The sequence below is a fragment of the Serratia quinivorans genome, from assembly GCF_946227985.1.
Classification (GTDB): Bacteria; Pseudomonadota; Gammaproteobacteria; order Enterobacterales; family Enterobacteriaceae; genus Serratia; species Serratia quinivorans_A.
Genome location: NZ_CAMKGL010000012.1, coordinates 55,458 through 149,449, shown reverse-complemented (window position 1 = coordinate 149,449; position 93,992 = coordinate 55,458). Strand labels below are relative to the sequence as shown.

At 52.1% G+C, this 93,992-nt stretch carries 106 protein-coding genes and 1 tRNA gene (1 of these 107 only partly in view); 66 read left to right on the top strand and 41 right to left on the bottom strand.

Annotation, left to right across the window (positions count from 1 at the left end):
* Positions 1 to 135 precede the first annotated feature (135 nt).
* From OCH02_RS22405 to OCH02_RS22380, 6 genes are all read right to left on the bottom strand, one after another.
* A complete protein-coding gene (locus tag OCH02_RS22405) occupies positions 136 to 312 on the bottom strand; it encodes a hypothetical protein (protein ID WP_261433038.1) in 177 nt (58 codons plus the stop codon).
* 41 nt (positions 313 to 353) lie between these two features.
* Complete coding sequence (locus OCH02_RS22400) at positions 354 to 911, bottom strand: siphovirus Gp157 family protein (RefSeq protein ID WP_013813300.1); 558 nt, start codon at positions 909 to 911, stop codon at positions 354 to 356.
* On the bottom strand, positions 908 to 3,073 hold the full coding sequence (locus tag OCH02_RS22395; protein WP_261433036.1) for a hypothetical protein: 2,166 nt from the start codon (positions 3,071 to 3,073) through the stop codon (positions 908 to 910). The genes OCH02_RS22400 and OCH02_RS22395 overlap by 4 nt, the downstream gene beginning before the upstream one ends.
* A 50-nt stretch (positions 3,074 to 3,123) precedes the next feature.
* On the bottom strand, positions 3,124 to 3,402 hold the full coding sequence (locus tag OCH02_RS22390; protein WP_013813298.1) for a hypothetical protein: 279 nt from the start codon (positions 3,400 to 3,402) through the stop codon (positions 3,124 to 3,126).
* A 10-nt stretch (positions 3,403 to 3,412) separates the two neighbouring features.
* Positions 3,413 to 3,727 carry a hypothetical protein gene (locus OCH02_RS22385; RefSeq protein ID WP_013813297.1) on the bottom strand — a complete coding sequence of 105 codons (315 nt, stop codon included), beginning with the start codon at positions 3,725 to 3,727 and terminating at the stop codon, positions 3,413 to 3,415.
* 474 nt (positions 3,728 to 4,201) lie between these two features.
* On the bottom strand, positions 4,202 to 4,657 hold the full coding sequence (locus OCH02_RS22380) for a helix-turn-helix domain-containing protein (protein ID WP_261433034.1): 456 nt from the start codon (positions 4,655 to 4,657) through the stop codon (positions 4,202 to 4,204).
* Positions 4,658 to 4,764: 107 nt separating this feature from the next.
* Here OCH02_RS22380 and OCH02_RS22375 point away from each other — a divergent pair, with 107 nt between their 5' ends.
* From OCH02_RS22375 to OCH02_RS22300, 16 genes are all read left to right on the top strand, one after another.
* Positions 4,765 to 4,998: a helix-turn-helix domain-containing protein gene (locus OCH02_RS22375; RefSeq protein WP_261433033.1), complete on the top strand. Its 234-nt coding sequence runs from the start codon at positions 4,765 to 4,767 to the stop codon at positions 4,996 to 4,998.
* Positions 4,999 to 5,060: 62 nt separating this feature from the next.
* On the top strand, positions 5,061 to 5,513 hold the full coding sequence (locus OCH02_RS22370; protein WP_261433032.1) for a toxin YdaT domain-containing protein: 453 nt from the start codon (positions 5,061 to 5,063) through the stop codon (positions 5,511 to 5,513).
* Positions 5,514 to 5,540: 27 nt separating this feature from the next.
* On the top strand, positions 5,541 to 5,759 hold the full coding sequence (locus OCH02_RS22365; RefSeq protein ID WP_261284265.1) for a hypothetical protein: 219 nt from the start codon (positions 5,541 to 5,543) through the stop codon (positions 5,757 to 5,759).
* Positions 5,760 to 5,761: 2 nt separating this feature from the next.
* Entirely contained in the window at positions 5,762 to 6,121 is a 360-nt protein-coding gene (locus OCH02_RS22360; protein WP_041416160.1) for an HNH endonuclease, read from the top strand.
* Complete coding sequence (locus OCH02_RS22355; RefSeq protein WP_261433030.1) at positions 6,118 to 6,924, top strand: replication protein RepO; 807 nt, start codon at positions 6,118 to 6,120, stop codon at positions 6,922 to 6,924. The genes OCH02_RS22360 and OCH02_RS22355 overlap by 4 nt, the downstream gene beginning before the upstream one ends.
* A complete protein-coding gene (locus OCH02_RS22350) occupies positions 6,921 to 8,294 on the top strand; it encodes a replicative DNA helicase (protein WP_112363987.1) in 1,374 nt (457 codons plus the stop codon). The genes OCH02_RS22355 and OCH02_RS22350 overlap by 4 nt, the downstream gene beginning before the upstream one ends.
* 44 nt (positions 8,295 to 8,338) lie before the next feature.
* On the top strand, positions 8,339 to 8,761 hold the full coding sequence (locus OCH02_RS22345; RefSeq protein ID WP_261433029.1) for a hypothetical protein: 423 nt from the start codon (positions 8,339 to 8,341) through the stop codon (positions 8,759 to 8,761).
* 3 nt (positions 8,762 to 8,764) lie between these two features.
* A complete protein-coding gene (locus OCH02_RS22340; RefSeq protein ID WP_261433028.1) occupies positions 8,765 to 9,010 on the top strand; it encodes a hypothetical protein in 246 nt (81 codons plus the stop codon).
* A gap of 640 nt (positions 9,011 to 9,650) precedes the next feature.
* Positions 9,651 to 10,019, top strand: a complete 369-nt coding sequence (locus OCH02_RS22335; RefSeq protein ID WP_126501736.1) for a helix-turn-helix transcriptional regulator — start codon at positions 9,651 to 9,653, stop codon at positions 10,017 to 10,019.
* A gap of 15 nt (positions 10,020 to 10,034) precedes the next feature.
* Positions 10,035 to 10,580, top strand: coding sequence for an ImmA/IrrE family metallo-endopeptidase (locus tag OCH02_RS22330; RefSeq protein ID WP_126501735.1), 546 nt, complete (start codon positions 10,035 to 10,037; stop codon positions 10,578 to 10,580).
* A gap of 169 nt (positions 10,581 to 10,749) precedes the next feature.
* Positions 10,750 to 10,896 (top strand): hypothetical protein, encoded by a 147-nt coding sequence (locus OCH02_RS22325; protein ID WP_167470791.1) that lies wholly within the window; start codon positions 10,750 to 10,752, stop codon positions 10,894 to 10,896.
* 247 nt (positions 10,897 to 11,143) lie between these two features.
* On the top strand, positions 11,144 to 11,563 hold the full coding sequence (locus OCH02_RS22320) for a DUF2513 domain-containing protein (protein WP_261433026.1): 420 nt from the start codon (positions 11,144 to 11,146) through the stop codon (positions 11,561 to 11,563).
* Positions 11,564 to 11,941: 378 nt separating this feature from the next.
* The gene (locus OCH02_RS22315; RefSeq protein WP_261433025.1) at positions 11,942 to 12,535 is read left to right on the top strand and encodes a DUF1367 family protein; all 594 of its coding nucleotides are present in this window, start codon (positions 11,942 to 11,944) and stop codon (positions 12,533 to 12,535) included.
* Positions 12,532 to 12,819: a DUF1364 domain-containing protein gene (locus tag OCH02_RS22310; RefSeq protein ID WP_261433021.1), complete on the top strand. Its 288-nt coding sequence runs from the start codon at positions 12,532 to 12,534 to the stop codon at positions 12,817 to 12,819. Before OCH02_RS22315 ends, OCH02_RS22310 begins: the two co-directional genes overlap by 4 nt.
* Entirely contained in the window at positions 12,816 to 13,376 is a 561-nt protein-coding gene (locus OCH02_RS22305; protein WP_261433020.1) for a DUF1133 family protein, read from the top strand. The genes OCH02_RS22310 and OCH02_RS22305 overlap by 4 nt, the downstream gene beginning before the upstream one ends.
* 189 nt (positions 13,377 to 13,565) lie before the next feature.
* Positions 13,566 to 14,120 (top strand): hypothetical protein, encoded by a 555-nt coding sequence (locus OCH02_RS22300; protein WP_261433019.1) that lies wholly within the window; start codon positions 13,566 to 13,568, stop codon positions 14,118 to 14,120.
* A 238-nt stretch (positions 14,121 to 14,358) separates the two neighbouring features.
* Here the strand turns inward: OCH02_RS22300 and OCH02_RS22295 are convergent, their stop codons facing one another.
* Entirely contained in the window at positions 14,359 to 14,802 is a 444-nt protein-coding gene (locus OCH02_RS22295) for a hypothetical protein (protein WP_261433018.1), read from the bottom strand.
* Between the two features lie 148 nt (positions 14,803 to 14,950).
* On the opposite strand from OCH02_RS22295, the gene OCH02_RS22290 reads away from it, so the two are divergent.
* The 28 genes from OCH02_RS22290 to OCH02_RS22150 all read left to right on the top strand — a co-directional run bounded on the left by OCH02_RS22290 (position 14,951) and on the right by OCH02_RS22150 (position 38,576).
* The gene (locus OCH02_RS22290) at positions 14,951 to 15,214 is read left to right on the top strand and encodes a phage holin (RefSeq protein ID WP_115184506.1); all 264 of its coding nucleotides are present in this window, start codon (positions 14,951 to 14,953) and stop codon (positions 15,212 to 15,214) included.
* Complete coding sequence (locus OCH02_RS22285) at positions 15,214 to 15,744, top strand: lysozyme (RefSeq protein WP_261433012.1); 531 nt, start codon at positions 15,214 to 15,216, stop codon at positions 15,742 to 15,744. Before OCH02_RS22290 ends, OCH02_RS22285 begins: the two co-directional genes overlap by 1 nt.
* Entirely contained in the window at positions 15,741 to 16,115 is a 375-nt protein-coding gene (locus OCH02_RS22280) for a DUF2570 domain-containing protein (RefSeq protein ID WP_261433011.1), read from the top strand. Before OCH02_RS22285 ends, OCH02_RS22280 begins: the two co-directional genes overlap by 4 nt.
* Before the next feature lie 216 nt (positions 16,116 to 16,331).
* Positions 16,332 to 16,535: a hypothetical protein gene (locus tag OCH02_RS22270; RefSeq protein ID WP_261433008.1), complete on the top strand. Its 204-nt coding sequence runs from the start codon at positions 16,332 to 16,334 to the stop codon at positions 16,533 to 16,535.
* A gap of 139 nt (positions 16,536 to 16,674) precedes the next feature.
* Entirely contained in the window at positions 16,675 to 17,421 is a 747-nt protein-coding gene (locus OCH02_RS22265; protein ID WP_261433006.1) for a hypothetical protein, read from the top strand.
* Position 17,422: 1 nt separating this feature from the next.
* Positions 17,423 to 18,754 carry a terminase large subunit domain-containing protein gene (locus tag OCH02_RS22260; protein WP_261433005.1) on the top strand — a complete coding sequence of 444 codons (1,332 nt, stop codon included), beginning with the start codon at positions 17,423 to 17,425 and terminating at the stop codon, positions 18,752 to 18,754.
* A gap of 11 nt (positions 18,755 to 18,765) precedes the next feature.
* Entirely contained in the window at positions 18,766 to 20,187 is a 1,422-nt protein-coding gene (locus OCH02_RS22255) for a DUF1073 domain-containing protein (RefSeq protein WP_261433004.1), read from the top strand.
* Complete coding sequence (locus OCH02_RS22250; RefSeq protein WP_261433003.1) at positions 20,184 to 21,005, top strand: hypothetical protein; 822 nt, start codon at positions 20,184 to 20,186, stop codon at positions 21,003 to 21,005. Before OCH02_RS22255 ends, OCH02_RS22250 begins: the two co-directional genes overlap by 4 nt.
* 12 nt (positions 21,006 to 21,017) lie before the next feature.
* Positions 21,018 to 22,637 (top strand): NUDIX domain-containing protein, encoded by a 1,620-nt coding sequence (locus OCH02_RS22245; RefSeq protein WP_261433002.1) that lies wholly within the window; start codon positions 21,018 to 21,020, stop codon positions 22,635 to 22,637.
* A gap of 15 nt (positions 22,638 to 22,652) precedes the next feature.
* Positions 22,653 to 23,513 (top strand): hypothetical protein, encoded by an 861-nt coding sequence (locus OCH02_RS22240; RefSeq protein WP_261433001.1) that lies wholly within the window; start codon positions 22,653 to 22,655, stop codon positions 23,511 to 23,513.
* Positions 23,514 to 23,529: 16 nt separating this feature from the next.
* On the top strand, positions 23,530 to 24,561 hold the full coding sequence (locus OCH02_RS22235) for a DUF2184 domain-containing protein (protein WP_261433000.1): 1,032 nt from the start codon (positions 23,530 to 23,532) through the stop codon (positions 24,559 to 24,561).
* 67 nt (positions 24,562 to 24,628) lie between these two features.
* Positions 24,629 to 25,111, top strand: a complete 483-nt coding sequence (locus OCH02_RS22230; protein ID WP_261432999.1) for a hypothetical protein — start codon at positions 24,629 to 24,631, stop codon at positions 25,109 to 25,111.
* A complete protein-coding gene (locus OCH02_RS22225) occupies positions 25,108 to 25,536 on the top strand; it encodes a hypothetical protein (RefSeq protein ID WP_261432998.1) in 429 nt (142 codons plus the stop codon). The genes OCH02_RS22230 and OCH02_RS22225 overlap by 4 nt, the downstream gene beginning before the upstream one ends.
* Positions 25,533 to 25,967 (top strand): hypothetical protein, encoded by a 435-nt coding sequence (locus OCH02_RS22220; protein WP_261432997.1) that lies wholly within the window; start codon positions 25,533 to 25,535, stop codon positions 25,965 to 25,967. Before OCH02_RS22225 ends, OCH02_RS22220 begins: the two co-directional genes overlap by 4 nt.
* Positions 25,951 to 26,892 carry a hypothetical protein gene (locus OCH02_RS22215; protein WP_261432996.1) on the top strand — a complete coding sequence of 314 codons (942 nt, stop codon included), beginning with the start codon at positions 25,951 to 25,953 and terminating at the stop codon, positions 26,890 to 26,892. The genes OCH02_RS22220 and OCH02_RS22215 overlap by 17 nt, the downstream gene beginning before the upstream one ends.
* Before the next feature lie 4 nt (positions 26,893 to 26,896).
* On the top strand, positions 26,897 to 28,291 hold the full coding sequence (locus OCH02_RS22210) for a hypothetical protein (RefSeq protein WP_261432995.1): 1,395 nt from the start codon (positions 26,897 to 26,899) through the stop codon (positions 28,289 to 28,291).
* A 3-nt stretch (positions 28,292 to 28,294) separates the two neighbouring features.
* On the top strand, positions 28,295 to 28,732 hold the full coding sequence (locus tag OCH02_RS22205) for a hypothetical protein (protein WP_261432993.1): 438 nt from the start codon (positions 28,295 to 28,297) through the stop codon (positions 28,730 to 28,732).
* Positions 28,732 to 29,319 (top strand): hypothetical protein, encoded by a 588-nt coding sequence (locus OCH02_RS22200; protein WP_261432992.1) that lies wholly within the window; start codon positions 28,732 to 28,734, stop codon positions 29,317 to 29,319. The genes OCH02_RS22205 and OCH02_RS22200 overlap by 1 nt, the downstream gene beginning before the upstream one ends.
* A gap of 123 nt (positions 29,320 to 29,442) precedes the next feature.
* Positions 29,443 to 31,464 (top strand): lytic transglycosylase domain-containing protein, encoded by a 2,022-nt coding sequence (locus tag OCH02_RS22195; protein ID WP_261432991.1) that lies wholly within the window; start codon positions 29,443 to 29,445, stop codon positions 31,462 to 31,464.
* Positions 31,464 to 32,180, top strand: coding sequence for a hypothetical protein (locus tag OCH02_RS22190; RefSeq protein WP_261432990.1), 717 nt, complete (start codon positions 31,464 to 31,466; stop codon positions 32,178 to 32,180). The genes OCH02_RS22195 and OCH02_RS22190 overlap by 1 nt, the downstream gene beginning before the upstream one ends.
* Positions 32,177 to 32,452: a hypothetical protein gene (locus tag OCH02_RS22185; RefSeq protein WP_261432989.1), complete on the top strand. Its 276-nt coding sequence runs from the start codon at positions 32,177 to 32,179 to the stop codon at positions 32,450 to 32,452. Before OCH02_RS22190 ends, OCH02_RS22185 begins: the two co-directional genes overlap by 4 nt.
* Positions 32,452 to 33,495 carry a hypothetical protein gene (locus OCH02_RS22180; protein WP_261433041.1) on the top strand — a complete coding sequence of 348 codons (1,044 nt, stop codon included), beginning with the start codon at positions 32,452 to 32,454 and terminating at the stop codon, positions 33,493 to 33,495. The genes OCH02_RS22185 and OCH02_RS22180 overlap by 1 nt, the downstream gene beginning before the upstream one ends.
* Positions 33,492 to 34,208 (top strand): hypothetical protein, encoded by a 717-nt coding sequence (locus tag OCH02_RS22175; RefSeq protein ID WP_261432988.1) that lies wholly within the window; start codon positions 33,492 to 33,494, stop codon positions 34,206 to 34,208. Before OCH02_RS22180 ends, OCH02_RS22175 begins: the two co-directional genes overlap by 4 nt.
* Complete coding sequence (locus OCH02_RS22170; RefSeq protein ID WP_261432987.1) at positions 34,205 to 34,537, top strand: hypothetical protein; 333 nt, start codon at positions 34,205 to 34,207, stop codon at positions 34,535 to 34,537. The genes OCH02_RS22175 and OCH02_RS22170 overlap by 4 nt, the downstream gene beginning before the upstream one ends.
* On the top strand, positions 34,534 to 35,760 hold the full coding sequence (locus OCH02_RS22165) for a baseplate J/gp47 family protein (protein WP_261432986.1): 1,227 nt from the start codon (positions 34,534 to 34,536) through the stop codon (positions 35,758 to 35,760). The genes OCH02_RS22170 and OCH02_RS22165 overlap by 4 nt, the downstream gene beginning before the upstream one ends.
* Positions 35,744 to 36,370: a hypothetical protein gene (locus OCH02_RS22160; protein ID WP_261432985.1), complete on the top strand. Its 627-nt coding sequence runs from the start codon at positions 35,744 to 35,746 to the stop codon at positions 36,368 to 36,370. The genes OCH02_RS22165 and OCH02_RS22160 overlap by 17 nt, the downstream gene beginning before the upstream one ends.
* Positions 36,367 to 38,052 carry a hypothetical protein gene (locus OCH02_RS22155; RefSeq protein WP_261432984.1) on the top strand — a complete coding sequence of 562 codons (1,686 nt, stop codon included), beginning with the start codon at positions 36,367 to 36,369 and terminating at the stop codon, positions 38,050 to 38,052. Before OCH02_RS22160 ends, OCH02_RS22155 begins: the two co-directional genes overlap by 4 nt.
* A gap of 2 nt (positions 38,053 to 38,054) precedes the next feature.
* On the top strand, positions 38,055 to 38,576 hold the full coding sequence (locus OCH02_RS22150; protein ID WP_261432983.1) for a tail fiber assembly protein: 522 nt from the start codon (positions 38,055 to 38,057) through the stop codon (positions 38,574 to 38,576).
* A gap of 40 nt (positions 38,577 to 38,616) precedes the next feature.
* Here OCH02_RS22150 and OCH02_RS22145 read toward each other — a convergent pair whose 3' ends face one another.
* The 5 genes from OCH02_RS22145 to OCH02_RS22120 all read right to left on the bottom strand — a co-directional run bounded on the left by OCH02_RS22145 (position 38,617) and on the right by OCH02_RS22120 (position 43,865).
* The gene (locus tag OCH02_RS22145) at positions 38,617 to 40,059 is read right to left on the bottom strand and encodes a glucosyltransferase domain-containing protein (protein WP_261432982.1); all 1,443 of its coding nucleotides are present in this window, start codon (positions 40,057 to 40,059) and stop codon (positions 38,617 to 38,619) included.
* A 13-nt stretch (positions 40,060 to 40,072) separates the two neighbouring features.
* Entirely contained in the window at positions 40,073 to 40,984 is a 912-nt protein-coding gene (locus OCH02_RS22140; protein ID WP_261432981.1) for a glycosyltransferase family 2 protein, read from the bottom strand.
* Positions 40,984 to 41,337: a GtrA family protein gene (locus OCH02_RS22135; RefSeq protein WP_261432980.1), complete on the bottom strand. Its 354-nt coding sequence runs from the start codon at positions 41,335 to 41,337 to the stop codon at positions 40,984 to 40,986. Before OCH02_RS22135 ends, OCH02_RS22140 begins: the two co-directional genes overlap by 1 nt.
* 938 nt (positions 41,338 to 42,275) lie before the next feature.
* On the bottom strand, positions 42,276 to 42,506 hold the full coding sequence (locus tag OCH02_RS22125) for a biofilm development regulator YmgB/AriR family protein (protein WP_261432979.1): 231 nt from the start codon (positions 42,504 to 42,506) through the stop codon (positions 42,276 to 42,278).
* Positions 42,507 to 42,722: 216 nt separating this feature from the next.
* Positions 42,723 to 43,865 carry a MurR/RpiR family transcriptional regulator gene (locus OCH02_RS22120; RefSeq protein ID WP_261432978.1) on the bottom strand — a complete coding sequence of 381 codons (1,143 nt, stop codon included), beginning with the start codon at positions 43,863 to 43,865 and terminating at the stop codon, positions 42,723 to 42,725.
* 403 nt (positions 43,866 to 44,268) lie between these two features.
* On the opposite strand from OCH02_RS22120, the gene OCH02_RS22115 reads away from it, so the two are divergent.
* The 5 genes from OCH02_RS22115 to eptB all read left to right on the top strand — a co-directional run bounded on the left by OCH02_RS22115 (position 44,269) and on the right by eptB (position 49,606).
* Positions 44,269 to 44,574, top strand: coding sequence for a PTS sugar transporter subunit IIB (locus OCH02_RS22115; RefSeq protein ID WP_261432977.1), 306 nt, complete (start codon positions 44,269 to 44,271; stop codon positions 44,572 to 44,574).
* A gap of 111 nt (positions 44,575 to 44,685) precedes the next feature.
* Positions 44,686 to 45,012 carry a PTS lactose/cellobiose transporter subunit IIA gene (locus OCH02_RS22110; RefSeq protein WP_261432976.1) on the top strand — a complete coding sequence of 109 codons (327 nt, stop codon included), beginning with the start codon at positions 44,686 to 44,688 and terminating at the stop codon, positions 45,010 to 45,012.
* Entirely contained in the window at positions 45,005 to 46,306 is a 1,302-nt protein-coding gene (locus OCH02_RS22105) for a 6-phospho-beta-glucosidase (protein WP_261432975.1), read from the top strand. Before OCH02_RS22110 ends, OCH02_RS22105 begins: the two co-directional genes overlap by 8 nt.
* Before the next feature lie 55 nt (positions 46,307 to 46,361).
* A complete protein-coding gene (celB, locus tag OCH02_RS22100; protein WP_261432974.1) occupies positions 46,362 to 47,723 on the top strand; it encodes a PTS cellobiose transporter subunit IIC in 1,362 nt (453 codons plus the stop codon).
* Positions 47,724 to 47,953: 230 nt separating this feature from the next.
* Positions 47,954 to 49,606 (top strand): kdo(2)-lipid A phosphoethanolamine 7''-transferase, encoded by a 1,653-nt coding sequence (gene eptB / locus OCH02_RS22095; protein ID WP_261432973.1) that lies wholly within the window; start codon positions 47,954 to 47,956, stop codon positions 49,604 to 49,606.
* A 65-nt stretch (positions 49,607 to 49,671) separates the two neighbouring features.
* Here the strand turns inward: eptB and OCH02_RS22090 are convergent, their stop codons facing one another.
* The 5 genes from OCH02_RS22090 to OCH02_RS22070 form a co-directional block, all read right to left on the bottom strand.
* A complete protein-coding gene (locus OCH02_RS22090) occupies positions 49,672 to 49,806 on the bottom strand; it encodes a hypothetical protein (RefSeq protein WP_261432972.1) in 135 nt (44 codons plus the stop codon).
* Between the two features lie 101 nt (positions 49,807 to 49,907).
* Positions 49,908 to 51,410 carry a glycine betaine/L-proline transporter ProP gene (proP, locus tag OCH02_RS22085; protein ID WP_153857184.1) on the bottom strand — a complete coding sequence of 501 codons (1,503 nt, stop codon included), beginning with the start codon at positions 51,408 to 51,410 and terminating at the stop codon, positions 49,908 to 49,910.
* Positions 51,411 to 51,819: 409 nt separating this feature from the next.
* Positions 51,820 to 53,184 carry a TolC family protein gene (locus OCH02_RS22080; RefSeq protein WP_261432971.1) on the bottom strand — a complete coding sequence of 455 codons (1,365 nt, stop codon included), beginning with the start codon at positions 53,182 to 53,184 and terminating at the stop codon, positions 51,820 to 51,822.
* A 3-nt stretch (positions 53,185 to 53,187) separates the two neighbouring features.
* Entirely contained in the window at positions 53,188 to 55,128 is a 1,941-nt protein-coding gene (locus tag OCH02_RS22075) for a MacB family efflux pump subunit (RefSeq protein ID WP_261432970.1), read from the bottom strand.
* Positions 55,125 to 56,306, bottom strand: coding sequence for an efflux RND transporter periplasmic adaptor subunit (locus OCH02_RS22070; protein ID WP_261432969.1), 1,182 nt, complete (start codon positions 56,304 to 56,306; stop codon positions 55,125 to 55,127). Before OCH02_RS22070 ends, OCH02_RS22075 begins: the two co-directional genes overlap by 4 nt.
* Before the next feature lie 250 nt (positions 56,307 to 56,556).
* Between OCH02_RS22070 and OCH02_RS22065 the strand changes: the two genes are divergently transcribed.
* The 4 genes from OCH02_RS22065 to OCH02_RS22050 all read left to right on the top strand — a co-directional run bounded on the left by OCH02_RS22065 (position 56,557) and on the right by OCH02_RS22050 (position 57,976).
* Positions 56,557 to 56,651 (top strand) — tRNA-OTHER (locus OCH02_RS22065).
* Positions 56,652 to 56,838: 187 nt separating this feature from the next.
* Positions 56,839 to 57,138 (top strand): hypothetical protein, encoded by a 300-nt coding sequence (locus OCH02_RS22060; RefSeq protein WP_012006289.1) that lies wholly within the window; start codon positions 56,839 to 56,841, stop codon positions 57,136 to 57,138.
* Positions 57,139 to 57,265: 127 nt separating this feature from the next.
* Positions 57,266 to 57,769 (top strand): YlaC family protein, encoded by a 504-nt coding sequence (locus tag OCH02_RS22055; RefSeq protein ID WP_017892390.1) that lies wholly within the window; start codon positions 57,266 to 57,268, stop codon positions 57,767 to 57,769.
* A gap of 69 nt (positions 57,770 to 57,838) precedes the next feature.
* Entirely contained in the window at positions 57,839 to 57,976 is a 138-nt protein-coding gene (locus OCH02_RS22050; protein ID WP_261432968.1) for a hypothetical protein, read from the top strand.
* A 79-nt stretch (positions 57,977 to 58,055) separates the two neighbouring features.
* Here OCH02_RS22050 and OCH02_RS22045 read toward each other — a convergent pair whose 3' ends face one another.
* From OCH02_RS22045 to mdoC, 4 genes are all read right to left on the bottom strand, one after another.
* On the bottom strand, positions 58,056 to 58,184 hold the full coding sequence (locus tag OCH02_RS22045) for a hypothetical protein (RefSeq protein ID WP_017892392.1): 129 nt from the start codon (positions 58,182 to 58,184) through the stop codon (positions 58,056 to 58,058).
* Positions 58,185 to 58,458: 274 nt separating this feature from the next.
* Entirely contained in the window at positions 58,459 to 60,180 is a 1,722-nt protein-coding gene (locus OCH02_RS22040) for a potassium/proton antiporter (protein ID WP_261432967.1), read from the bottom strand.
* A 286-nt stretch (positions 60,181 to 60,466) separates the two neighbouring features.
* Positions 60,467 to 60,691: a hypothetical protein gene (locus tag OCH02_RS22035; RefSeq protein WP_017892394.1), complete on the bottom strand. Its 225-nt coding sequence runs from the start codon at positions 60,689 to 60,691 to the stop codon at positions 60,467 to 60,469.
* Positions 60,692 to 61,010: 319 nt separating this feature from the next.
* Positions 61,011 to 62,141 carry a glucans biosynthesis protein MdoC gene (gene mdoC / locus OCH02_RS22030; protein ID WP_261432966.1) on the bottom strand — a complete coding sequence of 377 codons (1,131 nt, stop codon included), beginning with the start codon at positions 62,139 to 62,141 and terminating at the stop codon, positions 61,011 to 61,013.
* 258 nt (positions 62,142 to 62,399) lie between these two features.
* Between mdoC and mdoG the strand changes: the two genes are divergently transcribed.
* From mdoG to OCH02_RS22015, 3 genes are all read left to right on the top strand, one after another.
* Positions 62,400 to 63,968 carry a glucans biosynthesis protein MdoG gene (gene mdoG / locus OCH02_RS22025; protein WP_012006295.1) on the top strand — a complete coding sequence of 523 codons (1,569 nt, stop codon included), beginning with the start codon at positions 62,400 to 62,402 and terminating at the stop codon, positions 63,966 to 63,968.
* On the top strand, positions 63,961 to 66,522 hold the full coding sequence (gene mdoH / locus OCH02_RS22020; protein ID WP_261432965.1) for a glucans biosynthesis glucosyltransferase MdoH: 2,562 nt from the start codon (positions 63,961 to 63,963) through the stop codon (positions 66,520 to 66,522). The genes mdoG and mdoH overlap by 8 nt, the downstream gene beginning before the upstream one ends.
* Before the next feature lie 162 nt (positions 66,523 to 66,684).
* Positions 66,685 to 66,930 (top strand): YceK/YidQ family lipoprotein, encoded by a 246-nt coding sequence (locus OCH02_RS22015; RefSeq protein ID WP_261088880.1) that lies wholly within the window; start codon positions 66,685 to 66,687, stop codon positions 66,928 to 66,930.
* Positions 66,931 to 66,932: 2 nt separating this feature from the next.
* On the opposite strand, the gene OCH02_RS22010 is transcribed toward OCH02_RS22015, so the two are convergent.
* Together OCH02_RS22010 and OCH02_RS22005 are read right to left on the bottom strand one after the other, a co-directional pair.
* Positions 66,933 to 67,481 carry a GNAT family N-acetyltransferase gene (locus OCH02_RS22010; protein WP_261432963.1) on the bottom strand — a complete coding sequence of 183 codons (549 nt, stop codon included), beginning with the start codon at positions 67,479 to 67,481 and terminating at the stop codon, positions 66,933 to 66,935.
* Between the two features lie 66 nt (positions 67,482 to 67,547).
* Entirely contained in the window at positions 67,548 to 67,925 is a 378-nt protein-coding gene (locus OCH02_RS22005) for a MysB family protein (RefSeq protein ID WP_261432961.1), read from the bottom strand.
* 207 nt (positions 67,926 to 68,132) lie between these two features.
* Between OCH02_RS22005 and leuA the strand changes: the two genes are divergently transcribed.
* Complete coding sequence (leuA, locus tag OCH02_RS22000; RefSeq protein WP_261432960.1) at positions 68,133 to 69,803, top strand: 2-isopropylmalate synthase; 1,671 nt, start codon at positions 68,133 to 68,135, stop codon at positions 69,801 to 69,803.
* Here the strand turns inward: leuA and OCH02_RS21995 are convergent.
* Positions 69,788 to 70,549, bottom strand: coding sequence for an AraC family transcriptional regulator (locus OCH02_RS21995; protein ID WP_261432959.1), 762 nt, complete (start codon positions 70,547 to 70,549; stop codon positions 69,788 to 69,790). The two genes, leuA and OCH02_RS21995, sit on opposite strands and share 16 nt — an antisense overlap.
* Positions 70,550 to 70,690: 141 nt before the next feature.
* Here OCH02_RS21995 and OCH02_RS21990 point away from each other — a divergent pair, with 141 nt between their 5' ends.
* The 4 genes from OCH02_RS21990 to OCH02_RS21975 are packed head-to-tail and all read left to right on the top strand — an operon-like array spanning position 70,691 to position 72,255.
* Positions 70,691 to 71,002, top strand: coding sequence for an ArsR/SmtB family transcription factor (locus OCH02_RS21990; protein WP_261432958.1), 312 nt, complete (start codon positions 70,691 to 70,693; stop codon positions 71,000 to 71,002).
* The gene (locus OCH02_RS21985) at positions 70,999 to 71,433 is read left to right on the top strand and encodes a YeeE/YedE family protein (protein ID WP_261432957.1); all 435 of its coding nucleotides are present in this window, start codon (positions 70,999 to 71,001) and stop codon (positions 71,431 to 71,433) included. The genes OCH02_RS21990 and OCH02_RS21985 overlap by 4 nt, the downstream gene beginning before the upstream one ends.
* Before the next feature lie 4 nt (positions 71,434 to 71,437).
* The gene (locus OCH02_RS21980; RefSeq protein WP_261432956.1) at positions 71,438 to 71,857 is read left to right on the top strand and encodes a YeeE/YedE family protein; all 420 of its coding nucleotides are present in this window, start codon (positions 71,438 to 71,440) and stop codon (positions 71,855 to 71,857) included.
* Entirely contained in the window at positions 71,857 to 72,255 is a 399-nt protein-coding gene (locus OCH02_RS21975) for a VOC family protein (RefSeq protein WP_261432955.1), read from the top strand. Before OCH02_RS21980 ends, OCH02_RS21975 begins: the two co-directional genes overlap by 1 nt.
* A gap of 49 nt (positions 72,256 to 72,304) precedes the next feature.
* Here the strand turns inward: OCH02_RS21975 and OCH02_RS21970 are convergent, their stop codons facing one another.
* The 4 genes from OCH02_RS21970 to OCH02_RS21955 form a co-directional block, all read right to left on the bottom strand.
* The gene (locus OCH02_RS21970) at positions 72,305 to 73,858 is read right to left on the bottom strand and encodes a peptide MFS transporter (protein WP_261432954.1); all 1,554 of its coding nucleotides are present in this window, start codon (positions 73,856 to 73,858) and stop codon (positions 72,305 to 72,307) included.
* 476 nt (positions 73,859 to 74,334) lie between these two features.
* On the bottom strand, positions 74,335 to 75,570 hold the full coding sequence (mdtG, locus tag OCH02_RS21965) for a multidrug efflux MFS transporter MdtG (RefSeq protein ID WP_261432953.1): 1,236 nt from the start codon (positions 75,568 to 75,570) through the stop codon (positions 74,335 to 74,337).
* Positions 75,571 to 75,770: 200 nt separating this feature from the next.
* Entirely contained in the window at positions 75,771 to 76,055 is a 285-nt protein-coding gene (locus OCH02_RS21960) for a YciI family protein (RefSeq protein ID WP_261088870.1), read from the bottom strand.
* 100 nt (positions 76,056 to 76,155) lie between these two features.
* On the bottom strand, positions 76,156 to 77,076 hold the full coding sequence (locus OCH02_RS21955) for a Kdo(2)-lipid IV(A) acyltransferase (protein WP_261432952.1): 921 nt from the start codon (positions 77,074 to 77,076) through the stop codon (positions 76,156 to 76,158).
* Positions 77,077 to 77,352: 276 nt separating this feature from the next.
* Here OCH02_RS21955 and OCH02_RS21950 point away from each other — a divergent pair, with 276 nt between their 5' ends.
* Positions 77,353 to 77,514: a hypothetical protein gene (locus tag OCH02_RS21950; RefSeq protein ID WP_017892410.1), complete on the top strand. Its 162-nt coding sequence runs from the start codon at positions 77,353 to 77,355 to the stop codon at positions 77,512 to 77,514.
* An 18-nt stretch (positions 77,515 to 77,532) separates the two neighbouring features.
* Here OCH02_RS21950 and OCH02_RS21945 read toward each other — a convergent pair whose 3' ends face one another.
* On the bottom strand, positions 77,533 to 78,630 hold the full coding sequence (locus OCH02_RS21945; RefSeq protein WP_261432951.1) for an NADH:flavin oxidoreductase/NADH oxidase: 1,098 nt from the start codon (positions 78,628 to 78,630) through the stop codon (positions 77,533 to 77,535).
* Positions 78,631 to 78,806: 176 nt separating this feature from the next.
* Between OCH02_RS21945 and OCH02_RS21940 the strand changes: the two genes are divergently transcribed.
* Positions 78,807 to 79,874: a rhodanese-related sulfurtransferase gene (locus OCH02_RS21940; protein WP_261432950.1), complete on the top strand. Its 1,068-nt coding sequence runs from the start codon at positions 78,807 to 78,809 to the stop codon at positions 79,872 to 79,874.
* A gap of 81 nt (positions 79,875 to 79,955) precedes the next feature.
* Here the strand turns inward: OCH02_RS21940 and OCH02_RS21935 are convergent, their stop codons facing one another.
* Entirely contained in the window at positions 79,956 to 80,534 is a 579-nt protein-coding gene (locus OCH02_RS21935; RefSeq protein WP_261432949.1) for a YceI family protein, read from the bottom strand.
* 23 nt (positions 80,535 to 80,557) lie between these two features.
* Entirely contained in the window at positions 80,558 to 81,112 is a 555-nt protein-coding gene (locus OCH02_RS21930) for a cytochrome b (protein ID WP_261432948.1), read from the bottom strand.
* 423 nt (positions 81,113 to 81,535) lie between these two features.
* On the opposite strand from OCH02_RS21930, the gene OCH02_RS21925 reads away from it, so the two are divergent.
* Positions 81,536 to 82,588, top strand: coding sequence for an AI-2E family transporter (locus tag OCH02_RS21925; protein WP_261432947.1), 1,053 nt, complete (start codon positions 81,536 to 81,538; stop codon positions 82,586 to 82,588).
* On the opposite strand, the gene OCH02_RS21920 is transcribed toward OCH02_RS21925, so the two are convergent.
* The 8 genes from OCH02_RS21920 to pyrC all read right to left on the bottom strand — a co-directional run bounded on the left by OCH02_RS21920 (position 82,575) and on the right by pyrC (position 88,140).
* Positions 82,575 to 83,552: a zinc-dependent alcohol dehydrogenase family protein gene (locus OCH02_RS21920; RefSeq protein ID WP_261432946.1), complete on the bottom strand. Its 978-nt coding sequence runs from the start codon at positions 83,550 to 83,552 to the stop codon at positions 82,575 to 82,577. The two genes, OCH02_RS21925 and OCH02_RS21920, sit on opposite strands and share 14 nt — an antisense overlap.
* A gap of 3 nt (positions 83,553 to 83,555) precedes the next feature.
* A complete protein-coding gene (locus OCH02_RS21915; RefSeq protein WP_012006315.1) occupies positions 83,556 to 83,672 on the bottom strand; it encodes a DUF2770 family protein in 117 nt (38 codons plus the stop codon).
* A 120-nt stretch (positions 83,673 to 83,792) separates the two neighbouring features.
* Positions 83,793 to 84,419 carry a LuxR C-terminal-related transcriptional regulator gene (locus OCH02_RS21910; protein WP_261432945.1) on the bottom strand — a complete coding sequence of 209 codons (627 nt, stop codon included), beginning with the start codon at positions 84,417 to 84,419 and terminating at the stop codon, positions 83,793 to 83,795.
* 227 nt (positions 84,420 to 84,646) lie between these two features.
* Positions 84,647 to 85,762 carry an N-methyl-L-tryptophan oxidase gene (gene solA, locus OCH02_RS21905; protein WP_261432944.1) on the bottom strand — a complete coding sequence of 372 codons (1,116 nt, stop codon included), beginning with the start codon at positions 85,760 to 85,762 and terminating at the stop codon, positions 84,647 to 84,649.
* A 143-nt stretch (positions 85,763 to 85,905) separates the two neighbouring features.
* Positions 85,906 to 86,160 carry a biofilm formation regulator BssS gene (gene bssS, locus OCH02_RS21900; protein ID WP_012006318.1) on the bottom strand — a complete coding sequence of 85 codons (255 nt, stop codon included), beginning with the start codon at positions 86,158 to 86,160 and terminating at the stop codon, positions 85,906 to 85,908.
* 198 nt (positions 86,161 to 86,358) lie between these two features.
* Entirely contained in the window at positions 86,359 to 86,637 is a 279-nt protein-coding gene (locus OCH02_RS21895) for a hypothetical protein (protein WP_261432943.1), read from the bottom strand.
* A 136-nt stretch (positions 86,638 to 86,773) separates the two neighbouring features.
* Complete coding sequence (gene dinI, locus OCH02_RS21890) at positions 86,774 to 87,013, bottom strand: DNA damage-inducible protein I (RefSeq protein WP_261107008.1); 240 nt, start codon at positions 87,011 to 87,013, stop codon at positions 86,774 to 86,776.
* A gap of 80 nt (positions 87,014 to 87,093) precedes the next feature.
* Positions 87,094 to 88,140 (bottom strand): dihydroorotase, encoded by a 1,047-nt coding sequence (pyrC, locus tag OCH02_RS21885; RefSeq protein WP_261432941.1) that lies wholly within the window; start codon positions 88,138 to 88,140, stop codon positions 87,094 to 87,096.
* Between the two features lie 224 nt (positions 88,141 to 88,364).
* Between pyrC and OCH02_RS21880 the strand changes: the two genes are divergently transcribed.
* The gene (locus tag OCH02_RS21880; RefSeq protein WP_261432940.1) at positions 88,365 to 88,652 is read left to right on the top strand and encodes a putative quinol monooxygenase; all 288 of its coding nucleotides are present in this window, start codon (positions 88,365 to 88,367) and stop codon (positions 88,650 to 88,652) included.
* Positions 88,653 to 88,714: 62 nt separating this feature from the next.
* Here OCH02_RS21880 and rne read toward each other — a convergent pair whose 3' ends face one another.
* Positions 88,715 to 92,086 carry a ribonuclease E gene (gene rne, locus OCH02_RS21875; RefSeq protein WP_261432939.1) on the bottom strand — a complete coding sequence of 1,124 codons (3,372 nt, stop codon included), beginning with the start codon at positions 92,084 to 92,086 and terminating at the stop codon, positions 88,715 to 88,717.
* Positions 92,087 to 92,638: 552 nt separating this feature from the next.
* Here rne and rluC point away from each other — a divergent pair.
* Positions 92,639 to 93,601 (top strand): 23S rRNA pseudouridine(955/2504/2580) synthase RluC, encoded by a 963-nt coding sequence (gene rluC / locus OCH02_RS21870; RefSeq protein ID WP_261432938.1) that lies wholly within the window; start codon positions 92,639 to 92,641, stop codon positions 93,599 to 93,601.
* A gap of 8 nt (positions 93,602 to 93,609) precedes the next feature.
* Here the strand turns inward: rluC and OCH02_RS21865 are convergent, their stop codons facing one another.
* A protein-coding gene (locus tag OCH02_RS21865) for a Maf family protein (protein ID WP_261432937.1) crosses the window boundary here: on the bottom strand, positions 93,610 to 93,992 show its 3' portion. It continues 199 nt past the right edge of the window; the window shows 383 of its 582 coding nt (coding positions 200–582); its start codon lies off the right edge, out of view; it ends in the stop codon at positions 93,610 to 93,612.

Genomic DNA, 93,992 nt, shown 5'->3' with positions numbered 1-93,992 from the left:
CTTCGATTATGTAGAGATGTTTTATAATGCTAAACGCCGCCACAGTGCCTGTGAGGATCAACCCCCTGCAGTTTATGAAAGTGCCTGGTTCATGAGGCACGGAACCGTCTAGGAAATCCGGGTCTATTCAGGGTGTTATTTCTGATTAGACGGAATTGGTTTTTTAAACGCTTCCTTTTCTCGCGTTAGACGTACACTCTGCGGGAAGTGAAAAGCCAGTTCGCCACGGCTTTCGGCCTCAATGATCCCCGTAGTTCCGTCGGGGAAAGTCACGTGAATGGCGTCGCCTTTAGCCAGGTACATTCTCAGCATGGTGAGTCCTCAGTGTTGGCCCCGTTGCCAGGGCCGGGTGATTACCGCACCTGCAGCGAACGCTCACCGATCTCGATGTGCGCGCCGGGTACCGGGTTGAGCAATTCCGCCGGTGGTTCTTCGCCGCGAGCGAGGATTTCCGCCGCCGCCGCTTCCGCCTCTTCAATTCGTGCCTTAATGGCCTTTTTGTCGGGCGTCACGGTGGTGGAAACATTCACCAATTCATCAGGCAGCAGGCTTTCGTTATCAATCTCCACACTGGCAACACCTTTGCGCGCAGTAAAAGTGTTGATCGTGGTCTTAATGGTATCCTGCCCACTTGCCAGCAAGCAGCTCAACACGTACTTACGGATCGACTTGGCGCGGTTGTCGAAAGACTTTTTACGATCGGTCAGGCGTTTAATTTCCTCTCCGACAGTGTTACCCAACCCCTCCAAATTTCGCACGTGCACAAAAGCGGCATCCAGCTTGTCACCCAGAGCGCCTTCGATACCTTCAAGCGTGTCGGCGATCATTTCCGGCGTTAGGTCGTCGGATGTTTCAATCAGCTGCTGAAACTTGGCGTAATCAGCGGCTAATGCAATGGCGTTTACGCTCATGATGCTTTCTCCTCGTTGGACAGGGTGGCAACGCGTTCATCTTTCAGCGCGGTCAGGCGGCGCAGTCGGCCAGCCAGGTATTGGGCGTGTTCTTTATCACCCTTGGCGTCCGCAGCCTTGCGGTGCGCTTCAATTTCGCGGGCGATCGAGGTGTGAATCTTGTTTGCTTCGTTGACAGTTACCGCGCCTTTGAGCGTTTCCGCGACCTTGGTCATGTGCTCATCCAGCTCTTCACGCATGCGGGTCACGCCTTCGGCTTTTTCACTGGCATTCTTGAGCGCGAATTCCGCTTCGTTCTCTTGGCGATACGTCAGATCGTCATACAGGCCAAGGAACACGTCGGCGGAGAAGCCAAGCTGTGAGAGGGCTTTTTTGGTGGCATCAGTGAGGGATTTTTTCGGCGCTTCGCCGTCGCTGATCGGCCCATTCTTGCTCTTGTAAACGTATGGCGTGCAGCCGTAAGCGAACACTTCGCCAGTCTTACCTTCGTGCTTGTACCAGAGTCGGATTTTTGCCGTGTGGTTTACTTCGGACAGATAGCCGCCAGCACCATTTGGAATAATCTCTTGAATAAAGCTTCCGTCCTGCTGCTTCACCGAACGCATGATCGGGGCGCCGTCGTCGAAGCGTTCTTCGATAATTTCCACCCCCCAGCCGGTGCCCTGCGGACCGAATACCTTTGTGGCCTGCATCACCATGTAGGTGCCATTGATCGAGGTACCGCCGCCGTTATTGCTGAAAGCCTTGGTAAACTTGGCATCGGTTTTATAAACACGATTCCAAATCCCAAGATTGTCCCGATCCTCTGCGGGCTGTTCGGCGATTGTCTGTTCAACCTGTGCGGCACGCTGTTGGAAATCGTCGGCTTTAAGCTGATTTACCAGCGCTTCGGCGCGGTCGGCGTTCTCTTCTGCCTGCTGCAGCTGGGAGGATTTTTCCTCTGGCGCATTGGCATAGACGCTGTAACCCATCTGATCCAGCTGCTGTTTGGCTTCCTGCGCTGTCGAATCGGTAACTTGCGGCTGGGTTACTTCCTGTTTTTCACCATGATTTGAGGCGTTAGCCGTTGCTTGCGCTGGGTTTTCCTGACGTGCATCAGCGCCGGTCAAGCCGTCAATCGAGAAGCGGCCGCCGCCGAGGTTTTCTACCTCGACACTTTTCGTGGTTTGCTGGCCATAGTTCGCCAACTCAGCGCATGCCGGATGGCCAGCAAGACGCGTTTTCACAAAGTGCAGGCGCTCTTCGTCGTTATTTACCAATTTGAGATTTTTCAGTCCCTCGGAAACGATCGCGTGTCGGGTATCAGTTTCAACATTCAAAATGCCGATGATCACCCCTAGAGATTTATCCCAGGCACGCCAGACTGAATCACGTGACGCGATGATCTCTTTTGCGTTCTTCACGTCTGTCGCCTTGGCTGCGGCAGGGTTAACGCCCATGATCGATAAAGCTGTATGCATGCTGAGGGTGTTGTAATCCGGCACGCCCCCAGTATTTTCGGTGCTGGTGCTGGTGCTGGTGCTGGTGCTGGTGCTGGCCAGCGTCAGGTTTTCCCGTTCGCCTGGCTTATCTACCCACGCCTGAGCAAAGGCAGTTGTGTCAGCCTGTGATGGCATAGTCTCGCCAGCACACTGGAAGAGGGCTGAGATCAATCGACTAACGGCCTCAGGGGACATAGCACCGACGGCGATCACAGATACAAGCCCATCGATCACCGCACGCATGCCGGTATCGTCTGGTGTTTCATCGTCGTTAATGAAATCGACCGCCATCGACAGCTGGCTGTTATCGATCTCAGCGTCGCCATACATCACCACTGCGGTGATCCGGACGTTGGCAGGCTGTGACATTAAATCTACTGGCCCAGCCGGGAATTCTGGCTCAGGCTCTTTCGGTGTCCACTTGCTGCCGTCGAAAACGTTCTCTGCAGCGAACTGTTCATCGAACTGGCCAACGGCTGGACGTGGGTTGCCAGTTTGATCTTCAACGGTCTTCGGGTTGAAGAAGTTGTCACCGCCCTCGGGGTAGGCTTCGAACAGCTTCCCTAACGCGATGCTTTCGGCTGCTCGTTTGCTTGGAGCCTCCAGCGCGATAACCAGCGCCACAGCGCCGTTTGTCAGAGCCTTTTTCTTTGGCTCAAAAAATGAAATGTAGATAGGCATTATTGGTCTTTCCTCTGTGAAAATCGGCGCTGGTCAGGCGCCGGGGTGGGTTAAAACTTCTCGCGTGCTACGGCCTTCACGTTGTCGCAATACCAGCTGTACAGCTCATTCTGGCGAAGGCGCAGAGTGTCAGGCGTCGCCATCATTACGGCCATCAGCAGGCGGTCGCGGGTGTCTGCGGCAGTGCCGTCGATATGGGTGAACACCTCGATCGCCTCGTCGGAATAACCGTGTGTCGCAGCAGCTTCGAACTGGTCACGTTGTTCGGCTGCGTCATGGCGTTGCCACAGCGCCAGCTCAGCGCTCAGGTTGTGAGTTTCGATATCCATGACCGCGCCCTCAGAATGGGATTTCGTGGGCGTCGATAGGGCAGTGCTCAATGCATAGCAACTGCTGTACCTGATCATCGATCTCGGCGATACGCTTATAGGCCGCGTCAGTCAGTCGGACTTTTTCCAACTGCAGCGCTTCAACCTGTTTGCCGATGATGTCGATCGGTTCTGGCTGGTTAACATCGATATGGATTTGGCGAGTTTCCAGCAACACGTACCCACGGAAAGAGGACATATCAGCGGTGGTGACCGTGATGCCTTCACCGTTTGGGAAAGTGTTTGCATGGATAAACAGCGTGACGGGTATCTGTAGTGCTTTCATAGCGACTCCTGATATAATCGGAGCTGATCGACAGCTCATTGGGTTGTTGGTCTTTCCTCGATACAGGGTTGGTCCCCTGTATCACTCCCGGTTGCTTTGGTCGGCGTCCGGGGTAAAAGAACCCACTTCGGTGGGTTTTTTTACGTCTGGTGGTTGTCGGTCTTTCCCGACTGTCAGGCTGGTCATGCCGTTGGTCTTTCCTCGATTTGCTTTGTAAAAAATTGCCCCAAGGTTCGGGGCCAAATTTCACACAGCAATGGTCATTCAATTCTTTGCCGCGTATCGCCCGGCTGGCGGAACATTCTGAACAACTGCTGCAGGGTTAGTGCGCTGTTGATGGGAATTATATTACCGCCACGAATAACAATAGGTCAAGCGTAGCGGTGATAATAATATGCGTAAAGGTAATATGTTGTTGATTTATGGGGGGATAAAAAAATAAAACCCGCGAAATGCGGGCATGAGACGGTGGGCTTATTGTTTTCTTGCGGCTAGCAGTTCTTTGAATAACTTATCAAAACCAGATACTTTTTCCTTTAAATCATTGATATGTCTTATTTTTTCACTCTCAGGCAATCTCTCATACAAGCTGATCAACTCTGCTTGTTCTGGTTTCAGTATTTGCCAGCCTGGCGCCGCAATGTCTTCACTATGCTCACCGGACTTGCGAACATAATTCATCATCTCTTTTAGTTCTGGCTTTATATCTTCCGGCTTAACTCCGAGTAGGGCTGCGAACTTTAGAATCGCATCGGTACCCAGAGGGTTTTTCCCAGTCAAGTATTGGCTGACGGTTGATTGCGTTTCGAAACCAAGCGCATCTGCCGCCTTTTCTTGCGTCAGACGTAACGTGACCTTCTTCTCATCCCAAATTTTCCGCAGGCGTTCTGCAGTCTCTTGGTCTTTGATATCGAGCGGTTTTTTCTTCATAGGGCCATTTTATTCGCAGAATTAATATCATCCAATCACCGCCACGCTTGATCTTTTAATATTCGTAGCGGTAATATTGGTTTATCACATCAACACGAGGAAGGGTGATGGACTTAAAAAGTTATCTCAACGAAACCGGCATCAAGCAGCAAGAGTTTGCTCAATCTGTTGAAAAATCACAGGGCTATGTAAGCCGAGTTGTTGCTGGTTCTTGCAAGCTTGGCAGTGAAGTAGTGATCGAATGGGCTGCAGCTACCGGTTTCAAAGTTACACCGCATGAATTACGCCCTGATCTTTATCCAAATGCTCGCGATGGTCTGCCTGAACAGACAGCAGCTTAACAACCAATCCCACCGAAAACTGATTACGTGTGATTGGTTTTCGAAGCGACAGGAGACGCGAAGTGGAAAACATCGAAAAACTGAAAAATGAAATTACGGCCTGGGCGGCTGAGAGTGGTCAGGAACATGTGGCCATCGAGATCAGCCGCGCGTGGTTCCAGCTTGGTGCTGATGGCGGTCGGGTTCGGCTTTACCCGATTGAAGATTCAGCCGGCACCGCTGATTGGCGTGCAATTAACACCAACCGGCAGGCGATTTTTCGCCATATGCGCAGCGATTCAAAAGCTGCACGGGCAAAGGTGCAGGAACTGGCCGACGCGATGATCGCGGCCATGCCAGCAGAACGGCGCGCAAGATTGGATGGCCCAACACCGCAGTATTTACTGTCAGTGGCCATTCGAGAGTTTGCTGCGGCGATCATCGCAATTCTGCTTGGGGCATGTGACATGCCGCAACGAATAGCCGGCGCATTAAGTGCCTTGCAGGAAACTCAGCGCCTGACCAGCGCCGCGTAAAAAACGCTGTATCGAGGAAAGACCAACATGCAAACCGATCACATCACATATCGGAACGGCTGGCGCCTGAATGGCATGCCTGCTGACGCCGCAGATATCAGACCGATTTTCGAAGATCGCCAGGCTGCCGCACATGCAGTTTGGGAACAATACGAGCAGGGCAAGGCCGCGCTGCGTGATGAAAACTTATCGCCGGAGCAGTACCAGGACGCGTGCCGCCAGCTTGCAGATGGGCTGGGGATCTAATCATGACTACAAAATATTCCGCCATCAAAAAATCGAATGTTATGGCAAAAACCTCGGGGAAGTGTGCCTATTGCGGTGTGTCTCTTAGTGGTGAGTCACTAACAATCGATCATGTACTCCCAAAAAATCGCGGTGGTGACAACAGCGTATCGAACCTCCTTGCGAGCTGCCGTCCATGCAATACGGCTAAGGGAGCGAAGACCATGGAGCAATGGCGCCGTTTCTATGCAGTCAAATCAGTTACTGGTAAAACTATTTTTGGGCAGGAGCAAGTTGATTATTTATTCAAAAATGGGCTTTTCCCTGCGATTGGGGCCAGTGAGTCATTCCAGTTTTATTTCCAAACTGGGGGTGACCAGTGAGCCGCTTACTGATCAATGAAAATCCCTTGCAAGTATTGCCGACGCTGGCATGTGCAATTGGCCTTAACGAGGCCATAGTTTTGCAGCAGATCCATTATTGGATGAATATCTCTCAGAATTTTCACGACGGGCGTCGTTGGGTCTATAACAGCGTCCCGAGCTGGCAAGCACAATTCCCGTTTTGGAGTGGGTCAACTGTTAAACGTGCGTTGGCCAATTTAGAGAAATTGCAGATGGTCCATACTGCAAATTACAACAGTGATTCATGGGATAAAACAAAGTGGTATTCCGTTAATTATGAAGTGCTTGCAGCGATGGAATCAACTAAATATCCAGTGGACGATCGATTGGGTCAGATTGACCCTATCGAAGGTGCCAAGATGAGCCAAGGAGCGGGTCAAAATGACCTTACCCCTCGGGTCAAAATGACCTCATCTCCTACAGAGAATACAACAGAGACTACTACAGAGAATCCCCCTAACCCCCAAGAGGGGGATGACGCTGACGCGTCGGGTAAGCCTCCAAAAATTAAATATCAGGACGTGGCTGACGCCTACAACGAAATCCTCGGTGAACGTCTGCCGAAAGTGCAGGAGCTGAACGAGAAGCGCAAACGCCAAATCAAGCGCCTGCTGGGCGAACTGCATGAGCCAACCCTCGACGCGGTGAAGGCCTATTTCGAAACCTTCGGTGAGGCTGCAGGGCCGTTTTACTTTGGCGACAACAATCGCAGCTGGCGTGCTGGGTTCGATTACCTGCTCCGTTCTGATGTGCTGGTGAAAACCCGAGAGGGGGCGCTATGACCCCGCAGGAGATGGAAGCCACGGTGCTGAGCGGCCTGCTGGTTGGCGGTGCCACCCCTGATGCACTGGACGTGATCGCCACCATGCCGGAAGAGGCATTCAGCATCCGTTTTCACCGCGAAACCTACAAAGAAATCAAAAAGCAGGCACTGACGCACGGTGTGATCGACGTGGTGCTGATCGGCGAATCGCTCGGCGGCGATAGTCTGGCGTCGTTGGTAGAAATTAGCCGCATGCCCGGCACGCTGGCCAACCTGAAAGGCTTTGCGAGTCTGGCCACCAAAGGGTGGCGTAGCCGTCAGATGGCCGCATTGCTGCAGGAAGGCGCAGACGGTATCCGCAGCGCCAGAAACCAAGAGCAACGCGACACGGTGATCCAGGCGTCAGTAACCAAACTGATCGAAATGACCGCCGACACGGGCGGGGTGGTGCCGGTGCATCTGGGGGAGCTGCTGGGCGGCTACATGGATTTAATGGATCGCCGCATGAAGGGTGATGCCGAAATGCGCAACCTGTACAGCGGCATTGAGGAGCTGGACGCGATTACCGGCGGTTGGAACCCACAGGATTTAATCGTGGTTGCCGGTCGTCCAGGCATGGGGAAAACCGAGTTTGCTCTGAAAGTTATCGAAGGGGCAACGCGCAGCGGCGGTGGGGCGTTGATATTCAGCATGGAAATGGCTGCATTGCAGATGGTTGAGCGTTCAGTTGCGGGTGCCGGAAATCTGTCCGTGTCGAAGCTTCGCAAACCTGAGTCACTGTGTGATGAAGATTGGGGCCGGATCCACTCGGCGCTCGAGGTACTGAACAACCGCGACATTTGGATTGTTGACGCTACCGACCTGACCGTTGACCAGATCCGCGCCATCACAGAAACCCATAAGCGCCGGTACCCGCACCTGAGCGTGGTGATGGTCGATTACCTTGGCCTGATTGCCAAACCGAAAGCGGAACGAAATGACCTGGCCATGGGGCATATTTCCCGCAGCCTGAAAACCATGGCCATGCGTAGCAAAACGCCGGTGCTGGCACTGAGCCAGTTATCGCGAAAAGTTGACGATCGCCCGGTTACCGCTCGGCGGCCAACCATGTCTGATCTGAGTGAATCAGGAAAAGTTGAGCAGGATGCCGACAGCATCGTTTTGCTGTACCGCGACGGTGTTTATAACCCGAACGGACCGGCTGCACGTTTTGCGGAAATCATCGTAGGAAAAAACCGGTTTGGACCGGGAGGCACGATTTATCAGGAATTTAAAAACGGCCACTTTATCGCTGTCGATCAGGTGGTGGCGCAAGAATCCAGCCGTATGCAACAGGAGGCACAACAACCAAAACAGAAAGAACGACGTTACTCGAGCAAACCGTTTTAACCAGCGCCTGACCAGCGCTTGAACAAACAAACGAGGAAAGACCAATGACCAGTATCAACGAAATGATCCGCGATAAGCGTTTTGTTATGGATGACGGCTGTGACCACGGCCCGGCCATCATGGACAGCATCAACCAGGCGGCACGTGCACGCTGTCGCGCCCCATACTGCCCACCGCCAAAACCCCAGCGCGTAGCTAAGCCAGTCTCTGAAATGGGGCCAATCGTCAAAATCGGTGACCGTATCAGTTATGGCCGCCGGGTAATGACTGGCATTTACGAATTGCAGCGCCTTGGACGTTCCCCTGAAAGCATCGCCCTGATGCTCCGCATGCCTCTCGATCGGGTAGTGCACATCCTTAAGCCTCTAACGGCTGTACGCCGCGAGATACAGCAAAGGGTGCTCACAGCATCAATTCCGTCAGAAAAAGACGTCATGCGCCGTTTGGCTGCCGAATCGAGGGCATAAACGATGGCCGGGCAATCGGATTATCTTCCGCCCGGCCTGCCATTCAATCGAGGCCAGTGGCCGCAGGAATGCCGCGATTTAGAGCAGTACGACCTGCGCGCCAGCGGCCTGATCCGTGACCTGTACGCACGGAAGATCACCCGCACAAAGGTGCTGGTGGCGATTGAAGAGGCTCCGGAGCGGTACCGGGAACATTTCAAGGCGCGTCTGAATTACTGGCGCGAACGCAGAGAAGGAACGGGGCAATGACGAATTTAAAGGGCTGGGTAGTGCGTAATCCATGGGCGGCGGTGTTCTGGGCGTGTGCGATCTTTTGGGTAGTGGGGGCGGTAGTTGCCGCTCTGGCGGTGCTGGTATGAGCATTTGGCCAACAGAAATGTAGCAATGCGTATCATCCGTGCCGCCTGTTCATGTGTTTCTTAACCGAATGCATGCAAGTTCCTTTTTGCGTTAGTCCAGAAACATATAAAAATTTGCCCTCATGAATGCATTTCTATTACTGAAGAAAATGCAATCACTGTAGTCGAATCAAAAAGTAGAGATTCAAAACGCCCGAGCTGTACGGTAAATGAACAATCAATCTATATGTAGTGGTTGTTTTTTTATGGTTGTACATATCTGCCATTTTCGCTCAATCCCTTGTGCTGTATGGGATTGTGATTGTAGATGGTAATTTCTCGCACAGCTTATCCACAAAAAACGCTCAGTTTGTTCACTTGCAAAACTGAAGGGTGCTCTTTATCTTATATTGCATCAATGCATTACATAAAAAAAAGAACAGTTATCTTTGTTGTGCAAACCATTCTACAAAAAGTGTTGAAAACGATTCTGTAATATGATTTGATATGCTCAGGGTGTCATGAGTTGATAAAAACACCGAGGAGATGTCATGAAAATTACACAGTTAGGCAAATTCTTGAGAAAGGTAAGGATCGATCGTAATCAGATTCTTATAGACATGGCTGCAGAATTGGATATTAGCATTGCACAGCTTTCTGCGATTGAACTAGGAAAGCGAGCCATTAACGATAGTACAAAGTATAAAATCATCTCTCTTTACAGTGCATATTGCTCTGGGGAAGAAGAGTTAGCACGGTTGGTCGATGTATCCCAACCCAGCTTTAAGGAGGATTTTGATGGTACCCCTGAGCTTCAACGGGAGTTATTTATATCTTTCGCTAGGAAATACAAAGAAATACCTGATGAAGAGGCTTTGCAGTGGCTTCAGACCTTAAATGAGATGACTATGAAACGATAAGATAGGAACGAACCGATGCAGAGAGCAACGCGGATTTTGGGTAATAAAGTAACACCACTATCCTCTGAGTTTATCAGGGAAAACGCATCAATAATTCGCCGGGCGTGCTGCTCACTGGTTCCACCAATAGGGAACCAAGTCAATGTGCTTGGCGTGTTAGATAAGTTACACAACCTTGAGTTTTTGACTCTGGAAGTTGTTGATATAGACGAAATGCCCGGCGAGTACGCTGTGACTATTCCTAGCCAAAAGAGAATAGTTGTACGTAGCGACACTTACGTTTCTGCCCATAAAGGGGAATCACGTGGGAGGTTTACGTTAGCGCATGAGCTTGGGCATTTCTTTTTGCACGCAAATACAATACCTCAGTTTGCACATTCTCAAGTCCCTTCTAACCATAGTTATATGGAGGATGTCGAGTGGCAGGCTAATGAATTTGCAGCTTGGATGCTAGTGGATGAGGGTGACCGCACTAATTTACTCAACCCAGGACGGATAAGCAGGGCGTTTGGAGTGAGTATGGAGACTGCCACCATAGTGTGGCGAAAACTAAAGGGCTAGAAGCATGAAACATACCTCTAGCCCTTATCGAACAACAAAGAATTCTAGGGTATTTGCTACCCCCTAGATTTCCTGAGGTTCAGGTTACTACTTGACTTAGACACTCGAGATTGTAATCGCGGAACTCAGGGTTGTAAAGGTAGCTTGTCAAATGAACAGGTATCAGACGATGACTAACAACCTAAATGAAGCACCACAAGACGACATGGTGGAAGTTTTCACCCCATTCATTACGAAGAACGGGAAACGTATCTTCAAGAAAGATGGCGGTTTGTTCCACTTCTATGTTCCGCGCGATAAGTACCGGCAAGGCTGATATGTCGATAATTTTAGGTAAGGGAGCTTAGGCTCCCTTTTTTGCATCTGCAGTGTTGCTAGTATGATGGTGGCATAACTGAGTGTGGGTTTCTCAAAAATTGCTGTTTTGGGATATAACTTAAAAAAAGCCTCAATAAATTAACCTGTTGAATTCATTTAAAAATAGGTTATATCCCGCAATCAGATTAAAAATTAAGTGCTAAATTTAAGTGGAGTCAAAGAAAAAAATACACAGAGGAAATAGCATGAGAATAAACCAAGAATATATCAAAAATTTGCTGTTGGCTTTTGAGGATAACCCCGGCCCAGAAACCGATATTAATGAACTTGCAGATCAAGGATTTGATTACAACACAGATGAATTTATTTTCCACATTCGGCTTCTTTACGAGCAGGGTATGATTGCTCGGGCTGACGGTGGTAGTGGATTTGGTTTATACGCTCGAGCGGACGATGGGTATTCATGGGGTGCAATGCCACTTCGGTTAACGACTTCGGGTCATGAATTCATTACCAACCTTAGACAAAAGGAGGTTTGGGAAACGGTGAAAACGGAATTCAAAGATGTGGCCAGCATCCAGTCATTGATTGGTATTGCGAAAAGCTTGGCCACAGGTTTTGCTAAGAAAAAAATCAAAGATTTGACGGGATTCGATGCTGACTAAAAAACCTCGCCACTTAGCGGTTTTTTTGTTTGAGGCGTGACACAAAACCAGTCACTGTTTATTTGTACAGTGCTTTGGTTTAATAAACTCGCAGCACACAATAAAGAGACAGTTAATTGATTGATATTAAAGATTTACTTAAATCACTTCCCAGCACCGGACGAATTGTAATTACTTGCGATAACGGCGTCATAGCTGGCACTCGCATCGTTAAAGAAAACGAGCACATAGCATCATTTAACTCGTTGATAGATTTGGCAAAATCCGCCGGGTATTCGATTGTAAGACCCGATGGAAACGCGCTATAATTAATGAGCTGGACTGAACACCCAGCCCATTCAAATTCTGAGCAACTGCTGCGCCACCGGAGAGAACCCAATGGCGCAGTATTCTTACATCAAAACAGCAGGTGACCTGCTGGTACCCGCGACACGGGATGCCAGGGATTTTCTGCGTTCCAAAAAGTTCGGCTCTGTTCTATACGCCGATTTCAAACAGGCCCGTAATCCGGCATTTCACCGCAAGCTGTTCTCGCTGCTGAACCTTGGTTTCGACTACTGGCAGCCTAGCGGCGGTGCCATATCACCCGCAGATAAAGCACTGGTGAATGGCTACGTCAAATTCCTCACGTATTACGCTGGTGGTGCAGAAGCACTGCAGGCTGCTGCCGATGAATATCTGGCTGATGTCGCTGAGAAGCGCGCAGGAAATATCAGCGCCGCAAAATCATTCGAAGCGTTCCGCGGTTGGGTAACTATACAGGCCGGCTTCTATACCGAGTACCTCATGCCTGACGGCACCACACGTAGAGAACCCAAGTCGATCTCGTTCGCAAAAATGGACGATATCGAGTTTGGCGAATTCTACAAGGCAGTGCTCGACGTGCTCTGGAATTACATCCTGTTCCGCACCTTCCCTGATCAGCAATCTGCAGAAAATGCTGCTGCCCAACTTATGGGGTACACCTCATGAGCAAGTTGACAAAAGAGGCCAAAGGCCGCGACTGCCAGATCCGGATACCAGGCATCTGTAATTTCAACCCAGAAACCACCGTCCTGGCGCATTACCGCCTGGCTGGCACTTGCGGTGGCGGCATGAAACCTAACGATGAGCAGGGTGCCTGGTCTTGCAGCTGCTGCCATGACGCCATCGATTCCCGTACAAAAACCGAATATAACCGTGAAACCCTGCGTCTTTACCACGCCGAGGGCGTATTTCGCACGCAAGTTATTTTAAGAAGTGAGGGCAAGTTATGATTTATCCTGAGAATATTGGTAAGGGCGACGGCAAAGAGCTGCACTTGCGTGCGCTGGAGCAAGTTTGGATAGAGGGTAAGTTGAAAATGTGGGGCCGCTGGTCGGGCATGGCAAAGTACGGCAGCGCCGGCAGTATGTTTAACCGTTTATTGGCCTGTGAGAAAGTGACGAAAGCAGCGATAACCCAAGCGTTGCGGCAATTAAAAAAGACCGGGTGTAGCAAAGAGGAACTGCAGCGTTATCTTTTGGATATCCTCGAGGGGAAACAAAAAAGTAGCCTGGCGTTCTGTACTGATCAAGAGGCGGGGACCATTGACCAGGTGATCGGTACCGTTCTGCTGTCGCACCCTGGCCTGAAATTTGTCATCCATGAACGCTATATCGGGAAAGGAAAAAGCAAAAAGAGTATGGCGGCAGATTTGCATGATATTCGCCCTGATTGGAGCCTGCGCACCTGCGAAACCCGGATCGCCGTTTGGTTGAAAACTGCCGAGTTTATGCTTTACCTGCCGATGAGTGATGCGTTCAATTCAAACGTTGAAAGATTTTACCGTTGACTTTGCGCGGAAAATGGTTAGATTAGGTTAAGCTTCGCGAAGTAGTACCCGCAGCGACAAATCAAAAAGAAACCCGCCATCGAGTGGGTTTTTTTATGGTGAGCTTTATAGGATTTTGTAAAAATTTATCGATTTTAGCCTATGTACATATGTATTCTATTAACTCCTGAAATTAATAGGTAATCGCGTATGCATATGTTAAACGGGTTTGATGGTTTGTTTCACCTTTATGAACCAACAACACCTACTATTATGAGTGCAAATGTATCCAGGCTTTTAAAAAAAATCTTCCCAACAGCATCTATTTCAGGTGGTTATTTTAAATTAACATTGCCGGAATCTTTTGCCCCCTTAGCTGGTGAGTGCTATTACAATGTGGCCAGAATGATCAGGGATAATGGAGGGGGAGAGCCGGTTTTAGGCTGGATGATATGGGAAAGCCCCACCATGATTGAGGGTGAGGCACATTGCCTTTATAAATCACTTGAGGGTGAGGTCTTTGACATCACTCCAAGAGTGTCTGGTGAGGAAACGATATTTTTTGTTCCCGACTTGAGAGTTCATCCATCTTTAGAACACATCTCTGGCACTAAATTCAAGATGTATCAGAACACCAATCCTAAGCTTGCTAATAATTCTGAAAAATTCGAACCATCGCAACGGGTGGAGCTTGATTTCGAACAGTCTGAGATTCGTGTGATAAAGCTAGTTGATTATCAAGATAGTTTTTTATTTGAAAAATAATTATCGGCGTTTTATTTATAATATAAAGGCCATGAGTAAGTGTGGCCTTTTGTTTGCAAGGAGCCCTCGATGGACAAGAACGAACCATACTTTTTCAATCCGGACTTAAGTAGCGAACAGCTTGAGGACTGGTTAAATCAGCAGAGGCTGTATGTGGCGCATTACAACCAGTTAAATGGACAGAGAGCCGATCTAGTAAAGCAGCTCTCTGAGGTAGATTTAGCTTTGGAACATTATGCTAATTCATTGACGCCAGGACGATTGAGTTTTCCTTGGGATCCCAATCCTGCTCTAAAAGCTCCTCAAAGTTAAAAGCAACCTCTGGTAGCTCAAGTGAATCGATAAATTTTTGTACCTCTGCGGGTAATTTTTCGACGCGCATTTCGGCTTGGATAACAAGCAGACTATCAGTGAGGGATAAACTTCGTATTTCTGCTAGCTTCCAGTTGGTCTTTGTAAAAATCAGATGATGCAGTGCTGTCTTGCCACTCAGTGGTTCGAAGATAGTTGCAAATTTTTTGCGGTGTTCATGAAGTGTTATTTCGAGAATTAGTAACTGAGCGGAACGATTTTTAATGCAGTTATCTTGCTGGCTACCAGAGTAATATGCGGAATGGTTCAAATTACGATTATCACAGACTCTTGCCTTGATGATGTGCCACAAATTGTATATAGCGCTCACAGTGAACCTCCTTATTGATGAGGGCAGAGGATACCACTACCGTCTGAGGTGGAAAATTAACAGGCAAATAATTCAGAAGCTGAGCTAATGCTCGGCTTTTTTCGTTTCTATCACCCGGTACCGGGACTAATCCCCGGAAGGGGGAGGTATGAGAACCATGCCGGAAAAAATTGCAGATAACGCCACGCATGGCGGCTGGCTGGTAGGCCTGTTGCTCGGGGCCATTAATTACTTCTCCCCCAGTGAGTGGATGGTGATCGGCATCATTGTCGGCATTCTCTCCTCCGTTGTCGGGTGTGTCGTCGGTATCTGGTTTAGATGCCGGCGAGAGAAACTACTCAAAATGTACCTGATTGACCGCTCTACCAAGAACATCAGCGCTCAGGATGTAGACCTGATAGGGGGCGAGTAGTGGCTTCGATAAAAACGAAACTCAGTTCTGCGATGCTGGCGTTAATCGCTGCTGGCGCATCTGCCCCAGTGATGATGGCGCAGTTTCAGGATGAGAAGGAAGGACAGCGGCTAACGGCGTATCAGGATGGTGTCGGCATCTGGACACTCTGTGGCGGCGTGACAATGGTCAACGGCCAAAAGGTCGTGAAGGGCCAGCGCCTGACTGCCGAGCAGTGCAAGCGTATTGACGCAGCCGAACAGAAGAAAGCACTCGATTGGGTGGTTCGCAACGTCAAAGTGACGCTGACCGAGCCGCAGAAGGTCGGGATCGCCTCGTTCTGCCCATGGAACATTGGCCCGAGCAAATGCTTTACTTCGACGTTCTACAAAAAACTGAATGCCGGTGATCGCCCTGGTGCATGCCGAGAGATCCGCCGCTGGATATTTGACGGTGGACGGGATTGCCGGATCCGCTCGAATAACTGTTTTGGTCAGGTTGCACGACGGGACCAGGAAGCCGAACTGGCATGCTGGGGATTAGACAAATGAACCGCTATCAGATACTGGTCGCAGTGTTTGTTCTCAGCCTTGCTGGTGGACTGATCTGGAGTGCAGATCATTACCACGGAAAATACCAAGAGGCTCGGCAACAGGTTGAGAAACAGAAGAAGACGCTGGCGCAGCAGTCAGGACTGATTGCCACCATGCAGGAACAGGACGCCCATAACCGCACGTTGATGGCAGAACAACAAAAGAATAATCAGCAACTGCGCCAGCTGGGGGAACGCTACCAGAGAGAATTACGCGATGCACTTAAAAACGATAAATGTGGCAATAGTCCTATGCCTGCCGCTGTTATTGACCTCCTGCAGCAAAACGCTGCCACCGGCACCGCAGCAGGTCGTCCTGTTGCCCCCTGAGTCCGTATTCATCCCATGTGAGAAACCAACGCTGCAGGGCAACACTTGGGGCGATGCTCTGAGCTACGCGCTGGCATTACAAACAGCTTTATCAATCTGCGCCGGCCAGGTGGCTACGTTGAACCAGTGGCGGGAACGAGGCTTGAATTTTTCAGAGTAGGCCCCATTTACATACGGTTACCAGCTAATTCGGCTGGTTAAGAAATGGAGTTTGATATGTTAGATAACTATGTAATAAAAACCACTGAAGAAAAGAATCGCCTCGAGGCAGTAAAGGCTGCCCTTGAAATTGTGAAAGCCTCTGCATCAACATCAACTGCATATACTGGCTACCAAAAAGTAAAATACGATAGCGAGTTTGCAATCGATAAAATTTCGAAAATTGCAGACGCCATCGAGGCTGCAATGCAGGAAAAATAAGCAAGCCGCCTCCGGGCGGTTTTTTATTGTCCATCACAGAGCATCTATCCAGGTGCTGCGTAATGCGCAAAGCAAAGTCACCGAATCTACCCGGCTCGCTGTGGGGTAGAGGCTGGTGGCTTTTTTTATGGAGAACGCCATGTCACAACCGGAAGAAAGCGGCCTTGAGCGCGATTACTGTGCCGGTCAACTTTCTCTCCGAGACTTGGCAGAGATATACGGCATCAGTGAGGGGGCCATAAGAAAGCGCGCCAAGAAATACGGCTGGGTACGCAGTGGAAAAACTGGTACGCAAAAAGGTACGCAGGTACGCAAAAGTGGTACGCAAAAATCAAAGGTGCGTACCAAGGCAACACCCGCCAATCCTGACGCCGGCGAAAATGGCGCCGAAGGGGAGAGTCCATCATCGGCAAATACGAAACCGATACGTGGTGCGCGTACCGACCCACCCATTAACGCATTCCAGCCACGCAATCAGGTTGCGCTTAAACATGGTGGCTACGCTCGTCGCTTGTTGCTGAGCGATGAAGTTATAGAGGATGCCAAGGCGCTGACGCTCGACGACGAACTCTTTCGCCTACGCGCCAGTAACCTGGTCGCCTCGGAAAATATCGGGCGCTGGAAAACCCAGTTGGAAGACGCCGAACCCGACGAAGTAAAAGGGTTGCTGGAAAAAATCAGCTCGGCGGACAAGGCCATGATGCGTAATACCGTTCGAATTGAATCGATAGAGGGCACCAAGGGGTCTATTTCTAAAATGCAGGTCGATACGGCGTATCGAGCGGCGGCTACTGAAAAAGTGGAAATGGAAATCGACATTATGAAAGACGGCGACCGCGATAATGCGATTGTCGTGCATAACGCGCTGCCGATACCTGGAAGATGATATGGCTGACATTTACCTTCCGACACTTCATGACGGACAGTTAAAGGTTTGGTCCGATTCATGGGATGACCAGTTGCACGCTGTCCGATGCGGTCGCCGCTGGGGTAAAACCTTCATGCTTACCAGCGCGGCGGTGACCTACGCCACAGCGCAGTTTAAGCGCCCGGGCATGGACATTGAGCTTGGCGGGCGGGTAGGGATCTTCACTGCTGAGTATCGCCAGTATCAGGAAATCTACGACAAGCTCGAAGAAACGCTTCTCCCGTTGAAGAAGTCATTCAGCCGCCAAGAAAAGCGTCTACTGCTGAAGAACGGCGGCAAGATAGATTTTTGGGTCACCAATGACAACAAATTGGCCGGGCGTGGTCGTGAGTACGAAATCATCCTGATAGATGAGGCGGCATTTACCAAGTCGCCAGAGATGCTGAAAGAGATCTGGCCTAAGTCGATAAAGCCAACGTTGCTGACGACCAAGGGCCGCGCCTACATATTTTCAACACCGGACGGCGTGGACGAAGAAAACTTTTTTTACGCTATCTGTAATAACAAAAGCCTGGGCTTTGTTGAACACCATGCGCCGACATCCTCCAATCCTTTCGTTCCGCCGGAAGAACTGGATAAGGAGCGAGAGAACAACGATCCCAGAGTTTTTCGCCAGGAGTTTCTGGCCGAATTCGTCGATTGGTCAGCGGCCTCTCTGTTCGATGTGCGCAAATGGTTCGAAGGTGAAAATCAGGATCAACCTGTCGATTATCCGGAGATGTGCGAGGCCGTATTCGCGGTAATGGACACCGCCGTGAAAGGTGGCGCTGAGCACGATGGCACGGCTGTGGTTTATTATGCCGTTGATACGCGCCCAGGGCGTCAGCGCCTGACCATTCTCGACTGGGATGTGGTGCAGATTGATGGCGCCCTGCTGGAAACCTGGATGCCGTCTGTATTCGCACGACTGAGCGAGTTAACCACCCTGTGCGTGGCCGTAAACGGAAGCTTGGGTGTTTTTATCGAAGACGCCAGCATGGGCAGCATCCTGCTACAAAAAGGCGAGAGCCTGGGATGGCCGGTCAACAAAATTGAATCAGCCCTTACCAGCAAAGGTAAGGACGAGCGTGCCATTATGGCCTCCGGTTATCACTACCGCGGGCTGGCAAAAATATCCCGGTACGCCTACGAGAAGACGGCCGTCTTCAAAGGCGAAACAGCTAACCATCTGCATAAGCAGGTTTCCCGATTTCACCTTGCCGATAAGAAAGCGCACAAGCGCGCCGATGACTTGCTCGATGATTATACCTACGGGCTGATCATCGCATTCGGTAGTGGCGATGCAATCTGACGAGACAACCAATGAACGAAGACGATTTCGAAATCGGCAGCTGCTCACAATCAGAGTTGATGGCATTGCTGGACAGCGATGATATTCAGCCAGGATCAACGGCGGGCTATCAGACCTGCAAAACGGTTTACCTTTACCACCCGCTGGGCGGCAAGATGGTGGATCGCCCCATTAAGATGGCGATGAACGAGCCGCGCACCGTGCATGTTGCTCAGTCTTATGGCCTTGAGCAGCGCCTGCGTGATGCGTTTGAGCGCGAATGGAAAGCTATGGGGGCTAACCAGCACATTGCCAATGCTGCCCGTATTGCTCGAATTTACGGTGTGTCGGCGGTGGCAATGCTGGTGGATAACCAGGCTCCGAATGAATCGCTGGATTACCGCACGCTGTACAAGCACAACGTCAGCTTTAATATCCTCGACCCGCTGAATACCGCGGGCAGCATCGTATTAAATCAGGATCCGAATGCTCAGGACTTTCAGAAAGTCGATGGCATCCGGGTTGCAGGAAAGCCATACCACAAATCGCGCTGCGTCGTCGTGCAGAACGAAGACCCGATTTATCTGGCATACAATCCTGCAGCGTTCGGCTTCTCTGGGCGCAGCGTTTATCAGCGTGCCCTGTACCCGCTGAAATCCTTCATTCAGACCATGCGTACCGACGACATGGTGGCAGTGAAAGGCGGTCTCTTGGTGACGAAAATCAAGGGGCCAAGCTCTGTCGTCAACAACATGATGCAGAAGCTCAGCGGCATTAAGCGAATGATGTTGAAGCGCGGGAAAACAGGAGAGGTCCTGCAGATCGGCGAGAGTGACAATATCGAGTCAATCGACCTGAGCAATCTGGAGAAACCGCTCGACTCTGCCCGTAAGCATATTCTGGAGAACGTGGCAGCCGCCGCTGACATGCCAGCAATCATCCTGAACTCAGAGACGTTTGCTCAGGGGTTTGGTGAGGGTACAGAGGATGCTCGGTCAGTTGCCGTGTACATCGACAACATCCGCGAATGGCTTGATCAGCTTTATGCGTTCTTTGTTCGTGTATGCCAGTACCGGGCGTGGAGCATTGAGTTTTTCCAGTCACTGCGCGCCGACTTCCCGGAACTGAAAAACACCTACAGCCTGTATTTCTCTACGTGGATAAATAACTTCGAATACCGCTGGCCGTCCTCCCTCAAGGAGCCGGAGAGCGAGAAGGTGAAGGTAGACGAAACGCGGTTTAAGGCCATCGTCAGCATGCTGGAGGTGGTGTTGCCGCAACTCACGGCAGACCCGGAGAACCGCGCAACGCTGATCGAATGGGCGTGTGAAAACGCCAACGCCAACGAGAATCTGTTCCCTCAACGGCTTAACCTCGATTACGACTCTCTCCTTGAAAATCCGCCACCAGACCCTCCAAAGGCTGAAGGGCCGGGTGGTGGGATGATGCTATGAACACGTTCACGCGAACCGTGAGAGACGCGGTGAGGTTCTTTCTTCGTAATGGCTACACGTCTCGCGAAGAGCTGGAGCGCTGGCAGAGCATCATCCGGCAGGCGGCAGAGAGCGAAACCGCTAACGACTACATGGCGATGGTTTCCCGCAACCTGACTAAATCGTACGATCTGCAGGTTGGTCGCGCTGGCGCACTGAAGCGTCACCAGGGCATATCCCGCTTTACGCTCAACTATCTTGAGCCAAAACTGAGGACTGAACTCGACAGGCGGATCCTGTCCAGCGCCGACCTTATCCAGCTCAACCGCAAAAAAGCTATCGACACAACGTTGTCGCGTTTTAGCGGCTGGGCCAGCAGCATACCTTCTGCCGATAGTATCGCGCTGTCTGGCATTCAGGGGACGATGCGGGCAACAGCTGATCATATTCAGAAGGCTGCCGAGAAGGTCGACTATGAAGCGCGCCGTGTGATGATCGACCAGAACCGCAAACTGATAGCCAATATTGATAATGTGATCGCAACGAGTAATAACGCGATTGCGGCGATTTGGCACAGCCACTGGCGCAGGCCCGGTTATGACTTCCGCGAAGACCACAAGGAGCGCGATCAGTTGTACTACCTGATCCGCGGGAACTGGGCGCAAAAAAACGGGTATGTGAAAGTTGGCCCTGCGGGGTATCTCGATGAAATCACTCAGCCTGGTGAAGAGGTTTTCTGCCAGTGCTATGTGACCTACATCTACAACATCCGCAGTATTCCTGAATACATGTTGACCCAGAAGGGTCACAAGTTCATGGAGTCATTGAAAGCAGCATAGGGGCATTAAAACGTGGCTATTTTTGGCAGCGGGATAATGTTCCGTCAGGGTAAGTTCGTCTTCCTGATCCAGCGCTCTGATGATGGAACGTGGTGTCAACCTGGCGGCTCGGTTGAGCCGGGAGAGCTCGCTATTGATGCTGCGCGCCGCGAAGTGCTGGAGGAAGTGGGGTATCAGTACGATGGCCTGCTGACTCCGCACAGCGTCTACGGTGATTACCTGACATTTCGCGCTGAGGTGCCGGAGCAGTTTGAAGCGAAGCTTAACGACGAATCGCTGGCCGCCGGGTGGTTCCATATTGACGATCTGCCTAAGCCGCTTCATCAGCCTTTTGCTGAGATGCTGGCGCAGCAGGCGCTCAATGAAACCGAAGTGGCCGCGCTCATCGCTGATGGGACATTAAGCAGCCCGCAATACTTTATCAACATGTGGATGTTCGCCATCCGGGTGACCGGAACGGGGGTTACCTGGCGCTCTGCAGATCAACAGATGGCCTTCCGTAACCCGGATGACTATCTCACTCCTGAATTTCTCCAGAGAGTTGCCGGGTTGCCTTTAATCTGGCTGCACCCGGAGAAAAATACGCTTGATAGTGATGAGTTCGCAAAACGCGTTATCGGCACCCTGACCAACAGTTGGGTTGCTGATAATGGCGAGGTGTGGGCTATTGCGCGCGTATACGACGCTGAGGCCGCCGAAATTATGGCGACCAGGCAATTAAGCACTTCCCCAACCGTGAAGTTTGTTGAGGCACCTAAATCAATCATTGTCGACGGTCAGTCTCTGCTGGTGGAGCCATCCCCCGAGCTGCTCGACCACGTTGCAATTTGTGAACAGGGCGTATGGGACAAACTCCTTGCCCCTACCGGTGTTAAATCTGATTCCATTCCAAATGAGGCTGAAAAGATGGACGAGGAAAAAATCGTAGCGCTTATCAATAAAGCGATCGATGCCCGCATGGCAAAAGCTGATTCTGAGGCGAAAGAGTCCAAGGAAAAAGCGGATGCCGAAGAGGCGGCGAAGAAAGAAAAGGCTGATGCTGAAACGAAAGAAGCTGATGAAGCGAAGGCCAAAGCTGATGCGGAAGAGAAAGCCGCGAAGGAAAAGGCCGATGCTGAGGCTAAAGAAAAGGCTGATGCCGAAGCAGCAGAAGAAAAGGCAGCGAAAGAAAAAGCAGACTCTGAACTCCGTCAGCAGATTGCCGACCTTAAAACACGCATCCCAACCGAGTTGAGTGATGAAGAACGCAACGAAGTTGCTGACGCGCAGGTGAAGGCTGACAGTGTGTTCTCCAGCTTTGGCAAACGCGCTCCGGTCCCGCTGTCTGGCGAAAAGCCGCTGGCATACCGTCGCCGTCTGATGATCCAGTTGCAAGAACACTCGCCGGACTTTAAGACCGTCGACCTGTCATCAATCGCTGATTCTGCGTTGCTTGGATTTGCTGAAAAGCAGATTTATGCCGACGCGCAAAAATCGGCAAGCTTGTCTGTCGGCCCTGGCATGTTGCGTGAAATTAAACGCGCTGATGCAACAGGCCGCCAGATTAGCACCTTCGAAGGCGATCCTGCTGCCACCTGGGCACCGTTCCAATCAGGTAAACGTCAGGTCACTAGTTTCAACAACCAGGCTTAATGGGAGTTATAAAGCATGGCTAATTTATCTCTTAATCCGATGGCAACCACGAATGCGCTGGGTTCCTTCGGTGTGCAGTCCGACGGTTATATCCAGGGTGTGGCTCTGGATGATCCGGCCAACCGCTTTAATCTGGCTGCGGGTACCGTGGCGGCAACGGAAACTAAACCTCTGTGGGGCGGTCTGCCGGTGGCTGAACTTCTGTCAGGCACGCAGTCTAGTCCGCGCGGTTCATACATCCGCCATGCGGTGTCTGTCGCTGAGTTGGAAGGCTTCACCGTATTCAACCAGGCGCACAACGGTCTGACCACACCACAGTCACCGGTGCCACTGTACGCATCCGGTATGAGTGTTTCGTACTATCGCCTCGGCTCAAACATGCGCGTTCCGCTGAAAGCTTCTGCGCAGGTTGTTGCGCTGGGCACCAGTGGCGCATCTGTGAAAACGGCTTTGGCCTGGGACTTTGTGAACAACCAGGTCACCACCGCAGCAGCTGCAGGTTTTGCTGGCAATGATATTGCGACTACAGCTGTGGTGTACGCATCTGGTGTGGCCACGGCGACTACCGCCTCTGCTCATGGACTGACCGCTGGCCAGTACGTGAAAATTAACGACGTTGTGCCGGCAGCGTATAACGGCACCGTTGTTGTGCTGTCCGTTACGAACTCAACCACCTTCACCTATGCCCCGGCAACAGCACCGGGCGGCGCGGCTACCACGCAAGGCACTATTGGTGCAGTAACACTTTCCGACATCACGCTGCCGGTAAAAGTGATCGCCATCGAATCAGGAAACTCAAAGACTGTCAGCTATGACAGCACGACGGGTTTCCTGACCTGGAACAACACCGACAGCTGCGCGCTGGTCTTACTTTAATCGGGAGCTGAATTAAATGGCTGCAATTACCCCCAGCTACACCATCGTCAATCCGTCGTATATTGCGCCGGAGATGATCCTCGGTTACCAGCAGGCATCAGGTGCGTTTGAAACCATTGCCAGCGGTAACCCGCAAGTGCGCCTCGGCGTTGGCGACCAGTACGTCTACATGCGCCGACTGGATATCCGCACCCAATCCACCTCCAGCCAGTCTGGAAACGGCAACCAGCTTCCAAGCGTGGCGCTGGATGCGAAGATGATTTCCACCCCAACTTATCTGTTCCGCTGCCGTGGTATCTACGATCACCACGACATGGCAGCGGCCGGTAACTGGAACTTTGCTCTGCCGGAGGCCCAGCGTCTCGGTATGCGCCAAGGCATCTTCCAGCAGCTCCGCTCTGCGCTGCTGTACGGTATGAACCCTGCGGGTGGTGAGGGCCTACTGAATACTGCGGGTGCGACCACCGAGTCTCTGCCGCCGGACAGCAACAACAACACCACTGTGCTGACTTATGATCACGGCCAGATGGCTGTGTATCTGCTGGGCCACGTTCAAGCCGCTATGACCCGTACCATGCAGTTGGGTCGCCAGCAGCGTGTCGTTATCCTTGGTCCTCAGCGTATTCTCGGCGCAATGGAGATTCAGCAGATCGTGCAGTTGACTTCTTACCAGCGCCCTGGCGGCGGTACTGATACCGTGGGTAACACGGTAAAAGAAGTGCTGAAAGGGGCAAACATCCAGGTTGACTGGGTGTATGACGATACCTTAATCGGCGCTGGTGCGGGCGGCACTGATGCGGTGGTAATCACCATCCCGGAGGTTGAGGTACCAATGGTTAACTCGACCGTTAACACCAACGAATTCGCCAAGTTGACCCCGTCTCTTGCTGCGAACGCCCTGATGTTCTGCGACATGGCCGCGCCGCGTGAAATTCCGACACCGATTGCTGGTGGCGCGATTGATGTTCTGTCCGAAATGCGCTCAACCGCTGGGTGGGCTGTCCGTCCAGAAGCCATCACCATCCTGTCGATGGCGTACAGCGCCTGACCCATTCTTGAAGTAGTTAAGCCTCTGCCGGGGTAACTCAGCAGGGGCTTTTTTACGAGGGGAACCAATGAAACTTTTTATCGCTAACACTACCAAACAACGCCAAATCTTTGCTTACCGCAAGCTTGAGACCGGTCGACTTGTCCAGATCCCGATTAACCACGGAGACCAGATGATGGTGCTCGACGGTTCCACGGATGAAGTGGAATCAGTCATTCAGCATCACCAGGTGTATGGACTGATCGACTCGACGAAAATCGACCAGAGCCAGGTGTTTGTCGGCCTTTGCTACAGCATCAATAAGCCCGTTTCAGCATCGGTCATCGAAAAGACTATCCGCGATAACGACATTCATCTGACACGTGGCGCGCACAACCGTCGCCAGGCGTCCGTGGCTGCGCTTGATAGCTCGTTGCGCGAAAGTGGTACCGGCTATTCCGGCGAAATGGAAGTCAGCGCAGAGCAGGCAAAAGGCCGCGATGACAACGAAGAGGCCGACGTGGTTAACGAAACCATCGTGACTGAAAAATCCGGGAGCAAGAAAAAATGACAACGAGCCTGTCGGGATTTATTGAATTCATTCGAACTGACATGAAGGTAACCGTTGTCCAGGTTCCTGACGACTCTCCATCATTTTCCCTGGCTTATGGCGGCGCGATCGAATGGGTTAACCAGGAAATCGCGTGCGTCATGCCGAATCTCTATACCGTGGCTGTTTACAACCTCGGGGCGTCGTTCCTGATCAATTACGGCACTGAGTCGGTGTTTACTGATTTCAGGAAAGAACATGGGTTGAATGATTTCAATGCTGGCGTGATTACCGGAGCCGGGGACAACGCAACCAGTGCGCAGCGTCTGGTTCCTGACTTCTTCAAAGATTTGTCACTTGCTGACCTTCAGATGCTTCAGGACCCTTGGGGACGCCGCTACCTGATGATTGCCCAGCAGTTTGGCAGCCTGTGGGGGTTGTCATGATCACCTTCCATCTGGGTGTTATCGATATTCCTTACGGGGATGAGAACACCACAACTGGCGACGTTGCTGAATATCTGGAGGGAAAATACCAGATTATGCAGACCTTCTTCGATAGGTATGGCAATGACATTGCCGACCTGATGAGTAAGGACCTCGCCGCAAATCTTGAAAATATGTTGGCTGGTGCACCACCATCAAGGGACCCGCTTGCAGAATCCATGTCGCGGATCCACGACTTGTTTGTGGCCTTTCTGGATAACGGCGAGATGAACGGTATGCAGGGCGTCCCAACCCGACGCGCGCTGCTTGGCATCTCGAAGCGTTTCAAAAATAAGAAAGGTGATCCGCGACAATCATTTATCGATACAGGAAATTATCAGGCAGCTATGCGCGCCTGGGTAAGTGGGGTGTTAAATGCCTTCCCTGAGTGAACTGCAGCAGAATGCGAAAACCGAACTTAACGCCATACTGACGCAGGGGCTTGACGACCTTAGCCGTTTTCAGGTGGTCACCTTCACGAAGTACATCAGGAAAGTACTTCCGCTGGATGGCTTCGTGTTTTGGGTAAAGGCGTCGATTATTGCTGATGATCCGGGCAGTGAGCCGGATACCAAGGATGTAAAAGGCTACCTGCACCTGACGACGGAAAGTATTCAGGATGAGGAGCAACTCTACGACAAAAACGTGGTGACGTTTACCGCGCAGGCTGATATCGATCCCTTTAATGATATTGGCTCCGAGGTGCTCTACATCGGCGAATTCTACGGTATCCGGTTTGCGTTTTCTCGCCGTTCTGGGTTGAACGAACCCGCCAATATTTACCACTACACCGGGCACGCCATTTACCCGCACATGATGTCGCAGATCATCAACTCGCCGGACGATATCGATCTGGCGGATCTGGTGGTCTCAAGTTCGCTGCCGATCTGGTTGTCATTGAACCAGTACATGCCGATGTTTCCGGCCATGCTGTCATTGCAGAACCTGGCCCCGCCGTATGCCACGGTGAAATGCAGCGACCCGGTACCGGTCGCCGGCGCTTTTTACCTGGATGAAAAATCCAACCAGTACCAGTTGGTTTCCGAGGATGTGACGATCTCGGTAACCGGCCTGCGCAATGCATCCGTAGAGGATTTTCTCCGCTACGTCCAGCAATACACGCTCAGCGATGATGCCGAGATGGGCGTAATGAATATTCCCGTGGTGCAGGATGAGCGCGTGACGCAAAACGAGCTCAACATCATCGCCATGCGGAAGAAGATTAAATTTCGCGTCAATTACTATCAGCAGCGGATGAGAAATGTCGCCCGCCAGTTGATCACGTCTGCCATCCCGTCCATTTATGTGGAGAAATAGTTAAATGGCCATAGTGAATATTAATGTTTCGGTCACCAACCCACCGAAACCGAGCCAGTTACTGAAATCCGGTGCGCTGGTCTCTGTCGGGGGGGCGACGTTAGCGCCGGGCAGTTACGAGCTGTTGACGTCAAAAGACGACCTGAAAACGATTGTCGCGCCGGCGAAAACGATCACGGCGATCGCCTGGGCGACGAATACCGTCACTGTGACGCTATCCGAAGCGCATGGCTGGGCCAACGGAGACAAAGTGCCGGTGGTGATTTCCGGTGTGGTGCCTGTGGAGTACAACGGCGCACATACGGCAACGGTGACTGGTGACAAAGCGTTTACCTATGCGTTGAGCGCCGATCCGGGTACCGCAACAACGATGGGTACCGTGGCGTCTGTGGCATCCGGCGAAATTCAGCAGATGAATACCACCTACTGGGCGCAGGGGACCAACCGTGCGGTTTATGTACTGGAGTTAGGCGAGCTGAGCGCAGCAGACGCGATTAAGGCGTTAAGCAAATTTATCGACGAAGATATTTCGCTGGGTAACACCTATCAAAAATTCTTCTCCTATCTGGTTCCCCGCGAATGGGACGAAGAGGCCACATTCAAGACGCTGGCGAACAACTACACGTCGCCGGGATCGCTGGTGAAGTTTTTTGTCACCACCACCATTGCCACCTATGAAACGTGGGTGTCGGGGAAATACCCGAATGTTTTTGCCGGTGTTGAGGCTCCGGGGATTGGCGCGACCGAGTTTTCTATGGCGGCACCGTTCCAGTCGTCGCTGGCCAACGATCCAAGCTCGTCGAACATGGTGCCGCCGATGGCGTTCCGCTTCATGTATGGCGTCACCGAGTATCCGCCTGCTGGGAATGGCAAGTTGCTAAAAGCCCTGCAGGACAACAATATCAACTACATCGGCACGGCGGCCGAAGGGGGGCTAAGCAACAAAATGCTGGTCGCCGGGCATATGCTGGACGGTATGCCGTTCAACTACTGGTACTCGGTGGCCTGGTGTGCCATCAACCTGGAGATGGATCTGGCGAATGAGGTCATCAACGGCTCAAACACTACCGTTAACCCGCTCTATTACGAGCCTCAAGGTATCGGTCGCTTGCAACGCAGGGCACTGAAAACGCTTCGTTCCGGTATCAGTTACGGGCTAATCCTCGGTCAGGTGATCGACACGCAACTTAGCCAGGATGCCTTCAACGAGCAGTACGAAAAAGGGACCTATGCCGGCAGCGCGGTGATCAACGCCGTACCGTTCGCCAACTACACCAGCCTGAATCCGTCCGATTATGCCGATGGAAAATATAGCGGCCTGAGTGCGGTTGTCACGCCGAAACGTGGTTTTGAGTCCATCACCTTCAACTTAAACGTAACCAATTTTGTGGGGGCGTAATAAATGCCAAATCCATTAGTTCCGCAGGGATTCCTTAACCGCGTCCGTGGCGCGGTCAGCATTACCGACAACCCGGCGCTAAACATTACAGCATCATTCCTGGGCAAAGAGGGGATCAGCATGCGGCCAGATTCTCCCGCCACTGACATTATCCCCACGATGACGGGTACTGTCGGCAGCCAGGCACCCTATCAGCAAGTGACCTTGACGGTGCATCTGCTGAAAACGCAGGGGCTGGCTGCCAGTTATCAGCGGCAATTTGCCTCTGATACCGCATTGGGGGAGGTGGTAGTTACACCGGATGCGACCACTTTCGGCAACTACACCATTCTGAACTGCTACCTGGTGAATTTTAACGAAATCACCCTCAACGGTACGGATGCCGGCTTTGTTGCGACAATTTCCGGTTACCTCACCACCAACGACAAGATGTGGGATTGATGGGTATGAAAATTGATAAAAAACTGAATTTCGTCAGCACGATCACGCGCGACGACGGATCGCTGGTCTACCTGCACGTTGTGCCGTTCCCGTATGAAGTGGTGCAGGAAAACTGCGTGATGCTGGGGAATATGTTCCATAACTTCTTCACCTCGGTGGGGGCGACGGGCGCGCCGCGTGTGGCCGCGATGATGCTGCGTAATATTCTCAAGGCGCGGCAGGATACTGGGGGCGTTCCGGCGGATGAACCGACCCTCGTTGACGACATTCAACGACTGACGACAGTAATTTTCAATGATAACGGCGTATGGCGTCCTGTGCCGCTTGAAACGGCATTTAAGCAGGCGGTTATTTCTCCGGACGAATACCGTGAAGTTGAGGGCGAAGTGGTGTTTTTTATGGTCGCCTCTGCCATTCAGAAAGCCAACTTGATAGCGGGGACTGTGGGGAAAGCGCTCGATATGTACAGTGGGCAACTCGTCTCATTGAGTGCTACGGCGTTTCGCGATTCTTTACCGACGTCGAAGACGGATACCGATACCCCGACCCCGTCAGCCCCGCAGGAACTGTCGTACATTCCCTCCTGACCTGGGCCTCCTGTGAGGGGTTCAGCGAACTCTGTCGGGAACTGGATTGCGGCAACTACAAAAGCCCGCTCCATTTCCGGCAGCGGTTCATTCTGGAAGAAATAAGACAGAAGGGCTATTTCAATGGCAGCTAAATCCGTTGTTGAAATTGATGTTCAGGACGAGAAATTTCAGGCGTTCCTCGAAAAATTCAATGAGTACCAGAAGGCGCTTGAAGGTTTGCCTGAGCAATGGCGGGGCGCGGCGCAGGGGATCGGGGATTCTGCCAAACAGACGGAGAAGGTGCTGGGTAGCACGGAGGCGATCACCCAGTCATTCAACGAAGGGGTTGCAGCCATCGCCTCTGTCAATGATGGCCTTGACCGTTTGAATGGAAACCTTGAGAAAGCCAATAAAACGCAGTCTGAATTTAACAAAAAAAATCGCGGTGCCAGTAAATTTCTGAGCAAAGCCAGCAAGGATGCCAAAGATCTGGCCGGCCACATTAAAAACGCCACAACTAGTTTGCTCTCGTGGGGGACTGTGCTGGGGCTGTTTTCTGGGTTGGCCGGGGCCGGTGGTTTGTGGGGGATGAATCGCCTGGCGGGTTCGGCTTCCGCGCAGCGGTTCACTGCGATGGGGTTAGGAACTACCGCCGGCGGCCTTAATTCTAGCGCTGTTAACTACCAGAAGGTGCTCGGCAATCCTGTCGGCACGTTGGGTGCCATCCGTGACAGCCAACTGGATCTGAGCAAGCGCTGGCAGTTTAAGGCAATGGGGATTGATAACCCTGATCAGGATCCGGCGAAACTGTTGCCACAGATGATCAAAAGCGCACGCGATATTTTTGTGCGCAATGGCAGCTCGCAGCAGGGAGCTGAGGCTTACGGCCTGACTAACTACTTCACCCTTGACGATCTCAATCGCTTTAAAAAAATGAGCGATGCTGAAATCGAGGCGATGACGAAGCAGGCCCAGAAAGATACACAACGCCTTCAGGTGACCGACCAGCAACTGAAACAATGGCAGGATTTTAATATTCAGTTGGATCGCAGCAAGATCAGTATTGAAAACACCTTTATTCGTGGGCTTGCGCCATTGGCTCCGGAATTAGGGAAACTGTCAGATGCATTTTCTGAGGCAGTGGATACCGTCCTTAAATCACCTGAACTGGGCAAATGGCTTGATGGGCTGGCAGATGGCATCAGACGGTTCGGTAACTACCTGGTATCCCCGGATTTCAAAAGCGACGTTGAGTCGTTTATGACCGGTGTTGAAAGGCTGGCGCGGGTTATTGGCAAGGTGATCGATTGGGTTACCGGAAAAACCGATATTACATTGGATGATGTTAAGTCGGGTTCTTCCATGCTAAGCGATGAAAAGCAGACGGACCCGCAGACCGGCCAGAGCTATACGCCAGGCAGTGATGATGATCCCCGCGTGTGGGGATGGTTGAAAGGCGTAAAAGGGTTTTTCTCCAGTGATGGTAACCCCTCCGGTAGTGATGACAATCAACCTTGGTGGAAATTACGCGCCGGTAATGATGGCATTTTAAACAACAAATGGAATCAACCGGAGCAATACGCCCAATCAGCAAAAAAACGAGCCTCAGGTACAAACCCATCTGATTACGATGGATATTTTGAAGAGGCAGCCAAAAAATACGGATTAGATGCCAAGTTGCTAAAAGCGGTAACGGGTGCAGAGTCATCGTGGAATACACATGCTGTCAGCAAAGCGGGAGCGCAAGGCTTGATGCAGGTGATGCCTTTCAACTTTAAACCCGGAGAGGACCCCTACAACCCCCGTGACAACATTATGGCCGGTGCCAGGGTAATGAAGTGGGCAAAAAATCAGGCGGGCGGTGATGTTGAAGAAATGCTGCGCTGGTATAACGGCGGCAAGAATCGCGGCAGCAAGGAAAATCGTGAATACCCCGGACGAGTACGAGAGCAGTTCATAAAGCTCTACGGTTCAGGCGCGCCGGGTTCTACCCAAAGTAATCCCCAGCAGCAACTCACCCAGCAATCCTCCAGCAAAACCGATCAGATATTGCAGCAGATTTTGGATAATCAGCGACGGGGAGGAAGTGCCGGTGTGGTGGTGTACAACAACACCGGTGGCAGCGCGATTGTTTCGAGCACGCAACTCGGAGGATATGGTTAATGGCATTTACCCGCGAACTTTATAAGTTGGGGTTTGAAATCTCACCGGTGATCCTTTGTGACGGTGTTGCGCAGAGTATCCCCGGAGGAATGCTGCCGATCGTTGCGCTAACGCAGAGCGCCAGTTTTGTCAGCAACCTGATGGGCGGCGCGGTAAATCTGACCGACCTGGATAAATATTTCTGCCACTGGCGCGCCGCACAGGGTTCCAGCATGGTTGATTACGATATCGGCCGTTACCCCTTTGCTAATCAGGCTGTCGCCGCTAACGCACTGCTGGCGCAACCGTTGCGCATTCCCATGCTGATGGATGCACCGGTGAATGAAAACACCGGAGCGTTGACAAAGCTGGTCACGCTCAGCGCATTGCAGGCCGTCCTGCAGGCGCATGCCAATCTTGGTGGTACGTTCGTCGTGGCCACCCCGTCGCTGATTTATAGCGGTTGTATCCTGCGTACCGTTCGGGACGTCACGGGGTCGAATGATCCGCTACCGCAGCGTCAATGGTTGTGGGACTTTGAACAACCGCTGATTACCGAAACCGGCGCGGAGCAGGCGATTAACAGTTATTTGGGCAAGATTGATAACGGCGACAAAACCACGGAGAGCGCCTGGACCAATACGGTTTCTGCACTCGGGAATACGTCGTTGGGCAGTAGCGTTTCTGATGCTGTAACCGGGCTTATCGGTAAATTAAGCGGGGCGTTTAATTTATGAGCACAACACTTTATCCGTTTTCCGGGAATGAGCAGAAAAGCATGGTTTTTACGCCGATGCTTGACGGTGAGGTATACAACTGCCAGACCAAATGGAATATTGCCGCGCAGCGCTGGTATCTCAATATTACGGACAACTCAGGTAATCGCCTGTTAACCATGCCGATGATCGATTCGCCGATGGGGTACGACATTAACTTGCTTATCGGGGCATTCACAGCCACGAAAATGGTGTGGCGATATTCATCGGGGCAAATAGAGGTAATCAACTGATGCGGTACTATGATATTCAGATATTTGCCCCACCCGATAAAAACGGTAACCCCGGAAAACTTTTCAAGCAATATTCCAGTCTGAAAAATGGTGTGTTCAATCCCGGTAATTTAATGATTGAGTTTGATATTCAACGCTTTGGTGAATCGACGCCAATGGGGCAAAGCTGCATCACCATTTGGGGGATAGGCCCGAAGGATATGCAGCAGGCCAGACAGAATATGTTTGGCATGACGATAAAAATGTGGGTGGGCATGTCGAAGGGGTTACCGCTGGCGAAGCCTGCACAGCAAGGACTGGTGTTGGAGGGGACCGTGTGGCAGGTGTTGGGAAACTGGCAGGGAACCGAGCTACGGACAGATCTCATTGTGACGGCGGGGGCGGTCTCTGCGGTCAATCCCGCGCCGTTGGCCCCGATCAATTTAACACTGCCGTGGAATAAAGGGATCAAGCTGTCTGTTGCGTTGACACAATGCTTTCAGAATATGGGGGGCGATTACCGTTTCTCGATAAGCATCAGTGACCGCTTGGTGAATAACTACGACAGCAACATGTTTTGCGGCAGCCTTTCTGAACTGGCGACGAAATTAAAAACACTGAGTAAAAACATCATCAAAGACGGTAAATATTCCGGTGTGGAAATAACAGTGGTGAATGGCAAAGAAATCCGTGTTTTCGATAATGATATTGAAAACCAAATCGACAAAGAGTCGAAAAAAAGCAGCGGTTACCGTAGACAAAACCCGATACAGATAGAATTTACCGATTTGGTCGGTCAGCCAACGTGGGTGCAATTTGGTACGGTCAGTATTCCCTGCGTCATGCGCAGCGACATTCAGGTGGGGGATTATATCCGAATGCCTAAGGATTCTCGGCCGATGATACAGGCATCTTCATATTCCCAGTTTCGTGATGACGCTGCATTTACCGGTGATTTTCTGGTGTCTTCGGTGCGTCTGCTCGGCAACAGCCGGCAACCGGACGCTAATAGTTGGGTGACCGTCATTGAAGCTCACCCGGACGTGAAATTGGGGGCGTCGTGAGCATTGATAAAAAGCTGAGTTTTGGCGGCAATATGCATCGGTTCGCCGACCAAAAAATCGCGGACGCCATGCAAATGGCCGGTAAGGTACTGCCCGCATCGGTGGTGATCCGCTCGGGAAATATGGTCACGGTGTCATTCCTGCTTCGCGATATTCCGTACATGCTGCCGCAGATCACTATCCCCTTGTTCGGCCCACAGTACATCCGCTATCCCATGCAACCGGGAGACAGGGGGATTGTCATCCCGGCGGATACCTACCTGGGTGGGGCCAGCGGACAGGGCGGGGGCACTGCCGATCTCACTCCGCCGGCCAATCTCAGCGCGCTGGTGTTTTTGCCGATCAGTCACACGGAATGGGAGAACGTCGACGGACAAGTGCTCACGTTGTATGGCCCGGAAGGCGTCACGATACGCGATGCCGGCAGCAAGACGACGTTCCTGCTAACGCCGGAGAGCATCACGATTGCCACGCCTGAGCAGTTCAAGGTCACGGTGGGCAGTACCGTGCTGACGCTGACAAAGGGCTCATGGTCGCTGACTGGCCAGAGCGGAACCCTGACTGATGGTCAGGCCAGCACCAGCCCCGCCATTATGCATGAGGGCTGGCAGCAACTGCTTACCTGGGTGAATTCCCATCAGCACAGTAACGGTAACGATGGGCAAGACACCGGAGGGCCGACAACAAGTTTCGACGGGAGCATTACCGAATGAGAACATACGGGCAGGATGAATCCGGCAAGTGGGTCACGATCGCCACTGACGCGAACGGCTTTAACGATGCCGTCTATCTCACCACGCTAGTTCAAAACCTCAAGCTGGCACCGCAGGAGCCCCCCTTTTTTGCGAATCACGGCATTCCTGCCAACGGTTCTGTGATCCAGCAGATTATCCCCACGTTTTACGTGAACCGGCTGCAACAGCAATTCAGCGGCCATTTCTCTTCACTTCAGATTGCACTGACCGAAGTTGATCCGCCGGTGTACGACATTTCGGTTATCACCAACTCGGGTTCGAAAATAGTGGCGAAGGTGTATGTATGAGCGATTTACCCGTTATTTATGATATTTCCGGCCCGGTCGCCAAAACGGCGGAAGAGTTGCGCCAGCAGGTTATTGAAACAGCAACGCGGCTTTCACCCGGGATCACGACCGATTTACCCGGCTCATTGATAGAGGACATGGTCAGCACCAGCGTGGGTGCGTTGCTGGTTTGCGACCAGGCGCGGGTCGATTTGATTAACTCATGCAGCCCCTACGGCGCGAATGTACACCTTCTGACGCAGTTGGGTAACACTTATGGTGTGCCACAGGGCGAAGGCACCAATACATCGGTGTATGTCGTATTTTCGGGGCCGCCGGGGTTTGGTATTCAGAAGGGGTTCACAGTAGGGGATGGCACCTATCTGTATACCGTCCGGCGAGACACGGTGATCCCCGACAGCGGACAGACGGAACCCCAGTACTGTCTGGCCACGACGGGGGGAATATGGGCAGTGCCGGCAGGGACAGTTAACCAGGTGAAAACCTCTGTTCCGGAGTCTTACAAGATAACCTGCACTAATCTGACTGCCGGTTTACCGGGTACGGACGAGCAAAGCCCCGCGTCGTATCGTGCGCAGGTGTTGCAGTCCGGAATGTTTGGGGTGCAAGGTACGCCGGATTGCTACCGATCATCCCTGCAAAAAGTGGCTGGCGTACAGGAAAACCTGATTTCGTTCCGCCAGGCGACGCTCGGAAAATGGGTAGCCGTCGTCGGTGGTGGTGATCCTTATGAAGTCGCCTATGCGATTTATAAAGCCGTGCCGGATATTTCCATTTTGACCAACGATGTATCGAATCCATCGGGGGCGGAGGTGGAAAAGAAAACCATACCGATCACGGTCTACCCCGACGTCTACCAGGTGCCATTCGTTGTGCCTTCATCGCAAAACGTGGTGGTGCTGATCACCTGGAACTCAGCCTCGACGACCTACATCGATCCGGAAGGCATTGCTAAAGCGGTGCAGCAGAATATTGCCGATTACGTTAATGCTGTCGCTGTTGGACAGCCGATAAACATTTTCCAGATACAGGATATTTTTCTGAAATCGGTTGAGGGGCTGGTTGCTGCGTCGCTGCTTTCCATGATCCAGGTTCAAATCGGGATTAACGGCGCAATAAAACCACCGGCACCAGAGTCAAGTCTGGTTTATGGCGACACCTACGCCTATTTCTCCACCTCGGCAGCACAAATACAGGTGAAGCAATATGCAAGCTCTCATTGAGAAAATCATTCCCGCTTATCCGTATACGCAATATAACGAAGATCCCAACATCGTCGCATTCTTCACTGCCTATAACACGTTGGCGCAGGGGTATCTTGACTATCTCAATGCGCTTAATTTGCCGTGCTGGACTTCTCCCTCCATCACGGGGGAACTGCTGGACTGGATAGCGCTCGGCATTTACGGGGAAGGGCGGCCATTACTGCAAATATCTGAGGATGCGATCGCCCGCGGTGCCTACAACACCATCGAGTACAACGCCATTCCTTATGCCGGTCTGAAGAATTACGTTCCCGGCTCGGCGTCATACGTACCCGATGATTATTTTAAACGGATCCTGACCTGGAATTTTTACAAAGGTGACGGTTCTCACTTTTGCATCGACTGGCTCAAGCGCCGCCTGGCGCGATTTATTCATGGAACTAATGGAATCGATCCGCCGTTGCAAAGCACCTTCGATATCAGTGTGACGGTCAATAACGGCGTGTTCACCATCCAGATCCCCGATTATGGCGATGGCGTCGGCTATTTCCTGAAAGATGCGATCAGCCAGTCTCTGGTCAAGCTCCCCTTTGTTTATACCTACTCTGTAACGGTGGTTGCACAATGATTATTGGATTTGGAAACAACGTCGTGTCGTCGTTGGCAGCAGATATTACGGCGACCCAGACCACAATACAGGTGATGCCAGGCGCGGGGGCGCTGTTCGCCGGTCTGCTCACTTACGACTACGCTAACGACTCAAACCTTCTTAAGACCTACGCGAAAATTACGCTCACGGATGCGAAAGAAACCGTGTTCGAAGTTTGCCACCTTACGGAAGTCAACAACGATATGCTGACGATTGTACGGGGTCAGGAAGGCACCGCGGCTAAGGGTTGGTCCCTGAACGATGTGATCGCCAACTTTGCGACGCGGGGTTCAGAAAATCAGTTCGTGCAGATCGAGCAATTGCAAAGCGGCCATTACACGTCGGCGGTGGCCGGCGGTACGGCGAATGGGTTAACGCTGGCGCTGCCGGCAACCTATTTCCTGAACGGCTCCACAGACTGGGCATTAAAAACGCCGCTCCTCATTTACCCCACCCTGAACAATACCGGTGCCAGCACGCTGCAGTTGACTATGGGTGGCCGTGTGATGGGAACTTACCCGCTGGTGAAGGGCAGTAATACGGCATTACGGGCAGGGGATATCGTTGCCAAAACACCATTCCTGACGGTGTTCAACGCTGAGCAAGAGAGGTTTATCGTACTGAACCCAACCACGGATGTTGGCTCCGTCCGGACGGTTAATTCAATCGGCCCAGATGTCGGCGGTAATGTAACGCTGCCGATGTACGGCCTGGGATTGGGGCCAGTAGCTAAATCGGACGCTTACAGCAACGTAGCGCAATTTTACCGCGTTAATGTGTCTTCGGCTAACGCGCCACCAATTACAGGCAATATTGCAGCCGGCGTGGTGAGTCTGCCATGTGATGCAGCACCTTCAACGGGATATATTGCCGTTTCAGGAAATGGTGCTGCCTATGTCGGTTCGTCAAACACACCTGCAAACGGTGTGAAATGGAGTCGCATCTACACTACTGATTACAAACCCACCGCTGCCGATGTAAATGCTTATACAAAACAAGAGTCGGATGGTCGTTTTATTTATAAGACTGGCGACACGATAGATTGGCTAACTGTCAGGGATGGATTATCTACAGGGAATGATATAACTGTTGGTCGAACGCTCTTCGTTAAAGGCATGGAGTTTATTGTGAAGCAGGGGTTACAGGACCCCGTGAATAACTATCGGCAAACTAACGGCATGCGGATTCAAGGCGCAGGAAATTTGTTTGTTGATATATATCAGGCTGAGCGCATGGGTGAGTATCACTTTCTTGGCATTCATGTGGCTAATGGTGGTGCTGATGGCTGGTATGAATTTAGGAATGATGGCTCATTCAGTGCCGGGGCTACTGTTGGCGCAGGGGGAAGCAATGGAGGTAAACTTTATCAAGATGGGAATCTGTCTGGCTCCATATGGGGAGGCTATCTCAGTAACTGGCTTAACCAAAATATTTCTAACGCACAAAATAACGCGCAAAACTGGGCCTATCAGAATTTAGTCAATGCCGTGAGGCTCTCTGGCCGAACTGTTATTAGGGACTCAGGGGGGCGCATTGATTTACCGTCAGGTTGTGTTTATACCGGCATGTCTGGTGCGAACTACAATCCCGATACATGGGGGGCATATTCGGCCATCCAAGTTTTGATTAATGGACAATGGGCCACTGTAGGAACGGTATAATTATGAAGAATTTAAAAAATCTCAAAAAGTACACCCCCGATGAACCAGCGTTAGGCAAGACGGTTGCCTATCTACGTGATGAAGATGGCAATGATTGGTATGAAAGCCAAAAGGACTTTTCCGCCGATACTGTGAAAGTTGCCTATGATGCCGATGGCATCATATTGGCCGTGGCGCGTGATGTTTCGATGCTTTGGCCAATTAATTTATCTGTTGTTGAAGTGAGCGAGAAAAGCGCGCCGCGTGGGCTATCAGACGCCGGGGAATGGGTTTTTAATGGTAAAAAAATTACTCCCCGCACCTACACCAAGGAAGAATACAAGGCGCAGGCTCAAGCTCAGAAGAAGTTACTTTTGGACGAAGCCAATAAAAAAACTCAGGCTTGGCAAACTCAATTGATGTTGGGGATAATTACCGATACTGATAAGGTATCTCTAATTACATGGATGGAGTATGTGCAGAAAGTTCAGGCTGTTGATATACACTTAGCAGATAAAATCGCATGGCCCAACCCGCCGCTTTAAAACAATGGCCCTCTGCAGGGAGGGCCGGTTTTAAAAGGTGTTAATTTTTATTGGCACCCAAGGAAACTATGACTTCATTATCGAAAAAGTAAAGTGAATAGTCCTTGTTAGACGAAAAAGGGGTGATTCCTTTACCTACTATATATGCAAGTTTGTTTTTATTGCTTTGCTCGTCACCATAACCATGCAGGGTTTTCGGCAACCCTTTATTAATTAATTGGAATGATGCCAGAAATTCAGCCGCGGGGCTAAGGAAATATCCTATTAATGGTTTGTTATCCATCAGTAACCTTGCTCTCTCATTAATGTTAACTTGACCGATTGTGCCAATAAGTTTCACATTAGGGTGACTAATGATGTCTCTGGATATCATGTCAAATACAAAGTCTTCATATTCACGCTGCGATTTCATAGCGCTACTTAATTGAGCGCTAAAAGCAAAGGCTGTAATTAAAGGTATTAACGCAAGATGCTTTGCTTTTGGTGCAAGCTCAACGATTGAGGTGGCTATAATTACAAACAGCACTGAGAATGATACTAATGTTCTCGGAAAAACGGGCGAATCCCGCAGAAATATTGTCGGGCCTAAAAGTGAAATTAAAAAAACAAATATGGAAATAACTATCAGTATTGAAAGTGAAACAAAGTTGTTGTTTTTTTGAACTGACCTCTTTATTGAAAATGCAATTATAAAAAATGCAGGAATTAAGAAGTAAATATACACAGGACCATGAAAGTAAGATGCAATCATTTCATATAAATCTTTCACGGTATTAACTAGCGTTCTATAGCCATCAATATCTGGGGTTATTAATTCCGAGCGAGAGTTGCTTTTTGTTGAAAATAGCAACATATAAACAATGTAAAATGAAATGAATTCACAAGCTTTTCTTGCGACAAGCTTCGTAAAGTGATGTATCTCTAAGCAGCTCTTAAGCCCAAATATAATAATGTCTACAGCAAGTAGACCTATAAAGATATTTGCACATGGTTGATATAGAGTTAATGCAAGGACTCCGGAAACTATTTTTACTGCCACTTCGTGGATTAGATTTTTGTTGCTATAAGTGTAAGATAAAACAGCAAGGAAAAAAGCCAAAGCCATACCAAGCGAGTCATATCTATAGGCGATATTTTGCAGCATGTAAGGATTGAATATCAAAAACGCAGCGACGAAAATAGGATGTTGAACATCCATTTTGGTTAAGTGCTTTTTTAACAATAAAGATGACGCCCCTATGAACAGACAGGACGTAATCATTGTGTATGGGAATAGGTCAAGATTGTAGTGACCGCTTGCAGACAGTATTTTCATTAGGATATCAGCCACGGGTCTTCCTAGCCCTCGCCATCCATATTGCCCTGTTATAGCCCTATCTAAATCATCCCTGTAAAATACCCCAGCTTGGATAAGAGGGTATATGAATAGCAGAGCTAATCCTGAGTACAGTGCCAATATTTTTTTGTCGTTTTTGCAGATCATTTGAATTTATGTCTCACTTTTTCACTATATAACGTGGTCTACATTTTGTTTCAATATAAATCCTGCCAATATACTCACCAAGGACACCAATGCCTATGAGCTGTACGCCTCCAAGAAAGAGGATGGAAACGATGATAGATGGGTAGCCTGCCACAGGGTTACCCCAAATAATTTTATCTAAAATCATCCATGTTCCATATAGGAAGGATAAGGTTGCAACGAAAAAACCAAGATATGCCCATATTCTAAGTGGGAATGTCGAAAAACTGGTGATTCCTTCAATGGCCAAGTTCCAAAGCTTCCAACCATTGAACTTACTTGTGCCGGCGATACGCTCAGCTCTGTTGTATTCTACAACATCAACTTTACCCCCGACCCAACTTAATATTCCCTTCATAAATAAATTCCGCTCTGGGAGTAGTTTGATATTATCTACCACCTCTCGAGACATAAGCCTAAAATCACCAACGTTTTCCTCTATTACAGGTTCACTTATTTTATTATGAACTTTATAAAACCACTCTGCACTTTTACGCTTCATTCTTCCATCACATTTTCTATCAATGCGCTTTGCTAAAACCACTTCTGCGCCATTTTCCCATCGCTGAATCAATCGTGGGATGACATCTATTGGATCTTGCAAGTCAACATCTATAGGAATAATCACATCACCAGTAGATGATTCTAATCCAGCGAAGAGGGCAGGTTCCTTACCAAAATTACGTGTAAAGTTTATAGATTTAACATTGCTATCTGCCAAGGATAATGAAGATATAATGCTTTCTGTTTTATCTGAACTACCATCATTAATGAAAATAATCTCAATGTCATAATCGGAAATTGGTTTATATTCGCGTACTGACTTATAGAAGACAGGTATTGTTTCTTCTTCATTAAACACAGGAACTACCAAGGAAACTTTCATTAATCATCCTTGAATACAAAAAATTTAGAGTAAATGAAACCACATATTAGGCTTACCGCAGAGAAAGTAATCAGTGTAATAATTGGCTTTACATCCATTTTGTCTGCTAGCCAACCTACCAAGAATGCCATGCCGCCCATAAACAGCACATACATCACGTACCGGATTGTTGTTGCCTCTGATTTGAACGTCCACCTAGCGTTTACAAAGAATGAAATGGTTACTGCGATGCAGAAAGCAACAACGTTAGAGATCGACTGTGAGGAGCCGCCAAGCAGCATGAGCGCAAAAACAGCCCAATGAGCACAGGTGTTCATCACACCTACTGATGCATAACGTAAAAAAGTATTCAATGCGCAAAATTCTTAAAATTAGATTTACTGTATTTTGCCACTGCGTCATGCTGAAGGCAAAATTTTCTAGGCCATGTACATGAGAACATTATGTATTGATGATTAATGTGGAGTTTTTCAGAAACGTGTGGCACACAATACATACGTGCTTACAGAGCAATGGGGAGGAACAATGGAAACTGACGAACAACGCGCAATGTTCATAGCCAACGAGATTGGTGCCGCGGTGATCGATCTTATCGCCAATGGTATGGACGTTAGTCGCCTCAATATTACCGACTAATTGCAGTTGAAGCGAAAGACTGTGGGCAATACGCTTTACAAAGGTGTGCTGAGGGATGCGGCTGCTTTGGTGAGAGAAAAGCAGTGAAGGGGCGCCCACCCGCCGCATCATGAACTTATGCTTTTTTATGTTCTAAATATTTCAGAAGATAACGGTTAACCATGAGCTAACCATATGAATTTAAAGTATACGATTATTAATCCATGTTCTGATTTTTTACGTAACATATTGTTTTTTAATATGTAAGCGATGAATTTAAAATCCCTCGGCTTATGGCTGTGCGGGTTCAAGTCCCGCCCCGGGTACCAGGAAAATAAATTCAAGAATAACAAGCAATAAGCAGTAATGTCGTGACCGCCGGAAGGCGGTTTTTTTGTGCCTGTTCCCCGCTGAGCCATACCTTCCTGATATCCCTTTATTTTATTCGTGCGCAAATAATTTACAGTCTCCCAAACGACAACAATCATTCTGGCCTGGCGCAATACCCGGCGATGGAGCCGGGGCTGCTGTTATCTATTTCTCCCTAAGGCCTGGCCGCATTAGTGAATGCCAAACGGCGGGGCTAGATCAGCGCTACAGTTCGCCACCCACATCAGGGCCACCACGGCGATGATAGAGATGATGGTGCATAGATCCGATTTTCGCATGCAGTTCCTTAGCGGCCAGTGACGCCAATGACTTCAATTGCCGCCCTGTGCAGCTTTTGGCAATGGTCATCGGGTTGTGTTTCGATCTCTTTGATCAGATAGGCGAGAATACTTTGTTTGCTGATGGCCTTGTTGGCGGAGAGCACCTGAATGACGCCCTTGCCGAGCAGGCTGTAAATTTGTTCACGGTACGTCTCGATATCTCTATCGTTGAGACCGTAAAGGGAATAATCGATCATGGAATTTTACCGCTGATGAAATTTAAAGTGCCAGCCGAAGCTGGCAGAGAAGCCATATAAAAATTAAAGTCGTACAAATTTCACTTAGGTCGCTACCTAAGTGGAATGTTAACGATAACGTAGTAAGATTATTCCCATCAATAGGCAGTAGCAATCTGGATGGCTAATTAGGAAAATCCTCAGGTGATAGCCATAGTTAAGGGGTGTTTTGCGGATTTAATCTTCCGCTTGCGCACCGAGGCTTTCTGGCAGCAACTGAGCCAGCAATAGATCCAGAGTCAGCATCAACCCGTAGCGTGCTGCACTCCCACCACTCAGGGGCAAGACCCTATCTGCCAGTGATGCCAGAGTGCTGCCTGCTGGGGTCAACGCGATGCGATAAGCGCCGGTGGCGCCGGCCAGCTTGGCGGCATTGAGCAAGTCGGTATTTTCCCCACTCAGCGAGAGCAGTATCACACACTGTTGCGTACTCAGGGTGGAGGCCGTCATGCGCATGAGTGCCGCATCCTGGCAGGCAAAAGCGGGATAGCCCAAACCCACCAGGCGTTGTTGCAGCTCGTTGACGTACAACGCCATGCTGTTTACGCCAAAAATATGCACGCTTTTGCACTGGCTTATCTGTTGGCTGGCGTCGATTAATGCCGAATGTTCTACCTGTTGCAGCTGTTGATGCAGCGTGGTTTCCACGTCATTGACGCGTTGCAGCCACAAACGAGGTGGCCCATTGGGCGTCGTTTGGGCAGTCAAATAGCGTGATCCACTGACGCTGGCCTGCGCCAGTTTCATGCGCAGATCGCGAATATCATCACAACCTATGGTTTTGGCGAAACGGGTGATGGTTGCCGGGCTGACCCCTGCCTGACTGGCCAGCAGCTCTATGGTCGCGGAAGAGGCGAAGGCGATATCGTCCAAAATGGCCTGTGCAACCTTGGCTTCCTGCTGGCTGAGTTGGTTTTGCCGCGCGCGGATTTGATAGACGATATCGCCGATATCTTCACAACCGATGGATTTGGCGAAGCGACTCAACGCCGTGGGGCTGACACCGGGCAGTTTGCCGATACCGGCGGCGGAAGCGAAGGCGATATCCATGCCGCCCAGTACCGGTTGCGCCACGGCTGCTGGCGGGGTTACCGGTACAGGCTGTGTGCGCATCAACGAGATAAAGTCGTTAAGATCCTGACAACCAAGAGACTGGGCAAAATGGGCAACGATCTCGGTACTGACGCCGGCCCGTTCTGCCAACTGTTCGATAGTCGCGGTTGAAGTGAATCCGGGATTGTCCAGGATGGTTCGGGCAATTTTTGCCTCCTGCCGGTTGAACGGATCCTGACGGAACTGAATGTGGTAAACGAGATCCATAACTGCAGTGTCCCTTCTGTTATGCCAACCGATGCCCGGTGCTTCAAACTAGCCTGTTTTTCGCACGCTATAAAGCCCTGACCGGCAGAATAAATCAATGAAAATAATTTTCAATGCACAGTGTTGTAAAACACGACACCCATCTCAGCGTTGATTCGTTGTATTTTTATCCTTTTGTTTTTAAACGATTTAAAAGAAGTATTTCAATTTGCGAACCAAAAATTCGATCGCCGGTCACAGTGTTGAAAAAAATTTTCATAATAATTTAATGTTAACTTATTGTTTTTAAATGATTAAGTGAAAAGCATAATCAAATCGTATAGTTCTAAGGTATTTACAAGCGTGTTACAGCGCTGTTTTATATTTGAACAGCCGTGGTGGCTAACAACCGGGACACTGAAAAATGCAAACAATCGTCTTATGCTGCGCGGCAGGAATGTCGACCAGCATGTTGGTACAAAAAATGAAAAACGAAGCGCAAAAACGGGCGCTGGATATCGAGATCGAAGCCGTTCCGGTGGCAGATTTTGAACGCATCCTGGGGCGGGCAGACATTGTCCTGTTGGGGCCGCAGGTGAAATATGAACATGCGCGGCTGGCCGAACTGGCGGCACCATTGGGAAAAGCCGTGGCGGTTATTGACATGATGGATTACGGCACCATGCGCGGCGATAAGGTGCTGGACAAGGCGCTTAGCCTGCTGGGCTGATAACATTCTGGGGACGCCGTTCCCTATATTCATTTATTTATTGATTTACCACGGGCTTTTTTATTAACCCGCGGTGGGATCGCCGTGTCTGGAATCAGGCCGGGGGAGGTAATGATGGATTTGGAAACTAGCGTAATGGAATTGCTGGTTCATGCCGGTAGTGCGCGTAGCTCGCTGCTTTCTGCATTGCAGTTGGCGCGTCGCGGTGAGTTTGAAGCCGCCAGCGCCAGGCTGGAAGAGGCGAAGGCCGGTATTGGCCGGGCACATAGTATGCAGACGGCGCTGATTGGTATGGATGAAGGCTGTGGAAGGGTACCGGTCAGTTTAATTTTGGTGCACGCGCAGGATCATTTGATGAATGCGATGCTGATCCAGGATCTGGCCACTGACATGATCGAACTTTATCGTCGTTTACCCCAGGGGGCAGGCAATGACTAAAATCACCGTAATAGGCGGGGGCAGCAGCTACACGCCGGAGTTGGTCGAAGGATTGATTGCGCATTATCAGGATGTGCCGTTAACCGAACTGGCACTGGTTGATGTGGAATCCGGCCGTGAGAAAGTGGGCATCATTGCGGAGTTGACCAAAAGAATGCTCAAGCGCAATGGGCTGGAGCAGGTAGTGGTTTCGGTGCATTTCACGCTGGAACCGGCCATTCGCGGTGCCAGCTTTGTGCTGACTCAACTGCGAGTGGGGCAACTGGCCGCCCGCGCCGCCGATGAGCGTCTGGGGCTGAAATACCAGCGACTGGGCCAGGAAACCACCGGTGTCGGCGGTTTTGCCAAGGCGTTGCGCACCATTCCGGTGATGCTGGAGGTGGCACGCGTGGTGGAGGCGGTGGCGCCGGATGCCTGGATTATCAACTTCACTAACCCGGCGGGGATCGTTACCGAAGCGGTTTCACGTTACAGCAAGGCGAAGATTATTGGGTTGTGCAACGTGCCGATCACCATGCATCACATGATCGCCGATATGCTGAAAGCGCCGCACGATCAGGTAGACCTGCGGTTTGCCGGGCTGAACCATATGGTGTGGGTGCATCAGGTGACACAAAGCGGTAAGGATGTGACCGCCAAAGTGCTGGAAATGTTAAGCAATGGCGAAACGCTGTCGATGAACAACATCAAAGACCTGCCGTGGCCACCGGCATTTCTGCAGGCACTGGGGGCAATCCCTTGTCCGTATCATCGCTATTTTTATCAGACCGCCGGCATGCTGGAAGAAGAGCTGGAAGCGGCTGCTGCACAGGGCACCCGTGCCGAGCAGGTGATGAAGGTGGAAGCGGAGTTATTTGCCTTATATGCCGATCCGACGCTGGATAAAAAACCGGAGCAACTGAGTTTCCGCGGGGGTGCCTTCTATTCTGAGGTGGCGGTCGAATTGATCCGCGCAATTCACAATAACAGCGGCAAGGTGTTAGTGGTGAATACTCGCAATAACGGTGCGATTCAGGGCTTGCCCGATGATGCGGTCATTGAAACCAACTGTGTGATCGATGCACTGGGCGCGCATCCGCTGAGCTTCGGCCCGTTGCCACTGGCCATGAACGGACTGACTCAACAGGTTAAAGATTTTGAACGCCTGACCATAGAGGCGGCGGTGCATGGCGATCGTCAGAGTGCGCTGTTAGCGCTGGTGGTGAACCCGTTGATTGGCGGTGTCGGCATTGCGCAACCCTTGCTGGACGAAGTGTTGAGGCTGAACCAGGCCTATCTACCGCAGTTTAATTAAGTCGATATTCCATAATAACAATCACGACAGCCGGCTTTGCCGGGCAGGGGGGATGATGGCGGGTTTAAATAGCATTCTGGAACGTTACGTGTTGCCGACGGCGTTAAAAATTGCCGGGCAAAAACATATTCTGTCGGTGCGGGACGGCATAATTCTCAACATGCCGTTTATGTTAATCGGGTCATTTTTCCTGATTTTCGCTTACTTACCGATCCCCAGCTACGCCAATCTGATGGGCGAGGTATTTGGCGCAGCGTGGCGAGATAAACTACTGTACCCGGTCAAGGCGACCTACGACATCATGGCGATAATCTCCAGCTTTGGCATTGCCTACCGGCTGGCGGAAAAATACCGTGGGATGGATCCGCTCAGTACCGGTGCGGTTTCGCTGGTGGCGTTTATCATGACCATTCCTCAGCATACGCTGTTTGCACCGGTGAAAGGGGCCGCAGAGCAAATTGTTAAAGGCGTGCTGCCGATGAATTTTATCGGTAGCCAGGGGCTGTTTGTGGCGATTGTAGTGGCGCTGTTATCGACGGAAATTTACCGTTTTGTGCATAACCGTAATCTGGTGATCAACATGCCGGAAGGGGTGCCGCCGGCGGTAGCCAAATCCTTCCTGGCCCTGATCCCGGGGTTCTGCGCGCTGGCAGTGATTTTGCTGCTGCGTTTGATTGTTGAGGCTACGCCGTTTGGCGATATCAACACCATGATCGCTACGCTTATCGGCATTCCGATGCATCACGTGGGTGGGACACTTCCCGGGATGATTTTCTCGGTCATTCTGATAGGTCTGCTGTGGACGCTGGGGCTGCATGGCGACGCCATCGTACTGGTGTTTATTCAACCGGTGTGGCTGGCGAATATGTCTGAAAACCTGGTGGCGTTTCAGACCAATCAGCCGATCCCGCACATTATCACCCAGCAATTCTACGACCTCTGGATTGCCCCCGGCGGGACGGGAGCCCTGTTGGGGCTGGTGATCTTTATGCTGTTGCGCAGCCGTAGCGCCCAGATGAAACAGTTGGGGAAAATCGCTGCGCCGGGTTGTCTGTTCAACATCAGTGAACCCATGGTGTTCGGCATCCCCTTGGTGATGAACCCGTACTTCTTCCTGCCGTTTATCCTGACCCCGGTGGTGCTGGTGATTGTGACCTACAGCGCGATGGCCACCGGGCTGGTGACACCTCCGGTTGGCATTGCCTTGCCGTTCACCACGCCGATTTTCATTAGTGGTTATCTGGCAACCGGCGGCCATATTTCAGGAACGGTGATCCAGGTGGTCAATTTGCTGATTTCAATGGCAATTTACTATCCGTTCTTCCGCGCCTGGGATAAGCAAAAGTACCGCGAAGAAAATCAGGCGGCGGAGCCAGCGAAAACTGCCGTGGCCAATGAGCAACCGCAGACGCCATAAAATGGGCTCTTCCAGTAACGGTGGTCGGATACTGCCGTTACTGGAAATAAGCTAAAAATCGCCACACATGAATTGTTACATCATAACAGCATTAATTTCACCCGCCGCGGCAACGCCTGCCTAAATTACCTGTCAGATAACCATTCCAGCAGCAGGAGAGAGAAAACTCTCAATAATAACCTGTATCTGGCAAGGGTTATGAATTCACTTTGGCAAGAATGGTATCAATAATGCAGAAGTTCCGACGCTGGACCCAGTTACAGGTCTCTTTCTTTATCGCTTTTTATCTCGGTGTGTTGCTCAATATCCCCATATTTTACCGCCGCTATCAGCAACTTCATTATGACAACGCCTTGTCGATCGGCATTGAGGTGCTCGCAGCCTTCTGCCTGGTGTGTTTTATCACGCTGCTGATCTCGTTTTTGGGGCGCAGGTTGTTCCGTGTTTTGGCATCGTTATTGGTGTTGAGTTCGGTTGCCGCCAGCTACTACATGGTGTTATTCCACGTTGATATTGGCTACGGCATTCTGGCGGCGGTGATGACCACTGACGTTGATTTGTCCAGAGAGTCGGTAGGCTGGCATTTTGCCGTGTGGGTGCTGCTGGTGAGCCTGTTGCCGATGCTACTTATTTGGCTGGCCCCGATGCACGAAGCTACTTATAAGAAAGGCAACGGCTGGGCGTGGTGCAAGAAGGGCGGCATTATGCTGAGTGCCGCACTGCTGTGCTGGCTACCCCTGAAGCTAATGGGGCAGGTACAGGATCGTCACGATCGGGAAAGCAATCAGTTGATGGCCAGTTATGGTGGGGTGGTGGCCGGCAGTTATTCGCCATCCAACTGGCTCTCTGCCTTGGGGTTGTTTACCTACAGCTCTTACAGCCAGGCAGAAGACAGCCGTAATCTGTTTGATCCCGCGGCGCACTTTACCTATCAACCGCCAAAAGACGTGAACGATCTGTACGTGGTGTTTGTGATTGGTGAAAGCGCCAGACGCGATCACATGGGCATTTATGGCTACCAACGCGACAACACGCCTAATCTGGATAAGGAGAGCAATCTTGCGGTGCTGCAGGGCTATTCCTGCGATACCTCAACCAAACTCTCGTTACGTTGTATGTTCGTGCGTGAAGGTGGCGCGTCAGAAGCGCCGGAACGAACCCTGAAGGAAATGAACGTATTTTCCGTGCTGAAAAAGCAGGGTTTTTCCTCTGAACTGTTTTCAATGCAGAGCGAGGCCTGGTTTTATAACAAAACCCAGGCGGATGATTATGAGTTGAGAGAAAGTATTCAGGCGGAAAAACGTAATGCCGGTAAACCTGTGGATGATATTGCGCTGATTGACGAGTTAAAAGATTCGTTAGACCGCCACCCGCAGGGCAAGCATTTGGTGATCCTGCATACCAAGGGCTCGCACTATATGTACACTGAACGTTATCCTCGTGCTTTTGCCCGTTACCAGCCGGAATGTCAGGGTATTGATGATACTTGCTCTACGCAATCAATGATTAACTCTTACGACAATAGCCTGCTGTATACCGATTACGTCCTTGAGCAGGTTTTTAACCAGATGCGTAATCGTAATGCCATCGTGTTTTATTCCTCGGATCACGGCGAGTCGATCTCGGAAAATATGCATTTCCACGGTACCCCGCGTGACCATGCACCGCAGGCGCAGCGCACCATTCCTATTATGGTTTGGGCATCTGACAAGTTTCTTAGCCAGCCTGACCATCAGGCGGCATTCAATCAGTTAAAAGCGCTGCAGCAGGCGAAAACGCCGGTCTTCCACGAGAAACTGTTCGACAGTATTCTGGGCTGTATCGGCTATACCTCGCCGGACGGGGGGATCGTGAAACAGCATAACTGGTGCCAGGTTAACTAAATCAACAGCAGCATCATCAGCCGCCGCAAGGCGGTTTTTTTTGGCTAAACCAGACGGTAAACAGATTAGCGAAGGCTTTCTATCCAATGGAAGATACGTGCCAGACTGGGGGTGATATCACCCACGTTAAACATTGCGCCTATCCATACGGCAATCATTAACACCACTCCAATCACAACCGGCAAATCCATTTTACTCATTGGTGGGAACCTCGTTGAATAACGCACTGGTTCAGTGTAACAAACCGGCGTAAAAGTCCCAAAAAAAGCCACCCGAAGGTGGCTGGTTGGCAGAGCGATATTTAGTCCAGTTTTGGATGCTGGTCGACCAACGTCTGTTTTTTCTTTTCCAGCTCGGCGATCTGCTCGTTGATGTCTTCGACTTTCTGTTCGATGTTGTCGTAGTTCTCCTGCAGCAGCTCTTTGGCTTCCGAACGGTCCGAAGCGGCTGGGGTAGCACCGCGCAGCGGTTTATTGGCGGTTTCCTTCATGTACAGGCCGGTGGCGAGACCAATTACCGCGACTGTCATCAGGTAGTAAGCCGGCATATACAGGTTTCCGGACGACTCGACCAACCAGGCGGCCACCGTTGGGGTAGCACCGGCCACCAGTACCGAAATATTGAACGAAATAGCCAATGCGCTGTAACGAATGTGCGTTGGGAACATTGCCGGCAGAATCGAAGCCATCACGCCGGTAAAGCAGTTTAACAGCACCGCCAGGACTAACAGTCCGACGAAAATCAAACCGATCACATTACTGTTGATCAAAATAAAGCACGGGATCGCCAGCGCCAACAGGCCGATACTGCCGCCAATAATAAAGGGTTTACGGCCAATGCGGTCACTGGTCATGCCGATCACCGGCTGTACGAACAGCATGCCGATCATGACGGCGATAATAATCAGAACGCCGTGATCTTCCGAGTAGTGCAGGTTATGCGACAGGTAACTCGGCATATAGGTCAGCAACATGTAATAGGTCACGTTGGTCGAAATCACGATACCGACGCACACCAACAGGCTTCTCCAGTGCTTGGCAGCAATCTCTTTGAACGAAGTCCTTGGCGGGTTTTCGATAGCGTTACGGTCTTCCTTCTCCATTTTTTCCACGTGCTGCTGGAATGCCGGCGTTTCTTCCAGCGCGTGTCGCAGGTACAGACCAATCAGGCCCAGCGGCGCAGCGATGAAGAACGGAATACGCCATCCCCAGTCGAGGAAGTTGGCTTCCCCAACAATGCTGGAAATCAGCACTACAACGCCCGCACCCAGCACGAAGCCGGCAATCGAGCCGAAATCAAGCCAACTGCCCATAAAGCCACGCTTGCGGTCCGGGGAGTACTCGGCAACAAAGATTGCCGCGCCGGAGTATTCGCCACCGACCGAGAAGCCCTGCGCCAATTTTGCCAACAGCAGCAGCACCGGTGCCCAAATACCGATCGAAGCGTAAGAGGGGATCAGCCCGATACAGAAGGTGCTCACCGCCATGATAATGATGGTGATGGAGAGGACTTTTTGACGACCGAATTTATCGCCCATTGCACCAAAGAAGATGCCGCCTAACGGACGAACCAGGAAGGGAACGGAAAAGGTTGCCAGTGCGGCAATCATCTGTACGCCGGGCGTGGCGCCAGGGAAAAATACTTGTCCGAGGGCGTAGGCCACGAAGCCATAAACACCAAAGTCGAACCACTCCATCGCGTTGCCTAATGCCGCCGCGGTTATTGCCTTTTTCAACTTGCTGTCGTCGATAATGGTGATGTCATTAATATGCATCGGTTTATGACGTTTTTTTCTTAACTTCATATAATCATCCCTTAATCAATTTTAGTCGTACGTGAATTCGCGATCCTTCTGCCCAGTTATCAGTTTGGTTAATCAAAGCGCTATACGCAGAGATCGGCCATTGCCATTTTTTGTGTGACGCGAATCACGTAATGTTTCAATTTTCACCGGGAATATGTCATTTAGGTGACTAATTATTTTGCATCTATAGCTTAACGTTATATCTTGCGGCGATCAAATTTAGCAGTTTATCTAATGAATTTGCACCGATTTAGCGCATAAATAGATTAACTCTTGTGCATATTGATGGTTTTTTGTCTGGTGGGGGGATGGGTTAAGTATAGAAAGAACTGCGGTAAAAACCGTCAAAATTAATGCGTTCTGCAGCTGAAAAAAGCCTGACGAAGAAGTCAGGCCGGAGAGTGGTGAGTTATTGAGCTGAGCCGCCGAATTCCAGGTAGAGTTGTGCCAGGTTTTGATATTGACCAAAACGGTTTTCATCCAGCGCCAGTTCTGCCAGCCTACGGCGATTTTGCGCATCCAGCCAGAAGCTGATGGGGACGGCGCCTTGCCGGTAGCGGACCTCATTCAAGCGTTCAGATTTTTGCGCCAACGCCACCGAGGCCCGTAAGTGTTTTTCCTGCGCTATCAATTGACTACGCAACGACAAGGCATCGTCCACATCGGCCATGGCTTTATACAGCGCCTGTTTGAATTCCAGCACCTGCAGGTCGTAGTCACTGCGGGCAATTTTGATATCCACATCCATCTGCCGCCATTCAAGGAACGGCAGCGACAACCCAGCCCCCACCGAGGCCAACGGATTGCGCAAAAATTCCAGCAAGGCGGTACTGCTGGCACCCAATGAACCGGTCAGGCTGAAGGCCGGATAGTACTGGGTACGCTTCACATCGACGTTAGCCAATGCTTCACGCAGCCGCAACTCTTTGGCGCTGATATCCGGTCGATGGCGCAGCACGTTGACCGGGATACCGGCATTGATTTGCGGCAGCGGACCGGTGGGCAAACGGGCGGGTTCGACCAAAGCCTTACCTGGTGGTGAACCCAGTAACACGGTTTGTTCGTTCAAGGCTTGCTGACGCTCACGCAACAGCGCCAGATGGCTGCTCTCCTGATTGATCAGATTCTGCTCGGCGTCCACCACGTCCAATGAAGAGATGCTGCCGGCACGGTAGCGGGCATTGACCAACTGCAGGGTCTGCCGGGAATAGGCAATATTTTGCTGACTGACGCCGATCCGTTGATTGATAAAGCCTATACGCCAGTAATTTTTGCTGGCGCTGGCGAGCAAGGCCAAACGTGCACTTTGCAAATCCTGCTGGGTGGCCTGGCTGGCCCAGTCTGCTGCGTCGCGCTGTCGTGCCAGTTTGCCCCACAGATCGACTTCATAGCTGACACCGAGGTTGGCGCTGCTGTTTTTATTCCACGGGGACGAATTGGACAGGGCGGTGCTGGCGCCGCTATTGAGCGTCGCGTTTATGCTGGGATCGGTGCCGATATCGACCCGTTGGGCCGCCAACTGGGCACGATAGACGCGCAACGCGGCAGCGGCCAGATCGTTATTAGCCAGCATGACCTGTTGTAACCAGTGATCTAGCTGGGGATCGTGGAAGTCATGCCAGGCAAAAGGGACTGACGTAGCGGCATCGGCACCGGGTTGCCATTGGGACGGATAGTCCACCTTCGGAGGCTGATATTTGCTTTTCAACGCATTGCCGCAGCCGGTGCTGAGCAGGGCGGCGAGGCATAACGCCAGGGGGGATACAATTTTCATAAGTTACTCGCTGGCCAGTGAAACGACCGGATCCATCCGCGCCGCTTTGCGGGCCGGGAGATAACCGAAGATCATGCCGATCAGAGTGGAGCAGCAAAAGGCCACGGCGGCAGCTTGCCAGGAATAGATGGCAGTGAGCATGCCGCCCGCCAGCAGGGTGAACAGCGAGCCGGCGGTGAAAGACAGTAAAATGCCCAGTACGCCGCCGATCAGGCAGACCAGCACCGCCTCGATCATAAATTGCTGCATAATGTCGCTGCGACGTGCGCCGACGGCCATACGCACACCGATTTCATGCGTCCGTTCGGTCACCGAGACCAGCATGATGTTCATCACGCCGAGGCTGCCGATGATCAGGGAAATTGAGGCCACCATCAGGATCAGCAGGCTGAGTGTCATCGACGTTCTTTCGATCGACTTACGGAATTTATCGAGGTTGAACAACATAAAGTCTTTAGCGCCGTGACGCTGGGTCAGCAACTGGTTAATAGCGGCGACAGCGGCTTCGTTGGCCACGTCATCTTTCAACCTTACGCTGATGCTGCTCAACTTGGTTTGCCCCACCATGCGGTACATGACGGTGGTATAGGGCATCCACACTCTGATGCGGTTGGGGGCTGAGTCCTGGTTACTTTGAACCACGCCAATCACCCGGGCCGGTACTGCGCCAAGAAACACGATCTGGCCTAGCGGCTCTACGCCGAAATCACTGAACAACGACTGGCGTGCGTTCTCGTCAATGATCACTTCCTGTAGGGCGTTGCGGTCGTCCTGGAAATTGCGACCTTGCAGCAGAGTGAGGCCGTTAACGCGTAAATAATCGCGTCCAACACCCGTGATCGACGCGTTGGCTGATTTGCTGCGAAAATGGATACTGTCTGAGGCAGTGACCTCAGGGCTGACGCTATCGACAAAGCTTTGGCGGGCCAGCGCGTCGGCATCTGCCGGTACCAGAGTGCGGATGCTGTCGATGGCGTCATCAAAGAAATCACGGCCGGGATAGATGCTGACCACGTTGGTGCCCAGGCTTTTAATACTCTCCAGCGTGCGCTGCTTGGCACCTTCACCCAGCGCGACCACCGTCACCACCGCAGCAATGCCGAAAATGATGCCGGTCATGGTCAGTGCGGTACGCAAGCGATGGGCATTCATGGCCTTCAGTGCCATCTGTAACGATTCGCGGGTGCGATCGAGCAGACTCTGCCAGTAGCCTTGGGCAACCGTTGGGGTCTTTTTCATTACCGGCAGAGGAAGTGCCGATTTACGACCACTGTCGGCGACTATCTCACCGTCCTGCAGTTCGATGATGCGCTGTGCATGCTGCGCCACCTTCATATCGTGAGTGACGATCACTACCGTATGGCCGCGCTGATTAAGTTCACTGAGGATCTCCAGCACTTCCTGACCTGATCGAGTGTCCAGGGCACCGGTGGGTTCATCCGCCAGGATGATTTCAGCGCCGTTGATTAACGCACGAGCGATACTGACGCGCTGTTGCTGGCCGCCGGAGAGCTGACCGGGTTTATGGTGTTCACGACCTTCCAGCCCGAGTCGGGCCAACAGTTGCGCCGCACGCACTCGGCGTTGGTCTCGCTTGCTGTTGGCATAAATCGCAGGGATCTCGACGTTGCCCAGCGCGCTGATATCCGGCATCAGATGATAACGCTGGAAGATAAAACCAATGTGTTCGCGACGAAGCCTGGCCAGTTGGTCCGGCGATAGGTGAGCCGCGTTTTGGCCGCTGATGTAATAGTCACCCTGGTCCGGCACGTCCAGACAGCCAATGATGTTCATCAGCGTGGATTTGCCGGAGCCAGAAGCACCAATGATTGCGACCAATTCCCCGGCAGCGATGCTCAGGTTGATATTTTTCAGGACGGTCAGCGGCTGGCTGCCATTGGTGTAGGTGCGGCCGATACCTTTCAGCTCAATGATAGTGTTCACAGTGAGAGATCTTCCTCGCCTGACCGGGTATTTTCATGCACCAGCACCACGTTTTCACCTGCCTTCAAGCCGGACAGGATTTGAATATCGACGTTATTGGTAATGCCGGTTTTCACCTCGCGCATGTCCAACCGGTTGTCCCCGGTCAGCACTTGTACCTGTTGTTTATTATCTGCAGTTTTATGTACCGCCTGGATCGGCACCAACAGCGTGTTTTTCGCTTCACCGAGCAGCAATGAAACCTGGGCCGTCATGGCAATCCGCAGCCGGTTATCCGGGTTTGGGACGTCCAGCAATGCGTTGTAATATACCGAAGCATTGGAGCTACCGGAGCCGGAGGACGAACTGCTACCGGAGATAGAGTCGTCTTTCATCACCGATTCTGGTGCCAGCTCGACGGTGCGCAGTGTAGCGTCGTAACGCTTGTCCGGCTCGGAGAAAATGGTGAAGTAGGCTTTTTGCCCCTGCGAAACGCGGGTAATGTCGGCCTCGGAAATCTGTGCCTTGATGGTCATTACGTCCAACTGTGCCAGTTTGATTATGGTGGGTGCGCTCTGGTTGGCATTCACCGTTTGGCCTTGTTGAGTAATCACCGCAATGACGATGCCGTCCATCGGCGCCAGAATGCGCGTGTAACTCAGGTCGACCTTTTTCTTGTCCACCTCAATTTGGCTTTGCACGATGCGTGCATTCAATGCGATCAGTTCGGCGCGGGTAGCGGCTAGCGTGGCCTCTGCAGTCTCAAACTCTTCGCGGGAACTGGCTTCATCAATCAACATGCGTTTCTGGCGCTTAAAGCGGGACTCGGCCTGTTTCAACAGTGCCTGTTTGGCCTGCAAATCCGCTTTGGTAACGTTCAGAGCCGCTTCGGCGGTGCGCAGATCGTTGCGTTGTGGCAGATCGTCGATGTCGGCAATAGGTTGGCCTTTGGTGACTTTGTCGCCCAGTTTGACCTTCAGGGATTTGACCTGGCCGGAAACTTGCGCCCCAACGTTAACCCGTTCTATCGCATCAAGTTTGCCGGTGGCCAGTACGGCATTTTCAATGTCGCCCAGACGAGCCGGTGCGGTAACCACGGCGGCTTGCGGGCGGCTTTGTAAAGAGAGCACTATCAATGCAAGTATGACCAGCAGGGCTGCGGTCAGGAGAAACGCCAAGCGGCGCGGAGTGACTTTCATAGTGTTATCCATAACAGAAAACGACGATCCCAGAAGGCGCTATAGTGGCATCCAGCGCTTTAACTAACAATAAACACGTCCCAGACGGGCCATAAAATGGCCATTACTAATGTTCATCGGTGGAAAGTGATTTTCGCTGAGGGTTAAATAGGCAAAAATATAAGATTTCTCTGCAAATGCAGCGGTTCATGGTTCGATAACTTGAATCCATAGCATTAATATGGATAATGCCTCCTCGAAGCAAAGGAATGCGCTATTAACTCAGTTGGCAGAGTGGTTGGTTTTAAAATGCTTTATTGGCTACAAAATTGATAGACGCGGGTTCGAGTCCTGCATAGCGCGCCAGCTTCCTTTCGTGAACTGTTACCGTAAAGTGCACCCGGGTTGATTTGCACTATCGGCTCCTTATTGGGTTTTTCGGGTGTGCTTTGCCGTAACCGTTTCTCTTCCTTTCTTTATGTTTTCTTCCGTTCCAACGATCTTTGCTAAACTGTAATCAGGCAGGTATGCTGCCCGGCAACAGGAGATCGCTATGTCAGAGTCCGATCAACTACAGGAATTAATGCAACGCGTAGCGATACTTGAAGCCAGAGAAAAGTCGCTGACCGCCGCCTCCAACGCCTATCAGGCGATAATCACCACCATGCTCGGCAATCTGGATAAACAGGATCGCGACAAGATTATCGCGATGATCGACCAGGCGCATGAGCTGGCCTATGCTCGCGCCATCCAGCGCTGCAATGAGCCGCAAAAGCAAAAAATCAAACAGGCTGACGATATCGCTCAGCGGATGTTTATGTTTGCCCAAGGCAAAAACTCCCTGCAACGTTAGCCATTAGAGGTATAACAGTTACCCATTTAAAATTGCTTAACTGATCTACCTGCGCAAACTGTACTTATGTTAGTTTGAGGAATGATTATTGATAGCAATAATGTCCCACAGGCATAAGGTTGTAGCGATGGACGCGATTAAAAGCATCTTGGTAAAAGAAATCGAGCGGATCAACAGGCAGGAAGGGCGCGACGGTAAACTTCGTTTTAACAGTGAGTTTGCCCGCGATCACCGTTATCTGTGTCTTGCCATGTTTGCCGGTTATTTTGCCGTGATCGCCGTAATGTATCAGGTCCCCTATATGGGGTTCATCTCCTTCCTGGCGTTCACCGCCTTCGTGTTGTTCATGTTCGCCATGCTGCTGATTGAAATCAAACCGGTGTATCGCTTTGAGGACATCGGCGTGCTGGATCTGCGCGTATGCTATAACGGCGAGTGGTATTTCACTCGGGCACTGTCGCCGCAGTCGGTGAAGGCGTTATTGGATGAACCGTCGATCGGGACAGCGATGAAAACGCGTATGCAGGAAATCATCGCCAATAAAGGCGAAATCGATTTCTATGACGTTTACGATCTGGCGTATTCAAAGAAGCCACAGGATGAACAGCCACAGGTGGCGGTGCTCAACTGAAGGGTTTGCGGCTGAAGAGTTGTCGATTATACTCACGCATTGAAGCCAGTTAAGCGTGAGGAATTTACCATGAGTGATGACATTTTCGATTTCGATTTCGATATCGATGCCGAATTGGCGCAAGCAGAAGAGAAAGCGGCGCAGAAAGTAAAAGAACTGCCAGAAATCCTTGAGGATGAGGCAGATTGCGAAGGCTGTAAGATCTGATTGCCATCGCCAATAAAAAAACCGCTGCGGCGGTTTTTTTTATGTCCGAATTTGGGAAGATTGCGCTCGTCAGGCGGGGTTAATCCAGTACGAAACCCCAAATGAGCAACGCCGCCACGGTAATCAGGCAGAGTGCGGAGACGGTAATCAGTATCTTGCCCAGAATGTCTTTTTCTTGCTGCTGCTGTGCCACGTTAAAATTATCCAATTAAGAGCCTGTGGACCAAATCGGCGATACTCAGATCCAGCACAATGACCGTCAGTGCGATACCCAGCATGGCCGATAGAAATCGAGTTTTACTGTTCAAATCAATACCCATCACCGCTACGCAGCGTTCCCAGAGTAAAGGTTAAAACGTCGGGGCTAAACGCCCGGTTTTGATAATCACAGAATTTAAGAACCTTTCCGGGTCTATAAGTTCCGTCAGTTTTGAGGCGGTCGCTGCGGGGATTGCCACACGGCGACCGGTGTTGAGGGCGGATCAGTACGTCACAATTCTTACGCCGATTTTACTGATGGCATTGCCATCCATCTCGGCGATAGTCCAGGTCAAACCGTCCCATTCGACCTGGTCACCTACCACGGGTTCACCGCCAATCAGTTTTATGACGAATTGGCCCAGTGTTTGCTGTTCGTCCACGCCGTCTTGCAGGTTAAGCCCATACACCTGCGAAATATCGCTCAGGCGTGCGTCCGACTGCAGGATAAAGTCGCCGAAGAAACGCTCATCCATTGTAACCACCGGTGCCTGGCTAAACAGTTTACCCAGCACCGGCAGGTCATGCTCGTGGCCAATAACGCACAGAATGTCATCTTCGCGTAACCGCGTGCTTCCGCTAGGGTGCAACAACTCTTTGCCACGGAACAGTGCAGCAATACGTGTGCCGGGTGGCATTTTCAATTCACGCAGTGCTGCACCCACACACCAATTTTCCGACGAGAGCTGATAAACAAACTGTTCCCACTGGTTTTCCGGGTGTACGTCCAACCCGACGCGAGATATAGGCGCCAGGGCCGGCGGTACTATAACCTTGGCTTTCTTCGCGGCGAAGGACAGTGTAGTGCCCTGCAACAACAGCGAAACCAGCACCACAAAAAAGGCCACGTTGAAGAACAACTGCGCGTTTGGCAATCCGGCCATCATCGGGAATACGGCCAAAATAACCGGTACGGCTCCGCGCAGACCGACCCAGGAAATAAAGCTGCGTTCGCGCAGGGTAAAGCTGCGAAACGGCAGTAAGCCGATAAATACCGAAAGCGGCCGGGCGAACAGGATCATCCATAACGACAGCAGCAGGGCAGGGATGGCAATAGGCAACAACTCGTGCGGGTTAAGCAGTAGGCCCAGCACCAGGAACATGCCGATCTGGCTCAGCCAGGCCAGACCGTCAAAGGTTTGGACAATGCCGTGCCGGTTACGGATCGGCCGATTGCCCAGCGTCAGCCCGCACAGGTACACCGCCAGTATGCCGCTGCCATCCAGCGCAGTGGTCAGCGCAAAAATCAAAATGCCGCCGCTGACGGCCAACAGTGGGTAAAGACCTTCGGCCAGTTTGATGTGGTTGATCAAGGTCAGCAACAGCCAGCCGCCGCCGAGTCCAAATACAATGCCCATACCAAACTGCTGTAACAGATGGACGGGGAACATCCAGCTCAGCGTGGTTTCACCGGCGGAAATCATCGCAATCAGGGTGATCGTAAGAAACACCGCCATTGGATCGTTGCTGCCGGATTCAATCTCCAGCGTGGCACTGACGCGTTCGTTAAGCCCTTTGCCACCGAGGAGTGAAAATACCGCCGCGGCATCGGTGGAGCCGATAATGGCGCCAATCAGCATGCCCTGTAGCAGATCAAGGTTGAATAACCAGGCGGCAGCCAGCCCAGTCAGCCCGGCGGTGATCACCACGCCGACGGTGGCGAGGGAAAGTGCTGGCCAAAGTGCCACGCGAAATGAACTGACGCGGGTGCGCATGCCGCCATCGAGCAGGATCACGGCCAGTGCCAGGTTACTGACCAGATAGGCCACCGGGTAATTACTGAAAACGATACCGCCCGGTCCATCAACCCCCGCCAGCATGCCGATAGCGAGGAAGATCACCAGAATGGGAATACCCAGGCGGGAAGAAAATGAACTGAGAAGAATACTTGCTCCCACCAACACGGCACCGATGATGAACAAACTGTTAATGGTGCTGGCATCCAAAATAACGTTCTCCTGCAGGCTGGGGGAAAGGCGTTGCGCGCGAGCGCAGATACCCCATGATGATAGCCTGTTTTTTAGGTAAAACGCCAAGGGTGATTCGAAAACAGTTTGGTATTTATTGTCATTTAAGATAGGAAGTGTGAGTAAGTGGGGAGAAAACGACGAACTTCTCGCTTTTATCTATAGTTATCAGCTTGCTGTGGTTTTATGCGAGCAATAAAACGGTGGGATGGAAAAACCATTAAACCCCCGTGAGGAGGCTTAATGGTTTGCAGGCGTGGTGTCATTAATGATCGAGTGATTGCAAAGCCCGCTTGATCAGCTCGGCAGCCAGTTTTCGTTCTGACTCTGAAATACCGTCAAGGTTAAGGCTGGAAAGCTCGGTGACCAGAATGCTGCGGTCCTTGCCGCTGATTGATGCATCCAGTGCGGAAAGCAACCGACCAAGAATTTTCAGCAGGGTGGCATTTTCTGGTACGGCTTCCGGAGCCGAAGTGTCTTTATCAGTCATTAAAAATCCTCTCTGTCGTGACGGAAGGGAGATACTGCAAACGTTGCCGCAATGATAACGACAACGCCGTCCCTCAGGGTTCATTGAGCCCAATCGCTACCGTAAGGCAGGGATGTGGATTTCCACTTATGCATTGCAGTTATAACAACTAGCGGCAATATGCTCCAGCATAACTTTGCCTTAACTTTCACCACCGGGGTGAGCAATGCGTGCTCAGCGGCTGAAATAGACGGCGGCGCTGGTGTGCAAAATAATGATATTGGTTATGTTGTGCATCTGCATGACAGCAAAGGGCCCAGCAGCATGCCGGGCCAATCGGTTATTGCGGTTTTCCAGAGAACAGGAAGCGGAGTAGTGGGACGCGTTTGTGCAGCTCATATAAGGCGAAGGCACAGGAGAAGACAAACACCAATCCCAGCAGGAAGCCCAGCAGGTTATTGTTGATGTATGGCGTCACAAACGCACCATATATCAAGGTCAGTGGATGGTGCACCAGATATATAAACAGCGAGGCGTTGACCAGATAAGTGATTCGTGGCGAGTGATAATTCAGCAGGGTATGTCCGAATGAGAAAACCACGTTGGCCATCAGGATCCCCAGCAGGGTTTTGATCAGCACTTCCAGTTCAAACATATAGCTGCTGTGGGTCAGATACTTCTGATTCAGCATGTAGGCAATAAACAGCAGTAGTGAACCGAGCAGCGACCAGACAGAGGGTTTGAGGAAAATCTCTTTCAACCACACGTACTTGAAGGCGTAAGCGCCAAGGATGAAGAACGGTAGGTAGAACATTGTCTCCATGACCACGAAATTGAACAGGCCATTGGAGAGTAAATAGGGAGCGAAAATTAAAATAATACGGTGCCCGGCCGAATAGCATAAAGCATAAATAAGAAAGAGCAGTGAGATATTTCCTAATCCGGTCATTTTATTTATTGGATAGGGTGGGGTGTTACTTTTAATTGCCTTGATTTTTTTGAACAGATAAAAACAAAGGGTAGTCAGTAATGACAGCGTTAATAAAAACCACAGGTGAGAAACCAGCTCCCAAACTGTTACATTTATTTTCTGATAGAGCGAAAAATTTTCCCAGCCGTTTAATTTATCGGTGAAGTATTTCAGCATGAAAAACTGCGGCACCGTTATTAATGGGATCGAACTCAACAGCGGGATCGCCACCCGCTCCAGCCTTACCTTCAACCACTTATGGCGTTCATAACGTTCATAGAGCAGGTATGAGAAGTAGCCGGAAATCACAAAGAACACCTGCATGCGGAAGGCATGGATGAAGTCGTTCAGCACTGTCAGCGAAAAGGAAGGGGTAGCGCTGTTCACCGCCCAGGCATGGCTGGAATAGATCAGGGACAGATGAAAAGGGATGCCGAGCAGCATCAAATAAGCCCGGATCGAATCGAGGAAAAACTCGCGTTGGTTGCTGCCTTTAGTCATAGTTTACCGCTGATGATTTTATCAAATGGTCATTAACACGCTTAATAAGTCGGCAATGGTTAAATCGAACCTCAAACCCTACTATAGCGTTTCACATTTTTCCATAGCGTCTTGTTGCGGGGCTTGCTACGCTGGTGTTTAGTCAGCTGCTTAAACAATGAGCCATAAACATGAACCATCCATTTATCATGTTGTCGGAAAGCTGAATAATCCATTAATATGGATTTAAATGATTTGAGCACACGAATAGGGGGGGATGTGCTAGTTAATATATTATCCAAGAAACCACGCGCCGCGAGCGTACGTTGGTTAGGTGCGACCGTATTGTTCACGCTGTTGACTTCACCGGCATGGGCTTTTTCTATTGATGATGTGGCCAAGCAGGCGCAGGATCTGGCAGGGAAAGGCTTCGAGGCTCCGAAAAGCAACCTTCCTTCTCAATTCCGTGAGATGAAATTCGCGGACTATCAGCAAATTCAGTTCAATCACGATAAAGCCTATTGGAGCAAGCTGAAAACCCCATTCAAGCTTGAGTTTTATCATCAGGGGATGTACTTCGACACACCGGTGAAAATCAACGAGGTCACCTCGACCACCGTGAAGCAGATCAAGTACAGCCCGGACTACTTCAACTTTGGTTCGGTGAAGCACGATCCGGATTCGGTAAAAAACCTCGGCTTCGCCGGTTTCAAGGTGATTTATCCGATCAACAGTGCTGATAAGAACGACGAAATTATGAGCCTGCTGGGCGCGAGCTATTTCCGCGTGGTAGGTAAAGGGCAGGTTTACGGGATTTCCGCCCGTGGTCTGGCCATTGATACCGCCTTGCCATCCGGTGAAGAGTTCCCGCGTTTCCGCGAATTCTGGGTTGAACGTCCGAAACAGGGCGACAAGCATCTGGTGATTTACGCGCTGCTGGATTCACCACGCGCAACCGGGGCTTACCGTTTTGTGGTCTATCCAGGCCGTGATACCACGGTGGACGTCGAGTCTAAAGTGTTCCTGCGCGACAAGGTCGGCAAACTGGGCATGGCACCGCTAACCAGCATGTACCTGTTCGGGCCAAACCAACCTTCACCAACCCTGAACTACCGCCCGGCGTTGCATGACTCCAACGGTCTGTCTATCCATGCCGGCAATGGCGAGTGGATCTGGCGTCCGCTGAATAATCCGAAGCATTTGTCCGTCAGCACCTATCAGGTCGAGAACCCTAAAGGTTTCGGTCTGCTGCAGCGCGGTCGCAACTTCAAGGATTACGAAGATCTTGACGATCGTTACGATCTGCGCCCAAGCGCCTGGATTGAGCCGCGTGGCGACTGGGGCAAGGGTAAAGTTGAGCTGGTAGAAATCCCAACGGCGGATGAAACCAATGACAATATTGTTGCTTTCTGGACCCCGGACGTATTGCCGGATGCCAAAACGCCGCTGGCGCTGAACTATCGCCTGCATTTCACCCGTGATGAAGACAAGTTGCATTCACAGGATATTGCCTACGTCAGCCAGACCATGCGTTCTACCGGTGACGTGAAGCAGTCGAACCTGATCCGCGAGCCAGACGGCAGCGTGGCATTCCTGGTCGACTTCGTGGGGCCGGTACTGAAAGGCCTGGATGGCGCTACGCCGGTCGCCGCTCAGGTGAGCATCGGTGATAACGGTGAAATGGTAGAAAACAATGTCCGCTATAATCCAGTGACCAAAGGCTGGCGCCTGACGCTGCGTCTGAAAGTGAAAGACGACAAGAAGCCGGTAGAAATGCGCGCAGCGTTGGTCAATGGTGATAAGACCCTGTCGGAAACCTGGAGCTATCAGCTACCTGCCAATGAATAAGCCTACTCAACGTGCCCAGGATTATCTTGCGGCAATGCCTCTGACCGCTGAGCGGTCGGAGGCGCTTAACCCCCAGCCGGGAGCGGATGACGCCCAGGCACTGGAGGCGCTGCATCGCAAGATGGGCGCCACCGATGCCAACGTCAATACGCTGTCGGCGGATGACGTGGCGCTGGCCTCGGTCAAGGCGCGTATCGAAAGCGCCTGGCCGGATGCGGTCAGCGACGACGATTTTGACAATGACGTGGAAGGCCGCAGTATTTTGAAGGCCACGCCATCGATTAAACGGACCAGCATGTTCCCTGAAGCCTGGCGCACCAATCCGGTGGCGCGCTTCTGGGATTCCCTGCTGGGGCGATCGCCGCACAATCGTTATGCTTCCAAAGAGGAAGCCGCTGCGGAAAACCGTTGGCGTGTGGTCGGTTCAATGCGTCGTTACGTGCTGTTGGTGCTGATGCTGGTGCAGACCGGTATCGCTACCTGGTACATGAAAACCATTTTGCCGTATCAGGGCTGGGCGCTGATCGACCCGATGGCGATGCTGGACCAGGATCTGATGCAGTCGGTGTTGCAATTGCTGCCTTATGTACTGCAAACCGGCATTCTGATCCTGTTCGCCATTCTGTTCTGTTGGGTATCGGCCGGTTTTTGGACTGCGCTGATGGGCTTCCTGCAACTGCTGATCGGCAAAGACAAATACAGTATCTCCTCCACCATCAAGGGCGATGAGCCGATCGACCCGGCGCACCGCACCGCGTTGATCATGCCGATCTGTAACGAGGACGTCGAACGTGTGTTCGCCGGCCTGCGCGCGACCTATGAGTCCGTTGCGGCCACCGGCCAGCTCGAACATTTCGATATCTACGTGCTGAGTGACAGCTACGATCCGGATATCTGCATGGCGGAACAGAAAGCCTGGATGGAACTGTGCCGTGACGTAGACGGCCATGGTCGTATTTTCTACCGCCGCCGCCGCCGCCGTGTGAAACGTAAAAGCGGCAACATCGACGACTTCTGCCGTCGCTGGGGTGGCGAGTACAGCTATATGGTGATCCTGGATGCCGATAGCGTGATGAGCGGCGAGTGTCTCACCGGTCTGGTACGCCTGATGGAAGCCAACCCGAACGCCGGTATCATTCAGTCTGCGCCGAAAGCTTCGGGTATGGATACGTTGTATGCCCGTGTGCAACAGTTTGCCACCCGGGTCTACGGGCCGCTGTTTACCGCTGGCCTGCACTTCTGGCAGTTGGGTGAGTCACATTACTGGGGTCACAACGCGATTATCCGCGTGAAGCCGTTTATCGAGCACTGTGCGCTGGCACCGCTGCCGGGTGAAGGCTCCTTTGCCGGTTCCATCTTGTCGCATGACTTTGTGGAAGCCGCACTGATGCGTCGTGCCGGTTGGGGCGTGTGGATTGCTTATGATCTGCCGGGTAGTTACGAAGAATTACCGCCTAACCTGCTGGATGAGCTGAAGCGTGACCGTCGTTGGTGTCACGGTAACCTGATGAACTTCCGTCTGTTCCTGGTGAAAGGCATGCACCCGGTGCACCGTGCGGTGTTCCTGACCGGTGTGATGTCCTATCTGTCAGCACCGCTGTGGTTTATGTTCCTGGCGTTGTCCACCGCGTTGCAGGTGGTACATACTCTGATGGAGCCGCAGTACTTCCTGCAGCCGCGTCAGCTGTTCCCGGTTTGGCCGCAGTGGCGTCCTGAACTGGCGATAGCGCTGTTCTCTACCACTTTGGTGCTGTTGTTCCTGCCCAAGCTGCTCAGTATCGTGCTGATCTGGGCGAAGGGAGCCAAAGAATACGGCGGTGGCGTGCGTCTGTTCCTGTCAATGCTGTTGGAAATGCTGTTCTCGGTGCTGTTGGCTCCGGTACGCATGTTGTTCCACACGGTGTTTGTGGTCAGCGCTTTCCTCGGTTGGGAAGTGGTGTGGAATTCTCCGCAGCGTGACGATGATGACACGCCGTGGAGCGAAGCCTTTAAGCGCCATGGTTCGCAGATGTTGCTCGGTCTGGTCTGGGCTGGTGGTATGGCCTGGCTGGATCTGCGCTTCCTGTGGTGGTTGTCGCCAATCGTCTTCTCGCTGATCCTGTCACCGATCGTTTCGTCTCTGTCGAGCCGCGCGACGCTGGGTATCAAGAGCAAGCGTGCCAAGCTATTCCTGATCCCGGAAGAGTATTCTCCTCCGCGTGTACTGCTGGCGACCGAAGAGTATCTGCAGCTCAACCGTGAACGTGCACTGGCCAATGGCTTTATGCACGCCGTGGTTAACCCATCGTTCAATGCTTTGGCGGCTGCGCTGGCGACCGCGCGTCACCATCTGCGCGGTGCTATCGAGCGCAATCGTGAGGAGCGGGTGAATGAGGCCTTGCAACTTGGGCCGGAGAAATTGGTGAAGGGCAAACGCCTGGAACTGTTGAGCGATCCCGTAGCCTTGTCGCGTCTGCATCAGCGTGTTTGGTTGTTGCCGGAAGGGGCCGCCTGGCGTGAGCATTACCAGCAATTGCCACATAATGAACGGGCTCATCCGCAAGGTCAGCGCTAAGCGTTGACCGGGTAGCCCAAACGGGGAATGCGCACAGCGTGTTCCCCGTTTTTTTTGGCTATTGGCTTAGGTAATGCTGACGATCTGCAAGGAAAAAACTATGTTAACATTCGCGCCGGGCGTTGTTTACTTTCAGAACAACCAGGGCTAAGAGTCAATTTGGTGAATCTCTCTTCTTTTCTTCGACTGGCATTATTGGCAGCAGGCGTGATGCTGTTAACCGGCTGCGGCAGTATTATCAGCCGCACAGTGCCGGGCGCCGGACACGGCCATCAATATTACCCGGGGGTGCAATGGGACCTGCGCGATACCCCCTGGCGTTATGTCACGGTGATCGATGTGCCGCTGTCGATGGTTGTGGATACCTTTATGCTGCCGTTTGATGCACAGCACGGGCCTTACGAGTAAGTCTATTCCCGGGTGGCAAACACCAACAGCTGGTACCCCTGTGGGCCGCAGTGGAAGGGGGCCAGCACCGTCATCTTTAATCCTTGCTGATGGGCAGCTAATGAATGCGGGTTGCTGTCGTCAATAAACAAGGCGCCAACGTCGAACTTCTCCCTGGTGTGCGCTTTGACGGCGGCGAATAATTGCTTCAGGATGCCTTTGCCGCGCCAGGCGGGATCCAGACACACCGGCCCGTACATAAACACCCGTTGTTCACTCAAAGGTTTCCCGTTGAATGACTCGTCGGCCAGCTTTTCCAGCATCGCATCCACCACCGGCGGACGGGGCTGTGCATTCGTGGTCATCAGGCAGACAAAACCGGCCAATGCCTGGTCTTCAACGGCCACCAGAATACCGAGGCCCTGGTTAATACGAGCCAGTTGCGCTTCGTTCATGCTCGAAACAATAAAACCCTGACGCTTCTGGCTGTCGCTCAAATTGGCCGGGGTATTTTGTGTTTGCAACTGCAGAATGGCGGGGTAATCCTCGGGGCGTGCCTGACGGATAATCATACTGCCTCTCTGAAAATTAAGGGGGAGTTTATGGGCGGGATTTTGCTTGCTCCCGCCCGTTATCATTCAACGTTCATCCCACTCGTCGGCGGCTGTCTGGCCCTCTTCGGTATCCAACGGCGGATCGAGTTGGAAATCACCTTCTTCCCACTCGTGCAGCGTGTTTTCTTCTATCCATTCGGCGCTAATTTCGATTTCGTCATAATCACCGTCAAAAATAGCCTGGGCCGCCGCACCGCTGCGCAGTGTCAGGCATTCGACCGACTCGCCCTCTTGCTCAAAAAACTCGGCCTGCCACAGGGTATCACCATCCAGCATCACGTATTTTTGCAGATTGAATTGTTGCACCGCCGGCGGTTGATCGTCGCTACCGCTCTCAGCGGATTCAATAAATTCCTCGCGCGCCGCTTCAATAGCGTCTTCCAGGGTTGCATACAGGCTCATAGTCGTCTCCAGTAGTGAGGGTAACGAAAGCATTTTGGCGGGGCCAAAGCGCCATGACTGAGGTCAAAATTAATTGTTGCTGCACTGGCGCAAGATGCAAATTTTTTTGTTGTCCGTTTCGCGACGATGGTTGTCTGCCAGGCGAGAGCAGGCTATCTCCCGGTGGGAAATAATAAGGCATTGCTTATAACAGCCCAGGAGACCGCCATGTTAACCAATCCCTCAGTCAAATATCGCCCATTCCCACCGGTGACATTACCCGATCGCCAGTGGCCGGGGCGCAGCCTGCAGCAAGCACCACGCTGGTGCTCCAGCGATCTGCGTGATGGCAATCAGGCGTTGGCGGAGCCGATGGATAACGCCCGCAAGCGTCAATTCTATCAACTGCTGTTGCAGTGCGGGTTCAAAGAGATTGAGGTGGCCTTTCCTTCGGCGTCACAAACCGACTTTGATTTTGTCCGTTCGTTGATCGATGAACAGTTGATCCCGGACGACGTCAGCATTCAGGTATTGACCCAGTCGCGTGACGATCTGATCGATCGCACCTTTGAGGCTCTGCAAGGTGCCCCAAGGGCTATTGTGCATTTGTATAACGCCACCGCACCGATGTTCCGTGACATTGTCTTCAAACAGGACAAGGCGGCGACGGTGGCGCTGGCGGTCAATGGCGCGCTGCGTATTCGCCAGCAGTGCGAACAGCAGCCGGAAACCGCCTGGACTTTCGAGTATTCACCAGAGACCTTCTGCTTTACCGAGCTGGAATTTGCACTGGAAATCTGCGAAGCGGTGGCGGATGTCTGGCAGCCAGGCCCAGGGCGACCGATGATCATCAACCTGCCGGCGACGGTGGAGGTCAGTACGCCGAACGTTTATGCCGACCAGATCGAGTGGTTCTGTCGTCGCTTCAGTCAGCGTAACAGGGTGACCATCAGCGTGCATCCTCATAACGATCGCGGCACCGGGGTCGCCTGCGCCGAACTGGCGATGCTGGCGGGGGCCGATCGGGTGGAGGGCTGCCTGTTCGGCAACGGCGAGCGCACCGGCAATGTCGATCTGGTGACGTTGGCGCTCAATCTGTACACCCAGGGCATTGCGCCGGGGCTGGACTTCAGCCAGTTGAAGCAGGTGGTGGAGGTGGTGGAGCAGTGCAACCAGCTGCCGGTTCACCCGCGTCATCCTTATGCCGGTGAACTGGTTTTCACCGCTTTTTCCGGCTCGCATCAGGATGCAATCAAAAAGGGCTTCGCCGCCCAACAGCAACGGCAGGACGGTCTGTGGCAGGTGCCTTATCTGCCGCTCGATCCGGCGGACGTTGGTTGCAGTTATGAAGCGGTGATCCGGGTTAACAGCCAGTCGGGCAAAAGCGGAGCGGCCTGGCTGCTGGAACAGAACCATGGGTTGTCGTTACCACGTGGGTTGCAGATTGATTTCAGCAAGGTGGTGCAACACGCCACCGACGGCAGCGGCAAAGAGATGACCACGGCAGAGCTGTGGCGGCTTTTTCGCCTCAGCTATGGGCTGGTTGAGCAGCCGCGCCTGCAATTGCTGAGCTACCAGACCGAGAGCCACAGCGTCGAAGCCTATAGTTTCAGCGCCCGGGTATTGTTCGATGGGCAACAGCAGCGGCTGTTGGGGGTAGGGAACGGTTTGTTATCCAGCGCGGTAGATGCACTGCGCCAGCGCTTTGGTCTGAGCCTGGCGATAGAGGACTATCACGAGCACACGCTGGGGCATCAGAGCCAGAGTCGCGCCGTTGCCTATATCCGCTGTACGCTAGCGCACGGTGAGGCGGCTTATGGCGTGGGCATCGACGTCGATTCTGCCAGCGCCTCGCTGCAGGCCTTGTTCAACGTTGCCGCACGTTATTTGGCGAAATAAGCACTGGGCGCGACGCCCAGCAGGCGACGGAACATGGCGCTGAAAGCACTGGGGCTGTCGTAACCCAGATCCAGCGCCACTTCCAGCACCGAATGCCCGGCGGCCAGGGCGTTCAATGCCGCCAGCAAACGGGCGCGGCGCACCCAGTCACCAAAGCGCAGTCCGGTCTCACGCTGAAAGCGCCGTGACAGCGTGCGGCCGCTGACGCTGATATAACCGGCTGCCTGCTCTAATTCCCAGGGATGGGCCAGCGATTGCTGAATATGCCGACACAGCGTCAGCAGGGCCTCAGTACGCGGCTCAGGTAAATTCAGCGGCAAAATAGGCAGCACGCGCAGCTCATCCAGGATCAACTCCATTATTCGCTCCTCACGTCCCCCTACGGGGTAGTCAGCCGTGATATCCATCGCGCAGATAATCAGCTCACGCAGTAACGGGGAAACCTGTACCACTTCACAACAGGCCGGCAGATCGGCACGCGCCAGCGGATCGACCAACAGCGCTCTTGCCGCCACCTTGCCGGTAATGCGCAGGCTGTGTTCAACCCTGGCCGGTAGCCAGACGCCGCGTCCGGGGGGCACCACCCAACTTCCCTGACGGGTATTGACCTGCACCACACCGCTGAGGCTATGAATCAGTTGCGCGCAGTCATGGTAGTGGGGCGGCTCGAAGTCGCCGTGCTGATAATCTTTGGCAACCGGCACAATCGACCGGTTGGCGGGCACAGCGTCATGGAAAAGCAGCATTGTTCGGGGCATCTCCTGTCCGCGGAAAAATCGTAACGGCAGCATGCCATGCTGAAACCTTTCGCACCAGCCTATGGTGCGGTGAGGAAATATAGTTTATAAATATACAATATATTATTTCATAAATTGTTCGGGGGAGTCATGGATATCGACAGCATGCGGCAGGCAGCGGCGCAGGCCGGAACATTACTGCGGACGCTGGGCAATGAGGATCGCCTACTGCTACTGTGCCAGCTTAGCCAGGGCGAGATGTCGGTGGGGGAGTTGGCGCAAGCGTTGGAAATTCGTCAGCCGACGCTTTCACAGCAGTTGGGCGTATTGCGTCAGGAAGGGCTGGTGTCCACACGTCGTGAAGGCAAGCAAATTTACTACGTCGTTAGCGACGAAAAGGCGTTGGTAGTACTTAACACCCTGTACCAACTCTATTGCCCAGCATCGGGAGAGACACCATGACCATTGACTGGCTGCATTTTACGCCCATATCAGCCCTGGCCGGCGGCGGCATTATTGGCGTTGCGGTGGTACTGCTGCTGATGTTTAACGGCCGTATCGCCGGTATTAGCGGCATTACCGGCGGTCTGTTGACACCCCAGGGTAAAGAGAAAGCCTGGCGAGTCGCATTTCTTGTCGGGTTGCTGGTTTCACCCTGGCTGTATGGTATCGCCGCACCCTTACCGGCCATGGCGGTGAGCGGCAGCAGCCTGTGGCTGATGTTGGCCGGATTGTTGGTTGGCTTGGGTACCCGGTTGGGTGGTGGTTGCACCAGCGGTCATGGGGTTTGCGGCACGGCAAGACTGGCACCGCGTTCGCTGGCGGCCACGGAGGTATTTATGCTGTTGGGTTTTGCCACGGTATGGGCCGTCCGTCACTGGGTAGGAGGCTAACCGCATGCACAGATACCTGTTTGCTTTGCTGAGCGGTGCCATTTTTGGCCTTGGTCTGATCGTTGCAGGGATGGCCAATCCGGCCAAGGTATTGGCGTTTCTCGATATTACCGGCCACTGGGATCCTTCATTGGCTCTGGTGATGGTGGGTGCGATTGCGGTGGCCGCCCCGGCGTTTTACTGGGCACACAGGCGACAACGTACTTTGCTGGGGGAAGAGATGCAGATCCCAGCCAACCGCCGCCTCGATGGCCGTTTGCTGGCAGGCAGCGCGCTGTTTGGTATCGGTTGGGGCATGGCGGGTATTTGCCCCGGACCGGCCTGGGTACTCGCCGGTGCCGGTTCTTCGGCCGGCTGGCAGTTCGTGGCGGCCATGCTGGTGGGCATGGCGCTGTATGAGTTCATCATGATACGGAGAAAATAATGCCAATAGCCAACGCAGTGCTGCGCATTGCGCGCCCGACCGACCACCTGCAGGAAATTGCGGCTATGTACTGCCAGGGGTTGGGATTTGAACGCTTGGGCGAGTTTAACGATCATCAGGGTTTTGACGGCGTGATGGTCGGGCACCCACAGCACGGTTATCACCTGGAATTCACTCACCATCGTGGCATAAAAGTGGGACAGGCCCCGACGCAAGATCATTTGCTGGTATTTTACTTGCCGAATGAGGAGGAATGGCTTGCCGGTTGCCGGCGCATGTTGGCTGCAGGTTTTCGGCATGTCGTGGCATACAATCCCTATTGGGACAATAGCGGACAGACGTTCGAAGATCTGGACGGTTACCGAGTGGTGCTGCAACAGCGGGCGTGGGAACAATAAAAAAAGCCAGCGCACCGGGCGCTGGCTGAAGGGTTAAGCAAAACGGTTATCAGGCGTTGGTTGCCGGTTTCTGCGCGCTTTTACCCTGAGTGTTTTCCATCATCCGGCGGATCGGGACGATCAGCAGGGTCAGCACCGCAGCACAGATCAGCAGGGCAATCGAGCAGCGTGCGAACAGGTTAGGCAGCATTTCCAGTTGGTCGGCTTTCACATGCCCACCGATCAGTCCCGCAGCCAGGTTGCCCAGTGCGCTGGCACAGAACCACAGGCCCATCATTTGGCCGCGCATTCTTTCTGGTGCCAACAGCGTCATGGTTGCCAGCCCGATTGGGCTAAGGCACAGTTCGCCCAGCGTCAGCATCAAAATACTGCCGACCAGCCACAGCGGGGACACGCCTGCGCCACCATTGCCCAGTACGTTCTGCGCTGCCAGCATCATCAGACCAAAACCTGCAGCGGCAAACAGAATACCGATAACAAACTTGGTGATACTGCTCAGGCGCACTTTATTACGTGCCAGAGCCGGCCATGCCCAGCTAAATACCGGGGCCAGCAGAATAATGAACAGGGCATTGATTGACTGGAACCACACCGCAGGGATTTCGAAGTCGCCAATCATACGGTTGGTGTAGTCGTTGGCGAACAGGTTGAACGAGGTTGGTTTCTGTTCGAATGCTGACCAGAAGAAGGCAGCGGACACCAACAGAATAAAGCATACCAGCAGGCGTGCGCGTTCTTTACGGCTAAGACCTGCAAACACGAACAGGTAAATGAAGTACAGGGTTACCGAGGCGGCAATGACATAAACCAGCATGCTGGCTACCGCGACAGGGTTAATCACGATGATGCCTTGGGCAATCAGGGTAACAACCACGGCTACGCCGATGGCCAGTGCAATCAACCAGGCGCCAACGCCATTTTTCTTGGCAACAGGGCTATTCCAGGTAGAGTCCAGGCCGACCTCGCTGTCATAACGTTTCATTGCCGGTACGGCAAAGACGCGGAAGATCACCAACGCCACCAACATACCGATGCCACCGATACCGAAGCCCCAGTGCCAGCCGTGAGAACGGATCAACCAGCCGGAGATCAGCGGGGCGATAAACGAGCCCATGTTGATGCCCATATAGAACAGCGAGAAACCACCGTCGCGGCGGTTGTCGCCTTTCTTGTACAGCGTACCGACCATCACCGAGATACAGGTTTTGAACAGGCCGGAACCCAACACAATAAACATCAGGCCGATGAAGAACAGGTTATTGCCCATAAAGGCGGACAGTGCGATCGACAGGTGGCCGAGGGCGATCAAAATCGAGCCGTACCAAACCGCTCTTTGTTGGCCGAGCCAGTTATCCGCCAGCCAGCCACCCGGCAGGGCCGCCAGATACATGCTGCCAGCAAAGATACCGACAATCGCCGAAGCATTTTCACGTGCCAGCCCCATGCCGCCGTCATAGACAGTGGCGGCCATAAACAGGATCAGTAATGGGCGAATGCCGTAAAACGAGAACCGCTCCCACATTTCGGTAAAGAACAGGGATCCCAGTGGATAAGGGTGACCGAAGAAGGTCCGGCTTTCTTGGTTATTAACAGAGGATTGCATAACGTCTTCCCAATAAAATGCGCCGCATTTATGCAGCTTATACTGTGGTATGTATGTGTATTTAAGGAAGGTGATCCACCCAGTGCGGATTACCCGACAAAACCGCAGCCGCAGCGCCCGTTAACCGTGGAAAGCGCGTCGGCCTTTTTTCACTTGGCCAATGCTTTACATTGGGCGTGATATTATTTAACCATTTGATAACTGGATGGTGGTTTTGTCTAGTCCCTGTATCCCATTTTTTAGATGAAAAGTCGACAAACATCTCCTTTCCTGGTTTTTATGTTGGTTTCGGCGGGAATGTTATTGACAGCTGGTTTATTGCGCTAAAAGTTAATAACTTTTTAAAAAACAATCAATTAAACTAAGAATTGTCTGGTGGTGGCTGGAAAGGTGGGGGTGAAAGGTATCAATACTAAAAGTAGGGGAAACGGGCCGTCGACCCATTAAAGTAAAGGAAGTGGTGATAAATGCGGCTATTACTCTTCCTGCAGGGTGTCTTCTCTCATTCGTGTCGGGCGACGTTGCAAACACCACCAGGAATAAACGGCGTTGAACAGCACCACCAGAGCGGTGACGCAGAATACCGCACGGAAGCCATAACTGGCGGAGACGGCGGCCCCCATTAGTGGGCCACTGACGTTGCCAATATCGCGGAACGATTGGTTATAGCTGAAGATCCGCCCGGCGACCTGATTGGTGCAGTTGTAGATCAGCAAGGTTTGTACCGCCGGCAGCAGTGCGCCATCGGCAGCGCCCAGCAGGAAGCGAAGTACGCCGAGTTGCCACGGGGTTTGCACAAAAGCCATCGGGATCAGCAACAGCACCGATACGATCAGCATAAATACCAGAATGCGCTCCGGGCCGATCCTGTCGCCCAGCTTGCCCAGCCGTGGCGCACTCATCAGTGCGGCGACGCCCGGCACCGAGGCGATCAAACCGCTGACAAAAGCCAGATTATGAATGTTACCGGCCAAATCACGGACGTACAGCGTCAGGATCGGCGCGATGGATCCGGTGGCAATCTGAATAATCATGGTGGTGACAAACAGGCTGAGGATCAGCTTGGGGCTTTTTAGCGCCGCGAATACCTGACGGGCGTGCAGCATGTCTTTTTTCTGCACCGGGGTGAACTGTTCTTTGACATACAGCAGCGTCAGCACAAAGCAGGCCAGCAGCACACCGGCGGTAATGTAGAACACCGGCCGCAGGCCATACTGGTCGGCTAGCAGGCCGCCAATCAGCGGCCCAATCAATGCACCGCTGACGCCGCCGGTGGACAGGGTACCCAGTGCCCAACCGCTGCGATTGCGCGGCACCTGTGTGGCAATCAGCGCATTGGCATTGGGGATAAAACCGCCGAGCAGGCCCAGCACTGCGCGCAGAGCCAAAAACTGCCAAATATTCTGCGCCATGCCCATCAACAGCATCACTATCGACATGCCCAATGCCGATCGCAGCAGCATCAACTTGCGCCCGCGGCGATCGGCCAGCCCGCCCCAGAACGGGGAGGCAATCGCAGAGAACAGGAAGGTGATACTGAATACCAGTCCAGACCACATATTCAGCGCCTGGTGACCGGTGACGCCCAGGGTTTCTACATACAGCGGCAGGAATGGCATGATCAGACTGAAGGCGGCACCGGTGAGGAAACACCCCAGCCAGGCGACAAAGAGATTGCGTTTCCAGTTGATGAGTTCGGGTGCCGAAGCCATAAGATCCTGTTACGTAAGGTAGAAGGCTTTGCTTGCATGAGCAGTCAATCGGGCAAAGCAAAAAAGTTAGCCTGGTAAGTATGCGCTTAATTATAGGTAGCATCAATTGATGTGGGGTGAGATATACGGGAAATGAAATAAAGTTTTAAAAATCGAATATTGGCAGTATTCCGCGCTGTACGCGCGGAAAAAAGGCGAATTTAAAGCCCGGCAAGCAGTTCAAAACCACTGGCGGTGGTGGAGAGGGCGACATCGGTAATTTCATAGTGGGCTACGGCATTGAAAGGATCTTGCCCGACAATGATGTCCAGCTGCGCACGCTCAATACCTTTTACCAGGATCACACCGCCGGTACGTGGGTTCTTACGGCCGGAGGCGATGAAGGTACCGTCCTGGAAATATTTTTTCAGCCAGGCGATGTGCCCTTCAAGGTGGCTGTCGACTTCTTCTATCGGGCGGTGGTAGGTCAGGTTAACGATGTACATGGCGGCTCCAGAATTAACGGCGAAGGCTTTACCATCCCACCGTTACCATTGATTCTCAAGATCTGCGGAATAAAAAACCCGCCGAGGGCGGGTTAGCGAGTCAATACAGTGAAGGTTCGCCTTCCGGGCGGGTTTTGAAGCGGCGGTGCAGCCACATGTACTGATCCGGCGCCATCAGGATTTCCTTCTCCACGACCTTATTCATAAAGGCGGCGGCCTCGAACTCATTATCCAGCGGGAAGTTTTCCACCGCCGGCTGCATAATCAACTCATACCCTTTGGCATCCGGCAGGCGGCGCGGGGTAAAGGGAATAATGGCCGGTTTGCCCATCCTGACCAATATGTAGCTGCCGGTGGTGGTAGCGGCTTTCTCTACGGCGAACAGGGGGGCGAACACACTGCTGCGCGGGCCATAATCGTGGTCCGGGGCGTACCAGATGATGTCCCCCTGCTTTAGCGCACGGATCATGCCTTTTACGTCCTTACGGTCCAGCATCGATTTGTTGGAACGCATGCGACCCCAGGTCTGCAGCCAGTCCATCAGCTTGTTGTCGTGCGGCCGATAAACGCCGATGCCCGGATTATGAATACCAAAGATACGGGCACCCAGTTCCAGCGTCAGGAAGTGCAGACCGATCAGCAAAACCCCCTGATGGTTGTCTCGTGCCTTCTGAATATGTTCCAGCCCGCTAACCTGGAACCAGCGTTCGATACGCCAGTTTGGCCAAAACCACGCCATACCGGTTTCAAACAGCCCCATACCGACGGATTCAAAATTTTGCACCACCAACGCATCGCGTTCGGCTTGCGGCATGTCCGGGAAGCACAGCACCAGATTACGCTGAGCTATTGCCACGCGGCGCTTGAGAAATCGCATGGAAAAACGGCCCAGCGAGGTGCCAAGGCGATAAATAATCGGATAAGGCAGCAAGACCAACAGGTAAAGCAAACCGATGCCGATCCAGGTGAGCCAGTAACGCGGATGCAGTAAAGAACGATTAAAAGAAGGAACTTGAGTCATATGTTCTCAGCTTAGAAGCAGTCATTTAATGATAATAACAGAGTTCTTGAATGGTCTCTCCTGTGGGGGAATTTTAACCAAGCTTTTATTTTCTGCCGTTTATAACCGACTATTGTGGCATTTTTATCGAAGAACGTGAAAAGGCACCGCATTAAAACATCATTTTTAATGATGAACGGATATAAAGTGGCTGGAAATTAAGCTAAATGGCTCTAAAGGATAAAATCCATACTCGACAGGCGCGTATTATCTCGCGCAATTTGTTAGGGAGATCTTATGTTGGCTACATGGTTGAGTGCGGGATTGTTGGTCAGTGGAGCACTGCTAGGCAGCCTGGGGGCACATCTGCAGTTTAATCCGTTGCTGCTGGTGGCGGGTATCGCCCTGGCTGCGGGAACGGTGATTTCCGGTTTTACCGAATGCCGGGGCGGGCGCTGAGCATCCGCCCCGATAGCTTTAGCCGTTTTTAAACAAGCCTTTCAGTACGTGCGGTTCAGAGCGCCAATATTGCGGTGGTGCGCTGACTTTCTCACCCAGTTTCGCCGCGGCGTGCCATGGCCAGCGTGGGTTGTAAAGGATACCGCGTGCCAGCGCTACCATATCGGCCTGGCCGGTCGCGACAATGGCTTCCGCCTGTTCCGGCTCGGTAATTAACCCGACCGCAATGGTCGGCAGCCCGCTTTCCCGCTTGATGGTTTCAGCAAAGGGGACCTGATAATTGGGCCCCACCGTGATCTTCTGCAGGGGGGAAAGGCCGCCGCTGGAAACGTGAATATAGTCACAACCCAGCTCTTTCAGCGCTTTTGCCAGCGTAACCGATTGCTGTTCATCCCAACCACCTTCGACCCAGTCACTGGCGGAAATACGCACGCCGAGCGCTTTGTGTGCCGGAAATACGTCGCGTACTTCGGTGAAAATTTCCAGCAGCAGGCGCATGCGGTTTTGCAATGAACCGCCGTATTGGTCGTTACGCTGATTGGCCAGAGGTGAAAGGAACTGGTGCAACAGGTAACCGTGTGCGCCATGTAGCTCAATTAATTCAAAACCCAGCCGATCGGCGCGTTTTGCCGCGTCAACAAATTGTGCTTTCAGTTGCTCAATCTGTTCCAGGTTCATTGCTGCAGGAGGTTCATCCTGCTGTGCGAAAGGAACGGTGGAGGAAGAGAGCGTCTGCCAGCCCCCGTTGGCGGCACTAAGTTGACCACCGCCCGCCCAGGGCACTGCGCAGGAGGCTTTACGCCCGGCATGCGCAAGTTGGATACCCAGTGGCATGGTGGCGTGTTTTTTGACCGCCTGTACTACCTCGGCCAGTGCCTGTTCGGTCGCGTCGTCCCACAGACCAAGATCGTTCGGCGTAATGCGCCCTTCGGGCGCGACCGAGGCGGCTTCGACAATCAGCAGACCTGCACCGGACAAGGACAGGTGCCCAAGGTGCAGGGTATGCCATTCGGTGGCTTTGCCGTGGTCGGCAGAATATTGGCACATAGGTGCAATAATAATGCGATTGGGTAAACTCAATTTTCCCAGTGTAATGGGGGTAAATAGCTGACTCATGACGTCCTCCTGAACCGTGATAAATAGGGGGGAAACTCCTGTTAGGAGTATCGGGATTTGTGAGCAGCGTCAAGTTGCCAGCGCTTCGTATCATCGGGTATTATGTGCGCCGCGCGTGGGCCGGCGGTCGGCGCGTGTTTAAATCAGTCACCTCCCGAAAGACAGGAAAGTACACCATGCCAGTGTTACATAACCGAATTTCTAATGAGGAACTGAAGGCGCGCATGTTGGCGGAAACCGAGCCGCGCACTACAGTTTCTTTTTATAAATATTTCACCATCGAAGATCCCAAAGCGTTTCGTGACAGCCTGTACGTGCAGTTTGACACGCTGAAGGTGTTCGGCCGCATTTATGTGGCGAAAGAGGGCATCAACGCGCAAATCAGCGTGCCGCAGAATAAATTCGAGGCGTTCAAAGCCGCACTCTTTGCCTCACATCCGGCGTTGGACCAGGTTCGGTTGAATATCGCCCTGGAAGACGATGGAAAATCCTTTTGGGTGCTGCGCCTGAAAGTGCGTGAACGTATCGTCGCCGACGGCCTCGATGACGAGAGCTTCAATCCGGCGAATGTCGGTGAGTATCTGCAAGCCGATCGCGTTAATCAGATGATTGACGATCCGGATACGCTGTTTGTCGATATGCGTAACCATTATGAATATGAAGTCGGCCACTTTGAAAACGCTATTGAGGTGCCGTCAGACACCTTCCGTGATCAACTGCCCATGGCGGTTGAGATGCTGCAGGACAAGAAAGACAAAAATATTGTCATGTACTGCACCGGCGGGATCCGCTGTGAAAAAGCCAGTGCCTATATGTTGCATAATGGCTTCAAGAACGTCTATCACGTGGAAGGCGGCATTATCGAGTATGCGCGTAAGGCAAAAGAGCAGGGGCTGCCGCTGAAATTTGTCGGCAAAAACTTTGTGTTTGATGAGCGTATGGGTGAGCGAATTTCTGACGATGTGATCGCCAATTGCCATCAGTGCGGTGCTCCCTGCGATACTCACACTAATTGCCTGAATGACGGCTGTCATCTGCTGTTTATTCAGTGCCCGAGCTGCGCGGCCAAATTTGAAGGTTGCTGCAGCGAGATCTGCCGCGAAGAGCTGAAATTGCCGCGCGAAGAACAACGTGCGCGCCGAGCCGGCCGTGAAAACGGCATCAAGATTTTCAATAAGTCGAAAGGGTTATTGCAGACCACGATGCACATTCCGGCACCGGAAGAGGAAGACTCGTCAAACTGAGTCGTTGATAAGCGCGGCAGCCTTGCCGCGCTTTAAACCCGTCGCCTTTCAAGCTGCAGCTTGAAATTCATAGGGTTAGTATTACTTCGCGCGAACGCCTTCCACAGAAATAATCAGCTCCACGTCCTGCGATGCCGGGCCGAGATCGGTGGTGATGCCAAAGTCTTTCAACTTGATTTTACCATTGGCTTCAAAGCCGGCACGGTAGCCACCCCACGGGTCATTACCCTGGCCGATCAGTTTGGCCTCCAGAGTGACCGGTTTGGTCACGCCATTCAGCGTCAGGTTACCGACCACCGCATAACCTTCGCCGTTCTTTTTCACTTCAGTGGATTCAAACTTGGCCTGTTTGTTCTTTTCTACATTCAGGAACTCGGCGCTGCGCAGGTGTTTGTCACGTTCAGCGTGGTTGGTATCGACACTGGCAGTGTTGATCGTGACGTTAACCTTGTCCTTGGACGGGTCTTTTTCGTCGAAGGTGAAGCCGCCGTCAAAATCCTTGAAGGTGCCGTACAGCCAGCTGTAACCCAGGTGCTGGATACGGAACTCGATAAAGGCGTGCTGCCCCTGTTTGTCAATCTTGTAGTCGGCAGCCAGCGCGGAACCGGCGCTCAGCAGCATTGCGCCTGCGGTCAGGCCCAGTACGGTTTTCTTCAACATAGCAATCTCCATAAATCCAAAGGTTAATCGGCGCTGCTACCCAGCATCCGTTTCAAAGTAACATCACGATCAACAAAGTGATGTTTAAGCGCAGCCAGACCGTGCAGTACGGAAAGCACTACAACAATCCAGGCCAGGTAAAGATGGATGGTACCGGCCGTATCGGCCTGCTCCGCCATACCGGTGACGGTAGCTGGGACGTCGAACCAGCCAAAAACGCTGATCGGTTGACCGTCAGCGGTAGAGATCAGATAGCCGCTGATTAGAATGCTGAACAGCACGACATATAACGCCAGATGGGCGAGGATCGCGCTGACGCGAGTAACACGACCGTAGCTGGCCAAAGGTTTGGGCGGCGGTGAAACGAAACGCCAAATGACCCGAATCACCATAACGATAAACAGCAGTGTGCCGATGCTTTTATGAATCTCCGGTGCCTGGTGATACCAGACATCGTAATATCCCAGCGTGACCATCCAGAGGCCCAGGGCAAACATGCCATACACCGTCAGTGCAACCAGCCAGTGGATCAGCACTGAAATATGACCAAAACGATTGGCGGTATTTTTCCACAGCATCCTGTTTCCTTACTATCCTCATTATCCGGCTGCAATAATTAAACTTTAAGAAACATAAAATCAATAATAAATTTAACTATGTTACTTCTTAATAATATTAATCAGTGAATTTGGCTGAGATAGCGTTAAGTCAATCAGTGAAATCGTTGAAGTGATTACTGCGTTGACATATTATTTTTATGTTATGAATTGAAAATAAAAGGTTTTATATATTATTGTCAGCTTTTGTCATGTAACGTAAGTGCCGTGAGTTTTTTTAACAAATAAACCCCAGTCAAAATTGTCGATTATTTCCAGCCAGGATTGGGAAAACGAGGGCTTTAATTTGTGGCGTAATACCTCTGCGGCGTAAGGGGAGAGTTTGCTAACATAACACTCATCTGATGGCCCTTGGGGCCTGTGCTATTAACGCAAAGGAAATGTATGGGCCGAACCCTGTTGACCGATAGCAGCCTGCGGCTGGCAATTATGCTGGCGATGTTGGTGATTATTCTTGCCGGTGTGAAAGCGGCGGTGGATGTTGTGGTGCCCTTCCTGCTGGCACTGTTCCTCGCGATGGTGCTGAATCCGCTTGTGGCACAGCTCGAACGCTGGCGGATACCCCGCGTGCTGGGTGTGAGCTTGCTGGTGGTGGTTGTGGTGGTGTTGCTGATGCTGTTTGTCGGTGTGTTGGGGGCATCTCTGAACGAATTTGCTCGCTCATTGCCGCAGTATCGTGGCTTGATGTTGGAAAAGTTGAGCGAACTGCAGCACTACGCCGATCGCTTCAACATTACCATTTCCACCGAGGCGATGCTGCAGTACGTCGATCCCAGTGCGGCGATGAATCTGATCACTCGCCTGTTGAGCCGTTTCTCCGGCGCGATGACCAATATCTTCCTGTTGCTTATGACCGTGGTATTTATGCTGTTTGAAGTGCAGCTATTGCCTTACAAATTGCAGCAGGCATTGGATAAACCGAGCGAAGGTATTGCCAACATTCAGCGGGCACTGGACGGCGTTACCCGTTATCTGCTGATCAAAACGGCGATCAGTCTGGCTACCGGAATTATCGTATGGGCCTTCCTTGCGGTTGTTGACGTGCGTTTTGCCTTTATCTGGGGGCTGCTGGCGTTCCTGCTGAATTATATTCCCAATATTGGCTCGGTGATCGCCGCCGTTCCGCCGCTGATTCAGGCTCTGTTATTTAACGGATTTGGCGATGCTCTGGTAGTGGCCGCAGGCTTTATCACCATCAATTTGGTGATTGGCAATATGCTGGAGCCGCGCGTGATGGGGCGCGGGCTGGGGCTGTCAACGCTGGTGGTGTTCCTGTCATTGATCTTCTGGGGTTGGCTGATGGGGCCGGTAGGGATGTTGCTGTCGGTGCCCCTGACCATTATTACCCGTATCGCGCTGGAGACCACCGAAGGTGGGCATAAATTGGCGGTGATACTCGGTGATGGCCAGCCGGGTAAACCGGTTACTCCGGAGTAAAGAAAACTTTTCCCTGCGGTTTACTATCGGCGATGTATTGCAGTGCCAGCTTATAGTGCCGCAGCGGGTAAATGGCCGCAGGGGGATGTAACACCAGTTGACCACGCCTCAGCAGGAGGAAAAGCTGTTGGAACGCCGCCTGCCATTGAGCCGAGGTTGCCTCGGCATTCCATTTACGCAGGTGGAACAGTGAGGTGCGCAAACCAAGTTGATGAGCAATATGCCGCCAATCAACCTGTTGGTTGCCGAGTAACCCCAGGGCAACAAAGTCACCGTTGGTGCTGACAGAACGAGCCAGATTCAGCCCTGCTTCACCCCCGACGCAGTCGATCGCCGCTCGCGCTGCATGACCGGTAAGCTGCTGCAGGCGATATTCCTGCAGTAACTCCTCTTCAAAGACCCGCCAGGCACCAGCATTCAGCAGCGCCTGCCGATGGCTTGCATTACGTCCCACCACGACCAATTTAATTCCGCGCAGCGTAGCTAATTGGCAGAACAACAGGCTAATCGCCGACCCTCCACCGTTAATCAGCAGAACGTCATTAGTCTCCAGCGGTAGCCACTGCGTCAGCAATACCCAACAGGTGAGCGGATTAATATAGATTTGCGCTGCGCTGGCGTCGTCAATATCGTCCGGAACCCAAATGACTTTATCCTGGTCGAGTGTGATAAAGGTTTGCCAACTGCCATCACCCAGAGCCGCCAACGCGCGTCTGCCGGTCGGTTGCCCCCGGGTATCTGCCACTACGCCAATGCCTTCATAGCCAGGAACCTGAGGCAGGGCGATACGGTGCGCATACTGGCCGTAGATCGGGATCAGATCGGAGGGATTGATAGGTGCATAGCGCATCTGCAACAGCAGTTGATGGGAACGCGGCCTGGGAAGAGCAGTATGCTCCAGGGCAATCACCTGTTCCGGGGGGCCAAAACGGTTAAAGCACAAGCGGGGAAAAGTGGGCAACATGAATTAAGGCATAAAGAAGAAATAGACGTCCAGCGCCAACAACACCAGCCACAGGCAGATATAGAGCACCAAATGTTCGCGTACGTTGTTGACGATCGCCGACAGTATTTTGTTTAGCATTCTCAGCAGCCAAAAGATAGGGACTGGCAGAGTATAGATTTTTGCGGCCAGCGTTAATACTGCCGATAGTGCAAAGCGTGTAGATAGGCCAATTTCACCGCTAAAATCAGCCTACCTTTATCATACCGCCAGTAGGGACAGTGACATCGGGTTGGCAGGAACACTTGGTGGGTAGAAGTAACGCAGTACGTTATACAGCGAATAAAACTCCAGCCGGTTGCGGGCGTTGATTTTCTCTGTGATATGACGCTTGTGAACATAGACGGTGTGCGAGCTGATTTGCAGCTTCTTTGCGATGCGGTAATTGGGCATTTCCGCCATCCAGTGCTTCATTACCGTCAGTTCCTGTGGGCTGAACAGTGAATGTTCAACGCTGCAATCCATCAGCGACACCGGTTTTTCTCGCATCATGCGTAATGTCACCGGCAGCGTGGCTTTATTGAACAGGAAAGCATGGTCGGCAATACGCATTGGCGCTTCGCTATAGGGATAGGGGGTATCCAGGTAAATAAACAGCAACGCCGACGGGGTGGCTTTAATAAAAGCCTGCAGTTGGACATCATCCTCACTATGACGGCAATGTTTGGTCAGGTTGACCAGGATATGACTGGGTCGGTAGTGCTCAAGCAGGGGAGTCGCCTGTTCCAGGCTGTGGCAACATTTAATCTGGGCGAAAACATTCTCCGTAAAATAGTTATCGATCCCGACCCGAGTGAAGCAGCATTCGTCCACGACAAGCAGTTTCATGGTGACGTCCTTGTTGTTTGAAGAATTAGCAGGGGCATATCAGCTGTAAAATAGAACTTACACCACAGGGGATCAATTCGGAAATCCGGATACTTACGCCAGAAATTTCCGTTGAAATATTTTTTTACGATAGATTTCAGCTTACTATGATGATTTCGGTATGTAACTAAAAGGCTAAACCGCAGCCCACGCGAATTGGCGGCTGCGATTAAGCAAGCAAGAAAGGGTTAAATGAAGCGTTTCAGTGAGAAAGGAGTGATGTCCACAGGAGGGGTTTTATCTTCAGCAAAGAGTGCGGCAATCTCACCTAACACACTGGCAAACTTGAAACCATGGCCGCTCAGGCCGCTGATAACCATTAAACGATCGCATCCCGGCAGGGTATCGATAATGAAATCTTCATCAGGACTCATATCATAACTGCATGCTTCACCGTGTAAACATACCCCTACACCGGGTAAAAACTGGCGTAGGAAATGGAAAACTTCAGTTCCATCCGTGGTGAAGCTGCCAAAAGGCTTGCGCTGCTCGGGCGTGTCCATTGGTTGGCCACCATCGTGTTTACCCACTTTCAGGCCGTCATTATCGGCAGGAAAGCCGTAATAATGGTTGCCGTCCTGCGCTTCGACGGTAAATGCCGGGAAACGGTTGTTGACGCTGTAACGGCCATCCGCCTGATGCCAGGAAAAAACCTTGCGCAGTGGCGCGATCGGCAACTGTGGCAGCAGGGCTTTTACCCAGGTCCCTGCGGTGATCACGGCTTTACGCCCCTGAAAGCGACCTTCGGGGGTGATCACTTCCACACCGCCGTCAATCGGCTGGACTGCGCTAACCGGGCAATTAAACAACTGGCCGCAGCCGGCATCTTTAGCCAGTTTGATGAAGCTGGCAACGGCCTGCTCCGAGCGCAGGAACCCGGCGTCAGGCTCGAACACACCCACGTAGCCTTCCGGTGCATTGAATTCCGGCCAGCGCTGGTTAATCTGTTCTGCGCTAAGATTTTGCGTATTGAGGCGGAATTTTTGTGAGCTGTGTTGGGCGTTGTTGATAAATTCAGAATCCTGCGGCCCCATATTCAGAACGCCGCAGTCCTGGAACAGTTCTTCGCCGGTTTGTTTAATCAGAGCGTTCCATAAGGCTTGGGCGCGCAGGATCAGCGGCACATACTTTTCGCCTTCACCGTAAGCATGGCGGATGATGCGGGTATCGCCGTGGTGGCTGCCGTTACGGTGTGGGGGCATGGCGCTGTCGATCATTAATACTTTCAGGCCGGCCCGTGTCGCATAGTAACCTGCCGCCGCGCCTACCGAACCGCTGCCCACAACAATTAAGTCATATTCCACGTGCGATACCCTCTCTGTTATACGTTGCTTATTTCGTTATGATAAAAGGTTGGAAGCTGCAATGCACCCGTTGTGCCGTTCGCAGACAAAGAAAAAGGCGCCAGAGATAATCGCTGGCGCCTTAGGCATTTTGGTACAGTGAATTAGTGCTTTTTACGATCAAGGTCCTGGTAATCCGTTGCTTCTATCTTGGCGATGCCGGCTTCTAATATATTGATTAATTGACGTGCGACATCTGTGGTGAGCCAAAGCGTTCTGTCTACTTGGGCATCTTCGGGTGTCTGATCTCGTGAAGACAGGTAATGAAGGCGTATCATCATGGCGTCGTAAGCGTCGACAGTACTGATATCCCAACCAACAAGCGGGTGTGTCTGAATTACTTCATCATTTCTGTCCATAAAGACCCCTTATTGAGTAGTGACTACCGTGAGTGACTAACGAGGATCAATGCGGCCCATCATCATGTGAGCAATTACAGTATACGCATCTGGCTACAGCGGTGGAGACTTTCCTGCCTTCTTTTGCAAAATAATTATTTATTTGAGTGATTATTCTACACGTCGGTACGCAAAGACGTGAGAACGGAGGCATCACATTCATTCAACATCAGGAGGGAGTGGAACGCTGTGCAATCGTTTTTCCAGCTCGAGGGCCAAATGGGCAAAGTGTTGCTGGGTTTCGGTATCTCGATTTTGGTTTTGCGATTCCAGCTTCAAACTGTGAATTAGCAATTGATTGGCTTTGTCATCCAGACTAAACGCCAGATAGGAAAATGCCACCTCCAGCACGCTCAAACGCCGCTTTTGGTCGGCAATCAGCGCCAGCAGTTCGCCAAAGGTCATCGCTTCTTCGGTTTTTACCTTGTCCGGGGCCATCTGAATACCTCCTGTTAAAGCATTCAGTACAGACCAGATAAGGCTTTTCTTCCAGCGGAAAATCAAACCGCGTTGTGCCGGGTTTCAAATACAAAAAAGCCGGAGAGCGACCCCCGGCAAAAACTACATTGCAGTATTATTCTGCGCTAAACCAATCGTCAGCACTTTCCCAGGTTTCCTGGAGAATGTCCGCGATCAGATCTTTATCTGTTTTCAGGCCGCCCAGTACCGAAAGCCCATTGGAACCGGCATAACGAACCTGAACCAGAGTGTCTGGAAACAGGCGGTTTACCCGCTTGCTCAATTCACCGGTCAGAGCTTCGATGGCCCCTGACGGTAGCGGTTTGGTTTTATCTATAGTGACTTCAACACGCATAATTGCCCCCGAAGCGATTTACTGGATATTTATACAGTTAACCGTGCGCGGGGGCAAGAGGCTGGATTAAAAAAAGATAATTATGCTTTCACCGACCAGTTCAGACTCTCTCCGGCCAGGAATGGAATGACCGTTTCGCTGCCCATGGCGATCTCTTGCGGCTGGGTCGTCGGTACACGTTGCAGCTCGATGAAATCGGTATTGACCGGCAGGCCATAAAAACGCGGGCCGTTCAACGAGCAGAAGGCTTCCAGATGATCCAGCGCACCCAGTTGCTCGAACACACTGGCGTAAGCCGGGATCGCATTGGGGGCGTTGAATACGCCGGCGCAGCCGCAGCTTGATTCCTTGCGATGTTTGGCATGTGGTGCGGAGTCGGTGCCGAGGAAGAAGCGATCCGAACCGCTGGCAACGGCTTTGCGCAGCGCGTCCTGGTGAATGTTGCGTTTCAGGATTGGCAGGCAGAACAGGTGTGGACGGATGCCGCCAACCAGCATGTGGTTGCGGTTAAACATCAGGTGTTGCGGGGTGATGGTTGCGCCAAGGAAACGATTGCCTTCCTGCACGTATTGAGCAGCTTCTTTGGTGGTGATGTGCTCGAAGACGATTTTCAGCTCCGGAAACTGCTGACGAATCGGCTCCATGACCTGTTCAATAAAGCGTGCCTCGCGATCGAAAATATCAACGGCGGCATCGGTCACTTCACCGTGAATCAACAGCGGCATGCCGATTTTCTGCATTTGCTCGAACAACGGATAGATGGCTTTCACATCGCTGACGCCGTGGCTGGAATTGGTAGTAGCATTGGCCGGGTACAGCTTGGCTGCGGTGAACACGCCTTGCTCAAACCCGTGGACCAGTTCGGCTGCATCCAGTGAATTGGTCAGGTAGCAGGTCATCAGCGGGGTGAAATCATGTCCCTGAGGGACCGCTGCCAGAATGCGGTCACGATAAGCGCAAGCCGCGGCGACGGTAGTAATTGGCGGAGCCAGGTTCGGCATCACAATCGCCCGGCCAAAGACCTGACTGGTATAGGGTAATACCGTTTTCAGCATGTCGTCATCACGCAGATGGATGTGCCAGTCGTCAGGGCGGCGAATTTTTAGGGCTTGAGGTTGTGCGGTCATCTTGCAAGGCTCCGGCGGTTAGAAACGGGTCTACGTAAAAGCGAATAATGGGGGTTATTCACGCCGGGGTGTAAGGATAAGCGTAAAGCGCTTGCGATGCATCTGTTTGTTCACGGCAAGTTGAAATCAATTGGCTATCGGGGGCATAGTGACAGGGATTTGAATGATACCTGCGTCATAACTATCAGGTTATCAATGTTAATCATGTGGAATGGGAGAGAGAAATGGAAGTACGTGTTATTGCCACCTTACAGGCTAAACCCGAGTTTGTGTCCGCTGTCAGCGATGTGGTGCATGCGATTATCGATCCAAGCCGCCAGGAGTTGGGCAACCTGCAATATGATTTGCACCGCGATCTGGAAAAGCCGGGCACCTTCGTATTCTTTGAGCGTTGGGCAAGCGCTGAGGCACTGGAAAAACACAATGCCACCGAGCATTTCAAGCATTTCGTCAGCCAGTTAGAGGGCAAGCTGGATTTACTGGATATCAAACAGTTGAAGAAAATAGCCTGAGCCGATTTTTCGGTAATAAAAAACCCGCCGAGTGGCGGGTTTTTTTATCGGAGCAGATTAACTTAATCGTTAACCGGCTGCGGTTTGGTTGCCGGTGCAGTAGCCTGATTTGCCGCCGCATGACCCCCCGCAGAACCTTTGCCTTCGAAGTTGAAGGAAGGGCGTTGCCAATCACTTTGTTGCTGCTGTTCCGGGACATAGTCCGGCGCAGGAGCCTTGGTCATTGGCGCAGTGGCGATATGTTTATACAACACATCTTGCGCCGGCACTGGCTGCTGTTGCACCACCGGCGCTTTTTCTTCGACCACTGCCGCGGCAGCAACTTCCTGCACTGGTGCAGCTTCAACGACGGGCTCAACGAATGCCGGAGCTGGTTCAGCGACAGTTTCTTCAGCAACGGTTGCTGCTGGAACGACTGGCGCTTCTTCAACCACAGGGGCAGGTTCAACCACAGGGGCTTCCTCTACCACCGGTGCAGCTTCAACCACTGAGTCCTCTTCTTCTACTACTGCAGGCGCTTCAACCACCGGTACAGGTGAGGTTTCTTCTGCCTGGGCAGCGATTGCCGGTTCAGCGGTTTCAACAACCGGTTGGGCTGGCTCTTCTGCCGGGGTCACAACTTCAGGTTCGTTCACTGGTACAACGGCTTGGGCAATAACCGGAGCGGCTACGCTGACGGCTTCCTGTGCCATGACGTTGTCGGCAGCGATTTCAACAGCTTCAGTCTGAACTTCTGCCTCTTCAATCACTTGCGCGGCTTGTGTGACAGGGTAACTCACCCACACCTTGCCGGAAGCCATTTCTGGAGAGGCGAAAGCACCTGCCAGCGGCATTGGGGACTGGGTAGGGTAACGCTCGTCACGGTAACGGCGACGACGTTGACCGCTAACACGCAGGTGGCGTGGAGAACGACGTGAGCGGCGTGGCATACCGTTTTCGCCATTAGCGCGGTTGTCCTGCGCATCATCTTCGGCCGGTGCATCAAGGGTTTCCGGCAGCAGTTTAACGCTGTCTTCAACCTGGGCCGGTTTCACGTCCTGGGCTTTCACTACCGGTGCTTTTGGCGCCAGCAGTTCTTCCGCTGCACGATGCAGCTCTTCTTCCGCAGACAGCACGCGAACTTTCTGCGACAGAGGACGACGCTGACGACGCTGCATGTTCTGCATCTGACGTTCTTCGAGATCTTCGTCAACGTTGGTATTGGCAGGGGTTGCGGTTTCTACGCTTTCCAACGCAGCCACTTCTTGCTGAGCCTGACGTTTCTCTTCCTGACGACGACGCTGGCGTTCGGCACGTTGGTCACGGCGCTGTTGCTGCTCTTCGCGCTGTGCCTTGGCGGCTTCTTCAGACAGTGGCTCTTCGGTTACGGCAGCAGTGGCTTGTGGTGCATTACGGCGGTTACGACGCTGCTCATCACGCACTTCACGTGTTTCACGACCTTCGCGGTTGTCGCGAGGTTCGCGATTTTCACGCGGCTCACGATTATCACGACCCTCACCGCGCTCTTTACGCTCGCCACGTTCTGGACGATCGCCTCGTTCACCACGTTCTCCGCGCTCACCACGATCTTTACGACCGGTGCCCTGACGACGTTGGCCACGACGATCCTGACGGCGGTTTTCACCGTTGCCTTCAGACTTCGGCGCCTCAACCACAGGTTTGGCTTCGACAACCGGCTGCTCTTCACCGGCAAACAGCGCTTTCAGACCACCGAACAGACGGCCCAACAGGCCCGGTTTGGCAGCGGCCGGCGCGGCTTGCTTGGTTGCAGTAGCGGCGACGGTAGCTTGAGCCACAACAGGTTCTTCTGCAGGAGGTGGGGCATCTGCAGCCAGAGAGAACGAAGCCAGTGCCGGTTGTTCCGGACGCTTGCGCTCCATCGGCGCATCTTCCAGCGGCTGGGCCATCTCTTCTTCATGCAGCTTCGGCAGCAGGTAGCTCAGGGTTGGTGTTTCTTCGCCCTTACGCACGCGCAGTACAGAGTAGTGCGGGGTTTGCATCTGATCGTTCGGCACGATGATCGCTTTCACGCCACCCTGACGTTTTTCGATCGCACTCACCGATTCACGCTTTTCGTTCAGCAGGTAAGAGGCAACCTGTACTGGCACGATGGCGTGAACTTCTTTGGTATTTTCTTTCAGCGCTTCTTCTTCGATCAGACGAAGAATGGAAAGTGCCAGCGATTCGTTATCACGGATGGTGCCGGTGCCGTTACAGCGCGGGCAGACGTGATGGCTGGACTCACCCAGTGATGGGCTGAGGCGCTGACGCGACATCTCAAGCAGGCCGAAACGGGAAATGCGACCGATTTGGATACGTGCACGGTCCTGACGGACGGCGTCACGCAGACGGTTTTCCACTTCACGTTGATGGCGAACCGGGGTCATATCGATAAAGTCGATAACGATCAGGCCGCCAAGGTCACGCAGGCGCAGCTGGCGAGCGATCTCGTCCGCCGCTTCCAGGTTGGTGTTGAATGCAGTCTCTTCGATATCACCGCCGCGGGTTGCACGCGCGGAGTTGATATCGATAGCGGTCAGCGCTTCGGTGGAATCGATAACGATCGAACCGCCGGAAGGCAGGCGAACTTCACGCTGGAAAGCGGATTCAATTTGGGATTCGATTTGATAGTGGCTGAACAGAGGAATTTCGCCGCTGTACAGTTTGATCTTGCTGCTGAAATCCGGACGGCCCAGGGCAGCGATGTGCTCCTTGGCCAGATCGAGAACTTTTGGATTGTCGATCAGGATTTCGCCGATGTCCGGGCGCAGATAGTCGCGGAATGCACGCACGATAACGTTGCTTTCCTGATGGATCAGGAATGGCGCAGAGCGGCCTTCAGCGGCTTTTTTAATCGCTTCCCAGTGCTTCAGGCGGAATGACAGATCCCACTGCAGCGCATCGGCAGATTTGCCCACGCCGGCGGTGCGAACAATCAGACCCATGCCATCTGGCAGTTGCAGGGACGAAAGTGCTTCTTTCAGTTCTGTGCGGTCGTCACCCTCAATGCGGCGTGAAATACCACCGGCACGTGGGTTGTTCGGCATCAGCACCAGATAACTGCCGGCCAGACTGATGAAGGTGGTCAAGGCAGCGCCTTTGTTACCACGTTCTTCTTTATCAACCTGAACGATCACTTCCTGGCCTTCGCGCAGCACATCTTTGATGTTTGGGCGACCATGAGAAGAGTAGTTACTTGGGAAATATTCGCGAGAGATTTCTTTAAGAGGGAGGAAACCATGTCGTTCGGCGCCGTAATCAACGAACGCTGCTTCAAGACTTGGTTCTATACGAGTGATTTTGCCTTTGTAAATATTCGCTTTTTTCTGTTCATGACCCGGACTTTCAATATCCAAATCATACAGCCGCTGTCCATCTACCAAGGCAACACGCAACTCTTCCTGCTGAGTTGCGTTAATCAACATTCTTTTCATCTTAACTTACTCGTTATTTTTACATTATCGACAAAGCTGCGGGCAAAATAACCTCATGGCCGGATTAAAACCGAAAACCCCGTGTCTTCTCGCAAAGCCGTCAACCTCACGGTTGTCGCCTGCATAGGGGCGCATTATCTCGGTAAGCCTGTATTTCTTTGTGAAAAACAGCACTTTTACTAGGGGAATAGCCTCTGATTTACGTCGACAGATCTGATTCCGTTTGCCGGCCAAGCTGCAACCCGCAGCCCGCTAATTGTTTGATTTCACATTACGTCTTACGCCATTGCTGCGTTTTTGTGCCATCAGACAAACTTTATAATTCCACAGTTTTCCCTGTTTAACGAGAATCAACGTGGAAAGTAAACGCATTATTCCACTGCTGATACTGTTATAGCAAGGTGACTTTTCCTTAACTGCGGAAGAAATCGCAAACGTTCAAACCGGCTTGCTGCCTTATTGTCCGCTGGGATTTCGCCTGCAGTCAGAGAGACAGTTAAGCACATAAAAAGAAGTGGCGCTATTTACGCGCTCTATTTAGAATCCTGCACCATGAAAACGAACATTCCTGCAGTACAATTAATCACGATTTCTGACGACGAAGCCGGTCAGCGAATCGACAACTTTCTACTTGCCCGCCTAAAAGGCGTGCCGAAGAGCATGATTTATCGCATCGTGCGCAAAGGCGAAGTGCGCGTTAATAAAGGACGCATCAAGGCGGAATACAAGCTGGCACCCGGTGATGTGGTGCGTGTGCCGCCGGTGCGTGTTGCCGAGCGTGAAGACGCGCCGGTCTCGGCCAAACTGGATAAAGTGGCCGCGCTGGCCAATTGCATTCTGTATGAAGACGATCACCTGCTGTTGCTGAATAAACCTTCCGGCACTGCGGTGCATGGTGGTAGCGGCCTGAGCTTTGGTGTCATCGAAGCCCTGCGTGCGTTGCGCCCGGAAGCCCGCTTCCTGGAGTTGGTTCACCGCTTGGACCGCGATACTTCGGGTGTGCTGCTGGTGGCGAAAAAACGTTCTGCGCTGCGATCCTTGCATGAGCAACTGCGCATGAAAGGGATGCAGAAGGATTATTTGGCGTTGGTGCGCGGTGAATGGCAGTCGCATTGTAAAGCGGTGCAGGCACCCTTGCTGAAAAACATTCTGCAAAGCGGTGAACGCATCGTGCGTGTCAGCAGTGAAGGCAAGCCGTCGGAAACCCGCTTCAAGGTGGAAGAGCGTTTTGAGCATGCGACGCTGGTCAAGGCCAGCCCGATCACCGGGCGTACTCACCAGATCCGCGTTCACGCGCTGCACGCCGGACATCCAATAGCCTTTGACGATCGTTACGGCGATCGTGAGTTCGATCGCCAATTGGCGGGCACCGGGCTCAAACGTTTGTTCCTGCATGCAGCGGCGTTGCGGTTTGAACATCCGGGCACCGGCGAAACCATGCGTATCGAAGCACCGATGGACGCAGAATTGCGCCACTGCCTGCAGGTATTGCGCAAGCAGTCCAAACAGCAGTAAACCGTATTTTATGCCAGCGGGTTGATGCCTTCAGCCCGCAGCATCTCCAATAGCGCGATCAGCGGCAGGCCGATCAACGCATTCGGATCCCGCCCCTCCAGTTTGTCGAACAGCGCAATGCCCAAACCTTCACTTTTAAAGCTGCCTGCGCAGTTGAGCGGTTGTTCAAGGCGGATATAGGCGGCGATCTCAGCGTCACTCAGCGCACGGAAGTGAACGTGGAAAGGTTCGCAAAGCACCTGCAGGTGTTGGCTATGGCTGTTGTATAACGCCAGGCCGGTATAAAAGGTGACCCTTTGGCCGCTGGCCTGGCGTAATTGCGCGCGGGCATTTTCTGCGGTGTGTGGTTTTCCGGTGATTTTACCGTCGATCACGCAGACCTGATCGGAGC

Excerpts from the sequence above, each read along its gene's own strand:
- OCH02_RS22305 (WP_261433020.1), top strand. The coding sequence starts at position 12,816 with ATGATTTATCCTGAGAATATTGGTAAGGGCGACGGCAAAGAGCTGCAC.
- OCH02_RS22325 (WP_167470791.1), top strand. The coding sequence starts at position 10,750 with ATGACTAACAACCTAAATGAAGCACCACAAGACGACATGGTGGAAGTT.
- OCH02_RS22120 (WP_261432978.1), bottom strand. The coding sequence starts at position 43,865 with ATGGATCTCGTTTACCACATTCAGTTCCGTCAGGATCCGTTCAACCGG.
- OCH02_RS22300 (WP_261433019.1), top strand. The coding sequence starts at position 13,566 with ATGCATATGTTAAACGGGTTTGATGGTTTGTTTCACCTTTATGAACCA.
- OCH02_RS22340 (WP_261433028.1), top strand. The coding sequence starts at position 8,765 with ATGGCCGGGCAATCGGATTATCTTCCGCCCGGCCTGCCATTCAATCGA.
- OCH02_RS22405 (WP_261433038.1), bottom strand. The coding sequence starts at position 312 with ATGCTGAGAATGTACCTGGCTAAAGGCGACGCCATTCACGTGACTTTC.
- OCH02_RS22035 (WP_017892394.1), bottom strand. The coding sequence starts at position 60,691 with ATGACTGATAAAGACACTTCGGCTCCGGAAGCCGTACCAGAAAATGCC.
- mdtG (WP_261432953.1), bottom strand. The coding sequence starts at position 75,570 with ATGGCTTCGGCACCCGAACTCATCAACTGGAAACGCAATCTCTTTGTC.
- pyrC (WP_261432941.1), bottom strand. The coding sequence starts at position 88,140 with ATGACCGCACAACCTCAAGCCCTAAAAATTCGCCGCCCTGACGACTGG.
- mdoH (WP_261432965.1), top strand. The coding sequence starts at position 63,961 with ATGAATAAGCCTACTCAACGTGCCCAGGATTATCTTGCGGCAATGCCT.
- bssS (WP_012006318.1), bottom strand. The coding sequence starts at position 86,160 with ATGGACAGAAATGATGAAGTAATTCAGACACACCCGCTTGTTGGTTGG.
- OCH02_RS22150 (WP_261432983.1), top strand. The coding sequence starts at position 38,055 with ATGAAGAATTTAAAAAATCTCAAAAAGTACACCCCCGATGAACCAGCG.
- OCH02_RS22005 (WP_261432961.1), bottom strand. The coding sequence starts at position 67,925 with ATGAGCCTGTATGCAACCCTGGAAGACGCTATTGAAGCGGCGCGCGAG.
- OCH02_RS21940 (WP_261432950.1), top strand. The coding sequence starts at position 78,807 with ATGCCAGTGTTACATAACCGAATTTCTAATGAGGAACTGAAGGCGCGC.
- OCH02_RS21930 (WP_261432948.1), bottom strand. The coding sequence starts at position 81,112 with ATGCTGTGGAAAAATACCGCCAATCGTTTTGGTCATATTTCAGTGCTG.
- OCH02_RS22215 (WP_261432996.1), top strand. The coding sequence starts at position 25,951 with ATGCCTTCCCTGAGTGAACTGCAGCAGAATGCGAAAACCGAACTTAAC.
- OCH02_RS22160 (WP_261432985.1), top strand. The coding sequence starts at position 35,744 with ATGCAAGCTCTCATTGAGAAAATCATTCCCGCTTATCCGTATACGCAA.
- OCH02_RS22260 (WP_261433005.1), top strand. The coding sequence starts at position 17,423 with ATGGCTGACATTTACCTTCCGACACTTCATGACGGACAGTTAAAGGTT.
- OCH02_RS21950 (WP_017892410.1), top strand. The coding sequence starts at position 77,353 with ATGTTGGCTACATGGTTGAGTGCGGGATTGTTGGTCAGTGGAGCACTG.
- OCH02_RS22290 (WP_115184506.1), top strand. The coding sequence starts at position 14,951 with ATGAGAACCATGCCGGAAAAAATTGCAGATAACGCCACGCATGGCGGC.
- rluC (WP_261432938.1), top strand. The coding sequence starts at position 92,639 with ATGAAAACGAACATTCCTGCAGTACAATTAATCACGATTTCTGACGAC.
- OCH02_RS22090 (WP_261432972.1), bottom strand. The coding sequence starts at position 49,806 with ATGAGTAAAATGGATTTGCCGGTTGTGATTGGAGTGGTGTTAATGATT.
- OCH02_RS22250 (WP_261433003.1), top strand. The coding sequence starts at position 20,184 with ATGAACACGTTCACGCGAACCGTGAGAGACGCGGTGAGGTTCTTTCTT.
- OCH02_RS22210 (WP_261432995.1), top strand. The coding sequence starts at position 26,897 with ATGGCCATAGTGAATATTAATGTTTCGGTCACCAACCCACCGAAACCG.
- celB (WP_261432974.1), top strand. The coding sequence starts at position 46,362 with ATGGCGGGTTTAAATAGCATTCTGGAACGTTACGTGTTGCCGACGGCG.
- OCH02_RS22345 (WP_261433029.1), top strand. The coding sequence starts at position 8,339 with ATGACCAGTATCAACGAAATGATCCGCGATAAGCGTTTTGTTATGGAT.
- OCH02_RS22190 (WP_261432990.1), top strand. The coding sequence starts at position 31,464 with ATGGCATTTACCCGCGAACTTTATAAGTTGGGGTTTGAAATCTCACCG.
- OCH02_RS22105 (WP_261432975.1), top strand. The coding sequence starts at position 45,005 with ATGACTAAAATCACCGTAATAGGCGGGGGCAGCAGCTACACGCCGGAG.
- OCH02_RS22200 (WP_261432992.1), top strand. The coding sequence starts at position 28,732 with ATGGGTATGAAAATTGATAAAAAACTGAATTTCGTCAGCACGATCACG.
- OCH02_RS22180 (WP_261433041.1), top strand. The coding sequence starts at position 32,452 with ATGCGGTACTATGATATTCAGATATTTGCCCCACCCGATAAAAACGGT.
- OCH02_RS22205 (WP_261432993.1), top strand. The coding sequence starts at position 28,295 with ATGCCAAATCCATTAGTTCCGCAGGGATTCCTTAACCGCGTCCGTGGC.
- OCH02_RS22080 (WP_261432971.1), bottom strand. The coding sequence starts at position 53,184 with ATGAAAATTGTATCCCCCCTGGCGTTATGCCTCGCCGCCCTGCTCAGC.
- mdoC (WP_261432966.1), bottom strand. The coding sequence starts at position 62,141 with ATGACTAAAGGCAGCAACCAACGCGAGTTTTTCCTCGATTCGATCCGG.
- OCH02_RS22155 (WP_261432984.1), top strand. The coding sequence starts at position 36,367 with ATGATTATTGGATTTGGAAACAACGTCGTGTCGTCGTTGGCAGCAGAT.
- OCH02_RS22330 (WP_126501735.1), top strand. The coding sequence starts at position 10,035 with ATGCAGAGAGCAACGCGGATTTTGGGTAATAAAGTAACACCACTATCC.
- OCH02_RS22360 (WP_041416160.1), top strand. The coding sequence starts at position 5,762 with ATGACTACAAAATATTCCGCCATCAAAAAATCGAATGTTATGGCAAAA.
- OCH02_RS22255 (WP_261433004.1), top strand. The coding sequence starts at position 18,766 with ATGAACGAAGACGATTTCGAAATCGGCAGCTGCTCACAATCAGAGTTG.
- OCH02_RS22265 (WP_261433006.1), top strand. The coding sequence starts at position 16,675 with ATGTCACAACCGGAAGAAAGCGGCCTTGAGCGCGATTACTGTGCCGGT.
- OCH02_RS22335 (WP_126501736.1), top strand. The coding sequence starts at position 9,651 with ATGAAAATTACACAGTTAGGCAAATTCTTGAGAAAGGTAAGGATCGAT.
- OCH02_RS21925 (WP_261432947.1), top strand. The coding sequence starts at position 81,536 with ATGGGCCGAACCCTGTTGACCGATAGCAGCCTGCGGCTGGCAATTATG.
- OCH02_RS22350 (WP_112363987.1), top strand. The coding sequence starts at position 6,921 with ATGACCCCGCAGGAGATGGAAGCCACGGTGCTGAGCGGCCTGCTGGTT.
- OCH02_RS22380 (WP_261433034.1), bottom strand. The coding sequence starts at position 4,657 with ATGAAGAAAAAACCGCTCGATATCAAAGACCAAGAGACTGCAGAACGC.
- OCH02_RS22395 (WP_261433036.1), bottom strand. The coding sequence starts at position 3,073 with ATGCCTATCTACATTTCATTTTTTGAGCCAAAGAAAAAGGCTCTGACA.
- OCH02_RS21995 (WP_261432959.1), bottom strand. The coding sequence starts at position 70,549 with ATGCTGCTTTTCCATGACGCTGTGCCCGCCAACCGGTCGATTGTGCCG.
- OCH02_RS22240 (WP_261433001.1), top strand. The coding sequence starts at position 22,653 with ATGGCTAATTTATCTCTTAATCCGATGGCAACCACGAATGCGCTGGGT.
- OCH02_RS21975 (WP_261432955.1), top strand. The coding sequence starts at position 71,857 with ATGCCAATAGCCAACGCAGTGCTGCGCATTGCGCGCCCGACCGACCAC.
- OCH02_RS21985 (WP_261432957.1), top strand. The coding sequence starts at position 70,999 with ATGACCATTGACTGGCTGCATTTTACGCCCATATCAGCCCTGGCCGGC.
- OCH02_RS21880 (WP_261432940.1), top strand. The coding sequence starts at position 88,365 with ATGGAAGTACGTGTTATTGCCACCTTACAGGCTAAACCCGAGTTTGTG.
- OCH02_RS22010 (WP_261432963.1), bottom strand. The coding sequence starts at position 67,481 with ATGATTATCCGTCAGGCACGCCCCGAGGATTACCCCGCCATTCTGCAG.
- OCH02_RS22165 (WP_261432986.1), top strand. The coding sequence starts at position 34,534 with ATGAGCGATTTACCCGTTATTTATGATATTTCCGGCCCGGTCGCCAAA.
- OCH02_RS22280 (WP_261433011.1), top strand. The coding sequence starts at position 15,741 with ATGAACCGCTATCAGATACTGGTCGCAGTGTTTGTTCTCAGCCTTGCT.
- OCH02_RS21960 (WP_261088870.1), bottom strand. The coding sequence starts at position 76,055 with ATGTACATCGTTAACCTGACCTACCACCGCCCGATAGAAGAAGTCGAC.
- OCH02_RS22310 (WP_261433021.1), top strand. The coding sequence starts at position 12,532 with ATGAGCAAGTTGACAAAAGAGGCCAAAGGCCGCGACTGCCAGATCCGG.
- OCH02_RS22315 (WP_261433025.1), top strand. The coding sequence starts at position 11,942 with ATGGCGCAGTATTCTTACATCAAAACAGCAGGTGACCTGCTGGTACCC.
- OCH02_RS22365 (WP_261284265.1), top strand. The coding sequence starts at position 5,541 with ATGCAAACCGATCACATCACATATCGGAACGGCTGGCGCCTGAATGGC.
- OCH02_RS22225 (WP_261432998.1), top strand. The coding sequence starts at position 25,108 with ATGACAACGAGCCTGTCGGGATTTATTGAATTCATTCGAACTGACATG.
- OCH02_RS22125 (WP_261432979.1), bottom strand. The coding sequence starts at position 42,506 with ATGATCGATTATTCCCTTTACGGTCTCAACGATAGAGATATCGAGACG.
- OCH02_RS22115 (WP_261432977.1), top strand. The coding sequence starts at position 44,269 with ATGCAAACAATCGTCTTATGCTGCGCGGCAGGAATGTCGACCAGCATG.
- OCH02_RS21915 (WP_012006315.1), bottom strand. The coding sequence starts at position 83,672 with ATGCTAAACAAAATACTGTCGGCGATCGTCAACAACGTACGCGAACAT.
- OCH02_RS22385 (WP_013813297.1), bottom strand. The coding sequence starts at position 3,727 with ATGAAAGCACTACAGATACCCGTCACGCTGTTTATCCATGCAAACACT.
- OCH02_RS22070 (WP_261432969.1), bottom strand. The coding sequence starts at position 56,306 with ATGAAAGTCACTCCGCGCCGCTTGGCGTTTCTCCTGACCGCAGCCCTG.
- OCH02_RS21970 (WP_261432954.1), bottom strand. The coding sequence starts at position 73,858 with ATGCAATCCTCTGTTAATAACCAAGAAAGCCGGACCTTCTTCGGTCAC.
- OCH02_RS22170 (WP_261432987.1), top strand. The coding sequence starts at position 34,205 with ATGAGAACATACGGGCAGGATGAATCCGGCAAGTGGGTCACGATCGCC.
- OCH02_RS21945 (WP_261432951.1), bottom strand. The coding sequence starts at position 78,630 with ATGAGTCAGCTATTTACCCCCATTACACTGGGAAAATTGAGTTTACCC.
- OCH02_RS22230 (WP_261432999.1), top strand. The coding sequence starts at position 24,629 with ATGAAACTTTTTATCGCTAACACTACCAAACAACGCCAAATCTTTGCT.
- OCH02_RS22145 (WP_261432982.1), bottom strand. The coding sequence starts at position 40,059 with ATGATCTGCAAAAACGACAAAAAAATATTGGCACTGTACTCAGGATTA.
- OCH02_RS22270 (WP_261433008.1), top strand. The coding sequence starts at position 16,332 with ATGTTAGATAACTATGTAATAAAAACCACTGAAGAAAAGAATCGCCTC.
- OCH02_RS21895 (WP_261432943.1), bottom strand. The coding sequence starts at position 86,637 with ATGGCCCCGGACAAGGTAAAAACCGAAGAAGCGATGACCTTTGGCGAA.
- OCH02_RS22055 (WP_017892390.1), top strand. The coding sequence starts at position 57,266 with ATGGACGCGATTAAAAGCATCTTGGTAAAAGAAATCGAGCGGATCAAC.
- OCH02_RS21920 (WP_261432946.1), bottom strand. The coding sequence starts at position 83,552 with ATGTTGCCCACTTTTCCCCGCTTGTGCTTTAACCGTTTTGGCCCCCCG.
- OCH02_RS22060 (WP_012006289.1), top strand. The coding sequence starts at position 56,839 with ATGTCAGAGTCCGATCAACTACAGGAATTAATGCAACGCGTAGCGATA.
- OCH02_RS22400 (WP_013813300.1), bottom strand. The coding sequence starts at position 911 with ATGAGCGTAAACGCCATTGCATTAGCCGCTGATTACGCCAAGTTTCAG.
- OCH02_RS22140 (WP_261432981.1), bottom strand. The coding sequence starts at position 40,984 with ATGAAAGTTTCCTTGGTAGTTCCTGTGTTTAATGAAGAAGAAACAATA.
- proP (WP_153857184.1), bottom strand. The coding sequence starts at position 51,410 with ATGAAGTTAAGAAAAAAACGTCATAAACCGATGCATATTAATGACATC.
- OCH02_RS22185 (WP_261432989.1), top strand. The coding sequence starts at position 32,177 with ATGAGCACAACACTTTATCCGTTTTCCGGGAATGAGCAGAAAAGCATG.
- OCH02_RS21980 (WP_261432956.1), top strand. The coding sequence starts at position 71,438 with ATGCACAGATACCTGTTTGCTTTGCTGAGCGGTGCCATTTTTGGCCTT.
- OCH02_RS21990 (WP_261432958.1), top strand. The coding sequence starts at position 70,691 with ATGGATATCGACAGCATGCGGCAGGCAGCGGCGCAGGCCGGAACATTA.
- rne (WP_261432939.1), bottom strand. The coding sequence starts at position 92,086 with ATGAAAAGAATGTTGATTAACGCAACTCAGCAGGAAGAGTTGCGTGTT.
- OCH02_RS21955 (WP_261432952.1), bottom strand. The coding sequence starts at position 77,076 with ATGACTCAAGTTCCTTCTTTTAATCGTTCTTTACTGCATCCGCGTTAC.
- OCH02_RS22375 (WP_261433033.1), top strand. The coding sequence starts at position 4,765 with ATGGACTTAAAAAGTTATCTCAACGAAACCGGCATCAAGCAGCAAGAG.
- dinI (WP_261107008.1), bottom strand. The coding sequence starts at position 87,013 with ATGCGTGTTGAAGTCACTATAGATAAAACCAAACCGCTACCGTCAGGG.
- OCH02_RS22195 (WP_261432991.1), top strand. The coding sequence starts at position 29,443 with ATGGCAGCTAAATCCGTTGTTGAAATTGATGTTCAGGACGAGAAATTT.
- OCH02_RS22235 (WP_261433000.1), top strand. The coding sequence starts at position 23,530 with ATGGCTGCAATTACCCCCAGCTACACCATCGTCAATCCGTCGTATATT.
- OCH02_RS22220 (WP_261432997.1), top strand. The coding sequence starts at position 25,533 with ATGATCACCTTCCATCTGGGTGTTATCGATATTCCTTACGGGGATGAG.
- leuA (WP_261432960.1), top strand. The coding sequence starts at position 68,133 with ATGTTAACCAATCCCTCAGTCAAATATCGCCCATTCCCACCGGTGACA.
- OCH02_RS22320 (WP_261433026.1), top strand. The coding sequence starts at position 11,144 with ATGAGAATAAACCAAGAATATATCAAAAATTTGCTGTTGGCTTTTGAG.
- OCH02_RS22110 (WP_261432976.1), top strand. The coding sequence starts at position 44,686 with ATGATGGATTTGGAAACTAGCGTAATGGAATTGCTGGTTCATGCCGGT.
- OCH02_RS21935 (WP_261432949.1), bottom strand. The coding sequence starts at position 80,534 with ATGTTGAAGAAAACCGTACTGGGCCTGACCGCAGGCGCAATGCTGCTG.
- OCH02_RS22390 (WP_013813298.1), bottom strand. The coding sequence starts at position 3,402 with ATGGATATCGAAACTCACAACCTGAGCGCTGAGCTGGCGCTGTGGCAA.
- OCH02_RS21910 (WP_261432945.1), bottom strand. The coding sequence starts at position 84,419 with ATGAAACTGCTTGTCGTGGACGAATGCTGCTTCACTCGGGTCGGGATC.
- OCH02_RS22050 (WP_261432968.1), top strand. The coding sequence starts at position 57,839 with ATGAGTGATGACATTTTCGATTTCGATTTCGATATCGATGCCGAATTG.
- eptB (WP_261432973.1), top strand. The coding sequence starts at position 47,954 with ATGCAGAAGTTCCGACGCTGGACCCAGTTACAGGTCTCTTTCTTTATC.